This is a genomic window from Thermoleptolyngbya sp. PKUAC-SCTB121, from assembly GCF_016919485.1.
GTDB classification, from domain to species: Bacteria; Cyanobacteriota; Cyanobacteriia; order Elainellales; family Elainellaceae; genus Thermoleptolyngbya; species Thermoleptolyngbya sichuanensis.
Map to the genome: position 1 here is coordinate 1,151,379 of NZ_CP070366.1, position 115,343 is coordinate 1,266,721.

Below are 115,343 nucleotides of genomic sequence, written 5' to 3' on the forward strand. Positions count from 1 at the left end.
GCCACCGTTGGGCTACCCAGGGGGTGGGTTCTCAGAATCGCCGCCGCCCGATCGGGGCTGGTAATTCTGGGGCGAGCGTTGGGGTCGGCCGCAGCCCCCACTGCTGTATCTCCGGCTGCCGGGTTTGCCGAAGATAGCGTTGCACCGGGGATGAACGCAACCCGACCCGGCGGGCGACAGCCGTTTGCCTCAAACAGCACATCTGCCCGCACGCGATATTGCTGCGCCAAGTCTCGCCAGGTGCGTCCGGACGGAACCTCTACCCGCAGCCCGTTGATCGGCGGAATCAGCAGACTGGTTCCCACGGGCGGATTGCCCTGCCGCAGCACAGAGTTCATGCCGATCAGGGTTTCTGCCGTCAGGTTGTGGCGCTGGGCTAGGCTGGCGATCGTGTCTCCGGCGCGGGTCTGGTAGCGGGTCATCCGGGACAGCACGGGCGCAGGGCAGAGCGAGTCGGTGGGTGCATCGGCGGCCTGGGCAATCGATAGGGCACGGGCTGGGGACGGATCGGGCAGGCTGGCTTGGGCGATCGCCCCTTGGCTCATACCTACGACCCCCAATCCCAGCAAAACCATCCCACCCAAATCAGCGCCCCGGCGCTTGCGATATGCCTGAAATTTCTCGCTCATGGATAACTCTTCTCTAACCAACGCTTCACCAAGATTTGCTCAAAAACTAGCTCAAATGTCTCCATCCTAGCCAGCCACAAATCGCTCTTGTGAGAGATTTTCTGGATTCTTCCCTGCAAAAAAATCCAAGAAAGATTACGCTGGAAGCGATCGCCCTAATGATAATGAGCAAGACCGAAGCGCCCGTCTGACGGTTACTTTAAAATCGCTCTGGATCGCTAAACCTTTACGCAGTCTCCCCACAGCATTCCGCCTAAATCTCTGCCCGCCCGATCCCTTCGTCACTGCTTCTCAACTCCGTCTCATGGTCAAATCTTTGAAATCTTGGGGCACGTATGCCGCCGTGCTGGTGATGGGTGTGGGTCTGGGCATGGCCGGACACGCGACCTGGCAGTCGTTCAGCCCCGTCCGCACCCCTCAGCCTTTGACCAATCGCAGCCCTGCCAACATGCCACCGTCCCTGGCACCCGTGGCGAACGAATCGCCGCCTGCGCCGCCGAGTGTTCCCAGTGCCCAACCCTATAACTTCATTGCGGCTGCCGCAGAGCGCGTTGGCCCGGCCGTGGTGCGGATTGATGCATCCCGCACCGTGAGCCGGGTTCCGCCAGGAGCCAGCCCCTTCTTTCGTCGATTTTTTGGCGAGGAGGGCCCGAGCGCCCCGGAGCGGCTGCGGCGGGGCACGGGGTCTGGCTTTGTGATTTCACCCAATGGGCAGATCATCACCAATGCCCATGTTGTGGAAGGAGCCGACACGGTGCGTGTGACGCTGAGGGACGGGCGCGAGTTTGAGGGCCGGGTGGTGGGTGCAGATGAGGTGACGGATGTGGCGGCGATCGCCATCGATGCGACCGATTTGCCAACTGTGACGCTGGGCGGCTCGACCAACTTGGTTCCGGGACAATGGGCGATCGCCATCGGCAATCCTTTGGGACTGGACAACACGGTGACGGCGGGCATCATCAGCGCTACAGGACGCTCCAGTTCCGAAGTCGGTAGCCCCGATCGGCGAGTTCGTTTCATCCAAACCGACGCAGCGATTAATCCCGGCAATTCCGGCGGCCCGCTGCTCAACGACCAAGGCGAGGTCATTGGCATGAACACGGCCATTCGCGCCAACGCGCAGGGGCTGGGTTTCGCCATCCCAATCGAAACCGCCAAGCGAATTGCCGACCAGCTTTTTGCCACGGGACAGGTCGCGCATCCGTTTTTGGGCATTCAAATGACCAACCTTACCCCGGCGCTCAAGGAAGAATTGCAGAAAAACGTCGAAGACCCGCCCTTCGATCCGTCAAAACTCGCGGTCGATCGGGGCGTTCTCATTCTCCAGGTATTGGAAAATACCCCCGCTGCCACGGCCGGACTTCAGCCCGGAGACGTGATTCTGAAGGTGGGTGGCGTTCCTGTTAACACTGCATCCGACGTGCAGGAGCAGGTGGATGGCAGCAAAATCGGCGATCTGTTGGCGCTAGAAATTAACCGGGAGGGTGAGGTTTTGGAAATTGGCGTGCGGCCCACAACCCTGCCGCGATCGCAGAATTAACCGCAGAATCGGCAGAATCAACCCCCAGCATCAACCTCCAGAATCAACCTACTGAGCAACATCACATGCTAGCTGCCAGACGACTCATCGCCGCTATCGCGAAACGAGCCAAACGCATCAGCCACGCTGACTTCTAGCTCCATGCGCTGCTCCATGCGCCGCAGGAAATAGCCTGTCATCATGGCAGAGGCGAGCAGCCCCGCCAGATTGTCGCGATCGGTTGTGATTTGCATCGTGAAAGCTTCTGAGGGCAGCATCCCCACCAGACCCTGCACATTTTGCGAAATGATATCTTTGATTTCTGGGCTGACAGACCGAGCCACTCGCGCCAGCACCTCTGGCGACTGGTGCTGGAGATACTTCAACAGTTCGTTGGCTTGCATCTCTTCGGCGCTACTGCCAAACAGTTCGGTGCTGTCGGGGTCAAAGTTCATAGGAACCCAGGAAGTCACGATAAGATTGAATCCTATTGTTACATTTATATTTGCGCCTGTGACAACGCTCCTTAAGGGAAATTACGGAACTTGATTAAACCATGACTCAGTATGACGCGCAGCCAAGTCGGGAATGGTGGGCCCAGCGCTGGGTTGATGTGCTGGAGTCGTTTGGCTGGGTGCGTCGTCTGGCCCGTGCCCGCAACTATGCCCGCGAAGGCAATGTGCTGTCGATTGAATTTCGCGGCGCGAAGGTTCATGCGCGGGTTCAGGGCACTGCGCCAGAGCCATACAAGGTCACGCTGTCCCTCGATCCGTTTGATGATGAGCAGTGGCAGTATGTGATTGAATCTCTGTCTCAGCAGGCGATTTTTTCTGCCAAACTGCTGGCGGGCGAGATGCCGCAGAATATTGAAGAAGTTTTTACGGCTAACGGACTGAGCCTGTTCCCGTTTACCAAGTTTGATATCCACAGCCGCTGTTCTTGCCCAGACCCGGCGAATCCCTGCAAGCACATTGGGGCGGTGTATTATGTCCTGGGCGATCGCTTTAGTGAAGATCCCTTCGTCCTGTTTCAGTTGCGGGGGCGCACCAAGGAGCAGATTATCAGCGAGTTGCGTCGGCTCCGCAGCGCCAGTCCCGATGCGCCGCCGCCAGAAGAAACACTCAATCCGCTAACCGCTCCGCCAGTTTCCGCGTCTTCGGCGATCGCCCTGCAAACCTTCTGGAAGTATGACCAGCAGCTAGAGCCGTCGCTGGTGGTCATTGCGCCGCCGCCCAGTTCAGAAACCGTCCTCGATTTGCTGGGGCAGATGCCGCTGCGTTCCGAGGGCAGTACGTCGGGGTCGGTTTCTGCCCATGCGGTGAATGAGTATCTCCGCAGCCTCTACAGTCAGGTAGCGCAGCAGGCCGTGCTGTCCGCGATGACGGCTGGAACCCGGCCAGAAGAAAGCTGAGTCAGCAAGCTGAGTGAATGCTGAGTATACGCTAAGTAAACGCTAGGCAACGGGTTCGCGGGTCTGGTTCAGGAACGCCTCGATGGTTGCCATGTAAGTTGCTGCATCTTCCAGCATGGGGAAGTGTCCTGTCTCGGCGATGACGCAGTGGGTAATGCGATCGCTCAAGCTGGCGGCCTGCTGCCCCATCGAGGCAGGGATAATCTGGTCGTATTCGCCGGAAATTAGCAGTGTGGGAACCGTGAGGCGGGCAAATTCCTGCGGCATCACGTCTACGGCCTTTTTGCTGACGGCGGTGTAGATCGTGCCCAGGGCCGCCTCGTAGTCGGCATCGAGATAGTCAGCCAGAAACGCGCGGCGATCGCCCGCCGGAATCGAACGACGCAGAAACCGCGCCATAAACAGTTGGTCTACCAGTGGGATATGCCGCAGCCAGCCGGGGCGAAAATCCACCACGTACTTGCCAAAGCGGTAGAAGGCTTCAAACGCCTGCTGGTTATATTCAAAAATGCCGCTGCACGTCAGGATGGCGCGATTGACCCGCTCAGCGTATTGGTTCAAGAAAAAAACGGCGATCGACGCTCCGGTGGAATGGGCATTCAGCGTCACCCGCTCCAGTCCGAACTCGTCGAGCAGCAGCGCTAGGTCGTCTGCATAGGTTTCTAGCTCATAGCCGATGGCGGCTACGGTTTCTGGAATGGGGCGGGGCAAGTGCGATCGCCCAAATCCCCGCAGATCGTACAGCAAACAGTCGTATTGCGACATCAGCCGCCGAGCCGTCGATTCCCAATAGCGAGCCGACCCCGCCCAACCGTGCAAAAACACTAGCACGGGCCGGCTTCCAAACGGTTCTGAGCCGGATTCACAAATCCATTCGTAATAGTGATCAACGCCGCGAATCGAGCAGTAAGGCATCGAGTAAACCCTGACCTCGCAAACCCTCAGGCAGACTCCGGCTTCGGCAGAGAAGATGGGTGCATCAGCAACTCTGCAGTCGAGCGCATTTCCACCATCTCGCGAGTGATGGCACAGCGCGTCACGTCCTTGCGCGACGGCAACTCGTACATCACGTCCAGCATCAGTTCTTCCACAATGCTGCGGAGCGCGCGGGCCCCGGTCTTGCGGCGGTAGGCTTCCTTGGCGATCGCCCGAATCGCGTCCGGCTTAAACTCAAGCTGCACGTTGTCCATCTTCATCAGCTTTTGGTACTGCTTGACCAGTGCGCTGCGGGGTTCCGTCAAGATAGCAGCCAGCGCATCCTCATCCAGCGGATTCACCACCGCCATCACCGGAACGCGCCCGATAAACTCTGGAATCAGCCCAAACTTAACCAGGTCATCCGGCTCCAGATGCTTCAGCACATCCGCCGTGCGCTTGTCTTTGGACTGCTGCGCGTCTCCCGGCTGCACAAAGCCCATCGACTTCTTCCCGATCCGCTGCTCCACTGCCTTTTCCAGACCCACGAACGCGCCGCCGCAGATAAAGAGAATATTACTCGTGTCGATTTGAATGCAATCCTGATAGGGATGCTTCCGCCCGCCCTGGGGAGGAACATTGGCAACCGTCCCTTCCAGCATCTTCAGCAGGGCTTGCTGCACGCCCTCACCCGACACATCCCGCGTAATCGAGGGATTTTCGCTCTTGCGAGCAATTTTGTCTATCTCGTCGATGTAGATAATTCCGCGCTGTGCCTCTTCAACATCCAGATCGGCCACCTGCAACAGCCGCAGCAAGATATTCTCCACATCTTCGCCGACATATCCTGCTTCGGTCAGCGTTGTCGCATCAGCCACCGCAAAAGGCACATCTAGCATTTCCGCCAGGGTTTGGGCCAGCAGCGTCTTACCGCAGCCCGTCGGGCCAATCAGCAGGATGTTGGACTTTTGCAGCTCAACGGCATCGTCTGCCTTCCCGCCATTCGCAGACTTGCTCTGCACAAAACTGAGGCGCTTGTAGTGGTTATAAACCGCAACCGAAAGAATCTTCTTAGCCTCATCCTGACCGATCACATGCTCATCCAGGTGCTTCTTAATCTCGCGGGGTTTGGGAATCTGGCTGAGGGAAAGACGCGGCGCACGAGCAGCCCGCTTTTCAGGCTGCTGCTCTCGACGCGGCGAAGGCTGGGGCACCGTGGAACTAGAGTCAAATAGCTCCTCATCCAATATTTCGTTGCACAAGTCAACACACTCATCGCAAATGTAGACCCCTGGGCCGGCGATGAGCTTGCGAACCTGCTCTTGCGACTTACCACAAAACGAACATTTCAGATGAGAGTCGTATTTTGACATGGTCGCCTCTTAATTCACTGCGGAGAGGGTCTCTCTGGCATCGGATATTCCCGGCCGAGAAACAACCTGATCAATTAACCCGTAGGCCTTCGCTTCTTCAGCAGACATAAAGAAGTCGCGCTCTGTGTCCGCTTCTATGCGTTCAAGAGGCTGCCCCGTATGCTGTGCCAATAGCTCGTTCAGCGTCCGCTTATGATACAAAATTTCTCTCGCCTGGATCTCAATATCCACAGCTTGCCCCTGGGCACCTCCCAGCGGCTGGTGAATCATAATCCGGGAACTGGGCAGGGATAGACGCTTGCCCTTGGTGCCTCCCGACAGCAAAAACGCGCCCATGCTAGCGGCCAAACCGTAGCAAATCGTAACAACATCGGGGCGAATTTGCTTCATCGTGTCGTAGATGGCCATTCCTGCTGTGACTGAGCCACCCGGCGAGTTGATGTAAATTTGCACATCTTTTTCGGGATCTTCGGCATCCAGAAAAAGAAGCTGGGCAACTAGCAGATCTGCAACGTTGTCATCAATAGGAGTGCCCAAAAAAATGATTCGCTCTCGAAGCAGCCGGGAATAGAGGTCAAAAGCTCGTTCACCCCGACCAGACTGCTCAACCACCATTGGAATGGTGTTCACCACGTCAAGGGGATGTGGGGACAGAGACGAAACAGCCCCAACGAGATTGCTGCTAGCGTCGGATCTAGAAAAATGAGGCAGAACCATACAAAACCATTCAGCGACTTAAAAGAACTTTTGAATTCCAGAAGGGTAGAAAAGAATGAGCGTCTGAGGAGGCTTCTGCAAAGGGGATTGAGCTAGGACGGGCGGCTATGCGTTACAGGGTAGAGGTGAGAGGCTTTTGAGTTCTGATTCAGCGTAGCCACCGAAGACAGTTATTGGCTGAAGACATTTATTGGCTGCTGTTAGCTGCTATTGGCTGCATAAAGCTGCTCGATAGACTCGATAGAGTTGTCTCCGAATCAAACCGTGCATAGTCTTGTACAACAATTACAGCAATTACAGCAACTTCTCCGTGGTCTTTGCTAACCGATCCGTTTAGGTCTTAGTGATTCAGAGGAGTGCCGCTAGGGAGCACCTACCTTGAAACGCGATTCAGAGAGTCAAATCAAGAGTCAAATTCATCCAAGCTTTTGAGGAATTGAACCTACCAGATCTCAACTACATCTCAGCTAGATTCAGCGATATAGCCCTCACTAAACTCGACAAAAACACGCTAAACCCGGTATTGCCTAGATTAGAAGTACCATACCCGTCATTATGCCCTAAGTCGCAGGAGACGGGTAGGCAATCTCCAGAGGATCTATAGATTTGGAAGCGCCACGGATGGGAACTGTTACTTTCTGTAAAAGTGCTGAATCCTCAAAAACGAATGAAGCTGAAACTCAATGGCGGCTAGAGTGAGAAACCGACACACTGCTTAGTATTGCTCAATCAGGCTTCATCTTTTTTGGACTTAGGAGTGCTGCGCTTGCGGGCAGCAGGCTTGGCGGCTGCTTCCTCTGGCGCTTCTACCTCGGCGATCGCCTCTGATTCAGCACTTTCTGGGGATTCTGCTGCCGACTTGGCTGATTTTGAGCGGGTCGTCGATTTGGATGTCTTTTCGGCGGGTGTGGCGGGAGCATCAACTTCTGCCACGACTTCTACTGCTGCTTCTGGGCTAGCGGGTTCTTCTGCCAGGGCGGGTTCGGGTTCAGCGCCAACCTCGACAGCATCCTCCGTGCTAGATGGCGTGCTGGATAGAGTGGCTGTGTCGGCCGCGTCGTCCTGGGTGGGTTCCATTTCCACTGGCTCTTCCTTCACCAGCGTTCCTTCAGGAACCAGTTCCACAGTGCTATTGGCTTCCAGAAACTCAAAGATTTTGTCGCGGATTAGATCTTCCTCGATCACCTCCCGCAGGCGATCGCGATCGACAGACCGCCCCTCCAGATCCTCTAAGACCTCTTCAACTTTTGCTTCAACTTCAGCAGCGTCCACTGTAATGGACTCCTGCTTGGCTACCTCACCCAGAGCCATCGTGCGCCGGAGGCGGGCGATCGCCTCAGGGCGGGATCGCTCTCGCATCATGTTTACCATCTCCGGCGTAAACATTTGCTTAATGTCCATACCCTGCTCAGCGAAACGCATTGCCGTCTGGGTAATCATGTGATCCACCTCGCGGCGAATCAGGGTTTCGGGCAACTCAACTTCCAAATTGGCAACTAGCGCTTCGAGCAATGCTTCCTGTTTGTTTGCCTTGGTTTTGTCATTGGCCTCGTCTTGGAAGCGTTTTTCCAGCGACTCGCGCAATTCTGCCAGGGTTTCAAACTCGCTGATGTCCTGAGCGAAATCGTCATCCAGTTCCGGCAGTTCCTTTTCTTTGAGATCCTTCAGCGTCACCGTGAACACGGCGGGCTGTCCGGCTAGCTCTGCCTGCGAGTAATCTTCGGGGAATGTTGCCTCAATCTCCTTCGTCTCTCCGACCGACATGCCGATGATGCCTTCCACAAACCCAGGAATGAAGCGTCCTTCAGACAGTTCTACCTCGAAGTCCGTCGCGCTGCCGCCCGGAATTTCCTTCGGTTCGTCGCCCGTGATCTGTCCCGAAAAGTCGATGACGGCGATGTCGTGCTCTTTTGCCGGGCGACCCTCGACGGGCACGCGCGTTGCCGATCGCTCTCGATAGCTTTCGAGGACTTCATCAACCCTTTCCGGTTTATAGAGGATTTCCTCCGCTTGAGCGGTTAGCCCTTTGTAGTTAACCAGCTTGGCAGTTGGCGCAACGTCGATCGACAGCGAAACCGTCAGCGGCTGGCCCGGTTCGTATTGCTCCACCAGTTCATCGAGAGACGACCGCAGTTCTGCATTGCCCAAGGCATCGATCTTTTCTTGCTCAAGTACCTGACGGAGCGAATCCTCGATCAAATCCTCGATGGCGGTCGCCTTGATGCTGCGGGTGCCATAGCGCTGCAAAACAACCTGGCGTGGCACCTTTCCCTTGCGGAACCCAGGAATATTGGCATTGCGGATAAGCTGTTGCAGGGTCTTTTCGTAGGCCTGCGAAGTAGACTCGGAGGGAATTTCAATCTCTAGCCCTAGCCGACTGGCCGGGAGTTTTTCCTGGGTAACTTTCATTCGATAATTTCTCGCAGCGTTGTTCAGAACAGCCCGTTCGGCATCGTCGCAATTAGCTATCGTAGCGGATTCTGTCTCAATCTGCATCTTGCTGTTGACACCGTTGCCACCTTTGGAGTTAGCGCGAGCCTCCCAGATCCTGCTGAGTGCTTTGCCCTGAGCAAACCGGAAAAACAGATGAGTTAGAATACTGGCTCTAGAGTTGCCTCAAAATTCTATAAGCGTCTATCGCTTGAGCATTGGCTTAAGGCATACTCAACAGTACATCTTCTACTTGCTTGCTGCTTGTACTCGCTACTTGCACTGTCTGAACTGTTTTACATGACCGAAGACTGGAGGAAATGAGTTTGTCGCAATCCTATCGAGTTGCCATTTTGGGGGCGACAGGAGCCGTCGGAACGGAACTGCTGAGCCTGCTAGAAGAGTGCCGCTTTCCGCTGGCTGATTTGAAGCTGCTGGCATCTCCCCGCTCGGCTGGGCAGACGCTCATGTTCCAGGGAGAATCTCTGACTGTAGAAGCGGTGGGCGATCGCGCGTTCGACAATATCGACATCGTGCTGGCCTCGGCAGGCGGCTCCACCTCCAAAGCTTGGGCAGATCGGATTGTGGCTGCTGGCGCAGTGATGATCGACAACTCCAGCGCCTTTCGGATGCACCCAACAGTCCCCCTGGTGGTGCCAGAAGTCAACCCTGGCGCAGCGGCCGAGCATTCTGGCATCATTGCAAATCCCAACTGCACGACCATTTTGATGAACGTGGCGGTTTACCCACTGCATCGCGTGCAGCCCGTCCAGCGCATCATAGCAGCGACTTACCAGTCTGCCAGTGGAGCCGGGGCACGAGCGATGGAAGAGGTGCGGCTCCAGAGCCAGGCCATTTTGGACGGCAAAGCGCCTGTGCCAGAAGTTTTGCCCTATCCGCTGGCGTTTAACCTGTTTCCTCACAACTCGCCCATGACTGAAACAGGGTATTGCGAGGAAGAAATGAAAATGGTGAACGAAACCCGCAAGATTTTTTCAGAGCCAAGTTTGCGGATTTCTGCGACCTGCGTTCGCGTCCCGGTCTTGCGGGCCCATTCCGAAGCCATCAACCTGGAGTTTGCCGCGCCCTTCAGCCCTGACCAAGCGAGAGAGATCTTGTCCCAGGCTCCTGGGGTCAAGCTTGTGGAAGACTGGCAGGCAAATTATTTTCCGATGCCGATGGATGCGACCGGACGGGATGAGGTGCTGGTCGGGCGGATTCGTCAGGATATTTCCCATCCTAATGGGCTAGAACTCTGGATCTGTGGCGACCAGATCCGCAAAGGAGCGGCGCTCAATGCGGTTCAAATTGCTGAGTTGCTGATTGAGAAAGACTGGCTGCGTCCGGCTGAGCGGGCGATCGCCACGCCACAGAGCTAGCGTTTCCGAATCCTGGAGCTAGAGACCTGATTATGATCATGTTTGGACGAGTCATTACGGCAATGGTGACCCCCTTTACCTCGGATGATGAGGTAGACTATGCCGCTGCCGAAGCTCTGACTGATTACCTCGTTACCCACGGCAGCGATGGGTTAGTGGTATGCGGTACCACGGGCGAATCGCCGACATTAAGCTGGGATGAAGAGTATCAACTGTTTCAAGTTGTGCAGAAAGCGGCGGCTGGACGCGCTAAGATATTAGCGGGAACTGGATCGAACTCTACTAAAGAGGCGATCGCCGCGACTCAGAAAGCTGAAAAGCTCGGCTTAGATGGATCGCTTCAGGTCGTCCCGTATTATAACAAGCCGCCCCAGGAAGGGTTATACCAACACTTTCGGGCGATCGCCGAGGCCTGTCCTGACCTGGCGATTATGCTGTACAACATTCCGGGACGGACGGGGCAGAATCTCACCGCTGAAACCATTGTTCGGCTTTCCGAACTGCCTAACGTGGTCGCAGTTAAGGAAGCAAGTGGTAACCTTGACCAAGTAAGCCAGATTCGACGTTCTACACCGATGTCCTTCGGTATTTACGCTGGCGATGACTCTCTGACATTGCCTACGCTGTCGATAGGGGGGCAAGGCGTGGTGAGTGTCGCCAGCCATTTGGTGGGTCTGAGTCTTCAAGAGATGATTCAATCCTATGAGCAGGGTCAGGTTCAGCGTGCGGTTCAGATTCATCTCGAACTCTTTCCTCTGTTTAAGGCGCTGTTTGTGACTACGAACCCAATTCCGATCAAAGCCGCACTCAGGCTCCAGGGTTGGAAAGTTGGTGATGCTCGGTTACCATTGGCAGATGATCTTGCAGCAACGGAATCTTTGTTAAGCCGGGTGATGGCAGATTTGCATCTAGTTCCGGGAGAATAGCTAGCGCAAGAAGCTGGCAGCCGCCGATTGACATTAAGAAGGTTGGTATCAAAGAATCCGTATCGCCTTGGCTAAGTACAGAGTTGACATAAGGCAATGGTGCGGCAAAAGGGTTAAGGGCACATTTAGATTTGGATAGATTTGGACAAAGTCTCTTAGATGCAGAACTGAGGCAGAACTTGCAGCAAGATTTTGAAATTGATAACCCGATGACTCTTGCCAATGCACTCAGTCAACCCTGACTTTCGAGCGATCGCCCAAAGCATCTTTCTCAGATTTCTTGAAAACTGAATATCAATTGGTACAAGCTTTTAGTAAAAGCTTTTAGTAGAAGCTCTATAGTCTCGCAAGTTGAGGATTGCTTCCTTCCTTTAGCACTGGGCCGTATCTGCTAAATATTAATTTCGCCAGGAAAGAGATCTTTCTGTTTATTAGCTTATAGACTTCTTCAGTGACTTATCTAACGCCTTCCACCATCTCACATCAGGCTTGCTTCCTTAGGTTGTTTAAGTTAAAGATCGAGTTAAAAAACTACATTAGAACTGTCATTAAAGTGACTTTGATGACAGTCCTAGCTTCAACAGGAAACACCCCCAACTTTGAACTCCTCTAGTCTTTTCGTCACTTTTGAAAGAGGTAAGAATGCCTGTTTTTCATTCTGTTTATCTATTGTTTATTTATATGGAGGCGATCGCCTAGAGGCATCTTCTCTTCAATTTTTAAGGAATCTCAGGTTTTTGGTAAATCTGAGGGAGGCTTCAAAGCTGCGTTCGACTGCCGCTACCTTTTTGTCAATCCTTCTAATTCTTTTTTGTCAATTCTCTAAAGTTTCAAATCCAAACCTAGATCAAGGACCTACATGAGTCAAAACGACCAAAACTCCGCCCTCAAAATTATCCCTTTGGGAGGGCTGCATGAAATTGGTAAAAACACCTGCGTGTTTGAATATGCTGATGAAATCGTGTTGCTAGATGCAGGTCTGGCCTTTCCCACCGATGGAATGCACGGCGTAAATATCGTGCTGCCTGACACCACTTACCTGCGCGAAAATCGCCAGAAAATCAAGGGCATGATTGTCACGCATGGACACGAAGATCACATCGGCGGCATTCCCTTTCATCTCAAGCAGTTTGACATTCCGGTAATGTACGGGCCACGTCTGGCAATGGCGCTGCTAGAAGACAAACTGGAAGAAGCAGGGGTTGCCGATCGCACGGAACTACGCACCGTTCGCCCCCGTGAAATGGTGCGGATTGGTAAATATTTCCTGGTAGAGTATATCCGCAATACCCACTCCATTGCGGATAGTTTCAGCGTGGCAATTCACACCCCCTTGGGCGTTGTGATTCACACCGGAGACTTCAAATTTGACCATACGCCTGTGGATGGCGAATACTTCGATATTCAGCGTCTTGCAGAGCATGGCGAGAAGGGTGTCCTGTGCCTAATTAGCGACTCGACCAACTCAGAAGTACCCGGACACACTCCATCTGAGCGCTCCGTTTTCCCCAATCTCGATCGCCACTTTAGTCAGGCAAAGGGACGGCTGATTGTCACCACCTTTGCCTCGTCGGTGCATCGGGTCAACATGATTTTGGAACTGGCGAAAAAGCATGGGCGCGTCGTGTCGGTGTTGGGACGCTCGATGCTCAACGTCATTGCCCACGCCCGAAAACTGGGCTACATCAAGTGCGAGGACGATTTGTTCGTGCCGCTCAATATGGCCAACAAAATGCCCGACGAGAACGTGCTGATTTTGAGTACGGGGTCTCAAGGTGAGCCTATGGCTGCAATGACCCGGATTGCAAATCGGGAACACAAGCAGATCCAGATCCGCAAAGGGGATACGGTGATCTTTTCGGCAAATCCGATTCCTGGCAACACCATCGCTGTCGTCAACACGATCGACAAGCTGATGATGCAGGGGGCCAACGTGATTTATGGCCGTGACAAGGGCATCCACGTTTCGGGACACGGCGCACAGGAAGACCAGAAGCTCATGCTGGCGCTGACGCGACCGAAATTCTTCCTGCCCGTTCATGGCGAACATCGAATGCTCGTCAAGCACGCGGAAACCGCTCAGAGCATGGGCATTCCCGCCGAGAATATGGTGATTATTGACAATGGGGACGTGGTGGAACTGACCCAGGACAGCATTCGAGTAGCGGGTAAAGTGCCGTCGGGAATCGAACTGGTGGATTCTTCACGCTCTGGCGTGGTACATCAGCGCGTGCTGAAAGAGCGGCAACAGCTTGCCGAAGATGGCGTGGTGACGATCGCTGCGACGATTGGCTGGAATGGTGAGTTGGTGTCTGTCCCTGCAATCCATCTGCGGGGGGTCGTGACCTCCGTGGAGAAATCTCGGCTGGAGCGCTCTGTGGTGCAAACCTTAGAAACCGTGCTGAGCGATCGCTGGAAAGAGGTGACTCACAATTTTGGCGACGGAGAAATTGACGTGGATTGGACGAAGCTACAGGCGACCCTGGAAGCCGAACTGCGCCGACAGTTGCGCCGCGAGTTTCAACGGAGTCCGCTACTGGTGTTTTTAATGCAAACGCCAATTAAGCCCGTTTCAGTGTCCAACGGCACCCGTCGGCTAGAGGCAGAAAAGGTGGCTTCTTAGACGACAAGCGACTAGACGGCGGATAAGTTCATAGATAAAGCAAGACAAAGAGGGACACAGCCTATCAACTGCGTCCCTCTTTTGCTTGACAGAGATTAACCCTAGCAGGTTGGACAGATGCACTCAACTCAAAAAACTTGAGCGCTCTATCCAGCGGGCTTAACCACGATCCAGCGACCCGTCTGTGGATCGCGATAGGTTGTGAACGGGTTGGTTTTCAGGCTTTTTGGGCGATCGCCCGACTGCTCGATCAGCGTGGCGGGCTGTGCAAACGGCGGGTTCTGGTTCTCCATAACGACGCACCCCAGAAGGCTTATTTAGGCGGGACTCTTAACCTAGATGAACGCCATTATAGGCAGCCCATTTTGCAGGTGGAAGCAGGGGAAAACCCCATATTTTCAAAATTCCAGACAATGGCTTCAAAGTGAAAACCGAGACTATCCCTTCGCCGCCTTTGCCTCCAAACTTTCCAGACGGCTCTTGAGCGTTTGATTGTCCTTTTTGAGCTGATCCAGCTCTTGTTGAAGTTTCTTTACAGCCTGATCCTGACCCGCATTTTTCATCACCCGCTGCACTGCTTCTTCGGCAATACGGCGGACGCGACCATCGGGGGTGCGGTCTGCAAGCGATTGCAGCACTGTGGCGGCGCGGGTGGTTTGCATCTGTCCCAGGGCCATCACCACGGACACCTGGGTCAAAAAGAACGACTCATCCGACAACTCCCGCAGCCGATCGAGAATGCGCTCGACCTGGGGTTTTTCTTGCCCAAGGGACACTGGCCCCAGCGCCCGAATTGCGGCCAATCGAAGGGCTTGGGGGGTGCCCATCGCCGTATAGTCCAAAATTAGCTCCAGCGCTGCTGCCGATTCTTTCAGCTTGCTCAAGCCGCCGATTGCCCCACTGCGAACCGTTTCGTTCCACCCGGCGCGGGTGTCCAGCACCTCTCGAAACAGCTTGATTACCTTTTCTTCTTTGGACTTGCCGTTGAGCGGGCTGGCAGCCACCGTGCCGAGCGATCGCAGCGCTGCGGCCTCTACGTAGTAGCTGGGGTCGCCCTTTTCGGCTACGGTTTTAATTGCCTTATAGCTCTCCTGGGTTTTTATCTGGGCTAGCGCTTCAACGACCGACCGTCGCACTCGCGCATCGGCATCCTTTAGCCCTTCTAGCAGTGCCTCTAGCGATTGATCCAGCTTGATTGAAGCCAGTTCTGCGGCCACCTCTGCCCGCACGCCCCAAAACGGATCGTGCGCTAAAGCGTGACCCAGGGCTTTTACGGCTTCCAGATTGCCTTTTTTGGCAAGGGCGATCGCCGCATAGATCCGAGAAACCGGGTCAGGATCATGCTTCAACTGCGCCTTTAGCTCTGCCACGCCATAGTCCAGCGTCACCTCTTTCAAAACGTGGTTGCCGACATCAAAGCTGACGAACTGCGGCTTTTCATCGAGCGGAAAATAGAAGGACTGTTCTCGCTCATGAATCCGCACAGTGAAGGTTTTGAGCGTCGCCAAGGGCTTGGCCGCCTTGTCCTTACCTTTGCCCTCTTCCTCTTTGGCATAGCCAAAGCCAATGGGAATTTTCAGGTCAAACAAGTCACTTCTAAGATCGGTATCGCCATCGGTTGCCTGGGTTTGCACCAGCGTCACCTTCGCCAGCTTGCTGTCGCCATCCCAGCTATAGGACACCTTGTAGTCGGGATGTCCGCCACGATAGACATACTGATCAAACAAAAACTGCAAATTCCGCCCGGTCGCCTTTTCGATCGCCCGCAGCAGGTCAACCGTTTCCACTGTCTTGTGGGCATTGTCGTTGACAAAGGTGTGAACTGCGTCGAAGAATTCTTCATCGCCCAACTCCCGGCGGATCATGTGATACACGCAGGAGCCTTTTTCGTACAGGTGGCGATCGTATAGCTCGATCGCCTCCCGATAAACGTGGGTCACAATCGGGCGGCGATAGCGGCTACTGTCTTCAGAAATATAGCTGCGGGCCTCATTCAGCCGATAGTAGGCGGCATCGTCGGCGGTGTATTCATGCTCCGTCCACAGCACTTCGGAATAGGAGGCCATGCCCTCTTTGATCCAGGCGTGGCTCCAGTGCTTAATCACCACCAAATCTCCAAACCACTGGTGGGCCAGTTCGTGCGCCACAAGCGCCTCGGTGCTGCGGTTGTCTAGGGCGGCGCGTTCGTCGATCAGGCAGCGATCGGTCAGCAGCGTGGTGGATGTATTTTCCATCCCGCCAAAGATGAAGTCATCGACACAGACTTGGGCGTATTTGGGAAAGGGGTAGGCATAGCCGAAGGTCTGGCTAAAGAACTCGATCATTTGGGGCGTTTTGCCCATGCTGCGGCGGGCATCGTCCTCCCGTCCTTTTTCTACGTAATAGGTGACGGGTTTGCCGTGCCACTCGTCGCGCAATTCGGCAAAGTCACCCACCGCCAGCGTCATCAGGTAGGTGGGATGCACCTCTTTTTGGAACCAGTGGTAGATCTTGCTGTTTCCATCTTCGATGGTCTCCAGCAGTTCGCCGTTGGAAATTGCCAACAGGTGTTTTGGTACACGCACGCGAATTTCGCTAGTGGCGAGTTGCCCTGGATAGTCGAAACAGGGAAACCAGAAGCGCGAGTCTTCGTCTTCGCCCTGAGTCCACACCTGCACGGGCTTTTGGGGGTAGTGCTGGTCGGGTGCGATGAAGTAGAGTCCGCGCTGGGGGTGGTCGTTGCTGTAGGTGATTTCTAGCGTGATGGGTTTGCCAGAGCGGGTGGGGTCTTTGAGAGAAACCTGGAGTTGTTCGCCGTCGTAGTCAAAGTGCAGCTTGTGCTTGCCTGCTTTGACGGAATGAATGTCTAGCTTGACCGCATCCAGCGTCAGCCGCTCAATGCCGTTTCGCACCGGGTTGAGCCGAATGGCGCAGGTGCCGCTGTAGCGCTGGTGGGCGAGGTCGAGATCCAGATCTAGGGCAATATGCTCGACCTGACCGGGGCGATCGGGGTTGTAGTGGGGGCGGGCACCGGGCAACTCGAAAGATCGGTAGCCATTATTATCTAGAGCGGTGGCGTAGACAGATTGGTAGACAGACTGATGGATCGTGCGGCGAGAGGACTGAGACATGCAATCAACCTGGAAAATGCAACGACGAGGGTGTGAGGGAATCGGGACTGGATAAGGACGGGGCAAATTTGAGGCAAATTTGAGGCAAATTCAATTCGAGACAGACTATCAGGATGGCATCTGACGTGGCAATGGGAGGAAGCAGTGGGAGGAGGTAAATGGGAGGAGCAGAAGCGCTTGCAATCGGGCGCATCCTAGTTCTGCAAGTTTGCCTTCATCCCCCAGCCCCTGCTCCCAAAGCGGGAGCAGGGGAGCCGGATTGGATGTCCCTCTGCCGCTTTGGGATAGGACTTTAGGGTGAGGGCTACAAAAGTGGGATGCACCCCTTGCGATCGCCCCACCTGGCATCCCCCTGCTGACGCTCTGCTGGCGCTCTGTATCCCTTGTGCTGACGCTCTGCCAGACCGTTGCCAACAAGACGAGCGATCGCAGCTTGGAGGGCAAGTCTAGAAGCTCAAATCTGAAAAATAGATCAGGGAAACCCATTGGCAAGGCAGATTGGGGGGCAAATTCCGCAAGGCAGCCCTACGCTACGCACAGATAAAGTCCGTATGGGTTGATACGGAGGCCGGCGAACGCCATTGGCACAGATTGGCGGCAGGCCGTGTCCGTAGTTTCCACGCCCTTGCCTGACCCGAAATGTCTTCAGGCTCGTCCAGTCTATTGCTTAGATTAGCGCGGGAAACCAGTGATGAGATCGTCTCGCAGGCAAGCAGTATAGCTGTTGATTCGTCAAGGGGGCGATCGCCCTTCATTACTCCTTCACATTTTTCTGCGAATGCTGACAAATTTTTTACCAAAATTCTGGCGATTTCCAGGGGATCGCAGGGCACTTTAAAGTCTGAAACGGTGCATCCCCCTCAATCAGCCTGCATTCTGCCCCATCTGCTGATCTAAGTGCAATGTTGCTGCGTCAAGCAAACCGTCTGAAGTCAAAATCGTTGTCTAGTCTCCAGCAGAGCAGCCATCGGCTGTGGCGAGAGCGGCGTATCTGGCTGACGGCGATCGCCGTGACATGCGGCGTATTGGGGCTGCGCTGGCTGGGTGGGCTGCAATTTTTGGAACTGGCAGCGCTGGATCGCGCCTTTCGCCTGCGTCCAGCAGATCCTATGGATGAGCGCATCGTCATCGTCGGTATTAATGACATTGACATTCAAAACCTGCGCGACTGGCCCATTTCCGATCGGGTGATGGCGGATTTGCTCCAAAAAATTAAATCCTACCAGCCCCGCGCCATTGGGCTGGACATCTACCGCGAATTTTCGGTGGGCGAGGGCGGCGACGAACTTAAGGCGGTATTTCGCACCACGCCAAATCTCATTGGCATTGAGAAAATCCCCGACTCGACGAGTCCGGGTGTAGAGCCGCCCAAACTGCTGAAGCAAGCGGGTCAAGTCGGCTTTAACAATGTCGTGACCGATAGCGACAACCGGGTGCGGCGGGTAATTTTGTATTGGGGTGTAAACGGCGAACTGCGCCGCAGTTTTGCTCTGAAGCTGGCGCTTTTGTACCTGCAAGACTGGGGCATCAGCACCCAACCCGCGCCTGACAATCCTGCCGAGGTGAAGTTGGGGCAGTCGGTGTTGCGGCGACTGGGTCGCAACGATGGCGGCTATGTGCGGGCAGACGATGGCGGTTATCAAATTCTGGCGAACACGCGCAGTTCTGGCTACCGCACAGTGTCGCTGACTGAAGTGCTAAACGGCGAGGTCGATCCGGCGCTGATGCGCGATCGCATCGTTTTGATTGGCTCCACTGCCGAAAGCCTGAATGATTTCTTTTTCAACTCCTACAGCCGGGAAATGAACGGCACCGTGCAGCGCATTCCTGGAGTAGCGCTCCACGCCAACTTCATCAGCCAACTGCTGGATGCGGCGCTGTATGGGCGATCGCCCTTGCAGGTCTGGATCTCTCCGGTGGAATGGATCTGGATTTTGGGCTGGTCGCTGGTGGGTGCGGTTGTAAGCTGGCGATTTCGCCACCCGGCAAAGCTGGCCATTTCCTTACTGGGAAGCAGCAGCCTTCTGTTAGGGAGTTGCTACCTGGCATTTCTTCAGGGGTGGTGGATTCCGCTAGTGCCGCCGCTGCTGGCGCTGGTTGGGTCTAGCGGCGTGATTACGAGCTACATTGCCTACCTCAAAGAGGAACTCAAAAAATCCAAAGAGTTTCTCAGCTCGGTCATTCATATGATTCCCGATCCGGTGTTTGTCAAAGATCGGCAGGGACGGTGGATTGTGCTAAACGAAGCCTTCTGCCGCTTTGTGGGCTATCCGCTCGAAACACTGCTCGACAAAACCGACCACGACATTTTCCCGCCCCATCAGGCCAATTTCCTGCGGCAGCATGATGAGAGCGTGTTTGAAACAGGGTTGGACAGCGAGAGCGAGGAAGAATTTACCAGCGCCGATGGAGCGCATTATCTGACGGCAACCAAGCGATCGCTCCACAAAGACGCTGCGGGCAACACCTTCCTGGTGGGCGTGATTCGCGACATCACCCAGCGCAAGCAGATGGAAGAAGAACTGCGCCGCACCGCTGCGGAATTGGTGCGCTCCAACGCTGAGCTAAAACAGGCGCAATACCACCTGCAACACCTGGCCTACCACGACAGCCTGACGGGATTGCCTAATCGCCAGCTATTGTGCGATCGCCTCTTGCAATCGCTCCTCTGGGCGCAAGAACACGACCAGCTTGTTGCGGTGCTGTTCCTGGATCTGGACGGCTTTAAGCACATCAACGACACCTACGGCCACGCAATGGGCAATCTGCTGCTCAAAGCCGTAGCCCAGCGCCTCTCCCGCTGCCTGCGGAATAGCGACACCGTAGCCCGCTTTGGCGGCGACGAATTTGTGGTGCTGCTGCCGGCCATTCCCCATGTGCAAGACGTGACCCGCGTTGCCGAAAAGATTCTCGATACGCTATCCCAAAGCTTTGCGCTAGAAGGTGAGTCGATTCCTGTCACCACGAGCATCGGCATCAGCCTCTATCCCACCCACGGCGACGACCCCGAAACCCTGCTCAAGCAAGCAGACCTGGCCATGTATCAGGCTAAGCAGGCTGGCAAGCGGCAGTATGCGCTGCCTGTAGAGGTGGAGAAGAGAGCGTCCTAAGGTTGTGAGAAATCAAATACCGCCGACAAACCGCCCCGGACTCAGCAGCCTGTCTGGATCAAACTGCTGCTTAATGCCGCGCATCAGCCCAAGGGCGTTGCCGGGATAGCCCCACCCGTCAATCTGCTGTTTCAGGTCAACGGGGGCGGCCAGGAGGGAGAGGAAGCCACCCTGGGCTTCGCAGAGACGGCGCAGATCGAGCAGGTGGCTCGTGCTGGGCGGGTCAGCGAACCGGAGCAGCCCCAAACCGCTGCCTGCGTGAATCGTGCCGTAGGACAGCGAGGGGAACTGGTCGGCAATTTTTTCCAGGGTTGCGGCGGCCTGATTGGGCAAGACTCCGATTTTGCAGGTGAGGGAAGGAGTAGTCTCCCACAGGGCTTGCAATGTTTGCCACAAGGATGCTTCAGCAGCGTCGGTGTAGGTGGACTCGACGAGAGCGGCGGACTGGGCAAACTGGCGGAACTGGGCTGCCTGGGCATCTAGCGAAACGGCAAGACCCTGAAACTGCACCACTAGCCCCAGCCCTGCATGACCGAGGTGCTGCATGGCGGCTGGGGCAACCAGTTCCACTGCAACTGGGGCAAGCGCTGAGGAGAGGAGTGCCTGGGTGACGCGGGCGATCGCCTCTCGTTCTCCTGCCAGCACCAGCGTTTTCGAGGCTTCGGGCAAGGGATAGACGCGAAAGGTGACTTCTGTAAGGATGCCCAGCGTGCCCCAGGACCCGGTGAATAGCTTCATCAGGTCATAGCCTGCCACGTTTTTCACCACGCGCCCGCCGGCCCTGGCGATTTCGCCATCCGCCCGCACCAAGGTCACGCCGATTAGCAAATCTCGCACGCCGCCGTAGCGATGGCGCAGGGAGCCGCTATCGGCAGTGGCAATGATGCCGCCGAGGGTGGCTGCGTCGCCGTAGGACGGGTTGAGCGGCAAAAACTGGTTTTGTCGAGCCAGGTGTGCTTGCAAGTCGGCTAGCCGCATTCCGGCCTGCGCGGTGACCGTGAGATCCCCGGCTGCATGGTCGATGAGCTGGTTCATCCGGGCCGTGCTGATGCCGACCTGTATGCTGTCTGATACGCCGCCCCAGTGCAGCTTGGTGCCTGTGCCAAAGGGGAGCGATCGCCCTTTTTGCGCGTGCAATTCTTTCACCACAGCGGCAAGTTGGGCGGGCGAATCTGGCTCCACAATGCATTCGGGTATGCCACCAGGGGCGATCGCCTGAGACAGTTGCGCCTTCAGTGCTGGCGCGACCCTTTCCCAAACCGAGAGTTGCTCAGCGCCGACCAGAGATTGGAGACTGGAGACAAATTTGCTCATAAAATCCAGGTAACAGATCCAGGAAATGCTTCATGATCAGGCCATGCAAACGACCCGCTGACCATCCTCCCATGAGGGGTCGTTTTTGCAGCGTTGGTTTTTTAGGGCAAGTCTAACCCCGCTCCTTTTCTCATGAATTGCGTCTAAAGGTTTGCCATCCAGAACTGAGAGCGTAATTCTGACTATGACTCGTGCCATGACTCGTGATGTTGTCAGCCCAGTGACTCAGCCGCTCTTGCTCAAAGATGAGATTCAGCAAGCTTTTATTATTGCGTATCGGGAAGAGACTGAGCCGCTAGAGCAAGCGCTGGCAAATGAAGGCTGGCAGGTCAAGCTATTTCGCAATGAGCGATCGCCCGACTCTTCCTATGCCGCCATCTATTGCTGCATGATGAACCACCGTCGGGCATGGGTGCAGGCGGCGGCAGAACCCCGGCCGACCCTGATTGTCGAAGCGGATTTTGTGCCCGTGGTTGGGATGTCGTCTCTGCCGCTGCCGATGGATCTGTCTCAGCCTTCAACCGGACTCTGCTGGCTCTACACCTGCGCGGCACAGATCTATAGCCTCAGTCCTGATGGCTTTGCGGAAGGATTTTCGACCTCGCTGGTGGCCTACGTCGTCACGCCTGCTGCCGCCCGCTGCCTTTGTGGACTGGCTGACTGGGTGCATGAGCATCACGGCACGGGCTATTTCAATTTCGACTCCGAGGTGGATAAATACCTGCGATCGCACGGCTTCAAAAACTACATCAGCTTTCGCAACTACGGCGAACACGGCGGCATCCCCAACCCGGAGCATCGCCAGCATGGTATTAGCGGCATCCATCGCGCCGATGTGCTGGCTGGGCCCGTGGCCTTTCGCCCCCTCTACGCCGGAACCGGACACCAGTGGCGATCGCGCTATCTCTGGATTCGCCTCAACGCCCGCCTCAAAGGGATCGGGCGGCTTCTGCTGGGGCGTTTCCTCCGACCCAAGATCCTCCGCAAAGCCAGCGCCCCAAGACGAATGCTGCAATGGGCGATCGCCCGTCAACTCATCCGGCGGCTTTGAGGGAAGCGGGTTGCAGTATCGAGTCTTTAAGTCTTTAAGAGGAGCGCAGGAGAGAGTAGAATTTGCACGAAGAGGAGCGCAGGAAAGAGTGGAATTTGCACGAGCGTTCTAAAAACCCGCTTCTAATCCTCTGTTCTAATCCTCTGTTCTAATCCTCTGTCGCTTTTCCGTCATCACTCTTCCGTCGATTCCGGCGGCCGATATCCCCGCTCATAGGCATAGCGGATTAGCTGCGAGCGGTTTTCTAGCTCTAGCTTGCTGAGAATATTGCTGAGATGGGTCTGCACCGTGCGCGGGCTGACGAAGAGACGCTCGCCAATTTGCTTGTTGGTATAGCCCTGGATCACTTCAGCAAACACCTTTTCCTCCGCTGGCGTAAGGGGAAGCGGGGTCTGCGTAGCAGGGCGATCGCCCCCCGCAGTGCCAACACCGACCGACTGCTGCATCAGCCGCACAATTTCGGAGTGAACCCGGCGCGATCGCTCCAGCTGGGCCTCAATCTTGGCGACTAGCTCCTTCGGCTCGAAGGGTTTTGCCAGATAGTCGTCTGCGCCCATCTGGTGGCCCTGCACCCGGTCGTCCACTTCCTTGCGGCTAGAGAGAAAGATAAAAGGCACGAGTTGCCCCGTGCGGCTGGCCCGCAGGCGGCGACAAAACTCCAGCCCGTCCATCTCTGGCATCAGCACATCCGAAACCACCAGATCGGGCGGATGCTGCTCAAACAAGGTCAACCCTTCCAGCCCAGACTGGGCTTCTTGCACCAAGTAGCCCTGATTTTGCAAGTATCGGGTGAGTGCTGTCCGCAAGGTGGTGTCGTCATCTACGATCAAAATGCGTTTCATATCAGTTACTCATCTCCAACCCTGCCAACAGCATCACAGGTTCCTTTTGCATATATCGAGATCTTCCATCGAGCCATCATAGCGGCTGAGACTTGAATTGAGACAGGGTGCGATCGCACCCCCTTAGCTCCCGAACTAACCTGCTAATTCTTCTTAAGCAATCCCGTTCAACGGAATAAACTTTTAAGGAGGAGTTTTTGGGACGGTCAAGCTTCCTAAGTTTTCCAAATCATTTTTCAAATCAGGGGACATTCAGCAAAATTATCAGATAAATCTGACAAAACAGTGACATCACCCAAAGACACCTTCATCTTAAGGATTTTTTCGCCTTTTTTGCGGTTGCCCCACCGTTGATTGTCTTAGATGAACAGTTCCTCCGATTCATCTTTGAGAAATTGAGCAATTGCAAGTTTGAGATATCATGCCCCTGGCTAAAAAAAACTGGCACGTTGCCTCAAGGAAGCACTCTTGTCGAGAAACTTTGGAGAAACTGATCCGAAAGCTGCTCACTCTTGAGCATTCTGGCTCTTCTCTCCGCCACTAAACTAGCCAAGAATCGTTGATTTATCACTTAGGAGTCGGCAACGCTCTATGTATGAAAAGATTATTCCCCCGACCGAGGGTTCACGCATCACGTTTGAAAACGGTGAGCCACAGGTTCCTGACAACCCTATCATTCCCTTTATTCGAGGCGACGGCACAGGCGTAGACATTTGGCCCGCGGCTCAGAAGGTGTTTGATGCGGCCGTGGCAAAAGCCTACGGCGGGCAGCGCCAGATTGTCTGGTTCAAGGTGTATGCAGGCGATGAAGCTTGCGAACTCTACGGCACCTATCAATACCTGCCAGAAGATACGCTGGCGGCAATTCGAGAATATGGCGTGGCGATCAAGGGGCCGTTGACTACGCCCGTCGGCGGCGGCATTCGTTCGCTAAACGTCGCCCTGCGGCAAATTTTTGACCTGTACGCCTGCATTCGCCCGTGTAAATACTATGCAGGCACGCCCTCACCCCACAAAACGCCTGAAAAGCTGGATGTAATTATCTATCGGGAAAACACCGAAGATATCTACCTGGGCATTGAATGGAAGCAGGGCAGCGAAGTGGGCGATCGCCTCATCAAGATCCTCAATGAAGACCTGATTCCCGCCACCCCCGAACACGGCAAAAAACGCATCCCCCTGGATTCGGGCATTGGCATCAAGCCCATCAGCAAAACGGGTTCCCAGCGCCTCGTGCGCCGCGCCATCCGCCACGCCCTGCGCCTGCCCAAAAATAAGCAGATGGTGACGCTGGTTCACAAGGGCAACATCATGAAATACACCGAAGGCGCATTCCGCGATTGGGGCTACGAACTGGCCACCAGCGAGTTTCGCGCTGAGTGCATCACAGAACGGGAATCCTGGATTTTGGGCAACAAGGAGAAAAATCCCGACCTCAGCATCGAAGACAATGCCCGCATGATCGATCCGGGCTATGACGCGCTGACGGCGGAGAAAAAGGCGCAAATCTGCGACGAGGTACAATCCGTCCTCGATGCTATTTGGGACACCCACGGCAGCGGCCAGTGGAAAGACAAGATCATGGTCAACGACCGCATCGCCGACAGCATCTTTCAGCAAATCCAGACGCGCCCCGATGAATATTCCATCCTGGCGACGATGAACCTGAACGGCGACTATCTCTCTGACGCGGCAGCGGCTGTCGTCGGCGGGCTGGGTATGGGCCCCGGCGCGAACATTGGCGACTCTGCTGCCATCTTCGAGGCGACCCACGGCACCGCGCCCAAGCACGCAGGACTAGACCGCATTAACCCCGGCTCCGTCATCCTCTCTGGGGTGATGATGCTGGAATATATGGGCTGGCAGGAAGCGGCGGACCTGATTAAGAAAGGCATCGGCGGCGCGATCTCGGCCGGCGAAGTCACCTACGACCTGGCCCGACTGATGGAGCCACCCGTAGAGCCGCTGAAATGTTCTGAGTTTGCCGATGCCATCATCCGCCATTTCTAACAGCGTCCATGAGCGTGTTTTCATGAATGCGTTTTCATGAATGCTTTGTTCGGGACGGCTGACTGATGCAACGAAACTAATGCAACGAAACTAATGCAACACTAATGCAACGAAACTGATGCAACGAAACTGATGCAACGAAACTGATACAACGAAATGGTGTGTAGCTGCCCGTTTGCTACACACCATTTCCGCTCAGTTTGATGGATATATTAAACAGCGCCGATGGTTTGGAAGACCTGCAAATCGCTGCCAGAACGGGCGCTTACGGATTCGAGAACGTGTTGAACTCGCCGTTGCGAGGCCGGGACGGAGCCGAAAACGGAGCCGCTTCAACTGTAGGGGGCTGAGCAGGCTGCGTGGGAGCCGTGTAGAAGTTGCGCCCGTCAAACTGGGGTTGCGGCAGCACTGAGGAGTTGCCGCCTGGGAAGCCTGCTGCGCCCGCCCCTGAAATCCCTGAGCCTGAAATGGAGGAATCAGGCACGGGCAAACCGGAGGGAAGGGGCGCAGGCGCACCGATCGGCTGACCCAGTGTGCTCGTCGGCAGGGGCTGAACCCCTAATGGCGGCAGGTAGCCCGTGCTGCCCGGTGGTGGCGAGGTGCGGGGCAGATAGGGGCCCGGTAGCGTGGGCGTAGAAAAGGCTGGGGTGAGGGAGGGTTGGCTCAGAGGTTGGGCGGGTTCTCCAGGAATAGGTTGCAGGACGGAACCGCTGGGAACGGTGCCAGGAATTCTGGGGGAAGTGCCAGATGAACCTGCTGGAGACGGCTCGACCGTAGAAGGTGGGCTGCTGGAGCCTGCCTGACGCTGGAGCGCTGATTCCAGTGGGCTAACGGGGAGAACTGGTTGAGATGGCGTAGAGCCGGGAATAGGGCTGCTCACTGTACCCACAGTACTCACTGTGCCAGCAGGGGCGATCGCCGGACTAGGCAATATAGAACTGGTTGTAATAGGACTGGTCGTTGGCGAAACGGTGATTGTGTTCAGGATTGGGTCTGGCTTGGCTGAACCCCTGGACGAGCGGCTGGCTGTGGGGGCAGGGTTCAGCAACAGGAGGTTTGTGAGGGCGATCGCCGACGATGCAGGCAGACTAGAGGAGGAACCTGCTTGGCTCGGCGACTTGAGCGCATCGGGCAGGCTGCTAGGAGAAACGAGCGGTTCCTCTAGCGCCAGAGGTGTTCCCGTTGGAAATCGACGCGCTCCCAGCACGGGCAGGTTGTCAATGTCGATTTGAGCGCGATCGCCCAGGGATCGACCTTGCCCCGTTGGGTTTGACTCAAAGAGACCCGGCGGCAGGGCACGATCTCCAGACGAGTCGGCACCGAATTCTAGGGGGCGATCGCCTAACCAATTGGACAGCAAAGCAGGACGCTGCCAATAGGCCCAGGCCAACGCCAACGCCAGCACAGGCACCACTGCCGACAGCCAGACTCTAGGGCGCAGGAGCAAGCGCACTCGGCTACGAGAATAGCGATGGGTTCGAGAAAACCGAATGGGCGAAGGCATAACCCAAAAGACAATAAAAACGGCAAAGGGAAATGGCTTAATTTAACGGAGCTTGAACGGGGACTGATGCGCCTACAAGTTGAAAGCTTAAGAATTCTGAAGATAAAAGTACGCCAGTAGTGCGCCAGTAGATTGTCTGATCGGTTTGACATTGCACCAGCTTGAAACGTTACGCCAGCTAAAGAACCGAGCAAGGCAAACCATAAAAAGACCCCTCGATTCTATCAGCGACCCCCAAAACCGCCATAAACTTAACCAGAGCTTTGTAGTTCCTTTATATAAGGCTTCCTGAAAATCATTTCCTTAAAAAATTTACGGGTTTTGCAAAGAGTCGGTGAATTGTGGTTCGCGCCTAATCATTCCAGAATGCCTGTGGGAAGAAGGCAGCACTTTCTGGAAGCGCTATTCTTAAAAGGCGTGAACATATATCCTTAGTATCTGTAGGAAGTATTTGTAGGATCTGTGGATACTGCGGCAGTCTCTAAAGTCAGACGAAAGTCAAATGTTTGAAGCCGTCTGATTGCTGCCAAGCAAAGGCGCAACGTGGCTATCTACAGGCTGTCTACAGGCTATCTAAGGCATCCAGCGCTGACCGACAGGAGAAACGGCTGTGAACATCTTTGGGATTGGTCTGCCAGAAATGGCGGTGATTATGATTCTGGCGCTGCTGATCTTTGGCCCGAAAAAACTGCCAGAGATTGGGCGCAGCTTGGGCAAGGCGATCAAGGGCTTCCAGGATGCGTCTCGCGAGTTTCAGGAAGAGTTTAAGAAGGAAGCAGAGCAAATCGAGAAAACCATCAGCCAACCGATGGAAGCCAAGCTAGAGCCGCCCGCGCAAAAGGTTCTCTCGGCAACTGAGAAGGCTGAGCCGACGGATGCTGAAGTGATCGCGCCCGTCGAAGAAGATGCCGCCAGCCCTTCCCAACCCAGCTAGACGATGGGCGAGTCTCGTGATGTGGCGATCGCCCCTACGCCTCAGCTCATTGTGGGTCTGGGCAATCCGGGCGCTAAGTATGACCGCACCCGGCACAATGTCGGATTTATGCTGGTAGACGAGCTAGCCCGCTCCTGGCAGATCAACCTGGCAGACCACAAAAAATTTCAGGGCATTTTTGGGGAAGGCACTGGCCCGCACCGTGACAAAATTCGACTGCTCAAGCCCCAGACCTACATGAACCTATCGGGTCAGTCGATTCGTGCGGTGGTGGACTGGTACAAGCTCTCGCCGGAGTCCGTGCTGGTGGTTTACGACGATATGGATTTGCCGCTGGGTCGGCTGCGGTTGCGGCTATCGGGTTCCGCAGGCGGACACAACGGCATGAAGTCCATCATTTCGCACCTAGGTACGCAAAATTTTCCGCGCCTCCGCATCGGTATCGGCAAGCCCAAAACCGCCGCCCCGGAAGACAAAGACACGGTTTCTCATGTGTTAGGGCAGTTTTCCAAGGCGGAAACAGAAATTTTGACCGAAGTGCTGCGGTTGTGCGAAGCGGCGATCGCCCTCAGCCTTCAGCAAAGCACCGAAAAAGCCATGAGCCTTTATAACAACCGGATAGCGGGCATCTAGCGGCGAGGGCAGCAGAGATCAGAGGATAGGACTACATGCCAGACGCTCATGCCAGACGCTCACGCGAAACACTCACGCAAGACGCGCTACGTCCCAAAACCTGACCTCTGCATTCCGCTATGAGTAGGCGCGATGGGCCAGCCATTCTTCAACGTCAGCTTGAGACTCTAGGGAACTTGCTTCGCCAGAAATCGGGTCATAGACATGCCACAGCATCTTTTGGGTGGTGCGATCGCAGTCTTGCCAGATGCGGGGTTGGAGCGATGCGAGGGATTCAGCGCTGGGCGCAGTCCATTTAATGTTCATGAAACAGCAGTCCTTCGGAAATCAAAAACGGATCACGAAACCAAGATGCAGCGTGGGTGAAGGGGCAGCATTGCGTCTGGACTGGCGCAGGTTGCCCGCGCGGTGGGCAAAGAACCCAACCAAAGCAAAAACTAACCCGTTGGCAAATAACCCTTAGGGAAGAGGCGATCGCCCCACAGGTGCTAGCCAACTAGTTTCACTGAGGAAAATAATACTGTGTTCTTAGATACAAAACAATGCGTTTGGGGAAAATCCCCCAGGGAGGTTCACCCAGTCGGATAGACGAGCGTGGGAACAACGAATGTCGTGATGACAAATAGGGATTGCGAACAGGGATTGCAAATGGCTTTACCAGATTTTGCCGAATCATGCTGAATCCTGCCGGATTATGCCGGACTATGCGGATGCGCGGTGGTTTGATTGGCCGATTCAGCTTGCATCTGTAAACAATGCTCATGAAACAATGCTCATGAAACAATGCTCGTTATCCGCGCCGTTCAACGACTCGCACGGGGGGTCTAATATAGAGAAAGATAAACTTATGTCGATGCTGCCTCGTCATTCTCTGCCATGCCTTCTCAAACCACCTCGTCTATTTTTGTCGAAAAGAAAAAGCTGTCGAAGCCGCCGCTGGAGCTACACTACCTGGGCGATCGCGTGCTGAGGCAGCCTGCCAAGCGCATTACCAAAGTGGACGACGAGGTGCGCCAACTGGCGCGGCAAATGCTGCAAACCATGTATAGCGAAGACGGCATTGGGCTGGCGGCTCCCCAGGTCGGGGTTCACAAGCAGCTCATCGTGATTGACATTCATCTGGATGAACCCAAGACCCCGCCGCTGGTGCTGATCAACCCCAGCATCACGCGCCAGAGCAGCAAAACCTGCGTGATTCAGGAGGGCTGTCTGAGCATTCCGGGCGTATTTCTGGACGTGACTCGCCCAGAAGAGGTTGAGGTGTCCTACAAAGACGAGATGGGCCGCCCGCAAAAGCTGGTGGCAAATGATCTGCTGGCGCGGGTCATTTTGCATGAAATGGATCACCTGAACGGCGTGATGTTTGTAGACCGTGTGGACAACGCCCTGGCGCTGAACCAAGAGCTAAGCAAGAATGGCTTTTCGGTGCAGGCTGTGAAGCCCGTTGCCTGAGTCCCGTCTCGATTGACTGCTGCTACCGTCCGCCCATCCCTCCGCCCTATGATGACTCCCAAAAGCGGCCTGTTTCTTGCAGGCTCCTGTATTGCGGCGATCGCCGCCATTGGTTCCATCTTCGAGCTGACCTCCAAAACCCCCCAACTGGGGACAGCGCCCACGGGCATTATTCTGGCGCTTAGCATTCCTCTAACGGTGCTGCTGTTTTTGGCGGCCGTCCGCGATGCCCGAGCAAACCAGTGACGGACTTTGTGCCCCAGGTCGCCTATCTGCGGCTATGTGCCCCGACGGACGCAGCTCAGGCAGATGTGGCATACCCCCTGCCGCTGACGCGAGAGGTGCGGCTGGGGCGCGATCCAGACTGCCAAATTGTGGTGGATTCGGCGGCCTACAGCGGGGTTTCCCGGTTTCATGCCTGTATCGAAGCCACGCCTGACCGAGTAGGCTGGCAACTCCGCGACCTGGAAAGCACGAACGGGACTTACCTGAATGGGCGACTCCTGCATCAGGCAGAGCGGTTGCGGGCGGGCGATCGCCTCTCCTTAGGCCAGCGCGGGCCGCAGTTTGTGTTTGAGCTGCGCCCGGTTCAGTCGGCAGATGATGCTTCGATCCCCGATGCCCGCCTGATTCCCACCGTGTCGAGCGACTTGCAGGCAGAGGCCGATGTGCCAGACCCGCCGGAAGATGCAGGGTTTGCTGATGAAGGCATCACCGTCAGTCAGTTGTTTCCCATTCTGTCCACGGGAACCGATCTGCTCCAGCGGGCTTACTTGGTGCCAGGAATCATCACCGTCAGCTTTGTGGTGCTGCTGTTTATTGCAGTAGGCAATCCGCCCGTGTTTAATGTCACACTGGCGACCTATCTGGCGATCGCCGCCTATTACGTGGTCTACCAGCTTTGCGGCAAGCCCAAACCCTTATGGTGGCTGTTGGGGGCGGCGCTGATGATGGTGGTGCTGCTGCTCAGCCCGGTGCTGAACCTGTTTATCTATGTGTTCCAAGACCTGTTGCCCGGAGACATTCCCGCCCGGTTTTCTGGCAATTTGCTGGTTTTGCTGGGGCAGATGTTCATCGGGGCAGGGCTGATGGAGGAACTGCTGAAGGCGATTCCGGTGCTGGTGGCCTGCGCGGTGGGTCTGGCGCTGCGATCGCCCTGGCGAGAGCGGTTGGGGGTCTGGGAACCGCTGGATGGTATCTTGCTGGGCACTGCTTCGGCCGTTGGCTTCACGCTGCTGGAAACGCTCGGACAATACGTGCCCAGCGTGATTCAGAACGTGAACATGCAGGGAGGCATCGGGCTGGGAGAAGTGTCGGGGCTGCAAATTTTGATTGCCCGCGTGCTGGGGTCAATCGCCGGACACATCGCCTATAGCGGTTATTTGGGCTATTTCATCGGCCTCAGCATGTTGAAGCCGGCCCACCGCTGGCGGACTCTGGGAACGGGCTATCTGACGGCCTCTGTGCTGCACGCGCTATGGAACGTCTGCGGCATTTTGAACCTATCGGCGCTGGCCATCGTCGGCAGCGTGTCCTATGCGTTTCTGATGGCAGCCATTCTTAAAGCCCGCAAACTCTCGCCCACGCGCCGTGAGAACTTTGCTACGCAACTGAGGCGGCGGGGGTAGGAGGGGTTGGCGTATTGGGGCGCTGGAGCGGGCTACCCTGTCGCTCTGCTACTCCGTCCTACCCGCCGCACTGGATGAATCGCGCCTTAGATGGCTCAAGCCTTGAATGGGTCAAACCTTGGATTGGTCGATAATATGGCGGGCGATCGCCAGACTGAGGCGGGCTTGCTCAATGCTGGAGAGGTCTTCCCAGGCTTCGGAGCGCACCGAGCGCAGCGCTCCCTCTAGCAGGTCGTTTTCGCCCTTGTCGCGCATGGCATAGGCAAAAGGACGCGCCAGCACGTACAGATCATCATCGCCCCACTCGGGCAGCACGTCGCGGACGCTGGCAACCAGTTGATCGGCCAGAGAGTTGGAAGAGGCGATCGCCATCTGCGCCTGCTGCACCAGCCGTTCCAGCAGTCCTTGCGGCATCCGGTCGGCAAACCGCTGAAACAGTCCGCTGAAAGAGGCGGTCGTCAGCACAGGTTGAGCCGCATTTTGAGCCGCATCCACCGTGGCCCACAGTTGGTCAAATTGCATGGAAAGGGACTGGGCATAGGAATCGAGCATGTCAGTCGGCCAACCCGCTGCCACTTCCTGCTCAAGCTGTTCAAAATAGCTAGATGCGGCAGGGTCTGCCGGATTCCAGGGGTAGGATGCATCCGCATCATCTAATACGACCTGGAGGAGTTCTAGCTCAGCCTGAGATCGAAAGGCAGAAAAGCAGGGACGGGTTGAATCGCTTGCCATGGTTCTTGCTCCTGAATGCGCCGGACAAGTGTTGTCTATGGTGACTTGTATTAAGTGGGTATCGAATGGGTTCGATAGGACTAGCTACAGACTCGGATGGGTCAGTTCCGTAATTGGCTGATAAGGAATTTGAAAATTTTGGCAGCGGGCTAAAGTGGAAATTTTGAAAGAGTATTATCCAGACAAATATAAACACAATAAACCCAGAAAGCCGTACCTGCTCTGGCCAAAGCGCAGCCAGGAGCCAAGCGTCACAGAGGCGGGGTGAGGTCATTGGGCACAAACTCTAGCTGAAATGTGCCAAATCGGAGGCGACTGTGGGGCTTGAGGGCGACCTCTTCCTGATGCACTTTTCGCCACTGGCCCTGTGGTTCCAGCAGAAACGTGCCAAAGCGAGAAAAGTCGCGCAGGACGTAAATCGGCTCTGCGCTAGCCGCCCCGACCGACCCGCGATAGAAAATCTCAGCGTGGCGACGAGAAACGCCGGGAGATTTAATCACCAGGTCATTGCCTTCCAAAAAGCCAACCCGCACCATGCCGCCGTAGATTGGCCAGGTTTGGTGGGGTGGCTCGACAGCGCGGAGGCAGGCAGAGGGAAACGGCACCTCGCCCCAGCTAGAGGGATTTTCGGGAATTTCCGTAACCCCTTCTGTCAGCGGTTTGACCAATTCGCCGTCAAATTCGGGATGCATGTAAAGGACGGGCAGGGTCCAGGCGATCTGGTTGAAGCGATAGAGCGTGAGCAAATGCTGGCGGGCGATCGCCACGGCCTCGTCGATGGGCGATCGCTCGGCCAGGGCCCGGGCAAATCGCTGGATAAAGCTGTGGGCTTCGTGTTCGGCAATGCGATCGCGCATCCCCAGCACCGCAGGTACGCCGTGATGAATCAGCACTTCGGCCAGGCTGCTGCGGGGAATGGGGCGATCGCCCTGCATTTCGGGCTGTGCGCCCCAGCAGGCGTTGAACACGGCCAGCTTGATGCGGCAGCGGGTTAGCACTTGCGCCAGCTCCGTCCCGTTCATCGTTGCATCGGGACGCAAGAAGAGCATTCCGCCATCTGGGCCAGGCATCCCGTGGCCAGAGTAAAACAGCACGTTGTACTGCTTGGTTTCTAGGTGAGACGTGAGTTCGGCGGCAGTCGGCTGCACCAGCGTTGTCACTTCGCAGGGCACAGGCGGCACAAAGCGATGAAACGCTTCTCCCTGAGTGACATCCTGAAGCAGCGCCGTCAGCGCGTCGGCCTCTTGCTGTAACTGGAGGCGAAAGTCGCTGGTGGAAAGGCTGCGGTCGGGTTCAGCGTCCTGTCCCTGCACTAGCAAGATCCGCAGCGAGTTTTCCTCGCGCAAGGCCGGCAGCGGATCGACTTCGTTGGTGGTGCGGCTAAACAAAAGCTGCTGGCTGAGGGCGATCGCCTGTCGTCCGGGCTGGGGCTGCATGATTTCCCAGGGCAGCGCCATTAGCTCAGGGTCACGAATCTCCAGCCGCAGCCGCAGCGATCGCCCCTGTCCCTGAGCAATGCCCTGGCTCTGGGCCAGGCTATTTTGGATGGAACCGTCAAACAACCACTGCCAGAGACTCACGCCCAAATGCTGCATCAGGCGACCCGCGTAGCCTGGTGTCGGGTCGTCGGGCTGGGGCGGCGGCAACACCACCGCCGGAATCCGGGGAACGGCGGGCAAATCTCGCAGACAAAACATGGACTGCCAGGCTTGCCAGATCTCGGTTAGCTCCGCTGGCCAGGCTCGGTCGTGATGCACGTAACCTGCCTGCGATGGAGCTTGTAGCACCCAAATCGCATAGTGGTCTGCGTCAGCAGCAGTAAGGCGGCGAATCGCAAGCCGCAGGCAGGGGTGATCAGACGAAAGCATGAAACCGAAAGTTTAAATGGCTAATTCAACAAAATCCATGACTGAAACCGAAATGCACCCAACGTTGTGTTGCAGAAGGCAAAGCTCTAAACGGGCGGTCAACGGGTTGAAGTTTGAATCCAAGCCCAACCTTCAAACAAACACACTGAATCAAACAAGAATCAAACAAACACACTGAATATAGTATTCCCAAACCTTTTCCAGGCTTCTGCGCCCTAAATCGTGCGATCGCCCATCCAGGCAATGCCATCCTACAAAGTCGATCGCGTAAGGCCGATCGTGACACTGCTGACGCTTATCCAGTGTATCGAGTAATTCACCGGGTTTTTCCTCTTTGTCCCCAGAAGACCAGATCTTTGGAGGTTAACCGACAGGAGGCGAGGCGGGTGGATCGCTGGGGGGCGTGGTAGGTTCAGCAGGCGGCACAACAGGCGGCGGACTAGGGGGTGGAGCAGGCAAATCGGGGGTTGGAGACGAAGAGACGCAAACGCCGCGCTGGGCATCGGTCGGCGTGGGGTTGGGCATCATCAGCGGACGGAGATCGCTCAGCGCCACCCAGCCTTCTTCTCCGGGAGGGGCGATCGCGCTTCGTTCAGGCAGTGGAGTATTGAACGTATCCGCTGCGGGTGGGGCTGGCAACTCGCGAATGGGCGATCCAATGGGCGATGCCGGGAGCGTCGGGTTGGCGCTCGAAGCGGAGCCATTGTCGGGCGCGATGGGCGGGGCGGCGGGGCTGGAAGTCGGCGAAGCCGCTGGTGTAGGGGCTACGGCTTGCTCCGTCGAACAGACCTTGAGTTTGATCCAGGCAGGAGCATCGGGAGGCCGGCGCTCTAGCACCATCAACACGCTACCAGGGGCGATCGCCAGACCTGCCGTTGCAGGGGATGCAGGGGAGGGGGATGCCGTGGGGCTGCCCTCGACTGTGGGGGGGGAAGGCAGCAGCACTAGCCCGGATATGTCACCGGGTGCGCCCTCGGCTGCTCGTCCGATCAGCAGAAACGCGCCGGGCTGAAGGGCGATCGCCGGGTCTTCTTCGGCAGGGGGGGATAGGGTGGGCGCAGGGGGAAACCCCGTCAAACTGGTCAGGCGATCGCGCATGAGCCAGTAGCCCAGCGCCCCCGCCCCCAGCAGCGCCAGGAGGGTCAGCAACAGCGGCAGGGGTCTTGGCTTGGCAGCAACGGGCGACACGACCTGCGTTTTGGGCAAAGCGGGCTCGCTGGGCTGCGGTGAGAGATTGGGGAGTGGTTTGGAGGCTTGCGCTGCTTGGGCGGAGGGAGAGCCGACGGGAGAAACGACAGCAGTGGAGGCGATCGCCGTCGGGGCTGGGGCGACTTCTACGCCAGGAAGTTGCGTCGGTGCAAGCTTGGTGGGCGACAGGCTGGGAAGCTGGACATGAACAATGCCAACGGTTACATTGTCATGACCATTTTGGGAATTCGCCAGATCTACGAGTCGCTGGGTGACGATTTCCAAATTGGCACGTCCGCCTAGCACCGGGAGCAGTTCCAAATCCCAATACTGTTCCACCCGATCATTGTCGCTCAGTCCGTCAGAACACAGCAAAAACAGACTGTCGTCATCCAGCACAAACCGCTGCACGTTGGCATGGAGCAAAGACGAACTGCCCATGCCTAGCGCCTGCACCAGAGAGCCAGAACTGGCGTGTTGCAGCGCCTCTCGATAGAAGCTATAGCCCATGCGAACTTCGCGCGAGGCCACGTCGTCATCCTGCGTAATCTGGTGACAGTTCCACGGGGTAATCCAGTAGGCGCGACTGTCCCCCACATGGGCCAGGTATAGCTCGTGCTCGCGCACCAGCGCCATGACCAGCGTAGTGCCCATGCGCTGTCGATCCTGGCGATGCTCTTCGTCGTTGCGCTGGCTAATCAGGTCATTGGCAGCGCAGGCGGCGGCTTCTAGCTCCTGCATCAAAGCCAAGGGACTGAGGCGGCTGAGGTCGCTGGACTGGAGGTGTTGCTGCACAGCGGCGATCGCCAGATTGGAGGCGACATCTCCCCCCTGATGCCCGCCAATGCCGTCGCACACAATCAGCAGCGGGGTGACCGTCGGGGTCAAAGCAAGCGTCTGGGCCGTGCCGCTAGGGGGATAGCACGCATCTTCATTGCGCTGGCGGCTGGGGCCTTGGTCGGTGCGGGTGGCAAGCGACACCTGGCGGGACGACGCTTGCGCCACCGTCCACAGCGCTTCGTCTAGCCGTTCAATCACCTGTTCTGAAGCATGAAGTTGCCCCCGGATCATGTCCTGGCAGAGCGCATCGAGATGGGGCGACACTTTTGCATGGGCAGAGGGCAACCACTGCTGCCACAGGCTGCCCAGGTCTGCCAGCGTCGGTTCAATGCCCGATGCGTCCAGTTGAAGCTCCATCAGGCGCACCAGTGGCCCCTCCACGCGCAGCAGATCCGGCATCAGCAAAGAGGAGACGACTTGTTCGGTGGCGAAGGGTTGCCACAGGTGCGCGATTTGCCAGAGCCAGTTGAGCTGGCGCAGCGCAGAGGATCGGGGCCAGAGGTCTGTGAGCGAGGGGAAAAGCTGGGGGTCGCTGGCAGGAGGGTCTGCATCGGACGGCGTGTTGGGCAGGTAAAGGGGCGATCGCTCTAGCAAGGCCAGCTTTTCGGGGCCACCTGCCGATTCCAGCCGCACCCAGTCATACACCTGGGGCACATGCAGCGCGTAGGGCGACAGCCGCAGGTAGGGCAGCAGGTCATCGGGAATCTGCTCCGTGGAAATTCCTGGCAGCAGCCCCGGCTTGGTATCTAGCAGCACTCGCCCGCCCTTGACCAGGTAGCGATTGGCCACTAGCTCATCTGTTCGACAGGACTCTGCCCCCGGGCCAATGGCCCAGAGGTATCGCTTAGTCAGCGGCGTTCTACACTTCTGGCAAAACTTGCTGCGCTCTGAATTGGGAGCCTGACAGGAATAGTTAGAGCAGTAGAGCATTCGCGGAGTGTGCGACCAGCAGCCAGTGAAAAACAGGATTCGGCTTTACTAGGATAACGTAGACCCCAGCCGAACACATCATTTCGCCGCATAACGCCCGTCCTGATGCCTTACCACGAATGCCGCTGCAATTTCAGGGCGATTACTACTAACCAATTGCCAGCAGAACTCAAGCTGAACCCGCCAAATTGAGTGGGAACTATCAGAAATTCCCAGACAGTGCCTAGACCTTGCCTAGACGTTGATATCGGCAGAAACTCTGGGCAGCCCAAGGCTATAGTTCCGCACGCGGCTTTGCAGGTTATAGGAGACTTTGCCGTCGTAGAGGAGCGATCGCACGAAATGCTCCAGGTCTGAACCAATCCGCCGCACGTTGTAATCCGTTAGATCTGCCCCGTTATACTGCGCGGTCAGTTCTTCAAATTTCTTATAAACCGCTTGCAGGGCTTCGTCGTTCCAGTTCAGCTCATTGTCTGGGTCAACGTCCAGCGTCAGCTTGTCAGCGCTGGGAACTAGCTCGTTGCCCTGAACCTCTGCTGAGAAAATCCGAATGTGCCGCGTGGTGGACTTGATTAACATAGTGCGATCGCCGCCCCAAAAAGTTCGCTACTCAAAGGTCTCTCAGATATTGTACAGGTCGCAGTCCAGGTCACATCCAGCGCAACGGGGGCTTCTGGAAGAATCTCTGTTTTGAATTTTGGATAGACCCGATAGCCAGTCTTCAATTCCCCAGATCTCGGACATTGGCTCTCGGATATTAAATCTCGGACATTCGCCAAAAAGCGGCCCTGCTATTGCAGAACCGCTTTCTAGGGGGCCGTGCAATGCGACACAGCCTGAAACTCTAAGCTAACTCATAGGCTAGCTCTAAGCTAAAGCAAAGCGCAAAATCATCAGTCCAGAAGTTCAGAGGCTCAAGACTCTAGCGAACCGTGCCTTCTAGATGAGCCGTGTCAATCGGCTTCATTAGATAAAGCTGGAGCATCTTCACGCCAATCGACAGAATGTGAGGCAGGCGCTTCAGGGTCTTTAGCGGCTTCGGCTCGTTCGATGCGGGCGCATTGACAATCTTCAGGTAGCTGGCGGCGGCTTCATCCATCAGCCGGAAGAAGTCAGGATGATCCACATTCAGCACCAGCGGAAACACGCGCCCCGCCGTGGCGTTCGTCTCGCGAATCACGTCGATGTCGTAGTCCCGCGCATTGATGCCCAGCGCCTTGTAAAAGTCAGACCGCTGCAAGTCGTTGAGATACATCGTCGCAAACACCGACAGCAGGAAGAACCGACACCACAGCCGCGCCTTCCAGTCATTCAAAATGCTGGGCTGCGCCTTCATGATTGCGTCGAAGAAGTCGCCGTGGCGATTCTCGTCTTGGCACCAGTTTTCAAAGAAGCTGAAGATCGGGTAGATGCGATTTTCGGGGTGGGCTTGCAAATGGCGGAAGATCTTGATGTACCGCCAGTAGCCAATTTTCTCTGATAGGTAGGTGGCGTAGAAAATGAACTTGGGCTTGAAGAAGGTGTAGCTGCGGCTCTTGGTCAAAAAGCCCAGGTCAAGCGACATATTAAAGTCTGACAGGGCCTTGTTCAAAAAGCCTGCGTGTCGTGCCTCATCCCGCGACATTAGCGTAAAGCACTCTGCCAGCACCGGGTTCTTGTCCTTCAGGCGACGACCCAACTCCTTGTAAAGCAGGAAGCCAGAGAACTCTGCTGTGCAGGAGCGCTCCAGAAACTCGATAAACAGTTGGCGGCTCTCGCCGTCGATGTGATCCCAGGACTGATTAAATTCTTCACTCCGTACGAAGTGATGACGGTTGTAGTCTGTGCGGAACTCTTCCAGGATTGCCCTCAGTTCATCCTCGTTCACGGAGATGTCCATCTTGGCCATCTCGTCGAAGTCGGTGGTATAGAAACGGGGGGTGAGAATGGTCTCTTTTGCCGGGACTTTCACGCCCGGACGCATTTCTTCAAAGCCAGGTTTCTTGAGGGAATCTACCATTGCCAGGTCTTATCAGATTGGATAACTCGGAGCTTTAATAATGACGATACGCAAACCGCGCAACGCATTGGGCCGCGTGTCTTTCAGTCTATCAGGACGACGTAACGGAAATGCGGGGGGCGTGTTAAGAGTTGCAACAGAAGATGTTGGAGTGTGGGGAGCGATTATCCCAATGCCCCAACTCCCAAGACCTGATTTAGTTTTCCGCTGCGGAAGCCTTCCAGATCCAGCGTCACGTAGACAAAACCGTAGCGCTGGAACTCTGCAACCAGAGTGGGCAGGTCGAGCGTTGCGACGCAGGTCTTGATGTCTTCAGCGGGCAGTTCGATGCGGGCGGTGTCACCTTCGGAGCGAACTCGCAGGGTTTTCAGCCCCAGGCTTCGCAGGTATCGTTCGGCGCGGCCGACTCGCTGGAGCTTGGTGATGGTGATTTCTTCGCCGTAGGGAAAGCGGGAACTGAGGCAGGGCTGGGCGGGCTTGTCCCACCAGGGCAGTCCCAGCATTCGGGAGAGTTCTCGGACTTCTAGCTTGGTGATGCCGACTTCGGCTAGGGGCGATCGCGCTCCCCGTTCTTTTGCCGCCTGAATGCCCGGTCGATAGTCCTGCAAGTCGTCGGCATTTACGCCATCGACGACATAGGGATAGCCGCGTTCTAGGGCGAGGGGCTTGAGCGTGTCGTGCAGTTCGCTCTTGCAAAAGTAGCAGCGGTTGACCGGGTTGGCGGTGTAGTTGGGGTTGTCCATTTCGTGGGTTTGCACAACTTCATGGGCGATGCCGATTTCCGCTGCCTGCACCCGTGCGTCTTCCAGGTCTTCGGGCAAGAGCGAGGGCGACTCGGCGGTGACGGCCAACGCGCGATCGCCCAACACGTCCCACGCCACCTTGGCCACCAGCGTACTGTCGATGCCGCCTGAGTAGGCAATCAGCGCCCGATCCATTTCTGCAAAGAGCGATCGCAACTGTTCCAGCTTTTCTGCCAGCATGAATCTCGCGTTATCCTCCCAACGCTGTCGTCTGTTTCCAGACTAGCGAATTTGAGGGGGAGTGATGGGGGATGGGGGGATGGGGAGATAGAGGGAGGCAGAAAGTGTAGTTTGGACAACATTTAAATCGGAGAGAATAGCGGGGAGAAAGGCAGATGTCACCTGGATTCCAAAGAAATGCCTAAAGCTACCCTCGATTCCTAAAAGCAGTCTCTAAAGTAGTACCTATGCGTACCCCCTAGCGTGATGAACACTCGCACATGCTCTTAACGATGATGTGTTTTTCAGGTGGGCTTTTGAATCTTTGGGAGGGATGAACATGGCAGATGCAGCTTTACCCGCAGCGTTGAGTGACTTGGAGGGACTGCAATCCACTGTCCGTCATCCCCTGGCGGTGCAGCGGATTCGGCGGCTGGTATGGAAATTGGCGATCGCCACGCTAATCCTCATGGCGATCGGCAGCGCTACCCGCGTCATGAATGCGGGGCTAGCCTGTCCCGACTGGCCCCTCTGCTACGGCACGCTAGTCCCCACCCAGCAGATGAATTTGCAGGTGTTTTTGGAATGGTTTCATCGGCTGGATGCCTCGCTGATTGGACTGTTGACGATGCTGCTGGTGGGCATGAGCCTGTGGTATCGCCGCTCGATTCCCCGCTGGCTGCCCTGGGCATCAGCCTTTGCTCTGTTGCTCGTGGTGTTTCAGGGCGTGCTGGGCGGGCTGACAGTTATTGAACTGTTGCGATTCGACATTGTGACCGCGCACTTGGGCACAGCGCTGGCGTTTTTCGTGACGCTGTTGGTGATGGGCGTAGCGCTCTTGCCGCACCAGGGGACGGGAACCGTTGGCAAGTTGCCCTGGTTCAGCCTTGCCGCTGCGCTGCTGGTTTATGTTCAAAGCCTTTCGGGGGCGCTGGTGGGGTCGCGCTGGGCGCTGCACCAATGTCTGGGCGGGTCGCAGCTTTGTGTCGTGATGAATACACACCTGCTGGGGGTGGTTCCGGCTAGTCTGTCGGTGTTGATTCTTGTGGGGCTGGCCTGGCGCACTCCGGCGCTGCATCCCAGCCTGCGGCGGCTGGCAAACTTGGCGCTGGGCTTTTTGGGGCTGCAAGTGCTGCTGGGTGTGGCTACCTATCGCCTGCACTTACAGGTCGAGCCGCTGACGGTGGCACACCAGATGATTGGCGCGTGTCTGCTGGGAACGCTGGTTTGCTTTACAGCCCTGGGATGGCGCGATCGCCCCGTCTCCGAGGTCAAGAGCGTTGCTGCTCAGGATTCGACCGATTCCCCTGAACCACCGCCGTCTGGCGCAGTGCCCGTTTAAGGAGGACAGACGTTCGACTTTAGATTTTGGATTTCCGATTTTGGTCTGGCTTGCCTCAAAGCGTCTAACGTCGCTGGGGCTTTGCGACAAAGCAACTCATTTTTCCGCAGATTTCGTCCGCAGATTTCGCAAATTCCGCAAATTTAATTTCTGCACATATACTCCCCGCGATATTCGCTCTGGTCAGGTTAGACCCGCTGCTTTTTTTAGGATGCTGCTAATGCAAGATACCGTTTGCACCGATTCCATCCGCCATCATCAAAATGTTTGGCAAGTCGTTCAGAGCTACTGGCAGCTCACCAAGCCCCGCATCATCATTCTGCTGCTGATTACCACCGCAGGCAGTATGTGGATCGCGGCCCACGGTGAGGTAGACCCCGTGCTGGCGCTGGTGACGCTGCTCAGCGGGGCCCTGGCCGCCGCCTCCGCCAATACGATTAACTGTCTTTACGACCGCGATATTGACTACGATATGGAGCGCACCCGCCATCGACCACTGCCGTCGGGCCGCATCCAGCCGCGAGATGCCCTGATTTTTGCGATCGCCCTCGCGCTTCTCTCCTTCACCCTGCTGACGGTGTTTGCCAACCTGCTGAGCGCCTGTCTGGCTATGTCCGGCATTGTTACCTACGTGCTGGTCTATACCCACTGGCTCAAGCGCCACAGCACGCAAAATATCGTTATCGGTGGTGCGGCGGGCGCAATTCCCCCGCTGGTGGGCTGGGCGGCGGTGACGGGCGAGCTAAGCTGGGCCGCCTGGGTGTTCTTCGCCATCATCTTCTTCTGGACACCGCCCCACTTCTGGGCGCTGGCGATGATGATTCAGAAGGACTACGAGAAAGTAGGCGTGCCGATGCTGCCCGTGGTGGAAGGTCAGGTTGCCACCGCCAAGCAAATCTGGATCTACACGCTGATTATGATTCCGGTGACGCTGCTGCTGGTGTTTCCCCTCGGCGTGATGGGGGCCGTGTATCTGGTGGCGGCGCTGGGACTGGCTGCGGTTTTCCTGAAGAAAGCCTGGGCCCTGCTCAAAAACCCGATGGACTATGACTCTGCGCGATCGCTCTTTAAGTACTCCATCTTTTATATGATGCTGCTCTGCGCGGGCATGGCGGTAGACAGCCTGCCGATTACACACCAGATTACTGGGCAAATTTCGGGGGCGATCGCCCAGCACGCTGCGTTTCTGAGCGAGATCGTGCCGCTATAGCGACGAATCACTCAGCCCGGTTCATTCCCTTAAACCGGGTTCCTAAAAAACCGCTGCCCACCGCTGCAAAATCGGGTTTACCACCTCCGGTGCTTCGTCCTGGGGACAATGCCCTAGCCCATCCAGGGGAATAAAATCCTGGACGCAGGGATAGTTGGCAAATTCTCGACCGAGGGCGATCGGCTCCCAGGGGTCTTCCGTGCCCCACAGTACCAGCACCGGACAGGTCACCTGGGGCAGCAGATCTTCCGCTAGGGGCCCCTGGGAATAGCGGATAAAAGCCAGAAACACATCCACGGCCCCCGGTTCAAACGCGGGCTTGAGTAGCAGATCCACCAGTTCATCGGTCACGGCATCCTTGCGGCCGTAGGCTTGCAGCAGCACCTTGCGAACCGTCTTAGGCTGGGCAATTTGCGAAAAGAAGAACTGCCCAATCGCCCGATTGCCCAGCACTTGTTGGAGCCACACCGAGCCAAATCGCCGATACCAAGGCAAGGTCGCCCGCTTGCGGTCATGCAGCATCCGCAGCGAACAGTCCAGCATGGCCACGCCGCGCACCCATTCTGGCTCCAGCACAGCCGCCTGCAACGCCGCCACACAGCCAATCGAATTGCCCACCAGCAGCGCTGGTTCGCCGATTACCTCGTGGCAAAAATCGAGCAACTGCTGTCCCCAGGTTTCAAACGTGTATTGAATGGCCTCCCCCGGCGCGGGCTTGGCAGAATAGCCAAAGCCAATCAGGTCAATGGCAAACACCCGGTTCGTGTCAGCCAGAACCGGGAGATTTTTGCGCCAGTGGTCGCTGGACGCGCCAAAGCCATGCACCAGCAGCATCGGGACACCCGTTTCGCCCGCTTGCTGATAGCGGATCGGGAAGCTGCGCCATTGCCAGGTGTGGGTAGAGACGGGGTGGGTTTGGGTGAGGGGCATGGTGGGGAAGGGGGAAGAGGGAAGAACGAAGAGGGAAGAACGAAGAGGGAAGAGCGAAGAGGGAAGAGCGAAGAAATGCTCCGGGGTGGGCTTGCGGTTGTGTTGTGGCGGTAGGGTTGGGTGTTGGCTTTGTTTGAGGCGACGGACTGTGAATTTTTGTAAATGCTGTCCTGATCATATATCAGTCGAAGAGGGGCCGGGAAGATTGGGAAACCCGAAAGCTCTTGTTAGACGTTTGCTCAACTCAGTTTACGTCAACCCTTTGGCGCAATTTGCTGACCCGGACTGCTGCTTTTCCTAGGCGATCGCCCTCTGTACCAAGTTCAAATTAAGCTCCAGTTTCGCAGCGCGGGGATGCCGCGAAAGATGAGTGCTGGGTCACGATGAATGCGGGCAGCGAGGGCTGGGTTTTGTTGAGAGAGCGCCTGGTGGAGCAGGGCGGAGTCGCCGCCTGTGAGGGCGATCGCCCCTTCTGGTTCCTGCAACAGCCAATCGCAGGCAAAGTCTTGGAGGCTAGCCAGCAGCGTGTAGAGAATGCCGGAGCGGATGGCGGTGGGCGTGTCGGTGGCCCAGCGCGGTGGCAGCAGGTTTAGATCTGGCTGGAGCGCGACGAGCGGCAGAGCAGCCGTGTCCTGGGCGAGGGCTTGCTGCTGGAGCCGCAGACCCGGCAGAATCGCGCCGCCCAGTAGGGTGTTTGCTCGGTCGGCAGCGGTGAAGGTGAGGGCTGTTCCAGCATCGATTACTAGCACGGGTGCGCCCAGGGAACAGATTGCTCCCCAGAGGGTTAGGGCGCGATCGATGCCGAGGGTGGGATACATCTTGGCTAGGGGCACGTCTGCCAAGGTAAGGATCTGCTGGGCGGGATACTGCTGCCAGAGGTCTGTCTGCGCGGGCACAACGGAGGCGATCGCCAATGGAACAGGCGCTTGCAATGAAACCTCGCTTGCAATTGACAACCCGGCAGACGCAGGATCGGCAGCAAATTGGGCGATCGCCGCCGCTGTCCAATAGTCTGAATCCCAGTTGTGTAGCAGTCTGCTATCTGAGAAAGCGGCCCAATGAAGCCGCGAGTTGCCAATTGCAAGAGCCAACCAGAGAGACATGAGGGGTTGGAGGTTAGGGGTTAGGGCTGAGCAGCAGCTTGGTCAAAGCGTGTTTTGATGCTAGTAGGACTTACGCAGTTGGACAATTTCTCGCGGGCTGCGCCCGCGAGGAATTGTCCAAAATCCAGAGAGCTTATCGCAAGTGCGTAAGTCCTGGCTGGATTTTAGATTGTAGATTTTGGAGCGATCGCCGCAACAAAAAAGGTGCGACCGAAGCCGCACCTCTGCGAAGGAGATATCAAGGATGAAACGTGAAAGACCGTAGCAGACCAACCACCCAAGTTGCTTTCGCAAACTCTGGCTCGGTTGACCTACATCAGACCCAGTTGGGACAGGATGCCCTGACCCGTCAACAGTTCCGTAGCCAGACCAATCACAAAGCCCAGCATTGCCAGACGACCGTTCCAGGTTTCCGCAAACTGAGTAAAGCCAAACTTGGATTCTTGGGTTTGCATAGCTCAAAGACCTCTTTAGGTTGTCTTTAGGTTGTACTTGTACATTAACATAACTTAAGAAAAAGCAGCAATAAAACTACATATTTGAGTATTTATGGTGGGGGGGGTGGTCTATCTATGGGGGAGGAAGGAAGAGGGAAGAACGAAGAGGGGAGAGTTGGGTAGGGTGGGTGATGGGGTTTTCTGAAGGCTGCTTGTGTGCGGTGGGGTTTGGTTACTTTTTTGGGGATGTCTTGAAGGCAGGGTCGGTATAAAGAGTTTCCGGGCGTGGCAACTCAGGAAATAATGATTGAGCAGGGCTATGGAATTCTCTTTATGCGTCCCGGTTCGTCTGATCTTGACGATAGCAATCTGCCATTGTGCGATCGCCTTTCCCAGCGCATTGTCGCTGATCCGCAGCGGCGTATCTCGTTTGCTGAGTTTATGGCGATCGCCCTCTACGACCCGGACTATGGCTATTACGCCACACCCAGCCCACGGATCGGCGCAGCGGGAGATTTCTATACCTCGCCCCATCTCGACGCAGCGTTTGGGGAACTGCTGGCAGAACAGTTTGCCGAACTGTGGCATCTGCTAGGCGCTCCGCATCCCTTTACGCTGGTGGAAATGGGCGCAGGACAAGGGATTTTGGCGGTGGATGTGCTGCGCTATCTCTATCGAGAGCATTACGCCTGCTTTGAAGCCGTGGATTATGTGATTGTGGAAATTTCGGCGGCGATGCGGGCAGAGCAGCAGCATCAGCTCAAGCCTTTGGCAGACTCTGGCCAGGTGCGCTGGTGCAGATGGGAAGAGATGCCGCCCGATTCTGTGACGGGCTGCTTTTTCTCAAACGAACTGGTGGATGCGTTTCCGGTGCATCAGGTGGCGATCGCCCAAGGGCAACTCCAGGAAATCTACGTTACCCTTGCGCCAGAGGAAGCCGCAGACGCGACCCCGCGCTTTATCGAGACGCTGGGCGACCTCTCTACGCTAAGACTAGCGGAGTATTTTGAGCTAGTGGGAGTGGATCTGTTGTCGGAGCGCTATCCCGACGGCTATCGCACCGAGGTCAACCTGGCGGCGCTGGACTGGATGCAAACGGTGGCAGATCGGCTGCATCGCGGCTATGTCCTCACCATCGACTACGGCTATCCGGCGCAGCGCTACTACAGCCCCACCCGCACCACAGGCACGCTCCAGTGCTATTACCAACACGCACACCATTCCAATCCCTACCTGCACATTGGGCGACAAGACCTGACGGCGCACGTCGATTTCACAGCGCTGGAGCGACAGGGCGATCGCTGCGGGTTGGATACGCTGGGATTTGTCCCGCAGGGCTTGTTTCTGATGGCTCTGGGGCTGGGTGATCGCCTGGCAGCCCTCTCCCATCCTGAACCGGGAACCGAGGCGAACCTGGCAGAAATACTGCAACAGCGCGATCGCCTGCAATCGCTAATTGACCCGCTGCGGCTGGGCAACTTTGGCGTGCTAGTGCAAGGCAAGGGGATTAACGCGGCTGCACTACCCAAAGGCTTGCAAACACCGACCCAGTTGGGAGTGGTTTAGAAGCCGTCTAAAATCAGGAATAACTGAAGTCTTTGAACTCTCTACAAACGCTCTCCAGAACTGTCGGCATCGCGGGAATATCGGCAGGATCTGCCGCTTCACTTCATCATCCTATAAGTTTCTTGCTGGGCTATCTATCGAAATATTTCTGGGTTTTTTACAAAGAGTAATGCTGCTTGCTCTGTGGAATTCAGGTTGGGGTTTCCCAACTCTGTCAGCTAGGCTAATTGAAGATAAACCATGACAGAAGACATTCCTTTCAGAAATCAGCTTTCTTCCGAAAACATCGCCTCTAGAAAGCCGGCCGATCCATTGCTTGCTGCTTGTCCGCCACCTGCTGGCGATTCCTTTTTGCTGCCACCGATTACTGCCGTGGCCCAAACCCTGGTGGTCGAGGCCGTGCGCCTCATGCACGAGGCTGAATCGGTCTACATTGCCGTCTTGCAGCAAGGGCAACTGCTGGGTCTGTTCACGGCTCAGGATTTGGTTCGGGCGATCGCCCAAGGCATCGACCTGAGTGCGACGCAGATTGGCGACCTAGTGCAGCGATCGCCCGTGGTCATCACAGAGGCCGAATGGAACGCGCTGGTTTCTACATCACCGCCGCCTCGTGCTGACCATGTAGCCGTAACGGACTCGGACGGACAACTCCTGGGCGTGGTAACCCTGAATTTGCCTACGGGAACTGCCCAGGAGCCACAGAGCTACTATCGCCAACTCGTAGACCATTCGCCCAACCCCATTTTTTGGGTCAACCGGGCGGGGCTGATTCTCAACTGGAATCCTGCCTGTGAGCGGATGTTTCAGTATGGGCAGACGATGCTGGGGCGATCGCTGCAAGACCTGATGCCCAGCCCAGCGCTGTGGAACGCTGTGCAGACGATGGTGGAGCAAGTCTTTGAAGGCCAGTCGTTTGCCAATGTAGAGCTAACCTTCCAGTGTCAGGATGGCACCGAATGCCTGATGCTGACGCGACTCTATCCGCTGGTTGACAATCAAGGGCAGATTGAAGCCTGTGTTTTTGCCAATACTGACATCACCGAATACAAACGACTGGCGATCGCCCTCCGGCGGCGCGAAAAGGATTTGTCCGATGCTCAGCGGCTCGCCTGCTTGGGCAGTTGGGAATACGACGTGCAGACGCAAACGGTGAGATGGTCAGAGCAAACCTATCGCATTTTTGGGCTTGACCCGGCGCAATCGCCGACCTATCGCACCCTGCGAAGACTCATTCATCCAGCAGATGTGCGGTCGTTTGAGCAATTTGTGAAGCGGGCGATCGCCACGGGCGCTGCCTACGATCACAAAATGCGGATCGTCCTGCCGGATGGCTCGATTCGCCACCTCCACAACCGGGGGCAGGCCATTGTGGAGCAGGGACGGACGGTGCGCCTGTTTGGCACCACGCAGGACATTACTGAGCGCAAGCAGGCAGAACAGCGCCTCCAGCAGCAAACCCAGCGCGAACGGCTGATTGCCCAAATTGCCCAGCGCATTCGCCAATCGCTGGATTCATCCGAGGTGCTGTCTACAACGGTGGAGGAGGTGCGTCAGTTTTTGCAGGCCGATCGTGTGATGATTTACCAGTTTCATCCCGACTGGAGCGGGCGCGTGGTGGTGGAATCGGTCGGTCGAGCAGACTGGACCCTGTGCGATCGCGTCATCGACGATCCCTGCTTTCGAGAAAACTGGCTAGAGCGCTATCAGCAAGGGCGCGTGCGGGCGATCGATAACGTCTACACCGATGACATCGCGCCCTGCCATCGCGACTTTCTGCTGCAATTCCAGGTCACTGCCAACTTAGCTGTGCCGATTCTGGTGCAAAAACAGCTTTGGGGGCTGCTGCTGGTGCATCAGTGCTGCGATCCGCGCCAGTGGCAAGTTTGGGAGTGTGAGTTGCTGCTGCAACTGGCTAATCAAGTCGGCATTGCGATTCAACAATCTGAACTCTACCATCAGGTGCAGCAACTCAACCAAAGCCTATTGGCCCAGGTGCAGCAGCAGACTGCTCAGTTGAAAAAAGCACTCGACTTTGAGAAATTGCTCAAGCGCATTACTGACAAGGTACGCGATAGCCTTGATGAAGACGTAATTTTGCAAAAGGTGGTGCAAGAGCTGGGCACAGGGCTAGGAGTCAGCATTTGCGATACGGGACTTTACGACCTAGAGCAAAATGTCTCCATCATTCAGCACGAGTATGTTGCACCGAATATCCCGTCTAGACATGCCAGCATCGTGTCAATCAGAGATTATGCAGACCTGTATGAGCAACTCTTTCAGAGGCAGATCGTTCACTTTTGCTGGCATATCCTGCCCCACGCATCCGCAGGCGATTTTCCAGAAAACCAAAACGCAAAGCTGATTCTGCGAGACATAGACCAGCCTTTTACAGTGTTGGCATGTCTGCTTCGAGACAATCAGAATTTATTGGGAGATTTATGGCTTTATCGGGCAGGGAATGAGCCGTTTGAGGACAGAGAAATTCGCCTGGTGGAACAGGTTGCAAATCAATGTGCGATCGCCATTCGACAAGCCAGACTCTATCAAGCGGCCCGAAATCAGGTTGAGAAGTTGGAACAGTTGAATGAACTGAAGGATAACTTCCTGAGCAGCGTTTCGCATGAGCTACGAACCCCGATGGCGAACGTGAAGATGTCGTCTCAGATGCTAGAACTGAGCCTGCGTCAGCTTGGTCTTTTCGACAACCCGGATCTCCACCACATTCACCGCTATTTCCAAATTTTGAAAGATGAATGTCAGCGAGAGCTAAAGCTAATTAACGACCTCCTGGATTTATCTCGACTCGATGCTGGCATGGAGCCACTATTGCTCACAAGCATTCATTTATGTGACTGGGTGGCACATATTGCGGAACCGTTTCTGGAACGGACTCGCACTCGAAACCAGCATTTGAGTTTGAATGTCTCAGCAAACCTTCCGCCGATGCGGACAGATGCCTCCTATCTCAGTCGAATTCTGGGTGAGCTGCTGAATAATGCCTGCAAGTACACCCCCGATCAAGGAACGATTCAGGTCATGATTGGCGAATATACCGCTGAATACTTGAGGATTGTCATCACGAATACGGGTGTAGAGATTCCCACCTCAGAGCAGGATCGCGTATTTGAACGTTTTTATCGCGTTCCCAGCAACGATCCCTGGAAGCACGAAGGAACAGGATTGGGATTGGCTCTGGTCAAGAAGCTGGTCGAGCGGTTGGGTGGGGCGATCGCCCTGGAAAGCCACGATAACTTTGTGCGCTTTACGCTGACGCTACCCGTTGCGCTGCACGACTCGCAAACCCTGTTCGCCGACTAACCCCGTGACCGTTCCGCCCTGCTCTAGCACTGCCTTGAGCAATTGCAGCGCCCCTCTAGAAATGCGTTCGCCTGGAATTAGCAGCGGAATGCCCGGCGGATAGGGACACACGGTTTCCGCAGAGAGGCGATCGCCCGCTTGCTCTAGCGCCACGACCTCGCTGTTGGCCAGAAACGCAGCACGAGGCGACTGCGATTGTTCAACCTCGATTGCGTTCCAGGGAAAGCCCGCTCCGACCCGTTTGAACTCTCCGGCAGCCAGCCCGTCGGCAGGCTGAACCGTCTGGGCCAAGGCTCGAAAGCCTGCAACCAGTTGCTCGATATCCGCTAGCGTGTTGCCCAGGCTGAGGATGAAGCTGAGATGCGTCAGACCCGGCAGTTCTGCGGTTACGCCCAATTGTGTATGCAGGATTTCGTCTGCGGCAAAGCCCGACAGCCCTAGCCCGCTTACGTCTACGGTTAACCGAGTGGGGTCGAGGGCGATGAATCCGGGCGTGCAGGCATGGGCAGCCGTGAGCAGGCGCAGACCGGGAAGTTGGGCAAGCTGGGTGCGGGCGATCGCCGCCAGGTCGAGGGTGTGCTGCATCAGGTCTGGGCCCTGCTGGGCCAGTTGCCAGCGGGCGGCATCCAGCGAGGCCAGCAGCAAATAGCTGGGGCTGGTGGACTGCACCAATCGCAGGGCGCGGCTGAGGCGGCTAGGATCGACGCGATCGCCCCGGCAGTGGAGCATCGAGGCCTGGGTCATTGCGCCCAGCACTTTGTGGGTGGATTGCACGACAATATCCGCCCCTGCTGCCAGCGACGGCGTGGGGAAGTCGGGATGAAAGGCAAAATGTGCACCGTGGGCTTCGTCTACGATCAGCGGAATGCCGCGCTGATGGGCGAGTTGGGCGATCGCCCCGATATCTCCACAGGCTCCGTAGTAGGTCGGGTAGATCAGCATCACCGCCGTTGCGTCGGGATGTTGCGCCAGGGCAGTGGCGATCGCGCCGGGAGAAACGCCGTGGGCAATGCCCCAGTCGGGGTCATAGTCCGGTTGCACAAAGACAGGCATCGCGCCAGAGAGAACCAGGGCCGCGATCGCCGCTTGGTGGCAGTTCCTTGGCAAAATCAGAGTGTCGCCGGGGCCGCAGGTGGCCAGCACCGCCGCCTCGATGCCGCAGGTCGAGCCGTTCGCCAAAAACCAGGTCTGGGCTGCGCCAAACAGGTCGGCGGCCAACTCCTGCGCCTGCAAAATCGCGCCCTCTGGAGCAAACAGGTTGTCCAACTCCGGCAGTTCAGGTAGATCCGCTAGGAAGGGGCGATCGCCCAGCAGTTCCCGCATTGGCGCTGGAATGCCCTGGCCGCGCTTGTGCCCTGGCGTATAAAACGGCGCGTGGGCCCGTTGGGCACAGTCTCGCAGGGCTTCCAAGAGCGGCAAATGCTGCTGATGCATAGCCTGCCCGATATCCCGATCCAAGCCTTGCTCCAAGCTCCGATCCATGCGCTATTGCACCGTCGTCTGCGGCTCCAAAATTACCGCTTCGTAGCGTACCACGCCGGGTTTTTCGCTGCCGATACAGCGGGCAGCCTGACGCGACAAATCGAGCGATCGCTGACCGACATAGGGCCCCCGATCGTTGATACGGACGATGACTGATTCTCCGCTGCGGACGTTGGTAACGCGTAGGTAGGTGTTGAATGGCAATTTGGGGTGGGCCGCTGTCAGTGCATATTGGTTAAACCGCTCGCCATTGGCCGTCAGGCGGTTGTGAAATCCGGGCCCATACCAGGAGGTGATGCCGCCCAAGTTGCGGCTTGTTTGAGTCAGGCTGTAGAGGTCTGCCTGTGCCTCCATCAGCGACAGAGGCGCTTCGCCCAGGGCCACCCGCAGGTTATTCAGCCAGTCGATGGCGACCAGATCGGCCGTGCGGTTTAGGCGATTGGCCAGCGCTCGATCAACGCGGAACAGCAGGCGATCGCCCCCGCTAGCGGCTAATCTCTCGTTTGGCTCGTTTGATCTATCCCCGGATTTTGCATTGGATTTTACATCACCCAGCGCCACACCCGGTTCCCCCTCTACCAGCACCAGGCGCAACTGGTCTACAGAAAACCCAGGACTGCCCAAAACAGCGGTCAGCCGTTGGGCAATGGGGGCAGCCTCTTCGCTGCTGGGTAGCTCCATCACCACTTTGCCGTTCACCCAGATTTGGTAAACCGTTGCAGCGTCGGGGCGGGCGGGTGCGGGTGGAGTTTGCTGAGTTGCCCCGCGCTTTACGCCTTCGGAACTGGCAGGCGGACTGTCCAGACATTGCTTAAAGACCTGCTGCGCTCCGGTGGCCGGGGCCGCTGCTGGGCGCACGGTGACTCTGGGCATTGCAGGCGGACGGCGAGCGATCGCCGCTGCGAGTGTAGTCTCGGTCTTAGGCTGAGTCGAGTCTGCCGCTGGGGTCAGATTGCGAGAGCGGCGAAGGGGTGGAGCGGGCGATCGCTTCGTTTCAGCCGGAGACATCAACTGCACATTGCGCCAAGAGAGGAGAGATTCGGGGCGCGATCGCTCCCATTGCTGCCTCCGGCAACGATCGGTTGCCAAAAGACCCATCGGACAGCCGGATGCTGCTTTAGGTGTTGTCCCGCTTGAGGGCTTTTGGTTTAATGCGCCCTGACTTGATGCACCCTGACTTGATTTCTGATTAGATGATTTCTGATTAGATAAGGTTTGATTAGATAGATTGGATCGAGAATTGCCCGATTGGGTCGAAACCTCAGCAGATGCCGAAACGGTAGATACAGCGCCAAGCTCAGCCACCAAAGGCTGTATCAGTATTCCCCAAAAAGGCGAAAAAAAACCGACCGTGGATGTTGCCACCCCGGCAAGTCCTAAAACGCTCATAGTTAACCAGTAATGAACACACAACAAAACTGGGGTTGAGCCGTCGCCAGCAGCACCGCAACCCACAGGAGTTGCCCCTGGCCGCTGCTTGCTGACCGCGTGTTCAACGCCCAATTTCAAAACCGTTAGGCCTAGAGCAGCACCCGCGCCCTGCCTAACCCCGTCATTCTAGAGCGGCAGATTGGGGCAAACCATCCACCGCTGAGAGGAAATCAGCCTCCTCCCCAAAGCCTCACCCGATCGAACGAGCGATCGCCCGCAATCGATACGGGATAAGCTTTTCTGTAAGGTTCCCTAGAATAAGGGATTTTCCTAGAGAATTTTCAAAAAGTTATCAGTTATACACAAATTTTGTTCATATTACTAAACAAATCCAGAAAGCGGGTTACCTATGACTCATCCCTCCCCCTCTCCCGAACTGTCCCAGTGGCAGTGCTTGCTGAAAAACCTCGGCGCTTGGGAAGGCTCGTTTACACGGCTCTCGCCTGCGGGCGCTGAAGTCAGCAGCGTGCCAACCGTGGTGACGCTGGAGGGGCTAAACCAAAACGAGACCATCCGCCAGACGCTAGAGTTTGGCCAATCCACCACGGGCGACCCGCCGACGACGAAGGTGCTGGAATATAGCAGCCTGAACCGCAGCACGCTGTTTTTTGAAACAGGCGCATTTTCCCAAGGGTCGCTGCAATTTAGCCCCTTTGGGGACTTTGGCGCAGAGTTTGGGCTAATCGCGGGCAATCGCCGGATGCGTCTGGTGGAGCTATTTCATGGCGAAAACGGCGAAAGTCGCCTCAGCAGCCTGACGCTGATCCGCGAAACGCTGCGGGGCAGTGCTGCTGCCGAACGCCCGCCCCTCACCGCCGAGCAACTGGTGGGCACTTGGCAGGGCCGCGCCGTGACGCTGTATCCCGACTGGCGATCGCCCGAAACCTATTCCACCACGCTCTCAGTCAGCCTGGACGGAACCCAACTCCAGCAGCACCTCACCGCTCCTGGCCTTTCCCTCAGCACTACGGGCAGCGTCACCCCCACCGCCATTCACTTTACCCAGGGCAGCACCCCGCTCCAACTCCTCCTGCTGCCCGATGGAGCCTCGGCCAATACGCCCCTCCTCGTCCCCAAGGGCAAGCCCTTCTTTCTGGAAGCGGGCTGGCTGATCTCCCCCACCCAGCGCCAGCGCATGATTCGTCGCTATGACGCGCAAGGCGGCTGGGAAAGCCTGACGCTAGTGGAGGAAGAAAAGGCGTGATGGAAGCAGCACACCGCATTAAACCGCATTGAGCCGCATTAAACCGTGCAGCTTTGCAGCGTTAACGGCAGGACTTATGCAGTTGGACAACTGCTTCGGAGGCTGCATCCGCGAGAAATCGTCCAAAATCCAGAAAATTGATTGCAAGTGCGTCAGTCCTGAACGTGGGAAGATCAAGTTAAGGCGTGTCTTAAACTCTTTGATCCCCCCTATCCCCTTAAGAAGCGGGGAAACGGGCAAAACCGCTCCGGAAGTCCCCCTTCTTAAGCCGTCAGGATCGTAGAGAGAGCCTCAACGATGGGGGAAACGGGCAAAACTGCTCCGGAAGTCCCCCTTCTTAAGCCGTCAGGATCGTAGAGAGAGCCTCAACGATGGGGGAAACGGGCAAAACTGCTCCGGAAGTCCCCCTTCTTTCTAGCGAAGCGGCGCGTAAGCGCGGGGATTTAGGGGGCTCGACTCAGGGCAATCAACGACCTAAAAGTTTTAACACTGCCTAAAGCAGGATGCACGTTGCTCGCCCGTTTCTGCTTCTGTCCCCTCAATCCCCTATATTTTCTAGTGCTTTGGCAAGCTGATTTCTATCGTCGCCCCCTGCAAACTGAAGCGGGTGAAGCCCTGTGGGAACTGGTAGTGTGTGACCCGACGGGGGCCTTTAGCGCCTGTGTCGATTGTCTGCAGTCGCAGGCAACGGTCGATTGGCTGGCGGCTCAGTTCAGGCGGCTACAGGCAGAAGGAGCGCCAGAGCGGATTCAGGTGTTTCGGCCGCAGAGTTTGGGACTGATCGAAGCGGCTGCTAGGGAGGCTGGTTTCACCGTGGAGCCAACACGCCACGCGCCCATGCTGAAGCATTTTCTGCTGCGCCGCGCTGCCTACTACCCTAACTTGCCGGGTTATACGGGCGAAGCCTACGACCCGCTGGCGATCGATGCGCCGCCCCCTGTGCCTGTGCCGGAAGCAATTTGGGGCGATCGCTGGCGATTTGCAGCCCTGGCTGCGGGTGATCTGGAGCTGCTCTATGGCGATCGCCCTATTCCCATCTGCTCTACGCCCGATCGCCTCTTGCCGATCAATCTGGGACTCGCCTCCACCCAGCCCGTTCCGGGGGTCATCATCGACGGCGGACGGCAATCCATGCGATTGGCGCGGTGGCTCCAAGAGGTGCGTCCTGCGCTGTTGAACTATGTGCCGGGTGCCCCAGACGGGCTGATTCTGGAAGCAGGATTGAGCGATCGCTGGATTCTCTCGACCTTTCACGATGCCGACGTGGCCGCGGCGGCCCGTCTCTTTCAGCAGCGGCAGCGCGAGGCCCACGGACTGCACTTTTTGCTGGTGCAGCCAGACGACACGGGCATCACCTACAGCGGTTTTTGGCTGCTGGGCTAAGGGGGCAGCCCTGGCAGACCTATCCGGCGAGGCTTTTTAGCAGCCACCCCAGCACGATTCCTACCCCGCCAAAGCGCACCGCCATCCAGAAGGGTTCCTTGAGGCTGTTCCAGGAAAAAAGCTGGCTCTCCAGGGCGACTTCCAGTTCTGCAAGCTGATCCTTCAAGCGCCTTAGCTCCAGCTTTAGGGAGGGATCTTGGGTGTGGGCATAGTCCCGCTGCACCTGCTCGACGCGCTGTTGCAGGGCTTCCTGACGCTGCTGGTCGGTCTTGACCTGGGCATAGCGTGTTTGCAGGGTTTGGAGCGATCGCCCCAGTTCGTCTAGCGCTTGTTCAAAGTCGGGTTCGGAAGGGGGCATTGGGGCGGTGGGGTGAGGGAATGATGAGGTGAGAGGATCGTGGGCTAAGGGGACAGAGTGATATCGATTCTGGATTTAGATTGGCGATATTTTAGATTGGCGATTATTGGATTGCCAGCCTTAGCCCCTGTGAGGCTTCCAAGAACACTATCGATGATCCGATGATGATCTGCTGATCCCAGCATCTCCCTAACCTCGCTCCCCTAACCCCCTCACCGTTTTAACCTTCAGTTCCAGCGTCGCGTCTTCGTCGCACACGAGCAGGGCATTGGGGTGCAGTTGCAGGGCGGAAATCGTCCACAGGTGATTGATACAGCCTTCGACAGCGTGGTGGACGGCCTGGGCTTTGGCAGCGCCTTGGGCCAGGATCATGACTTCCTGGGCAGCGAGAATTGTACCAACGCCAACGGTGAGGGCGTGGGTGGGCACTTGGCTGGGGTCGTCAAAAAAGCGGGCGTTGACCTGGCGCGTGCGATCGCCCAAGGCTTGCAGGTGCGTGCGAGAGGCGAGGGACGTGCCCGGTTCGTTGAACGCGATGTGGCCGTCTTCGCCGACCCCCCCGATAAATAGATTCACGCCGCCGAAGGACTTCATTTTATCTTCGTAGGCGGCACATTCTGCGGCCAAATCGGGCGCATTGCCATTGGGAATATGGACATTTTGGGCAGGAATGTCGATGTGCTTCAGGAAGTTTTGATGCATGTAGGTGTGATAGCTTTGCGGGTGATTTTGGGGCAGCCCAACATACTCGTCCATATTGAAGGTGACGACATGTTGGAAGCTGATTTTTCCCTGCTGATATAACTCGATCAGACGGGCGTATAGCTTGAGCGGGGTGCTGCCTGCGGGCAATCCAAGGACAAACGGGCGATCGCTCGTTGGGGCAAAATCGGTGATGCGCCGCAGAACGTATTGGGCAGCCCACTCAGCCACCTCAACGGCAGTCGGGCACAGGATTAGACGCATGGGAAGCAGCGGGGTGTGAAGAGAATGAAGCCGTGAAAATACGTAGAAAAGTAAACCTAAGAAACGATTGGTAAAGATTGGAGGACTTTTGAATCCCAACTCAAATCAGGTTTGGTATCGTATTTGGCATAACAGATCGTTTTCAATATCGCCGGCCGCCCGAAACGGAGTTTACAAAATTCAGTTTCTCTTTATCTAGGCCGGCCTGCTTATATGTGATTTCAATTTGGGTCGGCGGTTTTATTTTAAGTCGGCCATTTGGGTTTACAGGCAATCAGCTCATAGATAACAGGCAATGCTCAGGCGATCGCTCGTCTGGGCATTTTTTTGCATTCGGCAAACCCCTTCCCTCGTTACAGCCAGTTCCCCACCAAGATAAACGGGGCCCAGTAGGCCGGCCGGGCAAACTTGCCGCCGGACTCGATTAGCTGGATTTGCGCCTGCTGTAGAGCTTTGGCTTTGCTCAAGCTTGGGTTTTTCAAATCTGCATAGAAGCCTTTAATCAAGTCAGAGGTGGCGGCATCGTTGACAAACCAGAGCGAGGCCAGCACGCTGCGAACGCCCGCCTGGGCCGCGACACCGGCCAGCCCCAAGGCTGCGCGGTCGTCGCCGACGGCGGTGGTGCAGGCTGTGAGCGAGAGCAACTGCACTGGGCGGTTTGGATCGACCCCCCGCAAGAGCCGATCAAGCTGGTTGAGGGTCAGCTTGTTTTCGGGCGGGTCAGCCGTGACCAGGAACGTGTCTTCTGCCTCAGTGCCAAAGATGCCGTGGGTGGCGATGTGCAAAATCGGAAAATTGTTCGAGAACAGCGTTTGTGCCAGGTTATCGAGCCGGAATGCGCTGCCCGTTAGCGTCCGGCTGCGGGGCAGTTCGGCCAGAATTGCGTCCAGTTCTTCGCTGACATAAAACAGTGGGGAAAAACCACCCGCCTCGCTGTCGGGCGGGCTGGCATCGGTGAGGCCGGCGGCGAGGGCGCGGAGATTTCCCCGGTCGAGGGGGACGGGGCTGGTGAGTTGCAGGCTGGGCGTATAGGCGATCGCATACTTCTGGATCAAAAACTGCGTACCATCGTGCAGCGCTGACATGGGCACACTCCGCAAAATGTCGTCCTGCACAAAGGACAGCGTTTCTACCTGCTGCTGCTGGAACAGCGCTTCAAACGGGCGGATGATCTGGTCATATAGCCGTTGGGCAGGCTGCGGATCGTAGGCGCGAAAGTCCACTTCCAGCCCGCGACGGTAGGCGTTGATTTCATCGCGCAGGGTTTGGCGGTCGGTGTTGATCCACTCGTACTGGCGATCGCCATTGGGCAGCGTCAGCAAAACGGCAGTCTGATCGTCCAAAACCACAGTGCTAATGACTGCCGTGCGATCGCCCTCCGTCAGCAGCTTTTGCGCCACCGTCAGATCCACATTGCGCGAGGTCAACACGCAGTCGTCTCCGAAGTAGTTTTGCAATTCGGCTAGTTTCAGGGAATCGAGCGTCCCCAGGGCGCGGCTGAGGGTGTCGGGACGGTCGGTGCTGGCGGGCGGCAGTAGCTCCGACGGCTTGCCCTGCTTCAGTCGCAGCGCCACTAGCTCGCGATATACCGGGTCGATGGAGTCTCGAAAATCGAACTGGATATCGCGGTTGGCGACTAGGATATCGTCGCGGATGATTTCTAGCGTGGCGATCGCCCGCTCGTAGGCCGCGATGGATTCCGTTGTTTGCCCTTGCGCCTGCAAAATGCGTCCCGTTTGCCATTCCCAGAGGTAGCGGCTGTCGTATTCATATTCTGCGGCAAGGCGGGCATCCTGCGTGATATCCAGTGCTTTTTGGTATTCTTTTTGACATTCGTGCCAGTGTCCCAGTTCTCCTAGCGCAAAGGAGAGCGAACGGCGATCGCCCAGCCTCTCGGCTGCACTCGCGACTGAGTTCAGCATCTCTTTCGCGTCATCATTCGCCCCAGGATTCGTTCTGGAATTCGCACCAGTATTCACCCTAGAATTCAGCCCAAAATTCGCTCCAGAGTCCACCCCAGGATTTGCAGCGGGGGGCAAACACTGGCTGCGGGCAATCGGCTGCTGGGGCGAAGCGGGCATCAGCAGGCGCACCCAGTCGAGGGCGGCCAGCAGCGTATCCTGACTGGTCGGAAGCTGATTCAGCAGGGCTTTGACGGACTGACGCGCATTTTGGGCTGCTGCGACATTGCCCGTGCGGTCGTAGGCGGGAATCGCATCCAGCAGCGCCCGCAGCCGCTCGGTGGGCTGGGTTGCCAGGTCGAGGCTTTGCTGAAAGTCCTGGAGGGCGGACTGGTCGAGCGATCGCCCCTCGTCTCGCAGGCGGTTGGCTCGCTGCACGTCGCCCAGCGGCTCTGCCGAATTGGCCTGCCGATAGCGCACCACCGCCTGTCGGGTTTTCAGCGCTCCTAGGTTGCTGTAGGTCGCCGCCAACAGCGTCCGGTCGTTCAGCGTTCTGGCTAAGCTAAGGGCCCGGTCTAGCGCCGCCTTGGACGAGTCATCATTGCCCATCAGCCGATGGGCCTGCCCCAGGCTGCCCCAGGCAGCAGACTCGCCTCGGTGGTCTGCGGTGTGCTGGGCGATCGCCACGGCGCTTTCCTCCCCGCAGCCGCCCTTGGCACTCCGAGGTTCCTCGCCACACAGCAGCGCTACGGCTTTGCGATATTGCCCTATGCGGTTGTAAATCTGCGCCTGCTCTGTGAGCGATCGCCCCCAGCGGGCGGTATAGTCCACCGCGCGATCGGGCTGCTGGGCCGCAAGCTGGCGATAGGTGTTCCCTGCCGTTTGCCACAGGCTCAGCGCGTCGGTCTGCTGCCCGATGGCCTGCCGGGCCCGGGCCAGGTTTTCAGTGAGGATGGCTTCGTGGGCAGGGTTGGGCTGCTGGCGGTAGGTGTCGCGCACGGCTTCCCAGAGGGCGATCGCCCCCAAATAATCCCCCTGGCGATAGCGGTCAATGCCCTGTTGCACCTGGGCTGCTGGGTTCACGGCTTGTCCCCAGCCCGGCCGCAGCGGCAGCACCATGCATAGCCCCACGGTCAACAGCCCCAGCCCCAGGCACAGGAGCCGATGCCAGCCCCGCCGCCATTGCTGCATCTCCGGCAGGAGCCTGCCCCTCTGCATCCCGCGCGTCGCCCTTCTCCGTTGGCTCATGCTGACCGCCTCGCCGGTTTTCAGAAAAATTTCTAAAGCAATCTAAAGCAATCTTATTGATGTCCAAATACGGGATATGCAACTTTGCTGATCCCCCTCCCCTTTTTCTGGTACGCCGAAGGCTTTAAGCTCAAGCCCAGAGCAGGAGAGAGACTTCAAGCCTCTCTTGCTCCCCTTCTCCCGACCTGGGAGAAGGGGCTGGGGGATGAGGGCAGATTGAAAGCTGCACATTGCTTTCTAAACAGGCATCTGGAGCAAAATGCTGACTTTTTTCCCAGACCATACCAGACTTTTTAGGGGAGATTCAAATCCGCCGATGCGTCTGCGGAGTTCACCACTTGGCGCGACCGTTTCTCAATCATTTCATTCGTAATCCCCAACTGCTGCCAGAAGTGGACGAGCGGAAGTTGGGGCGACCCAACAAACTGCGGATCGACGGTTTTTAGCGCGATCCACTCGCCGCTCTGGGTCTGGGCGATATCGACCCCCAGCAGCGGCACGTCTAGCCGTTCGGCAACGGCAAAAGCCACGGCAAACATCGCTTCTTCTTCTTCGACCGAGAGCCAGCGGCCGGGGTCGTCACCTGGCCAGGCATAGCCATAGGTGAGGACCGCTCGATCGTACAACACCACGCGAAACTCGCGCCCCAGGGGAAATCCGGCGGGCGTGGTGTGGTGATGGCGCAGGTTAACCCACTGGCGGGCCAGGACTGGCTGGCACGGCTCCTGGCTGAGTTCCTGGCTAGGTTCCTGGTTTAATTCCTGGTTGAATAAGTCTGCTGCGATGCGTCGTGCTTGCGCTGGCGTTTTGGCGATGCTGCTCCGCAAGGCTAACGCCAACGCCCGCTGCCAGTCTTGCAACACCGCCACCGATCCGCTGCGCTGAAAGACCAGTGGTAAGCCGAGTTGGGCGATCGCCCCCTCAACTGCGTCTGGCTGCTCTAGCACGATGCTGGCCGGGGTCAGATCCTTTAGGAGCGGATAGGCGCGGTGAAATTCTTGAGCAAGCTGGTGCTGGGCGGAGGTGTTGGGCAGGTGCAGGTTCTTGGCGTGGGCAGCGGCGAACAGTTCACCATAGCGGAAGGCAGTGGTCGGCGGCGCAAGCCAGAAGGCGGCGGTCGGCTGGGGCTGGGCTGGAATGGCGGCCAGCGCTTCGGCTGCACCAGATCCGTCCGTTGCGATCGCCCACACCGGAAAGCCCAAAATCTCGGCGATCGCCCCCGACGCTTCGAGCGATCGCCGCAACTCCGCAGGCACCCCAAGCCCTGGACCCTCAAACAGCACAATCATTCAAACTCTGTAACCACTCACACGCTCTGGACTTAAAATCACTGATTGCACAAAAATCATGCACAAAAATCAAGAGTTAAGCCATAGATCCCTGAGCTTTCTGAATCCTATTCCTGATATTTTAGAAGCCTTGATAAAGCAGGTAGGCTTAAATGCTAAATCCTTCAAGAAATCGCCCTGCTTTGTCCCAAAAATCTTGGGCAAACCCTTAGAAAAGTCTAAACTGAGCAAAGAGAATTCCAAAGGATTTCACTGCCCCATCCTTGAATCAGGGACGACCGTTATACCCCTATGAGCCGATTTTCTTCCCGTGAAGCCCTTACGACCCTCCAGCCCCCAATTGCTGAAAAACGCCCCCAAGTGCTGACAGCACACGGCGATGAGCGGGTCGATGACTATTACTGGATGCGCGATCGGGATGATCCGGCCGTGATGGCATACCTGGAGGCGGAGAACGCCTACACCGAAGCCGTCATGCAGCCCACCACCGACTTGCAGACCAAGCTGTATGACGAGATTCTGGGGCGAATTCAGGAAACGGACTTATCAGTGCCCTATCGCAAGGGCGATTACTACTACTACAGCCGCACCGAGGAAGGGAAAGCCTACTCTATTTTTTGTCGCAAAAAGGGCAGCCTGGATGCGCCGGAAGAGGTGCTGCTGGATGAGAACTTGCTGGCGGCGGGGCACGAATATTTCGACCTGGGCGTGTTGCAGGTTAGCCCCGACCATCGGCTGCTGGCCTATTCCATCGACACGAACGGCGCGGAATTGTTCACGTTATATTTTCTGGATTTGGCAACCCGCGAACTATATGCCGAGTCAATTCCCGATACCTACTATTCGTTTGTCTGGGGCAACGACAGCCGCACCGTGTTCTACACTCAGGTAGACGCAGCACATCGCCCGCACAAGCTATTTCGCCATACTCTGGGCACACCCATAGACCAGGATGTGCTGGTGTTTCATGAACCCGATGATGCCTACCATTTGGGCATTGGCAAGACGGCGAGTGAAGCCTATTTGCTGCTCAGTTTGAATAGCAAAGTGACTTCTGAAGTTCACTTTTTGGATGCTAATGATCCAACGGGTGAGTTCAAGCTAATTCAAGCGCGATCGCCCGGTGTGGAATACTACGTGGAACACCACGGCGAATACTTCTACATCACCACCAATCAGGACGCGATCAACTTCCAACTCCTGCGGGCCCCCGTCAGCCGTCCCAGTCGAGAGAACTGGGAAACCGTGATTCCCCACCGCGAAACGGTCATGATCACCGGGGTCAGCGCCTTTGCGCGACATCTGGTGATTTACGAGCGGCAGGGCGGGCTAGAGACGGTGCGCGTGCGCCACATGCCCAGCGGCGACGAGCATTACATCACCTTTCCAGAGCCGACCTACGAAATTGGCGAGGGCGCAAACCCAGAATACGATACCAATACGCTGCGGTTTAACTATACCTCGCTGGTCACGCCCTGGTCGGTGTTTGACTATGACCTGGATACGCGCGATCGCGAGTTGAAAAAAGAAACTCCCGTGCTGGGTGGCTATGACAAGACCCAGTACGTCAGCCAGCGGCTAGAGGCGATCGCCCCCGACGGCACGCCGATTCCGCTGTCGCTGGTCTATCGCAAAGACCTCCAGCCGACGGAGCCACACCCGCTGCTGCTGACGGGCTACGGTTCCTACGGCTATAGCTACCCCGACTCGTTTTCTTCTACCCGGCTTTCCCTGCTCGACCGGGGCGTAGTGATGGCGATCGCCCACATCCGGGGCGGGGCCGAACTGGGGCGCAAGTGGTACGAAGACGGCAAGTTCTTGAATAAGAAAAACACCTTTACCGACTTCATTGCCTGCGCCGAGCATTTGATCGACCGGGGCTGGACTTCGCCGCAGCACCTAGCGATTACGGGCGGCAGCGCGGGGGGGCTGCTGGTGGGCGCGGTGGTAAACCTGCGGCCGGATCTGTTTCGAGTGGCGATCGCCGATGTGCCCTTTGTGGACGTGGTGACGACGATCCTCGACCCGTCGCTGCCCCTGTCGGTGATGGAATGGGAAGAATGGGGCAACCCCAACGACCCCGCCTTTTATCACTACATGAAGTCCTACTCGCCCTACGACAACGTGACCGCCCAGGACTATCCCGCTATGCTGGTCACCGCCGGCCTCAACGACCCCCGTGTCTCCTACTGGGAACCTGCCAAATGGACAGCCAAGCTCCGCGCCCTCAAGACCGACTCAAACGTGCTGCTGTTAAAAACCAACATGGGCGCAGGCCACAGCGGCGCATCCGGCCGCTACGAGCGCATCAAAGAAGCTGCGTTTGAGTATGCCTTTTTGCTCTGGCAATGGGGGCTGGCGTAGGGGAGCGTTAGCGCAATCACAGTGTTCCGATCCGTTTGGGATTTTGGATTGTGGATTGGGGATAGACGGAATGTGCAACTTTTGGCTATTCCTTCACGCCTGCCAGCACGCCAAATCGCACCAGCCCGCGCCGATAGCCCGACTGCATCAGCCCCATCGACAGCGCCGCCTGCATCGTGCCCCAGCCGGCCCGCAATAGCCCCACGACAGCAGCGGGGGAGATAGCAGAGCGCACCACCTCGTCCCAGAAAGGCGCGACGGCGGGCGACCAGTCGGCGGTGCGGAGGTTTTGGTAGCCTAGATTGTGGGCGATCGCCTCATATTCCGCCAGCGAAATGACATAGGGCAGCCGATAGACGCGATAAATCTTCTCTAGGTGGGCCTGCTCTTCCTGGGTCAGCGGCGATTCGTTAATCGGCCGGTGGCACCAGGTCGCCATTAGAAACGTGCCGCCGGGTTTCAGCACGCGATGGCACTCTTTCAAAAACTGGAGCTTGTCGGGCATGTGTTCGCCGCTTTCCATCGACCACACCAGGTCAAACTTGCCGTCGGCAAAGGGCATCTTCAGCGCATCGGCCACCTGAAACTGAGTGCGATCGCCTAGGCCGGCCGCCGCTGCCCGTTCAGTCGCCCGTCGCGCCTGCACAGGACTGAGGGTAATGCCCGTTGCCGCTGCCCCAAATTTTTCTGCCAGATACAGCGAACTGCCCCCAATGCCGCAGCCCACATCGAGAATCGCCGTTGCCTTAGACACGCCGCCCCAGTGCAACAGTTCTTCGATCAGGTCGATTTGGGCCTGCCGCCGCTCTTTGCGCTCGGTGCCTGCGGGCCCATAATACCCGTGGTGCATATGCTCGCCCCACACCTGTTCCCATAGCCCCGACGAGGCATCATAAAAAGTCTGAATTTGCTGCTGTAGAGTTTTTGGCATGGCTTCACGAGATCACGAGCGGTATTACTGTATAAAAGGATTGCAATTCTGCCAATGGATAGCCAGTCCATCCGCTCATTACTTCACCCCAGACCGTATCCCCAACCGCTGCACCACGTATGATGACTGTTCCACGCACGATTTGTCTGGGGTTTTTGGCGCTAATTCTGGTTGGCACTGGACTGTTGACGCTACCCATTTCTTTGCAGAGCGGACAATGGGGCGACGTGCTGACGGCGCTGTTCACTTCCACCTCCGCAGTCTGCGTGACGGGGTTGGTTGTGGTAGATACAGGCACGTATTTTTCTGGATTTGGGCAGTTTTGTGTGTTGCTGCTTATCCAGCTCGGCGGGCTGGGCTATATGACGGCCACCACCATTTTGCTGCTGTTGCTGGGTCGCAGGTTTGGGCTGCGCGACAAGGTGGCGCTTCAGCAGACGCTCGATATTGAAGAACTGTCTGGCGCGGTGCAGTTGGTCAAGTCGATTGTGGCGCTGACGCTGCTGATCGAGCTGATGGGGGCGATCGCCATGTTCAGCGTTTTTTCTCAAACCTACAGCACGGGGCGCAGTCTGTGGCTGGCTCTGTTTCACAGCGTCAGCGCCTTCAACAATGCCGGGTTTGGCCTATTTCCAGACAGTTTGATCAGCTACGCCACGTCAGTCCCAATTAACCTGATCATTACAGCGCTGATTATTTTGGGCGGCATTGGCTATCAGGTGATGATGGAGGTGTTTTTTTGGGGGCGCGATCGCCTCAAAGGCAAGCCCAATCGCACCTGCTTTTCGCTCAACTTCAAAGTCGCCACTAGCACCACCTTGGCATTGCTGCTACTGGGATTTGTTGGGTTTCTAGGAGCAGAGTTTCGCAATCCCAACACGCTTGGCCAGCTAGATGCTCCTGCTAAGTTTCTAGTGTCCTGGTTTATGTCCGTCACACCGCGCACCGCCGGATTCAACACCATCGACTATGGACGCATGACCACTACCGGGCTATTCATCACGATCGCGCTCATGTTTGTCGGCGCAAGCCCCGGCAGCACGGGCGGCGGCATCAAGACCACGACTATGCGGATCTTGTTTGAATGCACGCGGGCCGTGCTGCGCGGCAAAGAAGAAGTCCTTTGCTATCGCCGCCAGATTCCAAACACTCTGCTGATCAAAGCGATCGGCGTCGTGTTTGGCTCCGTGATGACGGTAATCCTCGCTACCGTGCTGATCACCCTGGCCGATCCCAGTATTGAATTTACGCTCGTCTTGTTTGAGGCGGTGTCTGCGTTTGCCACGGTGGGTCTGTCTACAGGCATCACTGCTAGCGTGTCTGCCCTGTCCAAAGTCGTGCTGATTATCACCATGTATGTCGGGCGGGTGGGCGTGCTGATGCTGATGCTGGCATTGCTGGGCGATCCCAAACCCAGCTCGATCAACTATCCCCAAGAAAACCTGCTAGTTGGTTAGTCGTCCCGGTTTGCCCTGCGCCCAGCAATGCCGCTTGCGTTTGAAAACCCGTATTTTTTAGAAATCTAATTTGGAGGCATTGTGAATCTTTCGTCGCTCAGTTTTTTTCGCAATTTGCGCGGCGGCACTCGCCAGTATGCCGTTATCGGGCTGGGGCGGTTTGGGCGGGCGGTGTGCATGACCCTCCACAATCTGGGCTATGAGGTGCTGGGCATCGACTCCGAAGAACGCCTGGTCGAGCAGGCCCTATCGGATGAAATCGTCGCTCATGCACTAACCCTCGACTCGACCGATCCCTCAGCCCTCAAAGAAGCAGGGGTTTACGACTTTGACACGGTGATCATTGCCATCGGCAACTACATCCAGGAAAGCATCATTACCACGCTCAACATCAAAGAGGGCGGCGTGCGCTATGTCGTTGCCAAGGCCTCGACGGAGGTGCATGGGAAGCTGCTGCGCCGAGTCGGAGCCGACCATGTGGTGTTTCCAGAGCATGAAATGGGCTGCACCCTAGCGCGATCGCTCACTCGGCCCGGCGTGCTAGATCGGTTTGAGATCGACCCCGACAACAGCATCGTGGAACTGGTCGTGCCCGAAGAGTTTGACGGCAAGAGCATTGTGGAACTCGATCTGCGATCGCGCTACGGTGTCAGCGTGCTGGCGCTGTCGCAAAATGGCAAATTTGAGGTGAACCCCATTCCCTCAATGCGCCTCCGCAAGGGTGAACTCATGGTCGTGATCGGCGCAAACCGGGGCATTGAGCATCTGCCCGTGTAATTGCGACTGGAAACTTCACCCTCTTTATCCACTTCATCCTAAGGGAAGCCGCAAATGCGAATCATTGGCCTGATCAGCGGAACCTCCGTCGATGGCATCGATGCCGCGCTGGTGGAAACGGAGGGCGCGGGTTGGAACCTTCGCATCACGCTGCTGAATGGCATCACGCTTCCCTACCCGCCAGACCTGCGATCGCACATCTTAGAAGTCTGCGCCGGAGCGCCGCTGTCGATGGCTGAGTTGGCAAGTCTGGATGATGCGATCGCCCACTGCTTTGCCCAGGCCGCCCGCCAGGTGCAAGCCGGCCATCCCCCCGCCGACCTGATCGGCTCCCACGGACAGACCGTATTTCACCGTCCGCCGGGGGCCAGGCTCGCCGACGCAATCGAGTCGTCCCAGTCTTCCCAGCCTTCGCTAATACCCGCTGCCTCCGGCCTTGGCTATAGCCTCCAGTTGGGGCGCGGCTCCCTCATTGCCCACCTCACAGGCATCCACACAATCAGCAACTTCCGGGCAGCAGATATCGCCCTGGGCGGTCAGGGTGCGCCGCTGGTTCCCCCCGTCGATGCAGCGCTGCTGTCTCATCCAACGTTGACCCGCTGTGTGCAGAATATCGGCGGCATCGGCAATGTGGCGTTTTTGCCCCTGCGCCATCAGGTGTTGCGCCATGCGCCTGTGCTGCCAGAGATATGCGGTTCAGCGTCCAAGCCCGTCCAGCCTGCGGAGACAGTTTCGGCGCTGCTGGGCTGGGACACGGGGCCGGGGAATGCGCTGCTGGGCTGGGACACGGGGCCGGGGAATGCGCTGCTGGACTGGGCAGTGCATCAGCTTTCGGGCGGCACACAGCCCTACGACCAGAACGGAGCCTGGGCCGCATCGGGGCAGCCCTGTCTAGAACTCGTCCATCAATGGCTGCAAGACCCCTACTTTCACCTGCCGCCGCCCAAATCAACCGGGCGGGAACTGTTTGGAGCGGAGTATGGGCGGCGCTGTTTGGCGGATGCGGCTGAGCGTGGGCTGAGCGATGCAGACACGCTGGCAACGCTAACGGAACTGACGGCTGCCTCTATCGTTCACAGCTACCGCGCCTTTTTGCCACACATGCCCGACCAGGTGCTGCTTTGCGGCGGCGGCAGTCGCAATGGCTACCTGCGATCGCGCCTTGCTGCTCTGCTCGATCCCATCCCCGTCTTGACCACTGATGAAGTGGGACTCCATGCTGACTTTAAGGAGGCGATCGCCTTTGCCGTTTTAGCCCATTGGCGCTGGCAAAATTTTCCAGGTAATTTCCCGGACGTGACAGGTGCTGCCGCTCCCGCCCTTCTCGGCGAAATTCACCTGGCACGCCGATAATCGCGTGTTACGATCGATCGCCATGCAGATGCTCTGTGCGAGTTCATACGGCTGCCAGAGAAGCATGTGCAACACTGCAAGGCGCGATCGCGCGACAGAGGAATGGGTGCCGTGTCCCACACGTTTTTGATGGAAGCAGGTCGCTGGCTGTTGCAGGGAAGCTGGCTCGATCGGGATGCCATGCTGCTGCCAGTCAAGGGCAAGATCCTTGTCGTATGGGGACGCGACAACTGGTACGACATGGTGACGCAGTTGGAGTTTCCCACCGTCGAACGCGACAAGATTACCTTCAAGTATCGCGGGCGGTTTAACGACAGCGATCGCCAGTACACCTTTGTTCTGCAACACAGCGAGCTGGGCCGCGTCGAGGGCGAGGGCTGGATCGCGCCGGAGTCCATTGTGCAGCGCTACTGGGTGTTGGGCGATCGCCAGCGTCGCACGGGCTTTGAAACGCTGCGTCGCCTGGGCGAAAACACTTACTGCCTTTCCAGCAGCATTATGTCTGGCCACTACCTCTCTAGCCTGATGGAGGCAACGGTGGAGCGCCAGGTGGAATAGGCGAGGGAATCAGCAAGGGAATCGGCGAGAACGTTGCTGGAATGCGCCGCTTGTCTGTTAGGGTAAAAATACGCGCCTCGGCGCACGTTCAATTTTTCACATTTTTCACAGCAGCTTTCCCAGCAGCAAGTACACCAGCAAGCAGCGCGCCAGCGGGTATGGATACCAAAGCATTTAAGCGATCGCTCAACAACTCCGAAAACTATCACCGCAAGGGCTTCGGCCACGACGCAGAAGTCTCCGGGCAGATGCAGTCGGAATATCAAAGTGACCTGATCCAGCAGATCCGCGACAACGGCTATACCCTCACGCGGGGCGACGTGACGATTCGGCTGGCCCAGGCCTTCGGTTTTTGCTGGGGCGTAGAGCGGGCGGTGGCCATGGCCTACGAAACGCGGCAGCACTTCCCCACAGAACGCATCTGGATTACCAACGAAATCATCCACAACCCGTCTGTAAACCAGCGTTTGCGAGACATGCAGGTGCAGTTTATCCCGGTGGCTGATGGACAGAAAGACTTTTCCGGCATTGAGTCGGGCGACGTGGTAATTTTGCCCGCCTTTGGCGCAAGCGTCCAGGAAATGCAGTTGCTCAACGACAAAGGCTGCACGATCGTAGATACGACCTGTCCCTGGGTGTCGAAGGTGTGGAACTCGGTGGAAAAGCACAAGAAAAATGACTACACCTCCATCATCCACGGCAAATACAACCACGAAGAGACGATCGCCACCAGTTCCTTTGCTGGGACGTACCTGATTGTGCTGAATCTGGAGCAGGCGCAGTACGTAGCGGATTATATTTTGCGAGGGGGCGATCGCCAGGAATTTCTCGCCAAGTTCAAAAACGCCTATTCCGACGGCTTTGACCCTGACCGCGACCTAGAGTGCGTCGGCATCGCCAACCAGACCACCATGCTCAAGGGCGAAACGGAGCAAATCGGCAAGCTGTTTGAACGCACCATGATGCAGAAATACGGCCCCGACCAACTGAATCAGCACTTCCTCGCCTTCAATACCATCTGCGACGCGACGCAGGAACGGCAGGATGCCATGTATGACCTAGTAGACGCGCCCCTAGACCTGATGGTGGTCGTCGGCGGCTACAATTCCTCCAACACGACGCACCTGCAAGAAATCGCCATCGATCGCAGCATTCCGTCCTACCACATCGACAGTGGCGATCGCATCGGGCCCGGCAACCGCGTCGAACACAAGCCGCTGCACCATGACCTGACCGTCACCGAAAACTGGCTGCCCGACGGGCCCATCACCGTCGGCATCACCTCCGGAGCCTCCACCCCCGATCGCATCGTGGCGGAAGTGATCGAGAAAATTTTTGAGCTAAAAGGGGCCCTGGCGCTGGCTTGATGGCTGGCTTGGTGACTTAGCTTAAATGTCACTCAAATGTCTCAGTTGTTTACAAATTTGTGAGTATTGGCTCATCGCCTTGTTAGATCGGGTAACCTGGCCTCAAAGGGTAGGTGCTGCTAGCGGCGATTCTTCTGCGGAAACCCGTTGCAAACGCCCCTCTTGTATTTGGGATTTCCTGGTTTTTAGAAATGTCTGCCATCAACCTATTCTCAGCCGTGCTATCGGGTGCTTCGCTGCTTGCCCCCGCATCTGACCTGGGCACACTGCCTTTGGGCATGGTTCATTCCGCTGCAATGCACTCGGCGATCGCCCCGTCTGACCTCGCCACCTTTGGGGCAATGGGCGACTTTTCGCGTACATACTGTCTCGCGATCTGCGCGATGCTGGTTCCGGCAAACCTGCTGGCAACGCTGCAAACCTTAATCTTTGTCGGCTGCAATCGCCCCCGTTCAACCATCCGCTGGATTACTAGCGCTGCCAGCCTTTACGCCGTCCTCATGCTTCTGCACATCCTTACCTGGTTTGTGGTGGGCGTGGTGATGCTGCCGACCTTTGTGCTGACGGGGCTGGGCGGCCTCTGCCTGGGGCTAAATGTGTGGGCGATCGCCCGTCCCCAGAGTCTCTCTAAATTTCTGCGTCGCCTGGTGGGTTGGGGATATGCGCTGCTGCCCAAGCGCTTCCCGACGGTTCCCAGCCTTCCAGTCCTTCCAGAACAGGGCTAGCGTCCAGCACCCTCCGCACTGGCCGCCATTCGCGCGCATTTAGGCTTACGCATTCAGGCTTAGGCAATCAGGCCTGAGCAGTCTTGCTGCGGTCTATTCCTGCATCCCTTCGTACAGCAGGCGGGCAAACAGCCGTGCGCCATCGTCGGCCTTCAGCTGTGCATAGCTGGGCGGCGCAGAATGCCCCACGGCCCGCAAATCTGATAGAAGCTCTGGGTGAAACTGGCAGGTGAACGAGCGGCGCACCTGCTTGCTTTCAAAATCTCGATAGATGATGCACGTTGCAGAACACTCGGTAACAACTTCCTCGCCGATCGTCGTGGAACACAGGATCTCCACCGCATCCGGCAGCTTCAGCAGCCACGCCAGACGGCTCCCCGCAATCACCGAGCGGTAGGGAATCATGGCATCGTGCAGCAGTCGGTAGGCCCAGTTCGCAAACAGGATGGCTTCTTCGTTCACCTCGTCCGAGTGAAACATGGCGATGTTGATTTCGCGCTCATACTCAATGGCGGTATCAATCACGCCTTCGTACTGGTCAGCGGTGATTTCATGGGCAGTGATTAGCTCTTCGGGAATGCCCTGCGCGTCGCCATCGGGGGATTGGTAGTGATGAAGCTGGCGATCGCCCACTTCCTTGTGTTCGTTCGGCCCCACCGCAAACTCTGGATGATCCCAGCCCTCGGCAATCACATGGCCATTGCGCTTGGTAATCTTAAGCGAACTGCCGATCGCTTCGATGCGCTGGCACACCCGCCGCAAAGCCTTTAGCATTTTTCCATCCGGATCGCGGGGCAGCGAGTCCAGACTTAGCACCTCCCGGACGGCTTGTTTAATCAGGTTAATATGCGCCTGCGCCGCCAATTGATGCCCCAGACAGATGAACAGCGCCAGCGCACTGGTGGGCGATCGCGAGATCAGCAGCCGCTCAACCAGCCGATGCAGGTCTTCCAGGGAACACTGGGCCCCATCAAACGTAGAGGCATCCCGAACCGACGGATCGCCGCCTTCTACCACGACGGCCAGCCCAGCGGTGATCAGCGGCACCACCACATCCAGGTCGAGCAGCCCCGACGACCACATGGGGAACAAGATGGAATCGCAATCGGCAATCTTCTGGGCGATGTAGGCCACGTTGAGAGAAGCTCGCACCCCTTCTCCGAGGGGGTTTCGCCCGACGTGTTCCCAGGGTTCAATAATGGCGATCGCACTGCGAAACAGCGCCGGATGTTGCAGCAAAAAATCTAGCTCTGCCTGGGAAGCAATCACCTTTTCCAGGGGTTTCTGCGCTCCCCATCGAAATTCGGTGTTTTCGGTCAAGAGGGAGTCATCGGGTAGGGGGTCAGGCGAATGGCGATCGGCCAAAAACTGCCCAATCAGCACATGCACTGATTCAAAATCCGAATCTCCTTCGCTCAGATAGCCCGGACGCAGCCGCCACTGGCTCGTTTGGGCTGCTGGATGTAGCGCCTGGGGTGTATTGGCTAAGCTCATATCCGCTCCTGGTGTAACGTGCCCTTTGGTATATTTACTCTGACCGAATAATATACCGCTGATTGTCCCGGCTCAGTTGTAATTGACCAGCGCATTGATAACCGCATCAGCATTGACAACCGCATTAGCAGCCGCAACAACTGCTGGATCATACCCCACATCCTGATCTCTCCGCTGTCAAGCGCCTGCATCAATCCCTGCATCAATCATCGAGATTTATCGAGATTTGGCATAAGAATCGTAAGCAGCGGATATGAGGTGCTGCTCACTGCGGACTGGCCCCCATCCATCGTGAATCTATTTGGAGGGGCGTTGGAGGTTAGCGGTTGAGTGTGTATCAATGGATTTGGGAGTAATAAGTGCTGACAGCATCGCTTGCCCCGTTCCTCAGTACAGCCACTAATACAGCACCAGTACAGCCACCAGTACAGCCACCTCTAGCCCTCCCTCTCTCGCCTCGGACTTCTGTCGTCACTCTATCCTTGCTATGATTCACCTTCCCTCCAAACGCTTGTCTCTCTTCTCTGCTGTGGTACAGTCGGCTTGCAAACCCCTCGCCAAAGCCTTTCTAGCGGCGATCGCCCTTGGCATCACCCTCGGCAGTGTCCCCATCACAGCGCTGGCGCAGGACTACGTTCCCCCCAACCGCGGCCTGCCCGGACGGCGCGAAGGCGGCGGCACTCGCGGCTGTTGGACAAGCGCAGTTCCCGGTGAACAGAACCGCCTCACAGCTATCGTTCCGGCACAAAACCTGGGCTATACCCTCAGCGAATATCCCACCTTTTTCGTCTACGTTCCGGCTGCCTATGCTGAAAAAGCCGCCGCAGCCGAGCTAATCCTGACCGACGACCAAGACACCGAAATCTATCGCACCAGCTTCAGCACGGGCAATCAGTCTGGTATTCTCCGCATCAGTCTGCCTGCCGAAGCGAACATGGCTCCCCTGGAAATCGGGCGCGATTATCACTGGAGCTTTGCCCTGGTTTGCGACCCCAACGACCCGTCGGGCAACCTGGTGGTGGATAGCTGGATTCAGCGTGTGCAGCCTTCAGCGGAATTGGCCGCAGCGATCGCCACGACCAGCCCTGCCGATTTGCCCGCGCTCTATGCCCGCTCTGGCATCTGGTACGAGGCGATCGCCAGCCTCACAGACCCCTATCGCCAGCCCACCGATGGGGCGATCGTGAGCCAATGGCAAAATTTGCTGAACTCCGTTGGGTTGAGCAACATTGCGGCTGAACTGCCCATCGCTCCGCCAAACCTATCGCAGCGATCGCCCCAATAGCAGGCACAGCCTAAGGTTCGACTCCGGAGATAGCGACGGACGATTCAAATCGAGTCGCCGCCTTTGAAAGGCCTAAAGACTTAAGACATAGCTTAGAACAAACAAAACTGCCCCAAACTGGGTCGTAGAATAGCAAGCAACACATTCATAGTCGGGCGCACGGTGAAATTATGACGGCTTGCGAATACAGACCTGGTTTGGACGGGGTGCCCGCCACCCAATCCAGCATTAGCTTTGTCGATGGTCAGAATGGCATTCTGGAGTATCGGGGCATTCACATTGAGGAACTGGCGAAACACAGCACGTTTCTAGAAACCTCCTATCTGCTGATTTGGGGCGTGTTGCCCACCCGTGAAGAATTGGCAGACTTTAAGCACGAGGTGCAAACGCATCGACGGCTGAAGTACCGCATCCGCGACATGATGAAGTGCTTCCCAGAGAGCGGTCATCCGATGGATGCGCTCCAAGCCTGTGCCGCAGCGCTGGGGCTGTTCTATTCTAGGCGGGCGCTCGAAGACCCGGCCTACATCCGGGCGGCGGTGGTGCGGCTGCTGGCCAAAATTCCCACAATGGTTGCGGCGTTTCAACTGATGCGAAAGGGAAACGACCCTATTCAGCCCCGCGACGATCTGGACTATGCTGCTAACTTTCTCTACATGCTGACGGAGCAGGAACCAGACCCGCTGGCGGCGCAGATTTTTGATGTCTGCCTAACCCTCCATGCAGAACACACCATCAACGCATCGACCTTTTCGGCAATGGTGACGGCTTCAACGCTGACCGATCCCTATGCGGTGGTCGCGTCGGCCGTGGGGACGCTTGCCGGGCCGCTACACGGTGGCGCGAACGAAGAAGTAATTTTAATGCTGGAGGAAATCGGCTCCGTGGAAAACGTGCAGCCGTACCTAGAGACCTGCCTAGAGCGCAAGTCCAAGATTATGGGCTTTGGGCATCGGGTATATAAGGTGAAAGACCCCCGCGCCATCATTCTGCAAAACTTGGCAGAGCAACTGTTTGAGAAGTTTGGGCGCGATCACTATTACGATATTGCGATCGCCATGGAAAAGGCGGTCGAAGAAAAGCTGGGTCACAAGGGAATTTATCCAAACGTGGACTTCTACTCTGGGCTGGTATACCGCAAGCTGGGGATTCCGACAGACTTGTTTACGCCCGTGTTTGCAATCGCCCGTGTGGCGGGCTGGCTAGCCCACTGGAAGGAGCAACTCGAAGCCAACCGCATCTTCCGTCCTACCCAGATCTATACAGGCGACCACAACAAGCCCTACATCCCCATCGACGAACGCAATGGTTTCGTCAGCGACTCCCTGCTTCCAGAGCTAGTGGCTAAGTAAATTCCGGGGAACGTTTACGAAGTTCCTTGAGTTTTTGATGAACTTGAGAACAAGAGAGGGTTAAACCCCCTTGCGGAATTTATGGAGGCTTGAGATTATTTAATCAAGTGACGATTTTCAGGAACTCCAAACCTCTGGGCTTTACGTCTAGGGGTTTTTTATTGCTAATTTCCGATTTTCTGATGTGGCGTAGTGGGAATGACGCGACACCTCACGATATCCTATTTCGATAGATACTTTATTTCGATATCCTACTACAGACTACAGCACCACCCTATCTATTTCTGATAGCTTTCTGATAGCTTCACAATCTCTACACTAAGAGCTTAAAGTTGAGGATATTTGGAGCTAAGCGCACTTGGCTGGCAGATATTTCGCCTACCAGCCTTTGGAATACGCCAGTATTGATTCGGTGAAAGAATTCCGTGAATGAGTCCTCTACGGGTATATCCCACTTTTGTAACCCTCACCCTAAATCCCTCTCCCAAAGCGGGAGAGGGGCTTCCAATCTGGCTCCCCTTCTCCGTTTTTGGGAGAAGGGGTTGGGGGATGAGGGCAAACTTGCATAACAGGGATGCGCCCGTCCTCTACCTTAGGTGCAGAAGTGTTGAATCTTGATGGTAAAACTTTACAAAAAGCACTCTCAAGAGGCGGATTATTGAGAATGGAAGCAATAAGTAGGTCATTACAGGCAGAATTATAGATCTTTTGTACTGGATTCAGCTATGAACTTGCCCTGCTAACATTGCGTTCAACACTTCTGCCTTAGGTGATGTAGGGTATGCGTAGGTTATGTAGGGTATGCGTGGCTAAGAGCTAATTTGTAAAGGAGCCTGAAAGCCTTGTTAATCAAGGATTTCCGAGAAACCGCTTTTCCTGGGCAAACATGACCTCAAAGCCACACATGCCAAGAGTTTCAGGTTTCTTAAGATTTGCTTCATAAATTAGCTCTAAAACTTCGATAAAGCTAGCTCGATTCGTCCTCAGGGGGCGATCGCCCGAAATTCCTGTTGCTTTATCCCTGGAGCGTAGATTATGTCGGGGGTGCGTTGGGATCAAATTCCCATATGATGACAACTGTTGAGATGTTGCCCTTCCCTGGGACGACGTTTACGATGTCTACAACCTCTCCCTCAGACGTTCTTAGCTCATAGACTCGCCCGCCGCCATATTCCCCGATCTCTTCAAACGTAAACCCACGCGCTCCGTAAGTGTCTTGCAATCGGCTAAATACTTCCTCTGACCGCAGATCATTAAACCACTGCATCGTTTTGATACCAGGCATCAACTCTTCTGGGTCTTCGGAAACATAGAAACTGGCTGGGTTTCGGAAGACTCCTGGAAAGGGCTGGAGTCCAACACTTCCCTGAATGCCCTGAAGACTTGCCTGTAGCTCCGCCTGGAGCGCAGAGGGATCGAAACTGGCGGCAGCGGCGGCTGGGTCTGGATCGGGGGTGACGGCCGCTACTGGTTCGTTGAGTGCTGGGCTAGCCTCAGGCGTGGGTGACGCTTCGGGCGTGGGTGACGCTTCAGGAGTTGGGGTCGGCGAAGGGGTCGTCACTGGGCTAGGCTGAGGTTCGGGACGAACCGCCGGAACCGGATTGGGACGAGACGCAACAGGGGTGGGACGGGCCTGAGGAGTCGGTGATGGTGCAGGCCTGGGCGAAGGCGATGGAGTCGGGCGAGGCGGTGCTGCCAGAGTAGACAGTTGAATACTTTCTTCTTGAACTTCTTCGGCAGTCTCTTCGGGTTCTGGCTCTGGCTCAGAGGCGAGCGGTAGCCCCAGCACGAGTGCATGGAGCGCGACAGAGGCCAACAACATCGGCCGCCAGAACATCTGCCACGGCGAGGAAGACTTGTGAACTTGGAGTGTGGCGGCTGGCAGACGCGGAGTTGACCGTCCCATGATGAAAGAATGATTGGCTTGAAGAGACTGGGATGAATGTTGAAGGGCTTGTGAAAAAGCTTGTGTAGAAAAGGGCGCGAAGAGAGAAATTTGAGGGGGCGATCGCCCGCTTAATTGCGACGGTTGTCCATCTGTCTATCACCGTTTGTCTACCACCGATAGAGAGTCTCCCTGGAACAGACTCAAAGAAACTGCTCCAAGGAGACCAGAGACTAACCAATCAGCAAAGCGTTGAAAGCAAACCGTCAGGCGCTTCTATCGCTGAGCTTCGAGGCGCAGAAGTTCCTGGATGCTAATCCCAACAGTTTCCCGATTAGCAAAGCGGGTGCCGAATTCGTTGCGCTCCAGCAGTTGGCGAGCCAGCGTGTAGCCTTCGCTGGGCAGACGAACGTAGCCAACCTCATCCACAAGCTGAGGGCTGCTCAGGTAGAAGGACACAAACTGGCGAACTTCAGGGCGCTGTGCGGCGCGATCGCTCACGTAGATGAAGACAGGGCGAGACAGCGGTGTGTAGGTATTATTTTCTACAGCCTCGCGGCTCGGCGCGACAGGACGGCCATTGCCGTTGTCGATAGCCACCGACTTGAGGCGGTTCCGGTTTTCCTCATAGTAGGCAAAACCGAAATAGCCCAATGCACCCTGGTCTTGAACCACACCCTGCACTAGCACGTTGTCATCTTCGCTGGCGGTGTAGTCGCTGCGGCTGTCTCCTGCCTTGCCGTTGATAGCCTCGGTGAAGTAGTCGAAGGTTCCAGAGTCAGTTCCAGGGCCATACAGGTTCATGCGGACATTGGGGAAGCCGCTGCGAACCTGGCTCCAGTTGTTGATGGTGCTGCCCGGTTCCCAGATTTTCTTTAGTTCGGCAGTGGTTAGGCTGGTCGTCCAGGTGTTGCGGGGGTTGACCACAACCGTCAGCGCGTCATAAGCAACCGGCAGTTCGATGTAGTTGATGCCTGCCGCACGGCACTTCTCAATCTCAGATTGACGGATCGGGCGAGAAGCGTTGGAAATGTCCGTTTCACCCGCGCAGAACTTGCTAAAGCCGCCGCCTGTGCCAGAGATCCCAACGGTAACGTTGACATCCCGATTGATTTTCATAAACTCTTCGGCCATGGCTTCGGTGATCGGGAACACCGTGCTAGAACCGTCAATTTTGATCAGGCGATTTGTTTGTGAAAACACAGCAACGGGTACGCTCACCGCTGCCACTGTTGCAGCGATCGCTCCCAAAACCTTCACAAAGCGGTTTAACCGAACTCCGCTTGCCACCATAATGCTTGCTCTCCCAAAGGATGTAAGAAATGTCTTCTTCAACACAGGTAGCGTAGCGGCCGAGCGTTAAGAATTGATAATCCTATAGTGGGGTCTACGTTAAGAAATGGCGATCGTCGAGTTAAGGCGACAGAGCGATTGCAGTTCTGGCGATTTTGGGTTTTATGATTGGCGATTTTAGATTCCAGCAGGCGCTAGTCATCTGGAAATTGCCAGCAGGCGCTAATCATCTGGAAATTGTCAGCAGGCGCTAGTCATCTGGAAATTGCCAGCAGGCAATATATTCCACGCGAATACTGCCGCAGGTGCAAGGGGCTTCTGTGGAAGCAACCCATTCGCGATCGCACTGGCGGCAGTGGCAAAAAATATTGTTGTAGTTCGCCGCATCCAGCACGCGCTGCCATTCGGCGAGTTCTTCGGGCGTAAGGTGAGACATAAGGGGTTAGGAGTGTTGGGGTGTTGGGGAGAGACGGAAAAGGAAGAACGAAGAACGAAGAATGAAACCTCTTCCTTTTTCTGTTTTCTCTTTTCTTTTTTTCTCCCACCCTATCACTCCACCACTCCAAACACCGTTAGCGTTGTTGCTAATTGACTGGCACTACGGCCGCCTGCAAGTTTGCGCTGCTGAGTCGTTGCAGCATTTGATCAGCCGTGGCGCGATCGCGGAATAGACCCGCCTGCATCACAACCTGCCCATTAATCACTGTGCGGAATGCATCGGGCACAATAGAGCGCACACGAGTTTGCACGTCGGGAGAACTGCCATTCACTACCACCCGGAAGCTAAAGCCCAGCGAAGAGGCCAACGGCGACGCGGGTTGGGGTGCTCCGGTAAACACGGGAGGACGGGCAGAACCGACCTGACCGGGCGGGGTTTGTCCCAGTGGCATAGGCGGCAGCGACGGCACAGGTAGCACTGCCACCGATTCGGGTGCGCTGACCGATGGCGGCGGCGGTGGCAGAGGAATGCCGTTCACAATGGTCGGCGACCCGGTGCTGGGCACAGGTGCGGGTGTGGGTCGAGTCACCACAACGCCGGCGGCCGGCGGCGGCACAGGAATCTCAACTGGGGCAGAGCCGACGGGTCGAGACGGCTGAGGTGCGGGCGTAACTACGATTGGCGTAGGGGAGGGTGCGGGCGTTGTGGGACGCGGCGCAACGGGTGCAGGGTTCGTGGCGATCGGGCGCGAGGCACTGGTTAGCGCTGCTAGCGACAGGTCATTGGTCAGATACAGGTGCCCTAAAGGCTGCCCATTGAACGTGCGGCGGCTAAGATACCAGCCGGGGTTGAGCTGAATTCGGTTGAAGCCGCTGGCAGCGCTGCGAGATCGACCAATTTCCAACGTGCCGCTGCCGCTGCTGGGCTGGGCATAGAGGATGATTTGGTTGCCCTGAGTAACAGTGCGGAGGGTGTATTGCAGACCCAGATCCTGTCCGCCAACGCGCACCGAGTAGCCGTTGCGGTCGGTGGCGCGGGCGCAAATGCCCGTAAAGTCAAACCGGGTCATCAGGGCATCAACGGTGCCATTGCTCGATTCTTGCCAGCAGGCGCGGGCATTGCTGACCTGTTCCAAAATGGTGATGCGACTGCCACCTGCGCTGCCCAGCACCACAAAGCGGCTTTGGTCAACCTGGGTGTTGTTGAAGGTGGTGGCGATCGCCTGTTCGTTTAACCCACCCATGCCCAAGCTCAGGGCAGTCAGGGCGGTGAGGGACAACCAGTGTGGACGTTCCATACTCTCTCTCGATGTGGATGTTCAAGGTGTGGCGTTTTCCCTGATTCATAAGAGTGTGCCTAAAAGCGTAATCCTGAGTTCGGTAGATGGGCCGAAAATTCGACAAAGTTATCAAACTTTTCCACTGGGGACTTCCGCAGATCCGCAGAAATTTGCTCGAATTTTTAACGAGCAGCGAGATTGTTTGGTCTGTGTGCTAGCGCGATCGCACGCAAAAGCCAGGGGTCAATCTCCGCAGCTTGCCTTGCAAAGAAAGGGCGATCGCCACTGAGTTGACCACACTGCGCCCGGTTCAGGCGGTTTGCAATCCCTGGGTGAAAGCTTGTGAATCTAGTGACGCGGCTCCTGCTGTAGAAGTTTCGCCACAGGGAGAGAAAGTTTTTGCTCCCGTTCTAGCCCCCGTTCTAGCCCCTGTTTTAACCCCAGACTATAGCCCCGGTTTTAATCCCAGACTATAGCCCCAGATTGATCAGCAATTCCTGCATTTCGCCCCAGCTTAGCCCTTGCTGAAGATAGACCGGATTTGCCGGGTCATAGGGACCCTGGAGGCGATCGATGCTGAGAATCTCTGCATCTGGCAGCAGCACGGGAACGTCAGGATCGTAGGCTGTGGGGCGCGTTAGTGAACTGGAGAAGCCGCGAAAAATGGCGACCTGATCGTCTCCGTCGGCTGTGCGGGCAGTAACCAGCAGAACTTCGCTGGGGTGCTTGAGGGTGTATCGTTCTAGGCGGGTTCCGGGAGACATGCTGGGGTGAAGGCTCAGGGTTGCTTTTGGTTCAATACTGTATCACTCTGCTACCCTATTGCGCTTCTCTAGCTGCCAATGATCGGATCGAGAGCGGCAATCAGGCGATCGCACTCTTCCAGGGTGTTGTAATGCACCATGCTGACGCGCACTACGCCGTTTTGCTGCGCCAGTCCTAGGTCTTCGATCAGCCGTCGAGCATAGAAATCTCCATAGCGGATGCCGATATGATGCCGATCGATCTGCGGCGGAATCGTGGCGCTGTTGAGTTGACCGACCGTGAAGGCGATGGTGGGCACGCGGCGATCGCGGTCTGCGGTAGGGTCGCCCCAGAGTTTCACGCGGGGCTGGCGGTGGAGATAGCTGAGGAGGCGATCGCTCAACAGTTCTTCATGCTCGGCAATGCGGTCGAAGGCATCGCTGAGGCGAGCAGACAGGTCAGATGAGGGGCGATCGCTGCCATGCTGCACAGCCAGATCGCTCAGATAATCCACAACACCCGCCGCGCCATAGCTCAGTTCAAAATTCACATTTCCAGGCTGAAACTTGTAGGGAATCGTTTCCTGGCCGATGAAGTAGTGATTGATTCCCGGCATGGTCAGCAGGTGTTCCCGCTTGCCATACAGCAGCGCGTAGTGCGGCCCATAGACTTTGTAGAAGCTGAACACGTAAAAATCCACGTCCAGCGCCTGCACATCCACCCGGCGATGGGGCGCATAGGCCACGCCATCCACGCAGATCATTGCGCCGCGCTCATGCACCAAGTCAGCGATTTGGCGAATCGGGTTAATAGTGCCCAGGATATTGGAAACATGAGTCAGCGCCACCAGCCGAGTGCGTGGGGTCATTAGCTGTGCCAGTGTGTCCAGATCAAGCTGGAGCGTTTCTGGATTCAGGTTCCAAAACTTGACGATGATGCCCTGCTTCCGCAAGTCCAGCCAGCAGCCAATGTTAGATTCATGGTCGCAATTTGTGACGATGATCTCATCACCGGGGCGAAAGGTCTGCCCCAGGCACAACGACAAGATCCGCAGCAGCAGGGTGGTGGAACCGCCCATCACCACTTCGCCCGGCTCGGCGGCGTTGATTAGCATCGCGGCGGCTTGGGCTGCTTCGGCAACCCGTGCAGTCGATTGCTGCGACACGTTGTAGGATGCGCCAAGCTGCACATTGGTCGTCAAAAGGTAATCGCTGATGCGATCCGCAACCCGCTTCAGGGTTTGGGAACCGCCCGCATTGTCAAAAAACACCCACTCTCCTGCCAAAGCTGGAAACTGGGCGCGGACGTAATCAAGCTGGAGCGGACGAGCAGTCGTGAGCATGGCGAATCCTGGGATAGTTGGGCGATAGTTGGGTAGGACTTACGCAGTTGGACAATTTCTCGCGGGCGCAGCCTGCGAGAAATTGTCCAAAGTCCAGAAAGCTTATCGCAAGGGCGTAAGTCTGGTTAGGTTCAGAACAAGACCGTAAGAACCTAGTCCAGAATACCCGGCGATCGCCCCTTCATTCCCAATGCAGCCTCCCAATACCGCTTCCCAATGCAAGCTGCCAATGCAAGCTGCCAATGCAACCTGTTTGCTCTACTGTCCTAATCCACCCAGACCACGCGCACAAAATGGGTTGGCTGTCCCCAGCGATCGCCCTGGTTTTCCACCGATAGAATCGCCAGGTTAAACGGAATTGCTGTCGTCAGGTAGCGCTGGGCAATTTGCCCTGCATCCGGCGCAATACTCGCCGCTGCCGTTGCTGCCAGCCCCAGTCCCAAAATCTGCCCCAGCGGATCTTTGGGTAGCACCAGTTGAGCGCCCATCAGCAGCCCCGCCGTCAGCAAGATGCCGACCGATAGATTCGTGCCGCAGCGGGGATGCACTGCCAAATTCCACTCGCCCCCCAACATTCGATGTAGCGCCGTCTGGGCTGCTCGCCGCAGTTGCTCAGTGTCCACCGCGCCGTAAATGTAGAAGCCCGTTTCAGTAGACATGCCACCGAGGCGATCGCCCATGCCGCCGTCTACCAACCCACCCGCCATTTCACTCAGCACCCACACCGTTGCATGTTCCAGTGCATGAACCTGGCGCACCGTCAGGAGTTCCTTTAACCCCGGCACAAACGAAAGCTGCCGTAAAAAATCAGCATCCTGCGTCGGCACAGGCGCAAAGCCGAAGGGCGCATGATTTGCGGTGGATGCAGTTGCAGTCATGACAATCTCCTTTAGAGAAAAAGCAGGCGTGTGCATTGAACTGAACTCTCTGCACACGCCAAATTGCAAGTAACGATGCAAAAGCTACGCAAAAAATAAGTAACTAAAGCTAGCAAGTCAAACGCTGCACACAGAACCCTGAAATCCGCAGTGCCCTGAAAGCAACTCAGGCCTGGGCTACGCACCCGGCACAGGCGGCGGCCCACCCTGCCCCACAGCAATCGGCACCTCTATGCCATACTGCTCTAACACCACCACAGGTTCCTCAGAGCCACGATTCATCTCGATTCGCTTCACCAACACCTCACCATTCGACAACCGCTGCCCCACTCGGACATAGCGGCTAGTCGGTTCGTTTGGAGCCTGCACAATTGCGTGGGCTGTGTTGCCTATCTGAATGACCCCCATCACCTTAACCGCGCGGGCCATAGTTGGCTGGGGCGGCGGCGGCGGGGCCGGGCGCTGAGCCGGGCCGTTTAGCGTTTGCCCCGTCAGGTTGGGAATTGGGGCCAGTTGTCCGGTTCCCGAAGGCGTACCTGTCCCCGCTGCCCCGATTCCTGTAGCCGCCCCCCCCGTACCCGCTTGACCGCCAGGCAGAGACGGAACACGCCCCGTTGCCAGCGGCGGCACTCGAACGCCCTGTCCCGCAGGTGTAACAAAGGGGCGAGTCGTTGCCCCATTTCGATTTGGGGACTCAACCACCACTGGTGTAACCGTAACCTGGGCAAAGGGATCGGGGCGATTGCGCTGCACTTCTTGAACACGCGCCTGGGGATTGGTAGAAGCGATGAGTTCGGGGGGCAGCGTGCCCGCAGGCAGCCCAGGAGAGGGAGCAGTTGCCGTGGTTGGGGCGGTGGCAGGAGCCGCCGGAACCGCAGCCGGATCAGCAGGCATCGCGTTTGGATCGGCTGCTGCATTAGGGTCTGCGGGTGCATTTGGATCCCCGACGGCTCCGGGTTCCGCAGGCGCGTTGGGGTCTGTGGGCGCTGTCGCCGCAGGCTCTTCCGGCGCACTCCTACAGCTTCCCAGCCACAGTGCAAGCGTTCCTAAAACCATAACCAGAGCAGTTCGGCGCATATCAGCCCCCAAAAAAACCTACAATCCTCTACGACCCGTCCACAATGCCAATTTCAAGATGCTAATTCACCAACCCACAAACCTGACTTGACAGGCTTGATTAATCCGCCTTAACACAACTCATCCGCTGATATCTATTTCCGCTGATATCTATTAAAGATACTGCAGAAACTTCGGATTTGGCTGAACTTCATCGGTTTAGCGACCCGCAGGGTTCTACTTTCAAGGACTAGCGCTGTGCGGCTTGCGTGGGCAGCGAGAAGGGGAAGGTCGCAACGGGCTGCTGATCGCTGACGGAGCCTTCGATCGTGCGGGTTGTGCCTTGGACGAGCAGCGTTAGGTTAAAGGGGATGCTGCCACCGCCCCCACCAGGGCAGCGAGTGAACAGATTCACTTCAATAGAAAACTGCCCCTGGGGTGCTCTGCCCGACGGCCAGAAAATATTTTCAATGGGGCTGGTGTTTTGCTCTCCACAGCCTGCGTTTGCGTCTACGTCGAGCTGGCCGCCAGAAGGCACACTGCGGTTGTAGTACGCAACTATGTTGCCCGATGGGTCGCGGACTGCCAAATCCAGATCGTCAGTCGTCGTCCACCGCAGCGTGACCTGAATATCGCCGGTGCCGAGGGTTGGTGTAGAACTGGCTTGGGCTGGGGGCGTAAAAGGCTGAGCAGAGGGGCAAATATCGGATAGGTCGATGAGCCGACCCGTTTGGGTGATCATGAAACAACCCTGGCGCTCCTGAGCCAGTCCAGCGGGCATAGCCACTCCTAGAACAGAGGCCGCAGCGGCGATCGCCAAGAGCCATTGGGCAGAGACAGGGATCGGAGTCGGGAAGGGGGTGGGTAAGGTGAATGGCTTCATGGGCTTTGGGCAAGTTGCAAGGGTGTTGGTGCTAGGGTTCCCATTTTGATTTAGAAGAGTTGCACTAGATTAAGATGCAGGCTGCTAGAGCGGATCAGGTGGAGAATTGAGGGCTGTGGAAAATTTGCACAGACTGAAAGCTGGAATAATACCCAACTTTTAGCGCAGAAGTTGCAGATTTTTTCAAAAAAACTGGATCTCTTGCTCAAAGATGAGCTAATGTTTGGTAGTTAAATCTTATTAGATGAATCTTGCCCCAGAAATTCGTTGCCATTTTTTAAAACTGTTTCAGCCCTGACGGATCAAGTTTTTGCTCAATTATCCCCAGTTTTTTTGAGTTGCAGCCTCAAGGCGCAAAAAGCTTTTTCACTGGCGACTTGCTTGGGTGTTGTACTTGCGGCTAGTAGTCATTTCTAAAAGGTATCCAAAGCGCTAAGTCTCAAGAAGCAGGAATGATTTTGGGTTGCTGTTTGACCATGTATGGATTTTTGCATCCCTACTAGCTTGCGGGGCTGCCCATAGTTCTTGAGGGATTCTTGAGACTGTAATCCTGAAGCTGTAAATTCCAAGTTTGCAAATTCCGAACCCCCGACCTGGTTTGAAAATTACTGCCCAACTATTGCCCAGCGCTTTGTAGTGTGAGGAAATTGGTATGAACCGTTGCGACGCCTTCTTATCCCGCAGTTTTCGTCAGCTTTATGCAGCGCTCGATACACTATCAATTGCCCGGTTCGGAGCCGTGCTGGGGGGGGTGGCCCTGTCGGGTGGGCTGTCGCTGATGGCAATTTCCGTAGGGATCGCTTCGCGAATCGCCCCAGCACAGGCACAGGCGGCTTACGGCAGCTACGTGGGGATTGGCGGCTCCTTTGGATTAACCGAAGGCGACGATGCGTTTGGCGAAGATTCGGCTTCGGGGGCGGTGATTGCGGCCCGCTACAAGCTGCTACGAGTGCCTCTCTCCATTCGGGCGCAGTTGCTATTGAGCGATCGCAGCGCCTTTGTGCCAACGGTTTCCTACGATATTCCGCTGAATTGGCAGACAGATTTGTACTTGGGCGCGGGCGCGTCTATTATGTTGGGCGGTGGTGACAATACTTCGCCCATCGGCAATCAAAGTAGCTTTGTTCTGCAACCAGGTATTGACCACGCATTGCCCAACAGCAATTTGGTTCTCTTTGGCAACGCAATTTTCGCCTTTGATGGCTACGACGAAGGCAACAACGCCGCGATTTCAGTGCAGGGCGGGGTTGGTTTGCGCTTCTAGACCTTGGGCTTCTAGGATTCATGCTTCTGGACTTTGGGCAGCTCGCGACCAAAGTTCTGAAATCTATGCGCCCGTGAAAAGAGTCGTGCCGAGTGCCGTGCCGTATGTAGGCGTTTCGATCTCTCGGTCTAATGTGCCGTTCTGAAGGGCACGCGGGATTTCAGTTGCAAAATCCGCATCGCTTCACCTAGAATTCATACTCTATCCTGGTAGGTAGATATTCCAAACTAAAACGGCAAGGGGGTCGCTGGCGATCGCCCTCTACTTGACGCTGCGCCAGTTTCTCAGCGTGCCCTCTCTCAAAAGTTGGATCAAAACCTGGGCATAGTGTTACGTATGCGTCTCTCCAGAAAGAAATCCGACCCTAGAGTGGGATAGCTGGAGGCGGTTGCGATCGTTTGGGCGGAGGGTTTCAGCAGTTGCCCCTGTACGGGTTAGTGCAGCGCAGACCGTCTGAGGTGAGATAGAAGGAATGGACGCTGGCTGGGATTGCTGGAGCCAAGGGCAGATTCGCGTTGCTTGGGCGGGCGGATTGAATCGCTCACCAGTTCACCACCCCAGAGCCTAAAGCAGTTTGGGGCTTGGGTCGGTTTAGGGTTACTTCAGGGTTATTACAAAACAGGTCTTTTCGTTGAAAGTTGCTATGGGTGGAATGGGCGTGAACCAGAACGAATGGATGGGGCAGGGAACCACGGGCTATGCGGGACAGCGGTGGCTGGTGGAAGAGCGCGACGCTTGTGGGGTCGGGTTTATCGCCGATTCTCAAGGTAGAGCAAGCCATGACCTAGTGCAGAAGGCGCTGGTGGCGCTGTCTTGCATGGAGCATCGGGGGGGCTGTAGCGCAGACCGCGATTCTGGCGACGGTGCAGGGCTGATGACGGCAATTCCCTGGGCGCTGATTGGCGAGTGGTGTCAGTCAGAAGGGGTTGCTCTGCCTGCTGCGGAGAATTTTGGGCTGGGCATGGTGTTTTTGCCGCAGTCTGAGGCCGCAGCGGCGATCGCCCGCGACCTGGCCACCAAAGTTTGGACGGAGTGCGGATTGAAGATCCTCGGCTGGCGCAAAGTACCCGTCCAGCCAAGCGTGCTGGGTGTCCAGGCGAGAGAAAATCAGCCACAAATCGAGCAAGTGCTGGTGCAATCGGCCGACTCTGGCGACGACTTGGAGCGCGACCTCTACTGGGCCCGCAAGCGGATTCTGTCCGTGCTGGCGGATTATCAGGGCGAGTATGCCGAAGCGCTTAAGGACTTCTACGTCTGCTCTTTCTCGAATCGCACGGTTGTTTACAAAGGCATGGTGCGATCGGCCGTGCTAGGTGAGTTTTATCTGGATCTACAAAACCCGCTCTACATCAGCGCGTTTGCTACCTACCATCGCCGCTTTAGCACCAATACCATGCCGAAATGGCCGCTGGCTCAGCCGATGCGCCTGCTGGCCCACAACGGCGAAATCAATACGCTGCTGGGCAATATCAACTGGATGATGGCGCGGGAGGCGGATCTCAGTCATCCGATTTGGGGCGATCGCCTCGAAGACCTGAAGCCCACCGTCCGCCCAGAAAACAGCGACTCCGCCAACTTAGATAACGTGATGGAGTTGCTGGTGCGCTCTGGGCGCGATCCGTTGGCGGCGCTGATGATGATGGTTCCAGAGGCCTACAACAACCAGCCGGATCTGGCCGATCACCCGGAAATTGTGGACTTTTACGAATACTACAGCGGCATTCAGGAGCCGTGGGACGGCCCCGCCCTGCTGGTGTTTGGCGATGGCAAGAAAGTCGGCGCGTCGCTGGATCGAAACGGCTTGCGACCCGCCCGCTATGCGATTACCCGCGATGGCTATATCGTCGTGGCATCAGAAGCGGGGGTAGTGGAATTGCCAGAGGCGGAAATTGTAGAAAAAGGACGGCTGGGCCCCGGACAGGCGATCGCCGTTGACCTGCAATCCCACGAAATTCTGAAAAACTGGGACATTAAGCAGCGCGTTGCCCAGGCTCAGCCCTACGGCGAGTGGCTCAAGCAAAACCGCCGCGAACTGGAGCCGCAGCCTTTCACCACCGAATCCTACCTGGACAGCGTTGCCCTGCTGCGCCACCAGACTGCTTTCGGCTACACCTCCGAAGATGTGGAAATGGTGATTCAGGACATGGCGCAAAAGGGCAGCGAGCCGACCTTCTGCATGGGCGACGACATTCCCCTGGCAGTGCTGTCTGAAAAGCCGCACCTGCTCTATGACTATTTCAAACAGCGCTTTGCCCAGGTGACAAACCCGCCCATCGACCCGCTGCGCGAAAAGCTGGTGATGTCCCTGGCGATGGAACTGGGCGCACGCGGCAACTTGCTGGATGAAAAGCCAGAATACGCCCATCTGCTCAGCCTCAAGTCGCCTGTGCTGAACAACGCGGAGCTAGACTTTATCCGCAACTCGGAGTTTGAAACCGCCAGTCTGTCTACCCTGTTCAGCATTTCTGCTGGGCCCGACGGGCTGCAACAGGCGGTGAATGACCTCTGCCAGCAGGCAACGGCAGCCGTGCGGTCGGGCAAGGCGGTGCTGATTTTGAGCGATCGCCTCTCGTCTAACGGTTCCCTCACCACTCTCAGCGCCAACACCAGCTATATCCCGCCGCTGCTGGCCGTGGGCGCAGTGCATCATCATCTGATCCGCCAGGGCTTGCGGATGAGAGCCTCGCTGATTGTGGACACGGCCCAGTGCTGGAGTACCCACCACTTTGCCTGTTTGATTGGCTATGGAGCCAGCGCCGTATGTCCCTACCTGGCATTTGAAACGGTGCGCCACTGGCACGCCGATCCCAAGACCCAAAGCCTAATGGAGCGCGGCAAGATTGATGCGATTTCGGTGGAAAAAGCGCAGCAAAACTATCGCAAATCGGTCGAGTCGGGCCTGCTGAAGATCCTCTCCAAGATGGGGATTTCCCTGCTCTCCAGCTACCACGGGGCACAGATTTTTGAGGCGATCGGCATCGGCGGCGACCTGCTGCACCTGGGCTTCTATGGCACGGCCTCGCGGCTGGGCGGGCTGAGCGTGGCGGATTTGGCGAACGAGGTGCTGTCCTTCCACAGTCGCGCCTTTCCAGAGCTATCGGTCAAGAAGCTGGAAAACATGGGCTTTGTGCAATATCGTCCCGGTGGTGAATATCACATGAATAGCCCCGAAATGGCGAAGCACCTGCACAAGGCGGTGGACGCGAAGAGCTACGACCACTACGAACTGTACCAGAAGTATCTAGAAGAGCGGCCGCTGACGGCGCTGCGCGATCTGCTGGACTTTAAGAGCGATCGCCCCTCGATTCCGCTCGACGAAGTGGAACCCGTTTCTGAAATTGTCAAGCGCTTCTGCACGGGCGGTATGTCCCTGGGGGCGCTGTCGCGGGAGGCGCACGAAACGCTGGCGATCGCTATGAACCGCATCGGCGGCAAGTCCAATTCTGGCGAGGGCGGCGAAGATCCCGTGCGCTACAAGGTGCTGGACGATGTAGACGGCGACGGGCTATCGCCCACGCTGCCCCACCTGCGGGGACTGAAGAATGGCGATCGCGCTGCCTCTGCGATCAAGCAAATCGCCTCTGGCCGATTTGGGGTTACGCCGGAGTATCTGATGAGCGCCCGTCAGCTTGAAATCAAGATGGCGCAAGGGGCCAAGCCCGGTGAAGGTGGCCAACTTCCGGGCCCCAAGGTCAGCCCCTACATTGCCATGCTGCGCCGCTCGAAGCCCGGCGTGACGCTGATTTCGCCGCCGCCCCACCACGACATCTATTCCATCGAAGACCTAGAGCAACTGATTTTCGACCTGCACCAGATCAATCCCCAGGCGCAGGTGTCGGTGAAGCTGGTGTCGGAAGTGGGCATTGGCACAGTGGCGGCGGGCGTGGCCAAGGCGAACGCCGACATCATCCAAATCTCCGGCCACGACGGCGGCACGGGCGCATCGCCGCTGAGTTCCATCAAACACGCGGGTAGCCCGTGGGAATTGGGGCTGACTGAGGTACATCGTGTGCTGATGGAAAACAAACTGCGCGATCGCGTGCTGCTGCGTGTCGATGGCGGCATCAAGACGGGCTGGGACGTGGTAATGGCGGCGCTGATGGGCGGCGAAGAGTTTGGCTTTGGCTCCATTGCCATGATTGCCGAAGGCTGCATCATGGCGCGGATTTGTCATACCAACAACTGTCCCGTTGGCGTGGCTAGCCAGAAAGAGGAACTGCGGAAGCGCTTCCCCGGCACGCCAGAACACGTTGTCAACTTCTTCTATTTCATCGCCGAAGAAGCGCGATCGCTCTTGGCCCGACTGGGCTACCGCTCCCTCAACGAGATCATCGGCCGCGCTGATTTGCTGAAGGTGCGCGACGGTGTGACGCTGACCAAGACCAAGACGCTAGATCTGTCCTGCCTGATCAACCTGCCCGATACTCGCGAAGACCGCAGTTGGCTGGTTCACGAGACGGTTCACAGCAACGGCCCCGTGCTGGACGACGAAATTCTGTCCGATCCCGCAGTCCAGGCGGCGATTCAAAATCAAACCACTCTTACTAAGTCTGTCGGCGTGGTCAACACGGATCGCAGCGTGGGGGCGCGAGTGGCGGGGGCGATCGCCCGGCAGTATGGTGACACGGGCTTTGCCGGACACCTGACGCTGGAGTTTCAGGGCAGCGTGGGCCAGAGCTTCGGCGCGTTCAACCTCCCCGGCATGACGCTGAAGCTGGAAGGCGAAGCCAACGACTACGTGGGCAAGGGGATGCACGGCGGCGAGATTATCATCCAGCCTGCGGCGGCGGCCAGTTTTGACCCAGCCAGCAATGTAATCGTCGGCAATACCTGCCTCTACGGGGCAACGGGCGGCACCCTCTTTGCCAGCGGGCAAGCGGGCGAACGCTTCGCCGTGCGGAATTCCCTCGGTCGTGCCGTCATCGAAGGCGCAGGCGACCACTGCTGCGAATACATGACGGGCGGTGTGATCGTCGTGCTGGGCAGGGTCGGGCGCAACGTCGGCGCGGGCATGACGGGCGGACTGGCCTACTTCCTGGACGAAGACGGCAGCTTCCCCAGCAAGGTGAACCCGGAGATTATTAAAATCCAGCGCGTCACCAGCCCCGTCGGCGAACAGCAGTTGAAAGACCTGATTGCAGCCCACGCCGATCGCACGGGCAGCGCCAAGGCCAAGCACATCCTGGCCAACTGGGCGACCTATCTGCCCCAGTTTTGGCAGGCGGTTCCCCCGTCGGAAGCCAATAGCCCGGAAGCGGTTTCGGCGGAAGATAAGGTGCTGACGACCACGCCGTAGCGCGGGGCTGCGGTTCAAGCGGCCCGTCTATCGGAGCGAGTGATGGAGTGACGGGGTGACGGAGTGGCGTACATTACTCCAATACTCCATCACCCCATCACTTTTTCAATACTCCATCACCCCATCACTTTGCAGAACCCGTCACGTTTGATCCACACCTAAAAGATCCACACCTAAAAATAGTCGGGCGATCGCCCTCGTTCTCGTTCCTGTTCTACATCCCGCAGGTGCAGATCGAGGGCGACGACCGAAAGCTGGATTTCCCGCAGCGACAGCGCCAGTGAGATCAGCATCATCACCAGGCTGACGGCAAACATCCACCGGCCCGCCGTTTCAAACCCCAGAAACAGCAGCAGAATGCAAATCACGCTGAACAGCAAACTCGCTGCCCCCCACGCCTGCATATTGCGAATCAGCTTGATGCGGTAGCGCAGACTGGCGATTTCCTGCCGCAGCATAGGGTCAGGCTTGCTCTGGTGGCTGGCGTGCAGGTTGCGGATGATGCTGGCCAGCGCCACAAAGCGGTTTGTGTAGGCCAGCAGCAGCAGCGAAATCGTGGGAAATAGGATTGCAGGAGTGGTGATGTCGATATTCATCGGCGCAAAACGAGGAAACCGAGAGTGCGGTAAAACGAGTGGATCAGCGATGATGACGGGAGGGACTCTCGTAGAGTCTCAGGTGTAGAGTCTCAGGTGTAGTGTCTCAGGTGTAGCGGGCTTTTCACAGTATTCCGGTTGCTATTCGTTCTGGTTGCTATGCCGCACAACAGAGTCTCTTACCAAAATCGGCAATCTAAAATCCAAAAGGGATATCCCCCTGACTTTTTTTAACTTTCTCTTCTTATGGACAATCCTCCTCCCGAAACCATCCGGCTCGATCAGTTTCTGAAATGGGTACAGGCAGTGCCCACGGGCGGCGAAGCCAAGGTGCTGATTCAGATTGGCGAAGTTAGCGTGAACGGGGCAGTGGAAACCCGGCGCGGACGGAAACTGGTAGAGGGCGATCGCGTTTCGATAGCAGGCGAAGAGTTTGTGGTGAATTTGCAGTGAGAGAGAATGAGGGCCTGACCTGTTCCTTCAGACCCTATCCTCAAACTGCTCACTAATAACTCTCGCCACGTTAGCGTAGAGATAAGATGTTGCTCTTGAAATTAGTGCGCTTGAAATCGGTTCGCTTGAAATCGGTTCAACATCGGTTTAACATCATTCACGCCCTTTCGCTGGTGTTTGGGAGCAAGAATTAATCATGCTGGAAGCCTATCGTAACCATGTCGCAGAGCGAGCAGCGCTGGGGATTCCGCCGCTGCCGCTGTCTGCTGAGCAAACGTCCGAATTGTGCGAACTGCTGAAGCATCCACCAGCGGGTGAAGAAGAATTTTTGGTGAGTTTGCTGCGCGATCGCATTCCGCCGGGGGTCGATCAGGCGGCCTACGTAAAGGCAGGATTTCTAACGGCGATCGCCAAGGGAGAAGCCTCCAGCCCGCTGATCTCGCCCCAATACGCCACGGAACTGCTGGGCACGATGATGGGGGGCTACAACGTGCGATCGCTCATCGACCTGCTGCACTCGCCCAATGCAGAGGTTGTTGCCACCGCCACTGCCGCCCTCAGCAAGACGCTGCTGATCTACGATGCGTTTCATGACATTCAGGAACTAGCGGAAAGCGGAAACGAATCAGCCCAGCAAATCATGACCGCCTGGGCCAATGCAGACTGGTTCACCAGCCGCCCGCCGCTGCCCGAAGCTATCACGGTGACGGTGTTCAAAGTGCCTGGTGAAACCAACACCGACGACCTCTCGCCCGCGCCCCACGCCACCACCCGCCCCGACATTCCGCTCCACGCGACGGTAATGCTAGAAAGCCGCCAGCCCGGTTCCCTAGAAACCATTGCGGAACTAAAGAAAAAAGGACATCCCGTGGCCTACGTCGGGGACGTGGTGGGCACGGGGTCTTCTCGCAAATCCGCCACCAACTCCGTCCTCTGGCACATGGGCGAAGACATCCCCTTTGTGCCCAATAAGCGCACGGGCGGCTATTGCCTGGGGGGTAAGATCGCGCCTATTTTCTTCAACACGATGGAAGACTCTGGCGCGTTGCCCATCGAGTGCGACGTGACGAAGATGGAAACGGGCGACGTGATCACCATCTATCCCTATAAGGGCGAAATCACCAATGAGGCGGGCGAGGTGATCTCCACCTTTACGCTCAAGCCCGATACCATTCTGGACGAGGTGCGGGCAGGCGGACGGATTCCCCTGCTCATTGGGCGATCGCTCACCGACAAAACCCGCATGGCCCTGGGGTTGCCCCCCAGCGATTTGTTCATCCGTCCGAAAATGCCCGCCGACACAGGCAAAGGCTTTACCCTGGCGCAAAAGATGGTGGGCAAGGCCTGCGGTCTTCTGGGCGTGCGCCCCGGTACGTCTTGCGAACCAATCATGACCACCGTTGGCTCTCAGGACACCACCGGCCCCATGACCCGCGACGAACTAAAGGAACTCGCCTGCCTGGGCTTCAGCGCCGACCTGGTGATGCAGAGCTTCTGCCACACCGCCGCCTATCCCAAACCCGTCGATATCAAAACCCACCACAGCCTGCCCGACTTCATCACCTCTCGCGGCGGCGTGTCCCTGCGTCCTGGCGACGGCATCATCCACTCCTGGCTAAACCGAATGCTGCTGCCAGATACCGTGGGTACGGGCGGCGACTCCCACACCCGCTTCCCATTGGGCATTTCCTTCCCGGCTGGCTCTGGGCTGGTGGCCTTCGCGGCTGCGCTAGGCGTAATGCCGCTGGACATGCCAGAGTCGGTGCTGGTGCGGTTTAAGGGCACGCTGCAACCGGGCGTAACGCTGCGCGACGTGGTAAACGCGATTCCCTACGTTGCCATTCAGCAGGGCAAGCTGACGGTTGCAAAAGAAAACAAGAAGAATGTCTATTCCGGTCGCATCATCGAAATGGAGGGTCTGCCGGATCTGCAACTGGAGCAAGCCTTTGAACTGACGGACGCAACCGCCGAACGCTCCGCCGCAGGCTGCACCATCAAGCTGAGCGAGGCCACGGTGGCAGAATATCTGCGGTCCAATGTGGCGCTGCTGAAGAACATGGTGGCACGGGGCTATGGCGATGCCCGCACGATCCTCCGCCGCGTCCGCAAGATGGAGGCATGGCTGGCCAATCCCTCGCTGATGAGTGCTGACCCCGATGCAGAATACGCCGACATTATCGAGGTAGATCTGGATCAAATCAAGGAGCCAATCGTAGCCGCGCCCAACGACCCCGACAATATCAAGCTAATGTCGGAATGCGCGGGCGACCCGATTCACGAGGTCTTCATTGGCTCCTGCATGACCAATATCGGCCACTATCGCGCCGCGGCAAAGGTGCTGGAGGGCGCGGGCCCGGTGAAGGTGCGCCTGTGGATTGCCCCGCCCACCCGCATGGACGAACAGCAGCTTCGCGAAGAGGGCTATTACGGCATCTTTGCCGCAGCGGGGGCCCGCACGGAGATGCCCGGCTGCTCGCTCTGCATGGGCAACCAGGCCCGCGTCGATGACGGCGTGACGGTGTTCTCCACTTCCACCCGCAACTTCAACAACCGCATGGGCAAAGGCGCACAGGTCTACCTGGGTTCGGCAGAATTGGCGGCGGTCTGCGCCCTGCTGGGTCGTATTCCGACCGTAGAAGAATACATGGAGATCGTGACGAAAAAGATCGACCCGTTTGCCAGCGACCTCTATCGCTATCTCAACTTCGACCAGATTGTGGGATTTGAGGACGAGGGACGGGTGATTCCCAAAGAGGAAGAAGCAAAGCTTGTTGCGTCGATCTGACGCTGATTGCGACTGCGTTTCGCTTGAGCAACTTTCTCTAAGCTAGAGTTGGGGCAGGCAAGGCTGCCCTAACTTTTGGCTTTTTGGTGATGATGCAGGCTGCGACCGACCCCAACGCCCCATGCAAGCCGCCGACACATCCGACAGTTTTCAAAAAGCAGTCCTAGAGCGTCTGGACACCCTCAAGGTCGAGCTAGACAGCCTGAAGATAGATGTAGACGGACTCAAGCAAGAACTGAGCCAGACGAACGTGCGCGTGGATGCCTACCAAAAGGCATCGAATCAGGTGGTGAATCTGGCGTTTGGGCTGATTGCAACGGCAACGCTGACGATTATGGTCAGCACGGTTTTGCGATAGGCAGCCAGCGAGAGAACTCTAGGGTAGAGGCGAGGAATTGACTGGTTTCTTGGCAGCAAAACTAAAAATTCCTGCCAGCAGCACCCAGTTCAGCACGTTGACCCGCGAATCGTATAGCGGCACGTCGAACAGCGCGAAGCCGACGCTGCTGAAGAAGCCCAAGAGATAGCCAAACAGAATGCCACGCTCTGGAGCCTTCAGGCTTTTTGCCAGCAGTTGCCGCACACCCCGCGCACAGATCCGCCCCACCAGCAGCGTCAGCAGCAGCATTGCCGGAATGCCTGCCTCCACGGCCAGGGTCAGCCACAGATTGTGGGCATGGGAGATGTCCTGAAAATCCGTCAGGGCCATCAGGTCGGGCGTGAGGTACTGCGGATATACCAGCTTGTAGTTGCCCAGGCCCCAGCCGAGCCAAGGGTGGTCACCTACCATCTGCACCGCTGCGCCCCACAGTTTCGTTCGGGGGTCATCTGCCCAGGTCGCCAAGTCGAGCGATCGCCCGCCAATGCCAATCACCGCTGCGCCGCCGACCATCACCACCAGCCCGCCCAGCGCCGCCGCCACGGTCTTCCAGCTAGACCGCGCCACCACCAGCGCAAAACACAGCAGTTGCAGCACCGCCAGCAGCAGGGCATTGCGCGACCCGGTGCAGAAAATGCCCAGCAGGTTGAGCAAGGTCGCACCGGAAATCAAACGCAGGGAAACGGACTGGAGGGCCTCTGCCCCAGCGTTTTGTGCGTCGGGTTGGCGGTCTGACCAAACGGACTCTGCGGAGTCTGGCAGACTGTGTGGCACAACGGCCCGATCCAGCGCCAGCCGATAGAGGATCAGCCCCAACCCCAGCGCCATCACCAGCACCAAAAAGCTGCCCATTGCGTTGGGGTGGTCAAACATTACCATTGCCCGGCCTTTGTGGGGGGCGGCCCGAATCCAGCGAAACAGCGGAAAATGCCGCCACCAAACGGGCATTCGGGGAATTTTGATAATGTATTCCACCAGGCTGATCAGGTTGATGGGAATGGCAACCAGAACCAACCCCAGGGCAATCTGGGCAAGCCGTTCAACGCAGTTTAACAAGTAGGGCAGAATGGCGAAAAATAGGAAATAGGGCAAAAAATTCGCCAGTTGCAGCAGCGCTTCGCCTCGATCGTAGGCAAACAGCCCGCTCAGCAGCAGCAGCCCGCTCAGCAGCAGCAGCCCACCACCCGTGACCCTGTCCAGCCCTGCCCGCCGAAACCGCCCCCACAGCCGCGCCGTCACTGCCACCATGCCCAGTAGCCCCAGATAGGAAACGTAGGGCATGACCATCAGGCTGACCCAAAACAAATTCCACACGGAACCCCACGCCGTCCGCAGCGAGAGCGCTTGCCCCCAAAACCGCACAGGTTCGCGTCTGGCTTTTTGCCCCGCCACGTTAGTAGGCTCCTTCGCCCGACAGCACCACCCACACCGTCCGCATCAGGATATACAAATCCAGCCACACCGACCAGTTTCGGACGTAGTAGGCATCCAGATTCACCCGCTCTTTATAGGACAAATTATTGCGCCCCGACACTTGCCACAGCCCCGTCAGCCCCGGCGTGACCTTTGTATACAGAGCAAACTTGTCGCCGTAGCGCGGAATCTCTTCATCCACAATCGGGCGCGGTCCTACCAGGCTCATCTCGCCGCGCAGGATGTTCCAAAGCTGGGGCAATTCATCCAGGCTGGTCTGTCGCAGAAACCGACCGACACGGGTAACTCGTGGATCGCGGCGGAGCTTGTGGTCGCGCTCCCAGGAACGGCGCAGCTTGGGGTGCGCTTCTAGATAATCGTGTAAGACTTGGTCGGCGTTTTGCACCATCGAGCGGAATTTCCAGGCTTTAAACGATTCGCCATTTTGCCCGATGCGGGTCTGCCCGTAGAAAATGGGGCCCGGCGAATCGAGCCGAATTAGCACCGCAATCAGGATGATAAACGGCAGCACCAGCAGCCCGCCGAACAGGGTAATGATGCGATCTAGCGCAAACTTGACCAGGCGCGGCCCCGGCAAGAGCAACTGCTGCCGCACCTCTAGTCCCAGGATGCCGCCCATGTCTCGCGCCTCGACCCAGAGGCTAGAAAAGTCGAATAAATCGGGGATGACCAGCAGGTGAGCGAAGGTCTGGGTGTGCTGTTCGATCACGTCCAGCAGGCGGACGCGGGGCACACCGGGCATGGCCACGATGGCGTAGGGAATGCGGCGCGATCGCGCAATCATGGGAGCTAGATCAATGCCGCCCATCACCGGAACCCCGTGCAGCGAGCCGTGCTTGGCGGGGTCGTCATCCAGCACCACCACCGGACGCAGCCCAATGCGGGGGCGCTTTTGCAGCGTGCGAACCACCATTTCGCCCGTCTTGCCTGCCCCCAGCACCACGACGGGATAGCCCCACCAGCGCTTGCGGGCAAACCAGTGTCGTGTGAGCGATCGCCCAATCAGCACCAGCACGATAGACAATAGCCACGCCATCACAAAAATACCGCGTGAGTAGACCTCACCGCTCTGCCGCAAAAAAATCGTCACACCCAGCAGAAAATACACTAGACTCGTGCCAATGGTGACGCAGCGAAACTCATCGACCGGACTCTGGGCCACGCCGGGGTATAGCCCAATCGCGGCATACACCAACACAAATAGCCCCATGAGCGGCAGCAGTTGCCAGTAGAGGAGCGGCTGAAACTTGCCATCCAGAAACCAGCGCAGATAGACGCTGATCGTTCCTGCCAGACTCAGCATCAGCAGATCGGAGCTAATCATCCCCACCAGCGTTGGAACGGTGCGGGTGGAGATGCTCAAAGCAGATAGCGCCGGACGTAGGGTTCGGTTAAGTTGCATTGCGTTCCGTTACTCCTCACGCTATTACTTTAGGGGATCTTTACCTCATCCCTGCTGAAATTTTGCCCACTGCTGATCTACAAATTGCGCTAGCTCGGCGCGAAAGCGTTCTGGGCTAAACCGTTCGGCGTTTTGGCGAGAGTCGTCGGGGTGAAACCGGAAATCGCCCGCTTCGAGCGATCGCACGGCCTTGACGATCGCCGCCACCGTCTGTTCCCGCAGCAGAATCCCCGTTTTGCCCGGAATCACCGTCTCCGCAGCCCCGCCCCGCCCATAGCCGATCACGGGCGCACCCGCCGCCTGCGCTTCCACCATCGCGATGCCAAAGTCTTCCTCGGCCGGATAAACAAACGCCTTGCAGCGCTGCATGTGGTCGCGTACCACGTCATCGGGCTGTCGGCCCAATAGACGCACAGTTGGCCCCGCCAGGGCCGCCACCCGCCGAAATTCTGACCCGTCGCCAATCACCACCAGCGGCAAGCCCAGTTGTGTAAACGCTTCTACCACCAGATCGACTCGCTTGTAGGGCACAAACCGCGACAGCGTAAAGTAAAAGTCCTCGCGGGTTTCCGCTGGCGAGAACCGATCCACCGCCACAGGCGGATAAATCACCTCCGCAGTCCGCCGATACGTTTTCCAAATTCGACGAGCCACAAACCGGGAATTTGCAATGAAATGATCCACTCGATTCGCGCAGGCAACGTCCCACAGGCGCAGGTAGTGGAGAATTCCCTGGGCGATCGCGGCCTTGGGGCCCCGCAGCCGAGCTTCCTGAAAATACTGCTGCTGCATTTCCCAGGCATAGCGGATGGGCGTATGCACGTAGCTAATATGAAGCTGGTCGGCGCGGGTCATCACGCCCTTGGCTACTGCATGATGGCTCGACAAAATCACATCGTAGGGCGACAGGTCAAACTGCTCGATCGCCAGCGGCATCAGCGGCAGATAGGCCCGAAAGCGCGGATTAGCAAACGGCAAATGCTGCAAAAACGAAGTCGTCACCGGGCGATGCTGAATAAAAAAGCGCAGATCCTCCGGCAAAAAATCCACCAGGCTGAACAAATCGGCTTCGGGATAAAGCTGCAACATCTGCTCGCACACCCGCTCCGACCCGGCATAGGTAACCAGCCACTCATGGACAACCGCAATCTTCATGGCACAGTCTTTCGCACGGAATAGCTCATGGGATCTGGGTGTGGCGCAGCTTGAATCGGTAGGCAAGGGGCTGGCGCGACAGGTTTCACGACGCGAGGTTTCCCCCGCTCCACCAACCCATTACACCTAGAGACGTAGCGCCTTAGAGTAGAGTATTATCGGGCATCGAGTTTGAATAATTGCAAACTACGCTCCTGGCAACCCAGCAGGCTGCACCGACAGCAACCGGACGACAAGCCAGCGGCTAGGAAGATTGTAGACAGGTTATTGGCAGATTACTGTAGACAGATTGTAGACAGACTGTAAACAGAGAGTGTGGCGTTTGAACGAGGAGCGTTTTGGCACAAGCCTATGACAGCACTGAAACCGATTCAAAAACGGGGTGTGAAGTTCGCCTTCAACCAGCACCAGCTTGAAAACTACCGCGATCTGCTACTCGTTCTGTTTCAAAAGGAATTTAAAGTCCGCTACAAGGGCAAGTTTCTGGGCTATCTCTGGTCGATCGCCAGTCCGCTGGCCTTTGCAATGGTTTACTACATTGCCTTCAGCGGCATTATGCGGGTGGCTGTGGAGGGCTATCCGCTGATTCTGGTGTCAGGGCTGTTTCCCTGGCAGTGGTTCCAGAACTCCGTCGGCTCCGCACCCAATCTGTTTGTTGGCAATGCCAGCCTGATCAAAAAGCTCAACTTTCCGCGCAATATCCTCTCGCTGTCCACCATTCTGAATCACATGGTGCATTTCTTGCTGTCGCTGCCTGTGATTCTCATTTTCATGGTGATTTACGGCAAATCGCCGACGCTGGCGTGGCTCTACGGGCTGCCCGTCATGATGGTGGTTCAGCTTTTTACCGTCTATGGGCTGGCGCTGGTGCTGGCGACGCTGAACCTGTTTTTGCGGGATATTGAGCGGCTCACGCAGATTGTGATGACGTTCGTATTTTATTTTACGCCGATTATTTTCACGGCGGATATGATTCCTGAGCGATTCCGCCCGCTGATTCCGCTGAATCCGGCCGCGCCGCTGATGATTAACTGGCGAAACCTGTTTCTTTACGGCTATATCGACGGACACTACCTGCTGATCAGCGCGGGCTATGCGATGTTGTTCTTTATCATCGGCACGCTGGTCTATCGCAAGCTGTCGTGGAAGTTTGCAGAAGTGCTGTAGGCAATCCAAAATCGCCAATCTGAAATTCAAACCCTAATCAAAACCCTAGATAGTGGGGAGATAGTGGGGTTTAATTGTCGCTTAGTTTGGCGCTTGGTTAGCTCAGTCGAACGGGGCGATTTGCGAAGCAATCCCTGCGGAAATCGCCTTTCCAGCCAGCCAGCCCGTTGTCCAGGCGCTCTGGAAATTAAAGCCGCCCGTTACACCGTCGATATCCAGGATTTCGCCCGCAAAGTAGAGGCCCGGACAAACGCGGCTTGCCATCGTTTTGAAATCGACTTCCTTGAGCGACACGCCGCCGCAGGTGACAAATTCCTCTTTGAATACGCCCTTGCCTGCAATGGCATACTGCCCCTGGGTGAGTTCCTGCCGGAGGTGATGAAGCTGCGGTTTAGACAAATCGGCCCAGCGCTGGTCGGGTGCAACCTGAGCGCGATCGCCCAAATAGTTCCACAGGCGGCGCGGCAGGGGAAAATCGGGTGGCACCGTGGAGCGGACGGCCCGCTTGCCCCAGTCGGTCTTGGTCTGCTGCAAGCTCTGCCGGATTTGCTCTGGGGACTGATTAGGCAGCCAGTGGATCTGGGCGATCGCCCGATAGCCGCAGTTGTGCAGCGCCCTGGCTCCCCAGGCGGATAGCTTTAGCACCGCAGGCCCGCTCAGTCCCCAGTGGGTGATCAGCAGCGGCCCGGTTTGGGTCAGAGGCTTCTGGTCGGGGCATTTCACTGTCACCTGCGCCGACTCGACCGACACACCCGCCAGTTCGTGCAGCGCTGGCTCCGGCACGTTAAAGGTAAACAGCGAGGGGACGGGCGGTTCTAGGGTATGCCCCAAAGATTGGGCGATGCGATATCCCTGGGGGCTGCTGCCTGTAGCCAAGAGGAGGCGATCGCCCCGCAGCGTTCCGCCCGCCCGCAACTGTGCTGCAAAGCCCTGCCCGTCGCGCACCACCGCCGTCACCGCCGCGCCCGGTTTTACCTGCACGCCCGCCGCCTCGGCCGCCTGCACCAGACAGTTCACAATCGTCGCCGAGTCGTCGGTGGTGGGAAACATGCGCCCGTCGGCTTCCGTTTTCAGCATCACGCCGCGCTGCTGAAACCACGCCACCGTGTCTCGCGGCTGAAACCGGGTAAAGGCTCCCCGCAGCGCCTTGCCCCCTCGCGGATAGTGCTGCACCAGCGCCGCCGGGTCAAAGCAGGCGTGGGTGACGTTGCATCGGCCGCCGCCAGAAATGCGGACTTTGCCCAGGGGTTCCCGCGCCGCTTCCAGCAGCGTCACATGGGCCGACGGACAAGACTCCGCAGCGGCGATCGCCCCAAAGAAGCCCGCCGCGCCGCCGCCAATAATCAGAATCGCAGGAGAAGCAGAGATAATGAACGTGCAAAAGATGGAACGAAGTTTAGTGTATCGCTGCGGCGCGAAGATGTGGGCACGACTCAAAAGCCTTGAGAAGCTAGCAGGGTCTGTCTGCGGATTATCACCGGAGTGATGCCCGGAGTTCTTGGATTAGCGCGTTGTGATTTTTCGACTGTTTGCCACGCTCCACCCAGTCACTGAGTTGCTCGACCGAGAGCATTGGAAACGTGAGGCTGCGATCGCCCGCTACATACACACCGTCGGCGGCTGTGTAGTAGACACTGACTCCATCTTAAGTGACTTATGATCGAAGACAATTCGGGCCCTGCAACCTGTAGAGGCGATCGCCATGACATTTACCCAAAAGCTGACCTTTGCCGACTATCTGGCGCTGGAGGACTCTAGGCAGGAAGAAAAGCTGGAGTTGATTAACGGAGAACTAATCGCCTTGCCACCAGAAGCCTGGTTAAACAACGACATTGCCATGTTTGTGTTTTTGCAACTGGTGGCAATTGGGGTTCCATTTCAGCGTGTGAAGGTGAATAGCTGCGAACTGCAAACGCCTGTTTTAGAGGTGGGCGACGCGGCAAATCGCTATCCCGATTTGGTGGTGGTGGAGCCAGTGCATCGCGCCCATCCTAGTCAGCGCATGACAATCACGCTGGAGATGCCGCCGCCGCTGTGGGTGATGGAGGTGGTCAGCCCAGGCAAAACGAACCGCGATCGCGATTACATTCGCAAGCGGGCACAATACGCAGCGGTGGGCATTCCCGAATACGTGATTGTTGACCCAGAAGAGCAGGCGGTTCTGGTGCTGCGGCTAGAGCAGGGGGAGTATATCGAAGCGGGACGCTACACAGGCGAGCGCCCCCTCCAGTCGCCCACGTTCCCTGCGCTGAACCTGACCGCCGCCCAGGTCCTCAGCGCGGGGCAAGACGGCTGACTGCGTGTAAAGCAGGTAAAGCAAATAACCAGGAGGGCAATCGCCATGACGTTTACCCAAAAGCTGACCTTTGCCGACTATCTGGCGCTGGAGGACACAGGCATTGAAGGACGCGCCGAACTGATCGAGGGAGAACTGATCGCCTTGCCACCGGAATCCAGAATCAACACCGAAATTGCAACCTTTGTGTTCTCATCGCTACTGGCGATCGCCATTCCGCATTATCTGCTGAAGCTCTATTCCTGCGAGGTGCAAACGCCCGTGTTGGAACCCAGAGATGCGGCCAATCGGTATCCCGATCTAGTGCTGATTCGAGAGGAACACCGAGCCTTGTGCGATCGCCGCATGACCATTACGCTGGAGATGCCGCCGCCGCTGTGGGTGATGGAGGTGGTCAGCCCAGGCAAAACGAACCGTGATCGCGATTACATTCGCAAGCGGGCACAATACGCAGCGGTGGGCATTCCCGAATACGTGATTGTTGACCCAGAAGAGCAGGCGGTGCTGGTGCTGCGGCTAGAGCAGGGGGAATATATCGAAGCGGGACGCTACACGGGCGAGTGCCCCCTCCAGTCGCCTACCTTCCCAGCGCTGAACCTGACCGCTGCCCAGGTCCTCAGCGCGGGACAGTAGCTCTGCTGCCCTCTACTGGCCTTTAGCCCAGCGTTACAACCTTTAGCCCAGCGTTACAAAAAGTCGAAGTAATCCAGTCCTTCCAGAATACCCGCAGCGCAGTGACCGTCTGCCAGATAGCGGTGCGGGGCAAGGTTTTCCTGATGCCACTGGCGCAGTTCGGGCATGGCATTGCCGACGATAATGCCGCGCTCTTCGCCCATCATGAACATTGACAGGTCGTTGCCCGAATCGCCACAGACCACGGTGCGCTCTGGCTCAAAGCCCCACTGCTGCCGCAAAAACACCATCGCTAGCCCTTTGTTGGCGCTTTGGGGCAAGATGTCGAGGTGGCGGCCGCCGCTGTAGACTAGGTTGATCTGCAAGCCTTGGGACTGGAGGGCGGCTTCTAGCTCAGGCAGCAAATCAGGGGCGATCGCCGCATCCAGAAAATAGCTTGCCTTAAACTCGTTTTGCTCCTCTGCGGGCTGAAGCTCCAAATCTGCAAAATGGGCAACGGTGGACAGAACGCGATCGCGCGACCAGCCATCGCTCAGCTTTTCCCACCAGAGGGAATCGGGGCTGCCGTCGGGATAGGTGATAGCCGTGCCGACACCTGTGACAACGGCATCAGGGGGCAGCAGAGGCTTTTCCGACAGGAGTTGCTGATACAGCGAGGGCGATCGCCCCGTCGAGTAGACAATCTTGGTGTCGTGGGTGCGGCGATGCCAATCGAGCGCCTCGTTGAGCTGCGCCATTGCTTCATCATCGCCTACCAGCGTATGATCCAGGTCGGTAATGAATAAAAACTGCGTCACGGCTCCTCTATCCTCCGGGGTTGACCGCTCCTACCATAGCTCGAAGCGGGAATACTATTAAGATAAGCGGCGCACATCGCTCTCCTCCTCATCCTTTCAGCAGAAAAAACCGTGTAAAGGCCAAGTCAAATCCCAGAAGCTCTGCCCTAGCCACTCCTAGATGCTGGGCTAGTAAATGCTGGGCTAGCAAAAACCAGTTTGCTTGATCAGTCCGCAGCGAGACCCTAATGCAGCAAAGAGACGTTTCTCACGAGTCCAATCGCACCCCTTCTGTTTCAGAATTTACGTTCGCCAAGCCAGAGCTAATCCCAGAACAGTCTGCTGACGGGTTGGATCAAGCACCACAGGTCATTGGGCAGGGTTCAGAGATCAGGCACAGATTGCAGCCTATTCAGGATTTTTGGCGATCGCTCCAGACGGGTAGCTTGGTAAACGCCGTACTGCGCTATTTCGATCGCCATTGGTATCCCCAGCTTTCGATTGCCGACCGGGTTGAAAAGGTAAACGCGGTATCTTCGCCTGCCCCTGCTGATTTGCAGGCGGATTGGCCAACGGGGGCTGATCCGGTATCCCACCAGATGGCCCAGGCGGCCAATTCGGATCAGCCCAAAGCTTCCAGCGGGTTCCGCGCTAAAGTGGTGCAGACCTTTGGGCGGTCGCCCCGCTTGCAGGCCAATGCTCCTGTGCCCCTGTGCTGGGCCGCGACGACGCTGCGGCAGCCCTACGCGAATCTGGGTGATGCGCTCAGCCCGGTGATTGTCAGTGCGCTATCGGGCTTGCCGATTGTGCATCAGCGGTTCGACTCGGCTTCCGAGCGCCTGGCCAGCGTGGGCACGATTGGGCACGGGCTAAAGAACGGCTCAGTTCACCTCTGGGGCACGGGCATCGACGGCAAGCGGCATCCCTACCACCGCCACTTGACGTATTATGAGCGGCCGGAGAATACAGAATTCACAATTCACGCGCTGCGCGGCCCCTTTAGCGCCAGAGTGTTTGAAAAGCAGGGCATTCCTGTGACCGATGCCTATGGCGACCCGGTGATGCTGCTGCCCAAGATCATGTCTCCTGCCACAGAAAAGACCCACGAACTGGGCATCGTGGTGCATATTTCCGAATTGCGCGAGCTGAAAGATGGGGCCGCCGTGCGAAACGAACTGGGGCGCTACTACATCCCCGAAGATCTGCGCGATTCGGTGAAAATCATCACCACGCTCACCGATGCCAACCTGACTGCGCTGGAAGACCGAGTGCGCGAGATGACCGCCTGCAAGCGAATCCTCAGCACCAGCCTGCATGGATTGGTGATTGCTGAAACCTACGGCATTCCCTGCGCCTACTTTCGCCCGTTTGGGCGGGGCCCGCTCCAGGTGGATTTGATGGACGAGCAGGTGTTTCTCGACCATCGCGTGCGCGACTATTATGCAGGCATGGGGCTAAAGACGCTGCACATCTTTTGTCGCGAACGGAAGCGCCCGACCAACTGGGAGCGGGCGATCGCCGCCATTGACCGCATCTGGCAGCCCATCGAGTGGTCGCCCCAGCGCTTGCTGGAGACCTTTCCCCTGCCCCTGGCGGTTAATCCAATGGAGGTCGAAACGTTTGGCGATCGCGCTTTGCTAGAGCGCATCCGATTGTAAAAACGCGAATAAAAAAACGCGAATTAAAAACACTATAAAAATGCGAAAAAAGCGGGCACTGCCCGCTTTCTTGTTTTCTTAGAGATGCTCTCTTTAGAACTGCTTTCTTAGAGGGTGTTTGAAAAGGCATCGCCTGTAGTGTTAAGCACTCAGAAATCCCCCCCACCCCCCTTAGAAAGGGGGGAAACCGCCTTAAAGTCCCCCTTTTTAAGGAGGATTTAGGGGGATCTTGCACGCTTTGCTACAAACAGTAGGACTTTTCAAACATCCTCTTAAAGCTTCGTGCCGCAATTTGGACAGAAGTTATTGTCCGGCGGGTTCTCTGTGCCGCAGCGATTGCAGACCACTAGCGCCTGCTCTGGTTCTGCCTTAGGGCGCTCCGGCAGCCCAATCATCTGCGAGTTGCTCTTGCCGGGGGCCACCATCGGGTAGCAGTTTTCGTTGCGATTCACATGCACGTCCATCAGCACCGGGCCGGGATGGGCCAGCATTTCGGCGATCGCCCCTGCCAAATCCTCGCGGTTGTGAACCACCATTCCTTTCACGCCGTAAGCCTCGGCCAGCTTCACAAAGTCCGGCATACTCGGCTCCATTTCCGAAGAAGAGTAGCGCTCCTCATAGAAGGTTTCCTGCCACTGGCGCACCATGCCCTGCCAGCCGTTGTTGATGATCACCGTCTTGGCAGCAATGCCATACTGCGCCAGCGTACCCAACTCCTGGATATTCATCTGGATGCTGGCATCACCGCTGATGCAAATCACCTGCTCCTCCGGCAGGGCCATTTTCACGCCCATTGCCGCAGGCATCCCAAAGCCCATCGTGCCCAGCCCCGCGCTAGAGATCCACTTGCGCGGCCCCGTCTTGAGGAACTGCGCCGCCCACATTTGGTGTTGGCCGACATCAGTCGTGTAGTAGGCATCAGGCGCTTGCCGACCCACTTCCACAATTACCTCCTGAGGCGACAGCATGTCGGCATACTGAGGCACGGTCAGCGGATAGTCGTGCTTCCAGCGGTCAATGCGGGCTAGCCACTCCTGCGTTTGGCTCGGATCTGGGGCTGCGCCGCTTTCCAAATCGCGCCGCAATAGGTCAGTTAGCACATGGCGAACGTCTCCGACGATGGGCACTTCTGGCGCGCGGTTTTTGCCCACCTCTGCGGGGTCTACGTCAATGTGGATGACCTTGGCGCGAGAGGCAAACTCATCCAGCTTGCCCGTCACCCGGTCGTCAAATCGCGCCCCCACCGCAATCAGCAGGTCGCACTCGCTGACGGCGTAGTTCGCATAGGCCGTGCCGTGCATCCCCAGCATCCCCACCGACAGCGGATGATGCTCGTCAAACGCGCCCTTGCCCATCAGCGTCGTCGTCACGGGCAACCGGAACCGCTCTGCCAGCGCATGAACCTCCGCATGGGCATCTGCCGTAATCGCGCCGCCGCCGACATAGAGCAGGGGTTGCTTCGCCTCGCGAATTAGCTTCAGCGCCTTGAGGACTTGGTTGGGATTGCCGCGCACGGTGGGGCGATAGCCCGGCAGTTTCACACTTCCTGGCTCAACGGGCACATAGTCAAATGCTTCTAGCCCCACATCCTTGGGCACGTCAATCAGCACGGGGCCGGGACGACCAGAGCGGGCAATGTAGAAAGCTTCTGCCACGATCCGCGCCATGTCTTTGGGATCGCGAACGACGTAGGAATGTTTCACGATCGGCAGCGTGATGCCAAAGATGTCTGTTTCCTGGAACGCATCAGTGCCGATCGCGCTGCGAGAGACTTGCCCTGTCACCACCACCAGCGGAATCGAGTCCATCTGGGCGGTGGCGATGCCCGTCACCAAGTTGGTCGCGCCAGGGCCGGAGGTGCCAAAGCACACGCCCACCTTTCCGGTTGCGCGGGCGTAGGCATCGGCGGCATGGGATGCGCCCTGCTCATGGCGTACCAGAATATGGCGGAGTGCGCCTGTCTGCTCAAAGCGGTACAGTTCATCATAAATCGGCAGAATCGCGCCGCCGGGATAGCCAAAAATATGCTGAACCCCGTGCCGTACTAGGCTGTCCATCAGAGCGTAGGCACCAGTGGCCCGAATGGGCGCAGCAAGCGGGGGTGCAGAAACACGAGCGGCGGAAGCGACCTTGGACGAATCGGGCAGGAGTTCTCGCATAGCTAGGCTTTCTATCTGTATCGATTGATGCATAAGACCGGATATCCCAGTCTAGTTCTGATGTTGCAATCCTGTCGAGTGACCTGGACAGGTGATTTTTGAGGATTCTCTGGGGATCAATATAGACTGCGTTCTAGAGAAGTGAGCATATTCCAAAGAGCGTTGTAAAAGAATGTTGTAAAAACGCTGCCAAAAGCCCTTTGCAGGGCGATCGCCCTTCCTTCATCTATCTGTTCTGTATTCGCTGAAACCGCGCTTTTTCAGGATGATTAACGGTTTCAAGAGAACTGCTGGAAGGATTGTTTTGAAACCGCTTAGGCTGCCATTCACCGTTTATTTTTGATTATTTTTGAGCGTGTCAAATTCCATTGAATTTGGCTACGGCCTGTCAAGGATCGGTGACTATTGTAACGATTGGAAATGTAACGATTGGAAACCTTTCCACCGCTGGGGATTGGAGTTAGGGCAGAGGCGGCTCAGCAGGCGGCTCAACAGAGGAGCGAATACGCTGAAGCAGCCTGTTGAACGGCTCCCAATCGTCCAATTCGGCGATCGCACCCCACACGGCTTCAATTTCTGAACGGATAATCACCACGGTCGGGTTGTGCCGCGCCAGTCGCGCCTTTACGTCATCCAAAGCAGCTTCAGGAATTTGGTTCAGCGCCCGGTGATAGGCCAGTCGCCACGCCTTGAAGGTGCTTTCCAGCGCGTCGGCATTGCTGGACACCGAGTCAGTAAAAATCAGCGCTGCATCTGCTCGCCAACTGGGTGAAAACTGCTCCCGCAGCGCCCGAAAGAAGTCGTGATAGCCAATCTTGGTCGACTGCAAAAACTGGATCGTCCGCCCGATTAGCTCATGGCCAACCTCGGTGGGCAACTCGCCGAACCCCAGCCTGTGCAGCATCAACTGGCTATAGGCAGCGATATAGTGTGCTTCAAATGTCGCCAAGCCCGCTTCCAAGTCCGCTGCATCCATCACCTGTTTCAGCGGTTCCTGCAACAGTTCCAGATTCAGCTTGCAGATCCCTGGCTGGTTGGCATAGGCGTAGCGCCCCATCTGGTCAAAATAGGCGGCGGTAAAGCGGGGATCGAACCGCTCAATGAAGGCGTAGGGGCCATAGTCAAAGCTTTCGCCCGTGATGGCCATGTTGTCGGTATTCAGCACCGCATGACAAAAGCCCGCTGCCATCCACTGGGCCGCCAGTTCCGCTACGCGCTGCACCAATTCCGCATAGAAGCGGGCATCCCGGTCTGGCTCCTGGTTCAGGTGTGCGTAGTAGGTCTCGATGACGTGATCCAGCAGTTTGCGAATCAGATCAGGGCGTTCGAGGTAATGCAGCCGCTCGAAGGTGCCAAACCGAATGTGCGATCGCTGCATTCGCACCATCACCGATGAGCGGGTGGGGGATGGCTCATCGCCCCGCCACAGAGCCTCCCCGGTCTCAATCAAGCTGAGGCAGCGCGACGTTCGCACGCCCATGACGTGCAGCATCTCCGCCGCTAGCACCTCGCGCACGCCGCCCTTCAGCGTTAGCCGCCCATCACCGCCGCGAGAATAGGGCGTAGTTCCTGATCCCTTGGTTCCCAAGTCGTATAGGTTGCCGTCTATGCCGCGCACCTGTCCGTATAAAAAGCCGCGCCCGTCACCCAGATCAGGATTGTAATAGCCGAACTGGTAGCCGTGATAGCGCATCGCCAGCAGCGGAAAGCGTCCCGCAAATTTGCCGAACGCTTGAATAAAATGCTCATCTGCGACCTGATTCGGATGAAGCTCTAGAGTGTCAAGCAAGTCATCATTGCGAAACCGTAGAAGATGCTGGGGAAATTGGGCCGCATCCACGGGATCGGCATAGTCTTCGCCGAGGGATTCAAATGCAGGCTCAAAGTCGAGGGTTAACAGCGGGTTTTCTGGCGGATTGTCGGACGTGTTTTCGGCACTGCCTACAGGATTAGTCATCACAAAGCAGACTTTGTTTGCAAAAGTTAATAGAAAGACGACGAAATTTGAAGGTTCTTTACCTCATTATCCCCAGTGCAAAGTCCGGCAAACAATGGTCTGATAAAGTTTTTGGCTGATTTTTTGGCTTGTTTCTGTGCCGCCACTCGATGAACGATTGGCCACCGCTTTTGTGGGAGTGTGTTAGGGTTAGGTGGGATTATTTTCGGCTGTGTACTCGCGTGACGAATGGCTCTCCGAATCTAACTCTCTGCAACTTTTTTTGATTCTGGAAGGAGTCCAAATGTCCATTTACATCGGTAATCTGTCCTACGAGGCAACGCAGGAAGAAATTACCCAAGTTTTTGCTGAATATGGTACGGTAAAGCGCGTTCAGCTTCCCACCGATCGGGAAACCGGTCGCCCTCGTGGCTTCGGCTTCGTGGAAATGAGTACGGATGCGGAAGAAGAAGCGGCAATTGAAGCGCTGGATGGCGCAGAGTGGATGGGTCGCGATCTGAAGGTGAATAAGGCCAAGCCTCGCGAAGATCGTTCCTCTGGCGGTAGCTGGGGTGGCAATCGGGGCGGCGGCGGTGGCAACTTCTCTCGTCGCTACTAGAGCTTTCCTACTAGAGCTTGCAAAGGTCTGGTTTGTAGTCTTGCATCTTGCCAGGTTTTAGCTTGGTAAAGCAGATTTTTCTAAGCCAGTTTTTGCGATAGAGCGCAGCGCAGATTTCCTAATTGCTAGTATTTGCCTGTTTGCTTGGGGCTGCATGTTGAAGCAAATGTGCGGTTCCAAGCAAGTTTTTGTCTTTGTGGTTTTTTGCCTTTGTGGTTTTTTGCCTTTGTGGGTTACGAGTTTGCTGCTGCAATGAGTGGCGCTTGATTCAGAATCAATTCTTGATCAGAGCAATCTCAGAGCAACCTATGTGGGGCGATCGCCCCATTGCTCTTGAACGTTGTGTCTACCTTAAGTAACCAGAGTCAAGATCAGGATCAAAACCGGGAGAGAAGGATTTTGCAAACAGGCTGATTGAGATTTTTTCTAAATCTTCAGTCTGAACATTTAAGAGGAGATGGAATGGCCCAAGTTGTACTTGGAGAAAACGAAGGAATTGAATCGGCCCTCCGCCGCTTCAAGCGCAAAGTTTCTCAGGCAGGGATCTTCCCAGATATGCGGAAAAACCGCCATTTTGAAACACCGATAGAAAAGCGGAAGCGCAAGGCGTTGGCAAAGCGGAAACTGCGGCGGAAGCGCTTCTAGAAGTGCTGTTGTGAGAGAACGGGTTGCTCTTTTTCAAAGCCCCTTTGCTTGAGATTGATATCAGGCTGAATATAAACCAACCGATGCTGTGGGTCGTTGCGGGTTCATGTCCGCACGCTCACAGCATTTGTGTTTGGAATGGGCATTTGGAGTATATTCAATGCAATATATATTCAACGCAATATTCAGTGCTAGGACTGACGCAGTTGGACGATTTCTCGCGGGCGCAGCCCGCGAGAAATCGTCCAAAACCCAGAAAACTTAATTGCAAGTGTGTAAGTCCTGAAATGCATTAGAAATTGCATTTGGTGTGGAGATTTGGAGTAGAGATTTGGAGCTTGTGCGATCGTGGGGGTAACATGGTTAGCTGACGGCAAAAGGAAAGGCAGACATGCTTCTCTAAAGCAGCATGTTTGGACGCAGGGCGGGTCGGCTTATGATCATTGCGATCGCCAATCAGAAAGGCGGCGTTGCAAAAACCACGTCTACGATCGCGCTGGCGGGTCTGCTGGCGGAAGAAGGGCCATGCCTTGCGGTAGATCTTGACCCACAAGGCAACTTGTCTACGGGACTGGGCGTAGATGCGTCGTCGCTTCCCTACACGACCTATGACGTGATTACTGCGAAGGTTGGTATTACAGAGGCGATCGCCCCGACTCGGTTTGGACTCAGCCTGCTGGCCACCGACATTTCTCTGGTCAAAGCAGAAAAAGATTTGCTTTCCCAGCCCGATCGATTTTATGCCTTAAAATCGGCGCTGGAGCCTGCCAAATCTCAGTTCGAGCAAATTTTAATCGACTGTCCGCCCAGCCTGGGTCTGCTGACGCTGAATGCCCTGTCTGCTGCGGACTGGCTGCTGATTCCCGTGCAGTGTCAGTTTTTTGCCATTAAAGGGCTAGAGGGATTGCTGGAGACGATTGACTCAGTAAAGAGTCGCCTGAATCCGAATTTGCGGGTGCTGGGCGTACTGCCGACGATGGCAGAAACAAACACAGTGATTACGCAGGACGTGCTAAAGCTGTTGCGATCGCAGCTTGAGGGTGTGCGTGTATTTGACCCCGTGCCCAAGTCGGTGCGCTTTCCAGAGTCCAACATGGCAGGGGAACCGATTCACGTCTTTACCCGCGAGTGGCGCGTGGTGCAGCCCTATCGTGAAGTGGTGCGCGAACTGCTGATGCTGGAGGAGGCGTAGCGCGTGGGCGTGTTTAGGCAGGCCTATGAATATGGAATGGCAAACGGGGACGCGCTGCTGAATGCGTTGCAGCAGCATTTGTGGCTGGTGGCGGTGCCGCTGGCGGTGGGGCTGCTGCTGGGGTTGCCGCTGGGGTTGTGGAGTGCGCGATCGCCCGCTGTCTCGGCTGTCCTGATCAATGGCTTCAACGCGCTGCGGGTGATTCCCAGTCTGGCGATTTTGTTTTTGGCGATTCCCTACTTTGGGCTGAGCTTTCAATCGGCGGCGATCGCCCTGACGCTGCTGGTGATGCCGCCAATTCTGATCAGCACGGATGTCGCCTTTCGCACCATTGACCCAATGATCCGCGAAGCTGCCCACGGCATGGGCATGAGTCCGGTACAGGTGTTGCGGCAGGTGGAGTTTCCCCTGGCGCTGCCCGTCATCATTGCGGGCATCAAAACAGCCCTGGTGGAGGTCATTGCCAGCGCAACGCTGGCGGCGTTTATCGGCGCGGGCGGGCTGGGAACGTTTATTGTGCGCGGCTTTGCGCTATACGACAACGCTATCTTGCTGGTGGGCGCAGTTCCCGTGGCGCTGCTGGCGTTGGTGGCGGAGCTGAGTATGAGCGCCCTGCAAAGGTCGGTGCAGCCCCCCACAAGCTGAATTTCTACAGACACTAGATCAGGCTTCTTCAGGGTTGAGCTGCATCATTTCCCAGGTGGTGTAAGTGCCGATGGGACTCCAGATCAGATACGGCATCAGCAGCCAAGCCGCCGGACGCGACAGCGGCAGCAGCATGATAAAGAGGGCGATCGCCACCACCAGCCCCGCCGCACCCAGCCATAGCCCCACGCGAATTCGCCGTGCCCCCAGCATGAGAGGCGTGTAGAGCAGCGTAACCACTTCCAGCAGCAGGTAAGTCGCCATCAGCCCCCAGGTTCTAGACGTGCCCGGTTCTCGTTCCCAAATGATGTAGGCAGACCAAGCGGCGCAGGTAAAGACCGTCGTCCAAATCACCGGGATAAATTTCTCAAACGTGAGCCAGTCGGGCCGCCGCAGCCGCCGAAACCAGCCGCGCCCCCGCGAAGTGGTCACGCTGCCCAGCGCAAACGCCAGACCCAGCATCACCCCGCCAATCACCATCCAAGATCGAATCATGGGAACTTAGAGCGGAATTTAGAACCTAGGTGAAAATCGAGGCGATCGCCCCTCTCGCTGCCCATTCTAATAGGTTCTGCAACTTCCTCAAATCTGCCAAGTGTCATAGGGTAGGCGCTGAAGATACCTAAGTCATAGGTTCATCATAGGATCTGGCAAGGAAAAACTATGCGTTATCCCAATGGGTAGACTATTGGATAGACTACGGAAAATGAGAGCTAGAGCTTGTATCAATCGATAGGCTCAGCAACCGGCTGAAAAATTGGCTGAAACTAACTTTCGCATTCCCTTCAGAGATGCCCTGACTAAAGATACCCAATCCTTCTTCATTTCCGTTATTCGATTAGAAGCGTGGGCACACTAGGATCAGCTTACTCTTGATATATAGGCTTGCAGAATATATGGGCTTGCAGATTGTCAGGGCTGTTTCTGCTAGCTCAGGCCGAACTGAGTTACTCGTGCTGACTTAAGCAACACATCTGAAACTTTGAGCACTAAGCAAAGCATTCAGGGGTGCATTCGCCTTACAAAAGGCATCGCTAGTTCGTAGAAGCAACGCCTCAAAAGCAATATTTTCTCTATCTCTGCAATTGTCCGGATTCAGTCTGTTGTTGACCAATCTTGTCTGACCTGGATTAAACCTGGAGGTTAGAGCTAATTTGTAAAGGAGCCTGAAAGCCTTGTTAATCAAGGATTTCCGAGAAACCGCTTTTCCTGGGCAAACATGACCTCAAAGCCACACATGCCAAGAGTTTCAGGCTTCTTAAGATTTGCTTCATAAATTAGCTCTTAGTGTGAGTCTCTTCGAGAAGATTCGAGGTGAGTTTGTAGACATCATCGAGTGGTTAGACTCTACCAATGACACGATGGTCTATCGCTTTCAGCGATACAACAACGAAATCAAAATGGGGGCAAAGCTAACCGTACGCCCTGGTCAAAAGACGGTATTTGTCAACGAAGGTCGCATTGCTGACTGCTTCGGGCCTGGGATGTATACGCTGTCAACCCAAAATTTGCCCATTCTTACAACACTAATGGGTTGGCCCTATGCCTTCAACTCTCCATTCAAGGCAGAAGTATACTTCTTCAATACTCGAATTTTCACGAACCTCAAGTGGGGAACCTGACTGCCTGACACATCTCTGGAAACCCCTGATTTCTCGTAGGGGACGCTGGCCCAAAAGCTCCTCTGACCAAGCCCTCCGGCTCCAACTCAGGAGCTATGGGCTTCGATCCCAAGACAACGAATTTTCTGGGCTTTCGGGACTTGTGTCAGGCAACCAGGTGGGGAACTTCTAATCCCATCATCCTCCGGGATGCCGAACTGGGCCCTGTTCGCCTACGGGCCTATGGCACCTATAATGTGCGGATTGTTCAGCCTGAAGTTCTGCTTCAAGAGTTGGTCAGCACGGATGGACTTTTCCAGGTGGATGAGGTCAGCGATCACATCCGCAACATGATTATGACCGCTTTTAATCAGCTTCTTCAACAAGGGCTAACTGCTCAGACTTACGTATGGCGGTCAGGGATGAATGGCTGGCAGTTTGCAAATGCAGTTCCAGAACTGGCTGTCTTGCTGCCACCATCGCCTCCTCCTGCCCCGTAACCTGCGGGTTTTGCATGGTTTGTTCTGCATGGTTTGTTCCGCATGGTTCGCTCTGCATCGTTTGCTGTTGAAATGCTGTTAAGCAACGTCCAA

At 56.8% G+C, this 115,343-nt stretch carries 89 protein-coding genes and 3 pseudogenes (1 of these 92 only partly in view); 45 read left to right on the forward strand and 47 right to left on the reverse strand.

What is annotated here, in order from left to right; translation table 11 throughout:
• A protein-coding gene (locus JTM80_RS04815) for a M23 family metallopeptidase (RefSeq protein ID WP_205370700.1) crosses the window boundary here: on the reverse strand, nucleotides 1-629 show its 5' portion. The gene continues 388 nt to the left of window position 1, outside the view; the window shows 629 of its 1,017 coding nt (coding positions 1-629); the start codon lies at nucleotides 627-629; its stop codon lies off the left edge, out of view.
• Nucleotides 630-933: 304 nt separating this feature from the next.
• Between JTM80_RS04815 and JTM80_RS04820 the strand changes: the two genes are divergently transcribed.
• Entirely contained in the window at nucleotides 934-2,169 is a 1,236-nt protein-coding gene (locus JTM80_RS04820) for an HhoA/HhoB/HtrA family serine endopeptidase (protein ID WP_172354764.1), read from the forward strand.
• A gap of 68 nt (nucleotides 2,170-2,237) precedes the next feature.
• Here JTM80_RS04820 and JTM80_RS04825 read toward each other — a convergent pair whose 3' ends face one another.
• Nucleotides 2,238-2,603, reverse strand: a complete 366-nt coding sequence (locus JTM80_RS04825; RefSeq protein WP_172358841.1) for a DUF760 domain-containing protein — start codon at nucleotides 2,601-2,603, stop codon at nucleotides 2,238-2,240.
• A 101-nt stretch (nucleotides 2,604-2,704) separates the two neighbouring features.
• On the opposite strand from JTM80_RS04825, the gene JTM80_RS04830 reads away from it, so the two are divergent.
• Nucleotides 2,705-3,559, forward strand: coding sequence for an SWIM zinc finger family protein (locus tag JTM80_RS04830; RefSeq protein ID WP_172354762.1), 855 nt, complete (start codon nucleotides 2,705-2,707; stop codon nucleotides 3,557-3,559).
• A 42-nt stretch (nucleotides 3,560-3,601) separates the two neighbouring features.
• Here the strand turns inward: JTM80_RS04830 and JTM80_RS04835 are convergent, their stop codons facing one another.
• From JTM80_RS04835 to tig, 4 genes and pseudogenes are all read right to left on the reverse strand, one after another.
• Nucleotides 3,602-4,474, reverse strand: coding sequence for an alpha/beta fold hydrolase (locus JTM80_RS04835; protein WP_172354760.1), 873 nt, complete (start codon nucleotides 4,472-4,474; stop codon nucleotides 3,602-3,604).
• A 26-nt stretch (nucleotides 4,475-4,500) separates the two neighbouring features.
• On the reverse strand, nucleotides 4,501-5,847 hold the full coding sequence (gene clpX / locus JTM80_RS04840; protein ID WP_172354758.1) for an ATP-dependent protease ATP-binding subunit ClpX: 1,347 nt from the start codon (nucleotides 5,845-5,847) through the stop codon (nucleotides 4,501-4,503).
• 9 nt (nucleotides 5,848-5,856) lie between these two features.
• Nucleotides 5,857-6,462 carry an ATP-dependent Clp endopeptidase proteolytic subunit ClpP gene (gene clpP / locus JTM80_RS04845; protein WP_225906832.1) on the reverse strand — a complete coding sequence of 202 codons (606 nt, stop codon included), beginning with the start codon at nucleotides 6,460-6,462 and terminating at the stop codon, nucleotides 5,857-5,859.
• Nucleotides 6,463-7,584: 1,122 nt separating this feature from the next.
• Nucleotides 7,585-8,973, reverse strand: a pseudogene (gene tig / locus JTM80_RS04850) (trigger factor); the annotation flags it as partial.
• A 347-nt stretch (nucleotides 8,974-9,320) separates the two neighbouring features.
• Between tig and JTM80_RS04855 the strand changes: the two are divergent.
• The 3 genes from JTM80_RS04855 (at nucleotide 9,321) to JTM80_RS04865 (ending at nucleotide 13,922) form a co-directional block, all read left to right on the forward strand.
• Nucleotides 9,321-10,373: an aspartate-semialdehyde dehydrogenase gene (locus tag JTM80_RS04855; RefSeq protein ID WP_172358840.1), complete on the forward strand. Its 1,053-nt coding sequence runs from the start codon at nucleotides 9,321-9,323 to the stop codon at nucleotides 10,371-10,373.
• A 32-nt stretch (nucleotides 10,374-10,405) separates the two neighbouring features.
• Nucleotides 10,406-11,299, forward strand: coding sequence for a 4-hydroxy-tetrahydrodipicolinate synthase (gene dapA / locus JTM80_RS04860; protein WP_205370705.1), 894 nt, complete (start codon nucleotides 10,406-10,408; stop codon nucleotides 11,297-11,299).
• An 859-nt stretch (nucleotides 11,300-12,158) separates the two neighbouring features.
• Nucleotides 12,159-13,922 carry a ribonuclease J gene (locus JTM80_RS04865; protein WP_172354750.1) on the forward strand — a complete coding sequence of 588 codons (1,764 nt, stop codon included), beginning with the start codon at nucleotides 12,159-12,161 and terminating at the stop codon, nucleotides 13,920-13,922.
• 146 nt (nucleotides 13,923-14,068) lie between these two features.
• Here JTM80_RS04865 and JTM80_RS04870 read toward each other — a convergent pair whose 3' ends face one another.
• On the reverse strand, nucleotides 14,069-14,215 hold the full coding sequence (locus JTM80_RS04870; RefSeq protein ID WP_172353191.1) for a hypothetical protein: 147 nt from the start codon (nucleotides 14,213-14,215) through the stop codon (nucleotides 14,069-14,071).
• A 144-nt stretch (nucleotides 14,216-14,359) separates the two neighbouring features.
• Nucleotides 14,360-17,032 (reverse strand): M1 family metallopeptidase, encoded by a 2,673-nt coding sequence (locus JTM80_RS04875; protein ID WP_205370707.1) that lies wholly within the window; start codon nucleotides 17,030-17,032, stop codon nucleotides 14,360-14,362.
• Between the two features lie 941 nt (nucleotides 17,033-17,973).
• On the opposite strand from JTM80_RS04875, the gene JTM80_RS04880 reads away from it, so the two are divergent.
• Complete coding sequence (locus JTM80_RS04880) at nucleotides 17,974-20,142, forward strand: CHASE2 domain-containing protein (protein ID WP_228721726.1); 2,169 nt, start codon at nucleotides 17,974-17,976, stop codon at nucleotides 20,140-20,142.
• 12 nt (nucleotides 20,143-20,154) lie between these two features.
• Here the strand turns inward: JTM80_RS04880 and JTM80_RS04885 are convergent, their stop codons facing one another.
• The gene (locus JTM80_RS04885) at nucleotides 20,155-21,456 is read right to left on the reverse strand and encodes an FAD-binding oxidoreductase (RefSeq protein ID WP_172354744.1); all 1,302 of its coding nucleotides are present in this window, start codon (nucleotides 21,454-21,456) and stop codon (nucleotides 20,155-20,157) included.
• Between the two features lie 196 nt (nucleotides 21,457-21,652).
• On the opposite strand from JTM80_RS04885, the gene JTM80_RS04890 reads away from it, so the two are divergent.
• Nucleotides 21,653-22,507 carry an LPS biosynthesis glycosyltransferase gene (locus JTM80_RS04890; protein WP_172354742.1) on the forward strand — a complete coding sequence of 285 codons (855 nt, stop codon included), beginning with the start codon at nucleotides 21,653-21,655 and terminating at the stop codon, nucleotides 22,505-22,507.
• 173 nt (nucleotides 22,508-22,680) lie between these two features.
• Here JTM80_RS04890 and JTM80_RS04895 read toward each other — a convergent pair whose 3' ends face one another.
• On the reverse strand, nucleotides 22,681-23,349 hold the full coding sequence (locus JTM80_RS04895) for a response regulator transcription factor (RefSeq protein WP_172354740.1): 669 nt from the start codon (nucleotides 23,347-23,349) through the stop codon (nucleotides 22,681-22,683).
• Nucleotides 23,350-23,940: 591 nt separating this feature from the next.
• Here JTM80_RS04895 and JTM80_RS04900 point away from each other — a divergent pair.
• Nucleotides 23,941-25,359 (forward strand): NADP-dependent isocitrate dehydrogenase, encoded by a 1,419-nt coding sequence (locus tag JTM80_RS04900; protein WP_172354738.1) that lies wholly within the window; start codon nucleotides 23,941-23,943, stop codon nucleotides 25,357-25,359.
• 265 nt (nucleotides 25,360-25,624) lie between these two features.
• Here JTM80_RS04900 and JTM80_RS04905 read toward each other — a convergent pair whose 3' ends face one another.
• Complete coding sequence (locus tag JTM80_RS04905; RefSeq protein WP_205370709.1) at nucleotides 25,625-26,863, reverse strand: hypothetical protein; 1,239 nt, start codon at nucleotides 26,861-26,863, stop codon at nucleotides 25,625-25,627.
• Nucleotides 26,864-27,473: 610 nt separating this feature from the next.
• On the opposite strand from JTM80_RS04905, the gene JTM80_RS04910 reads away from it, so the two are divergent.
• Both JTM80_RS04910 and pth read left to right on the forward strand, forming a co-directional pair.
• Nucleotides 27,474-27,797, forward strand: coding sequence for a TatA/E family twin arginine-targeting protein translocase (locus JTM80_RS04910; protein WP_172354734.1), 324 nt, complete (start codon nucleotides 27,474-27,476; stop codon nucleotides 27,795-27,797).
• Nucleotides 27,798-27,800: 3 nt separating this feature from the next.
• The gene (gene pth / locus JTM80_RS04915; RefSeq protein WP_205370710.1) at nucleotides 27,801-28,430 is read left to right on the forward strand and encodes an aminoacyl-tRNA hydrolase; all 630 of its coding nucleotides are present in this window, start codon (nucleotides 27,801-27,803) and stop codon (nucleotides 28,428-28,430) included.
• Nucleotides 28,431-28,547: 117 nt separating this feature from the next.
• Here pth and JTM80_RS04920 read toward each other — a convergent pair whose 3' ends face one another.
• Nucleotides 28,548-28,736 carry a hypothetical protein gene (locus JTM80_RS04920; RefSeq protein ID WP_172354729.1) on the reverse strand — a complete coding sequence of 63 codons (189 nt, stop codon included), beginning with the start codon at nucleotides 28,734-28,736 and terminating at the stop codon, nucleotides 28,548-28,550.
• A gap of 570 nt (nucleotides 28,737-29,306) precedes the next feature.
• Here JTM80_RS04920 and def point away from each other — a divergent pair.
• Genes def through JTM80_RS04935 form a run of 3 tightly spaced genes read left to right on the forward strand, consistent with a single transcriptional unit; the run spans nucleotide 29,307 to nucleotide 31,510 of the window.
• Entirely contained in the window at nucleotides 29,307-29,882 is a 576-nt protein-coding gene (gene def, locus JTM80_RS04925) for a peptide deformylase (protein ID WP_172354727.1), read from the forward strand.
• 51 nt (nucleotides 29,883-29,933) lie between these two features.
• On the forward strand, nucleotides 29,934-30,128 hold the full coding sequence (locus JTM80_RS04930; protein ID WP_172358839.1) for a hypothetical protein: 195 nt from the start codon (nucleotides 29,934-29,936) through the stop codon (nucleotides 30,126-30,128).
• A complete protein-coding gene (locus tag JTM80_RS04935; protein WP_225906762.1) occupies nucleotides 30,125-31,510 on the forward strand; it encodes a PrsW family glutamic-type intramembrane protease in 1,386 nt (461 codons plus the stop codon). Before JTM80_RS04930 ends, JTM80_RS04935 begins: the two co-directional genes overlap by 4 nt.
• Before the next feature lie 111 nt (nucleotides 31,511-31,621).
• Here the strand turns inward: JTM80_RS04935 and JTM80_RS04940 are convergent, their stop codons facing one another.
• The 6 genes from JTM80_RS04940 to larE all read right to left on the reverse strand — a co-directional run bounded on the left by JTM80_RS04940 (nucleotide 31,622) and on the right by larE (nucleotide 40,050).
• A complete protein-coding gene (locus JTM80_RS04940; protein WP_172354723.1) occupies nucleotides 31,622-32,242 on the reverse strand; it encodes a hypothetical protein in 621 nt (206 codons plus the stop codon).
• A 251-nt stretch (nucleotides 32,243-32,493) separates the two neighbouring features.
• Complete coding sequence (locus tag JTM80_RS04945; protein ID WP_172354721.1) at nucleotides 32,494-34,110, reverse strand: CHAT domain-containing protein; 1,617 nt, start codon at nucleotides 34,108-34,110, stop codon at nucleotides 32,494-32,496.
• A gap of 363 nt (nucleotides 34,111-34,473) precedes the next feature.
• Nucleotides 34,474-37,068, reverse strand: coding sequence for a protein phosphatase 2C domain-containing protein (locus JTM80_RS04950; RefSeq protein WP_172354719.1), 2,595 nt, complete (start codon nucleotides 37,066-37,068; stop codon nucleotides 34,474-34,476).
• Between the two features lie 234 nt (nucleotides 37,069-37,302).
• Entirely contained in the window at nucleotides 37,303-37,647 is a 345-nt protein-coding gene (locus tag JTM80_RS04955; protein ID WP_172354717.1) for an NAD(P)H-quinone oxidoreductase subunit M, read from the reverse strand.
• Between the two features lie 343 nt (nucleotides 37,648-37,990).
• Nucleotides 37,991-39,067, reverse strand: a complete 1,077-nt coding sequence (gene acsF, locus JTM80_RS04960) for a magnesium-protoporphyrin IX monomethyl ester (oxidative) cyclase (protein WP_172354715.1) — start codon at nucleotides 39,065-39,067, stop codon at nucleotides 37,991-37,993.
• A 164-nt stretch (nucleotides 39,068-39,231) separates the two neighbouring features.
• A complete protein-coding gene (gene larE, locus JTM80_RS04965) occupies nucleotides 39,232-40,050 on the reverse strand; it encodes an ATP-dependent sacrificial sulfur transferase LarE (RefSeq protein ID WP_172354713.1) in 819 nt (272 codons plus the stop codon).
• 313 nt (nucleotides 40,051-40,363) lie between these two features.
• Here larE and JTM80_RS04970 point away from each other — a divergent pair, with 313 nt between their 5' ends.
• Together JTM80_RS04970 and JTM80_RS04975 are read left to right on the forward strand one after the other, a co-directional pair.
• On the forward strand, nucleotides 40,364-41,371 hold the full coding sequence (locus JTM80_RS04970; protein ID WP_225906763.1) for a heme A synthase: 1,008 nt from the start codon (nucleotides 40,364-40,366) through the stop codon (nucleotides 41,369-41,371).
• Nucleotides 41,372-41,591: 220 nt separating this feature from the next.
• Entirely contained in the window at nucleotides 41,592-42,581 is a 990-nt protein-coding gene (locus tag JTM80_RS04975) for a heme o synthase (protein ID WP_172354709.1), read from the forward strand.
• 42 nt (nucleotides 42,582-42,623) lie between these two features.
• Here the strand turns inward: JTM80_RS04975 and JTM80_RS04980 are convergent, their stop codons facing one another.
• From JTM80_RS04980 to JTM80_RS04990, 3 genes are all read right to left on the reverse strand, one after another.
• Nucleotides 42,624-43,511, reverse strand: a complete 888-nt coding sequence (locus JTM80_RS04980) for an alpha/beta fold hydrolase (RefSeq protein ID WP_172354707.1) — start codon at nucleotides 43,509-43,511, stop codon at nucleotides 42,624-42,626.
• 323 nt (nucleotides 43,512-43,834) lie between these two features.
• Complete coding sequence (locus tag JTM80_RS04985; protein WP_172354705.1) at nucleotides 43,835-44,614, reverse strand: pantothenate kinase; 780 nt, start codon at nucleotides 44,612-44,614, stop codon at nucleotides 43,835-43,837.
• A 311-nt stretch (nucleotides 44,615-44,925) separates the two neighbouring features.
• Entirely contained in the window at nucleotides 44,926-45,069 is a 144-nt protein-coding gene (locus JTM80_RS04990) for a chlorophyll a/b-binding protein (RefSeq protein ID WP_068507618.1), read from the reverse strand.
• Between the two features lie 315 nt (nucleotides 45,070-45,384).
• Between JTM80_RS04990 and JTM80_RS04995 the strand changes: the two genes are divergently transcribed.
• On the forward strand, nucleotides 45,385-46,617 hold the full coding sequence (locus tag JTM80_RS04995) for a class I SAM-dependent methyltransferase (protein WP_172358838.1): 1,233 nt from the start codon (nucleotides 45,385-45,387) through the stop codon (nucleotides 46,615-46,617).
• Between the two features lie 240 nt (nucleotides 46,618-46,857).
• Nucleotides 46,858-49,935 carry a GAF domain-containing protein gene (locus JTM80_RS05000; RefSeq protein ID WP_205370712.1) on the forward strand — a complete coding sequence of 1,026 codons (3,078 nt, stop codon included), beginning with the start codon at nucleotides 46,858-46,860 and terminating at the stop codon, nucleotides 49,933-49,935.
• Here the strand turns inward: JTM80_RS05000 and JTM80_RS05005 are convergent.
• Nucleotides 49,891-51,417 carry an aminotransferase class I/II-fold pyridoxal phosphate-dependent enzyme gene (locus JTM80_RS05005; RefSeq protein ID WP_225906764.1) on the reverse strand — a complete coding sequence of 509 codons (1,527 nt, stop codon included), beginning with the start codon at nucleotides 51,415-51,417 and terminating at the stop codon, nucleotides 49,891-49,893. The two genes, JTM80_RS05000 and JTM80_RS05005, sit on opposite strands and share 45 nt — an antisense overlap.
• Before the next feature lie 3 nt (nucleotides 51,418-51,420).
• On the reverse strand, nucleotides 51,421-52,425 hold the full coding sequence (locus JTM80_RS05010) for a septal ring lytic transglycosylase RlpA family protein (RefSeq protein ID WP_172354693.1): 1,005 nt from the start codon (nucleotides 52,423-52,425) through the stop codon (nucleotides 51,421-51,423).
• Nucleotides 52,426-53,197: 772 nt separating this feature from the next.
• Here JTM80_RS05010 and JTM80_RS05015 point away from each other — a divergent pair.
• Both JTM80_RS05015 and JTM80_RS05020 read left to right on the forward strand, forming a co-directional pair.
• Nucleotides 53,198-54,052 (forward strand): DUF3598 family protein, encoded by an 855-nt coding sequence (locus tag JTM80_RS05015; RefSeq protein WP_172354691.1) that lies wholly within the window; start codon nucleotides 53,198-53,200, stop codon nucleotides 54,050-54,052.
• A 558-nt stretch (nucleotides 54,053-54,610) separates the two neighbouring features.
• Complete coding sequence (locus JTM80_RS05020; protein ID WP_225906765.1) at nucleotides 54,611-55,435, forward strand: Tab2/Atab2 family RNA-binding protein; 825 nt, start codon at nucleotides 54,611-54,613, stop codon at nucleotides 55,433-55,435.
• Nucleotides 55,436-55,454: 19 nt separating this feature from the next.
• Here the strand turns inward: JTM80_RS05020 and JTM80_RS05025 are convergent, their stop codons facing one another.
• From JTM80_RS05025 to JTM80_RS05040, 4 genes are all read right to left on the reverse strand, one after another.
• Nucleotides 55,455-55,793: a hypothetical protein gene (locus JTM80_RS05025; protein WP_172354687.1), complete on the reverse strand. Its 339-nt coding sequence runs from the start codon at nucleotides 55,791-55,793 to the stop codon at nucleotides 55,455-55,457.
• 189 nt (nucleotides 55,794-55,982) lie between these two features.
• Nucleotides 55,983-56,759, reverse strand: coding sequence for a glucosamine-6-phosphate deaminase (gene nagB / locus JTM80_RS05030; RefSeq protein ID WP_205370713.1), 777 nt, complete (start codon nucleotides 56,757-56,759; stop codon nucleotides 55,983-55,985).
• 353 nt (nucleotides 56,760-57,112) lie between these two features.
• Nucleotides 57,113-59,908 (reverse strand): CHAT domain-containing protein, encoded by a 2,796-nt coding sequence (locus tag JTM80_RS05035; RefSeq protein ID WP_172354683.1) that lies wholly within the window; start codon nucleotides 59,906-59,908, stop codon nucleotides 57,113-57,115.
• Nucleotides 59,909-60,201: 293 nt separating this feature from the next.
• Nucleotides 60,202-61,197 (reverse strand): ATP-grasp domain-containing protein, encoded by a 996-nt coding sequence (locus JTM80_RS05040; RefSeq protein WP_205370714.1) that lies wholly within the window; start codon nucleotides 61,195-61,197, stop codon nucleotides 60,202-60,204.
• A 291-nt stretch (nucleotides 61,198-61,488) separates the two neighbouring features.
• Here JTM80_RS05040 and JTM80_RS05045 point away from each other — a divergent pair, with 291 nt between their 5' ends.
• Nucleotides 61,489-63,561, forward strand: a complete 2,073-nt coding sequence (locus tag JTM80_RS05045; RefSeq protein WP_205370715.1) for a S9 family peptidase — start codon at nucleotides 61,489-61,491, stop codon at nucleotides 63,559-63,561.
• Between the two features lie 85 nt (nucleotides 63,562-63,646).
• On the opposite strand, the gene JTM80_RS05050 is transcribed toward JTM80_RS05045, so the two are convergent.
• Nucleotides 63,647-64,492: a methyltransferase domain-containing protein gene (locus JTM80_RS05050; protein WP_205370716.1), complete on the reverse strand. Its 846-nt coding sequence runs from the start codon at nucleotides 64,490-64,492 to the stop codon at nucleotides 63,647-63,649.
• A 122-nt stretch (nucleotides 64,493-64,614) separates the two neighbouring features.
• Between JTM80_RS05050 and JTM80_RS05055 the strand changes: the two genes are divergently transcribed.
• The 6 genes from JTM80_RS05055 (at nucleotide 64,615) to JTM80_RS05080 (ending at nucleotide 70,729) form a co-directional block, all read left to right on the forward strand.
• Nucleotides 64,615-65,949, forward strand: a complete 1,335-nt coding sequence (locus JTM80_RS05055; RefSeq protein WP_172358836.1) for a TrkH family potassium uptake protein — start codon at nucleotides 64,615-64,617, stop codon at nucleotides 65,947-65,949.
• Nucleotides 65,950-66,030: 81 nt separating this feature from the next.
• On the forward strand, nucleotides 66,031-66,726 hold the full coding sequence (locus JTM80_RS05060; protein ID WP_172354675.1) for a TrkA family potassium uptake protein: 696 nt from the start codon (nucleotides 66,031-66,033) through the stop codon (nucleotides 66,724-66,726).
• Between the two features lie 54 nt (nucleotides 66,727-66,780).
• The gene (locus tag JTM80_RS05065) at nucleotides 66,781-68,079 is read left to right on the forward strand and encodes an anhydro-N-acetylmuramic acid kinase (RefSeq protein ID WP_205370717.1); all 1,299 of its coding nucleotides are present in this window, start codon (nucleotides 66,781-66,783) and stop codon (nucleotides 68,077-68,079) included.
• Nucleotides 68,080-68,190: 111 nt separating this feature from the next.
• Nucleotides 68,191-68,637, forward strand: a complete 447-nt coding sequence (locus tag JTM80_RS05070) for a hypothetical protein (RefSeq protein ID WP_172358835.1) — start codon at nucleotides 68,191-68,193, stop codon at nucleotides 68,635-68,637.
• Nucleotides 68,638-68,795: 158 nt separating this feature from the next.
• Nucleotides 68,796-70,004 carry a 4-hydroxy-3-methylbut-2-enyl diphosphate reductase gene (locus tag JTM80_RS05075; RefSeq protein WP_172354671.1) on the forward strand — a complete coding sequence of 403 codons (1,209 nt, stop codon included), beginning with the start codon at nucleotides 68,796-68,798 and terminating at the stop codon, nucleotides 70,002-70,004.
• 191 nt (nucleotides 70,005-70,195) lie between these two features.
• Complete coding sequence (locus JTM80_RS05080; RefSeq protein ID WP_205370718.1) at nucleotides 70,196-70,729, forward strand: hypothetical protein; 534 nt, start codon at nucleotides 70,196-70,198, stop codon at nucleotides 70,727-70,729.
• A gap of 93 nt (nucleotides 70,730-70,822) precedes the next feature.
• Here JTM80_RS05080 and JTM80_RS05085 read toward each other — a convergent pair whose 3' ends face one another.
• The gene (locus JTM80_RS05085; RefSeq protein WP_172354669.1) at nucleotides 70,823-72,223 is read right to left on the reverse strand and encodes a hypothetical protein; all 1,401 of its coding nucleotides are present in this window, start codon (nucleotides 72,221-72,223) and stop codon (nucleotides 70,823-70,825) included.
• A gap of 511 nt (nucleotides 72,224-72,734) precedes the next feature.
• Between JTM80_RS05085 and JTM80_RS05090 the strand changes: the two genes are divergently transcribed.
• Nucleotides 72,735-73,508, forward strand: a complete 774-nt coding sequence (locus tag JTM80_RS05090) for a DUF928 domain-containing protein (protein ID WP_205370719.1) — start codon at nucleotides 72,735-72,737, stop codon at nucleotides 73,506-73,508.
• Between the two features lie 170 nt (nucleotides 73,509-73,678).
• On the forward strand, nucleotides 73,679-74,860 hold the full coding sequence (locus tag JTM80_RS05095) for a citrate synthase (protein ID WP_172354665.1): 1,182 nt from the start codon (nucleotides 73,679-73,681) through the stop codon (nucleotides 74,858-74,860).
• A 1,033-nt stretch (nucleotides 74,861-75,893) separates the two neighbouring features.
• On the opposite strand, the gene JTM80_RS05100 is transcribed toward JTM80_RS05095, so the two are convergent.
• The 9 genes from JTM80_RS05100 to JTM80_RS05140 all read right to left on the reverse strand — a co-directional run bounded on the left by JTM80_RS05100 (nucleotide 75,894) and on the right by JTM80_RS05140 (nucleotide 84,659).
• Nucleotides 75,894-76,766 carry a hypothetical protein gene (locus JTM80_RS05100; RefSeq protein WP_172354663.1) on the reverse strand — a complete coding sequence of 291 codons (873 nt, stop codon included), beginning with the start codon at nucleotides 76,764-76,766 and terminating at the stop codon, nucleotides 75,894-75,896.
• Between the two features lie 255 nt (nucleotides 76,767-77,021).
• Nucleotides 77,022-78,038 carry a PstS family phosphate ABC transporter substrate-binding protein gene (locus JTM80_RS05105; RefSeq protein WP_172354661.1) on the reverse strand — a complete coding sequence of 339 codons (1,017 nt, stop codon included), beginning with the start codon at nucleotides 78,036-78,038 and terminating at the stop codon, nucleotides 77,022-77,024.
• A gap of 250 nt (nucleotides 78,039-78,288) precedes the next feature.
• Entirely contained in the window at nucleotides 78,289-78,474 is a 186-nt protein-coding gene (locus JTM80_RS05110; RefSeq protein ID WP_172354659.1) for a hypothetical protein, read from the reverse strand.
• Between the two features lie 148 nt (nucleotides 78,475-78,622).
• Nucleotides 78,623-79,774, reverse strand: coding sequence for a DUF3747 domain-containing protein (locus JTM80_RS05115; RefSeq protein ID WP_172354657.1), 1,152 nt, complete (start codon nucleotides 79,772-79,774; stop codon nucleotides 78,623-78,625).
• 452 nt (nucleotides 79,775-80,226) lie between these two features.
• Nucleotides 80,227-80,520 (reverse strand): hypothetical protein, encoded by a 294-nt coding sequence (locus JTM80_RS05120; protein WP_205370721.1) that lies wholly within the window; start codon nucleotides 80,518-80,520, stop codon nucleotides 80,227-80,229.
• Nucleotides 80,521-80,588: 68 nt separating this feature from the next.
• Nucleotides 80,589-81,842 carry a cysteine desulfurase-like protein gene (locus JTM80_RS05125; RefSeq protein WP_172354653.1) on the reverse strand — a complete coding sequence of 418 codons (1,254 nt, stop codon included), beginning with the start codon at nucleotides 81,840-81,842 and terminating at the stop codon, nucleotides 80,589-80,591.
• A 266-nt stretch (nucleotides 81,843-82,108) separates the two neighbouring features.
• The gene (locus tag JTM80_RS05130; protein WP_172354651.1) at nucleotides 82,109-82,720 is read right to left on the reverse strand and encodes a DUF6391 domain-containing protein; all 612 of its coding nucleotides are present in this window, start codon (nucleotides 82,718-82,720) and stop codon (nucleotides 82,109-82,111) included.
• Nucleotides 82,721-82,897: 177 nt separating this feature from the next.
• Entirely contained in the window at nucleotides 82,898-83,797 is a 900-nt protein-coding gene (locus JTM80_RS05135) for a hypothetical protein (protein ID WP_205370722.1), read from the reverse strand.
• 229 nt (nucleotides 83,798-84,026) lie between these two features.
• Nucleotides 84,027-84,659, reverse strand: coding sequence for a hypothetical protein (locus tag JTM80_RS05140; protein WP_172354647.1), 633 nt, complete (start codon nucleotides 84,657-84,659; stop codon nucleotides 84,027-84,029).
• A gap of 778 nt (nucleotides 84,660-85,437) precedes the next feature.
• Between JTM80_RS05140 and JTM80_RS05145 the strand changes: the two genes are divergently transcribed.
• Nucleotides 85,438-85,923 (forward strand): hypothetical protein, encoded by a 486-nt coding sequence (locus JTM80_RS05145; protein WP_172358834.1) that lies wholly within the window; start codon nucleotides 85,438-85,440, stop codon nucleotides 85,921-85,923.
• Between the two features lie 652 nt (nucleotides 85,924-86,575).
• Nucleotides 86,576-91,219, forward strand: a complete 4,644-nt coding sequence (gene gltB / locus JTM80_RS05150; protein ID WP_205371276.1) for a glutamate synthase large subunit — start codon at nucleotides 86,576-86,578, stop codon at nucleotides 91,217-91,219.
• Nucleotides 91,220-91,392: 173 nt separating this feature from the next.
• Here the strand turns inward: gltB and JTM80_RS05155 are convergent, their stop codons facing one another.
• Nucleotides 91,393-91,815 (reverse strand): DUF2721 domain-containing protein, encoded by a 423-nt coding sequence (locus JTM80_RS05155; RefSeq protein WP_172354645.1) that lies wholly within the window; start codon nucleotides 91,813-91,815, stop codon nucleotides 91,393-91,395.
• Nucleotides 91,816-92,061: 246 nt separating this feature from the next.
• Between JTM80_RS05155 and JTM80_RS05160 the strand changes: the two genes are divergently transcribed.
• The 3 genes from JTM80_RS05160 to JTM80_RS05170 all read left to right on the forward strand — a co-directional run bounded on the left by JTM80_RS05160 (nucleotide 92,062) and on the right by JTM80_RS05170 (nucleotide 95,411).
• A complete protein-coding gene (locus JTM80_RS05160; RefSeq protein ID WP_172354643.1) occupies nucleotides 92,062-92,268 on the forward strand; it encodes an RNA-binding S4 domain-containing protein in 207 nt (68 codons plus the stop codon).
• A 196-nt stretch (nucleotides 92,269-92,464) separates the two neighbouring features.
• Nucleotides 92,465-95,053, forward strand: coding sequence for a bifunctional aconitate hydratase 2/2-methylisocitrate dehydratase (gene acnB, locus JTM80_RS05165; protein ID WP_172354641.1), 2,589 nt, complete (start codon nucleotides 92,465-92,467; stop codon nucleotides 95,051-95,053).
• Nucleotides 95,054-95,174: 121 nt separating this feature from the next.
• Nucleotides 95,175-95,411, forward strand: coding sequence for a hypothetical protein (locus JTM80_RS05170; protein ID WP_172354639.1), 237 nt, complete (start codon nucleotides 95,175-95,177; stop codon nucleotides 95,409-95,411).
• A gap of 18 nt (nucleotides 95,412-95,429) precedes the next feature.
• Here the strand turns inward: JTM80_RS05170 and JTM80_RS05175 are convergent, their stop codons facing one another.
• Genes JTM80_RS05175 through JTM80_RS05185 form a run of 3 tightly spaced genes read right to left on the reverse strand, consistent with a single transcriptional unit; the run spans nucleotide 95,430 to nucleotide 99,423 of the window.
• A complete protein-coding gene (locus tag JTM80_RS05175; protein WP_172354637.1) occupies nucleotides 95,430-96,824 on the reverse strand; it encodes an O-antigen ligase in 1,395 nt (464 codons plus the stop codon).
• A 1-nt stretch (nucleotide 96,825) separates the two neighbouring features.
• Nucleotides 96,826-98,268: an undecaprenyl-phosphate galactose phosphotransferase WbaP gene (gene wbaP / locus JTM80_RS05180; RefSeq protein ID WP_172354635.1), complete on the reverse strand. Its 1,443-nt coding sequence runs from the start codon at nucleotides 98,266-98,268 to the stop codon at nucleotides 96,826-96,828.
• Between the two features lie 45 nt (nucleotides 98,269-98,313).
• A complete protein-coding gene (locus JTM80_RS05185) occupies nucleotides 98,314-99,423 on the reverse strand; it encodes a glycosyltransferase family 4 protein (protein ID WP_205370723.1) in 1,110 nt (369 codons plus the stop codon).
• On the opposite strand from JTM80_RS05185, the gene JTM80_RS22945 reads away from it, so the two are divergent.
• Complete coding sequence (locus JTM80_RS22945) at nucleotides 99,422-99,553, forward strand: hypothetical protein (RefSeq protein ID WP_255548876.1); 132 nt, start codon at nucleotides 99,422-99,424, stop codon at nucleotides 99,551-99,553. The two genes, JTM80_RS05185 and JTM80_RS22945, sit on opposite strands and share 2 nt — an antisense overlap.
• 221 nt (nucleotides 99,554-99,774) lie before the next feature.
• Entirely contained in the window at nucleotides 99,775-100,590 is an 816-nt protein-coding gene (locus tag JTM80_RS05190) for an ABC transporter permease (protein WP_172354619.1), read from the forward strand.
• Nucleotides 100,591-100,692: 102 nt separating this feature from the next.
• On the opposite strand, the gene JTM80_RS05195 is transcribed toward JTM80_RS05190, so the two are convergent.
• The gene (locus JTM80_RS05195) at nucleotides 100,693-101,961 is read right to left on the reverse strand and encodes an NAD(P)/FAD-dependent oxidoreductase (RefSeq protein ID WP_390820345.1); all 1,269 of its coding nucleotides are present in this window, start codon (nucleotides 101,959-101,961) and stop codon (nucleotides 100,693-100,695) included.
• 142 nt (nucleotides 101,962-102,103) lie between these two features.
• Here JTM80_RS05195 and JTM80_RS05200 point away from each other — a divergent pair, with 142 nt between their 5' ends.
• The 3 genes from JTM80_RS05200 to JTM80_RS05210 are packed head-to-tail and all read left to right on the forward strand — an operon-like array spanning nucleotide 102,104 to nucleotide 103,519.
• Entirely contained in the window at nucleotides 102,104-102,250 is a 147-nt protein-coding gene (locus JTM80_RS05200; RefSeq protein WP_172354617.1) for a hypothetical protein, read from the forward strand.
• 42 nt (nucleotides 102,251-102,292) lie between these two features.
• Nucleotides 102,293-102,886 carry a Uma2 family endonuclease gene (locus tag JTM80_RS05205; protein ID WP_172354615.1) on the forward strand — a complete coding sequence of 198 codons (594 nt, stop codon included), beginning with the start codon at nucleotides 102,293-102,295 and terminating at the stop codon, nucleotides 102,884-102,886.
• A gap of 45 nt (nucleotides 102,887-102,931) precedes the next feature.
• The gene (locus JTM80_RS05210; protein ID WP_172354613.1) at nucleotides 102,932-103,519 is read left to right on the forward strand and encodes a Uma2 family endonuclease; all 588 of its coding nucleotides are present in this window, start codon (nucleotides 102,932-102,934) and stop codon (nucleotides 103,517-103,519) included.
• Between the two features lie 53 nt (nucleotides 103,520-103,572).
• Here JTM80_RS05210 and JTM80_RS05215 read toward each other — a convergent pair whose 3' ends face one another.
• Entirely contained in the window at nucleotides 103,573-104,316 is a 744-nt protein-coding gene (locus JTM80_RS05215; protein ID WP_205370724.1) for a sucrose-phosphate phosphatase, read from the reverse strand.
• Between the two features lie 380 nt (nucleotides 104,317-104,696).
• On the opposite strand from JTM80_RS05215, the gene JTM80_RS05220 reads away from it, so the two are divergent.
• Entirely contained in the window at nucleotides 104,697-105,953 is a 1,257-nt protein-coding gene (locus JTM80_RS05220; protein WP_205370725.1) for a polysaccharide pyruvyl transferase family protein, read from the forward strand.
• 272 nt (nucleotides 105,954-106,225) lie between these two features.
• Here the strand turns inward: JTM80_RS05220 and ilvB are convergent, their stop codons facing one another.
• Together ilvB and JTM80_RS05230 are read right to left on the reverse strand one after the other, a co-directional pair.
• Nucleotides 106,226-108,112 (reverse strand): biosynthetic-type acetolactate synthase large subunit, encoded by a 1,887-nt coding sequence (gene ilvB, locus JTM80_RS05225; RefSeq protein WP_172354609.1) that lies wholly within the window; start codon nucleotides 108,110-108,112, stop codon nucleotides 106,226-106,228.
• 402 nt (nucleotides 108,113-108,514) lie between these two features.
• Nucleotides 108,515-110,069 (reverse strand): annotated as a pseudogene (locus tag JTM80_RS05230) (YdiU family protein).
• 283 nt (nucleotides 110,070-110,352) lie between these two features.
• Between JTM80_RS05230 and JTM80_RS05235 the strand changes: the two are divergent.
• The 4 genes from JTM80_RS05235 to JTM80_RS05250 all read left to right on the forward strand — a co-directional run bounded on the left by JTM80_RS05235 (nucleotide 110,353) and on the right by JTM80_RS05250 (nucleotide 113,149).
• A complete protein-coding gene (locus JTM80_RS05235) occupies nucleotides 110,353-110,667 on the forward strand; it encodes an RNA-binding protein (protein WP_068514894.1) in 315 nt (104 codons plus the stop codon).
• A gap of 462 nt (nucleotides 110,668-111,129) precedes the next feature.
• Nucleotides 111,130-111,312, forward strand: a complete 183-nt coding sequence (gene rpsU, locus JTM80_RS05240; protein WP_068514896.1) for a 30S ribosomal protein S21 — start codon at nucleotides 111,130-111,132, stop codon at nucleotides 111,310-111,312.
• A gap of 409 nt (nucleotides 111,313-111,721) precedes the next feature.
• Complete coding sequence (locus tag JTM80_RS05245) at nucleotides 111,722-112,504, forward strand: ParA family protein (protein WP_228721723.1); 783 nt, start codon at nucleotides 111,722-111,724, stop codon at nucleotides 112,502-112,504.
• A gap of 3 nt (nucleotides 112,505-112,507) precedes the next feature.
• The gene (locus JTM80_RS05250; protein ID WP_228721722.1) at nucleotides 112,508-113,149 is read left to right on the forward strand and encodes an ABC transporter permease; all 642 of its coding nucleotides are present in this window, start codon (nucleotides 112,508-112,510) and stop codon (nucleotides 113,147-113,149) included.
• A gap of 18 nt (nucleotides 113,150-113,167) precedes the next feature.
• Here the strand turns inward: JTM80_RS05250 and JTM80_RS05255 are convergent, their stop codons facing one another.
• On the reverse strand, nucleotides 113,168-113,644 hold the full coding sequence (locus JTM80_RS05255; protein WP_172354605.1) for a TspO/MBR family protein: 477 nt from the start codon (nucleotides 113,642-113,644) through the stop codon (nucleotides 113,168-113,170).
• A 794-nt stretch (nucleotides 113,645-114,438) separates the two neighbouring features.
• On the opposite strand from JTM80_RS05255, the pseudogene JTM80_RS05260 reads away from it, so the two are divergent.
• Both JTM80_RS05260 and JTM80_RS05265 read left to right on the forward strand, forming a co-directional pair.
• Nucleotides 114,439-114,759 (forward strand): annotated as a pseudogene (locus JTM80_RS05260) (SPFH domain-containing protein); the annotation flags it as partial.
• Between the two features lie 107 nt (nucleotides 114,760-114,866).
• Nucleotides 114,867-115,250, forward strand: coding sequence for an SPFH domain-containing protein (locus tag JTM80_RS05265; protein WP_205370727.1), 384 nt, complete (start codon nucleotides 114,867-114,869; stop codon nucleotides 115,248-115,250).
• The last annotated feature ends 93 nt before the right edge of the window (nucleotides 115,251-115,343 follow it).

What these genes read in the sequence shown, in the direction of transcription:
- JTM80_RS04820 (WP_172354764.1), top strand. Translation starts at nt 934, where the DNA reads ATGGTCAAATCTTTGAAATCTTGGGGCACGTATGCCGCCGTGCTGGTG.
- JTM80_RS04825 (WP_172358841.1), bottom strand. Translation starts at nt 2,603, where the DNA reads ATGAACTTTGACCCCGACAGCACCGAACTGTTTGGCAGTAGCGCCGAA.
- JTM80_RS04830 (WP_172354762.1), top strand. Translation starts at nt 2,705, where the DNA reads ATGACTCAGTATGACGCGCAGCCAAGTCGGGAATGGTGGGCCCAGCGC.
- JTM80_RS04835 (WP_172354760.1), bottom strand. Translation starts at nt 4,474, where the DNA reads ATGCCTTACTGCTCGATTCGCGGCGTTGATCACTATTACGAATGGATT.
- clpX (WP_172354758.1), bottom strand. Translation starts at nt 5,847, where the DNA reads ATGTCAAAATACGACTCTCATCTGAAATGTTCGTTTTGTGGTAAGTCG.
- clpP (WP_225906832.1), bottom strand. Translation starts at nt 6,462, where the DNA reads ATGGTGGTTGAGCAGTCTGGTCGGGGTGAACGAGCTTTTGACCTCTAT.
- dapA (WP_205370705.1), top strand. Translation starts at nt 10,406, where the DNA reads ATGATCATGTTTGGACGAGTCATTACGGCAATGGTGACCCCCTTTACC.
- JTM80_RS04865 (WP_172354750.1), top strand. Translation starts at nt 12,159, where the DNA reads ATGAGTCAAAACGACCAAAACTCCGCCCTCAAAATTATCCCTTTGGGA.
- JTM80_RS04870 (WP_172353191.1), bottom strand. Translation starts at nt 14,215, where the DNA reads ATGGAGAACCAGAACCCGCCGTTTGCACAGCCCGCCACGCTGATCGAG.
- JTM80_RS04875 (WP_205370707.1), bottom strand. Translation starts at nt 17,032, where the DNA reads ATGTCTCAGTCCTCTCGCCGCACGATCCATCAGTCTGTCTACCAATCT.
- JTM80_RS04885 (WP_172354744.1), bottom strand. Translation starts at nt 21,456, where the DNA reads ATGAGCAAATTTGTCTCCAGTCTCCAATCTCTGGTCGGCGCTGAGCAA.
- JTM80_RS04890 (WP_172354742.1), top strand. Translation starts at nt 21,653, where the DNA reads ATGACTCGTGATGTTGTCAGCCCAGTGACTCAGCCGCTCTTGCTCAAA.
- JTM80_RS04895 (WP_172354740.1), bottom strand. Translation starts at nt 23,349, where the DNA reads ATGAAACGCATTTTGATCGTAGATGACGACACCACCTTGCGGACAGCA.
- JTM80_RS04900 (WP_172354738.1), top strand. Translation starts at nt 23,941, where the DNA reads ATGTATGAAAAGATTATTCCCCCGACCGAGGGTTCACGCATCACGTTT.
- JTM80_RS04905 (WP_205370709.1), bottom strand. Translation starts at nt 26,863, where the DNA reads ATGCCTTCGCCCATTCGGTTTTCTCGAACCCATCGCTATTCTCGTAGC.
- pth (WP_205370710.1), top strand. Translation starts at nt 27,801, where the DNA reads ATGGGCGAGTCTCGTGATGTGGCGATCGCCCCTACGCCTCAGCTCATT.
- JTM80_RS04920 (WP_172354729.1), bottom strand. Translation starts at nt 28,736, where the DNA reads ATGAACATTAAATGGACTGCGCCCAGCGCTGAATCCCTCGCATCGCTC.
- def (WP_172354727.1), top strand. Translation starts at nt 29,307, where the DNA reads ATGCCTTCTCAAACCACCTCGTCTATTTTTGTCGAAAAGAAAAAGCTG.
- JTM80_RS04930 (WP_172358839.1), top strand. Translation starts at nt 29,934, where the DNA reads ATGACTCCCAAAAGCGGCCTGTTTCTTGCAGGCTCCTGTATTGCGGCG.
- JTM80_RS04940 (WP_172354723.1), bottom strand. Translation starts at nt 32,242, where the DNA reads ATGGCAAGCGATTCAACCCGTCCCTGCTTTTCTGCCTTTCGATCTCAG.
- JTM80_RS04945 (WP_172354721.1), bottom strand. Translation starts at nt 34,110, where the DNA reads ATGCTTTCGTCTGATCACCCCTGCCTGCGGCTTGCGATTCGCCGCCTT.
- JTM80_RS04950 (WP_172354719.1), bottom strand. Translation starts at nt 37,068, where the DNA reads ATGCTCTACTGCTCTAACTATTCCTGTCAGGCTCCCAATTCAGAGCGC.
- JTM80_RS04955 (WP_172354717.1), bottom strand. Translation starts at nt 37,647, where the DNA reads ATGTTAATCAAGTCCACCACGCGGCACATTCGGATTTTCTCAGCAGAG.
- acsF (WP_172354715.1), bottom strand. Translation starts at nt 39,067, where the DNA reads ATGGTAGATTCCCTCAAGAAACCTGGCTTTGAAGAAATGCGTCCGGGC.
- larE (WP_172354713.1), bottom strand. Translation starts at nt 40,050, where the DNA reads ATGCTGGCAGAAAAGCTGGAACAGTTGCGATCGCTCTTTGCAGAAATG.
- JTM80_RS04970 (WP_225906763.1), top strand. Translation starts at nt 40,364, where the DNA reads ATGAACATGGCAGATGCAGCTTTACCCGCAGCGTTGAGTGACTTGGAG.
- JTM80_RS04975 (WP_172354709.1), top strand. Translation starts at nt 41,592, where the DNA reads ATGCAAGATACCGTTTGCACCGATTCCATCCGCCATCATCAAAATGTT.
- JTM80_RS04980 (WP_172354707.1), bottom strand. Translation starts at nt 43,511, where the DNA reads ATGCCCCTCACCCAAACCCACCCCGTCTCTACCCACACCTGGCAATGG.
- JTM80_RS04985 (WP_172354705.1), bottom strand. Translation starts at nt 44,614, where the DNA reads ATGTCTCTCTGGTTGGCTCTTGCAATTGGCAACTCGCGGCTTCATTGG.
- JTM80_RS04990 (WP_068507618.1), bottom strand. Translation starts at nt 45,069, where the DNA reads ATGCAAACCCAAGAATCCAAGTTTGGCTTTACTCAGTTTGCGGAAACC.
- JTM80_RS04995 (WP_172358838.1), top strand. Translation starts at nt 45,385, where the DNA reads ATGCGTCCCGGTTCGTCTGATCTTGACGATAGCAATCTGCCATTGTGC.
- JTM80_RS05000 (WP_205370712.1), top strand. Translation starts at nt 46,858, where the DNA reads ATGACAGAAGACATTCCTTTCAGAAATCAGCTTTCTTCCGAAAACATC.
- JTM80_RS05005 (WP_225906764.1), bottom strand. Translation starts at nt 51,417, where the DNA reads ATGGATCGGAGCTTGGAGCAAGGCTTGGATCGGGATATCGGGCAGGCT.
- JTM80_RS05010 (WP_172354693.1), bottom strand. Translation starts at nt 52,425, where the DNA reads ATGTCTCCGGCTGAAACGAAGCGATCGCCCGCTCCACCCCTTCGCCGC.
- JTM80_RS05015 (WP_172354691.1), top strand. Translation starts at nt 53,198, where the DNA reads ATGACTCATCCCTCCCCCTCTCCCGAACTGTCCCAGTGGCAGTGCTTG.
- JTM80_RS05025 (WP_172354687.1), bottom strand. Translation starts at nt 55,793, where the DNA reads ATGCCCCCTTCCGAACCCGACTTTGAACAAGCGCTAGACGAACTGGGG.
- nagB (WP_205370713.1), bottom strand. Translation starts at nt 56,759, where the DNA reads ATGCGTCTAATCCTGTGCCCGACTGCCGTTGAGGTGGCTGAGTGGGCT.
- JTM80_RS05035 (WP_172354683.1), bottom strand. Translation starts at nt 59,908, where the DNA reads ATGAGCCAACGGAGAAGGGCGACGCGCGGGATGCAGAGGGGCAGGCTC.
- JTM80_RS05040 (WP_205370714.1), bottom strand. Translation starts at nt 61,197, where the DNA reads ATGATTGTGCTGTTTGAGGGTCCAGGGCTTGGGGTGCCTGCGGAGTTG.
- JTM80_RS05045 (WP_205370715.1), top strand. Translation starts at nt 61,489, where the DNA reads ATGAGCCGATTTTCTTCCCGTGAAGCCCTTACGACCCTCCAGCCCCCA.
- JTM80_RS05050 (WP_205370716.1), bottom strand. Translation starts at nt 64,492, where the DNA reads ATGCCAAAAACTCTACAGCAGCAAATTCAGACTTTTTATGATGCCTCG.
- JTM80_RS05055 (WP_172358836.1), top strand. Translation starts at nt 64,615, where the DNA reads ATGACTGTTCCACGCACGATTTGTCTGGGGTTTTTGGCGCTAATTCTG.
- JTM80_RS05065 (WP_205370717.1), top strand. Translation starts at nt 66,781, where the DNA reads ATGCGAATCATTGGCCTGATCAGCGGAACCTCCGTCGATGGCATCGAT.
- JTM80_RS05075 (WP_172354671.1), top strand. Translation starts at nt 68,796, where the DNA reads ATGGATACCAAAGCATTTAAGCGATCGCTCAACAACTCCGAAAACTAT.
- JTM80_RS05080 (WP_205370718.1), top strand. Translation starts at nt 70,196, where the DNA reads ATGTCTGCCATCAACCTATTCTCAGCCGTGCTATCGGGTGCTTCGCTG.
- JTM80_RS05085 (WP_172354669.1), bottom strand. Translation starts at nt 72,223, where the DNA reads ATGAGCTTAGCCAATACACCCCAGGCGCTACATCCAGCAGCCCAAACG.
- JTM80_RS05095 (WP_172354665.1), top strand. Translation starts at nt 73,679, where the DNA reads ATGACGGCTTGCGAATACAGACCTGGTTTGGACGGGGTGCCCGCCACC.
- JTM80_RS05100 (WP_172354663.1), bottom strand. Translation starts at nt 76,766, where the DNA reads ATGGGACGGTCAACTCCGCGTCTGCCAGCCGCCACACTCCAAGTTCAC.
- JTM80_RS05105 (WP_172354661.1), bottom strand. Translation starts at nt 78,038, where the DNA reads ATGGTGGCAAGCGGAGTTCGGTTAAACCGCTTTGTGAAGGTTTTGGGA.
- JTM80_RS05110 (WP_172354659.1), bottom strand. Translation starts at nt 78,474, where the DNA reads ATGTCTCACCTTACGCCCGAAGAACTCGCCGAATGGCAGCGCGTGCTG.
- JTM80_RS05115 (WP_172354657.1), bottom strand. Translation starts at nt 79,774, where the DNA reads ATGGAACGTCCACACTGGTTGTCCCTCACCGCCCTGACTGCCCTGAGC.
- JTM80_RS05120 (WP_205370721.1), bottom strand. Translation starts at nt 80,520, where the DNA reads ATGTCTCCCGGAACCCGCCTAGAACGATACACCCTCAAGCACCCCAGC.
- JTM80_RS05125 (WP_172354653.1), bottom strand. Translation starts at nt 81,842, where the DNA reads ATGCTCACGACTGCTCGTCCGCTCCAGCTTGATTACGTCCGCGCCCAG.
- JTM80_RS05130 (WP_172354651.1), bottom strand. Translation starts at nt 82,720, where the DNA reads ATGACTGCAACTGCATCCACCGCAAATCATGCGCCCTTCGGCTTTGCG.
- JTM80_RS05135 (WP_205370722.1), bottom strand. Translation starts at nt 83,797, where the DNA reads ATGCGCCGAACTGCTCTGGTTATGGTTTTAGGAACGCTTGCACTGTGG.
- JTM80_RS05140 (WP_172354647.1), bottom strand. Translation starts at nt 84,659, where the DNA reads ATGAAGCCATTCACCTTACCCACCCCCTTCCCGACTCCGATCCCTGTC.
- JTM80_RS05145 (WP_172358834.1), top strand. Translation starts at nt 85,438, where the DNA reads ATGGCAATTTCCGTAGGGATCGCTTCGCGAATCGCCCCAGCACAGGCA.
- gltB (WP_205371276.1), top strand. Translation starts at nt 86,576, where the DNA reads ATGGGCGTGAACCAGAACGAATGGATGGGGCAGGGAACCACGGGCTAT.
- JTM80_RS05155 (WP_172354645.1), bottom strand. Translation starts at nt 91,815, where the DNA reads ATGAATATCGACATCACCACTCCTGCAATCCTATTTCCCACGATTTCG.
- JTM80_RS05160 (WP_172354643.1), top strand. Translation starts at nt 92,062, where the DNA reads ATGGACAATCCTCCTCCCGAAACCATCCGGCTCGATCAGTTTCTGAAA.
- acnB (WP_172354641.1), top strand. Translation starts at nt 92,465, where the DNA reads ATGCTGGAAGCCTATCGTAACCATGTCGCAGAGCGAGCAGCGCTGGGG.
- JTM80_RS05170 (WP_172354639.1), top strand. Translation starts at nt 95,175, where the DNA reads ATGCAAGCCGCCGACACATCCGACAGTTTTCAAAAAGCAGTCCTAGAG.
- wbaP (WP_172354635.1), bottom strand. Translation starts at nt 98,268, where the DNA reads ATGCAACTTAACCGAACCCTACGTCCGGCGCTATCTGCTTTGAGCATC.
- JTM80_RS22945 (WP_255548876.1), top strand. Translation starts at nt 99,422, where the DNA reads ATGGCACAGTCTTTCGCACGGAATAGCTCATGGGATCTGGGTGTGGCG.
- JTM80_RS05185 (WP_205370723.1), bottom strand. Translation starts at nt 99,423, where the DNA reads ATGAAGATTGCGGTTGTCCATGAGTGGCTGGTTACCTATGCCGGGTCG.
- JTM80_RS05190 (WP_172354619.1), top strand. Translation starts at nt 99,775, where the DNA reads ATGACAGCACTGAAACCGATTCAAAAACGGGGTGTGAAGTTCGCCTTC.
- JTM80_RS05205 (WP_172354615.1), top strand. Translation starts at nt 102,293, where the DNA reads ATGACATTTACCCAAAAGCTGACCTTTGCCGACTATCTGGCGCTGGAG.
- JTM80_RS05210 (WP_172354613.1), top strand. Translation starts at nt 102,932, where the DNA reads ATGACGTTTACCCAAAAGCTGACCTTTGCCGACTATCTGGCGCTGGAG.
- ilvB (WP_172354609.1), bottom strand. Translation starts at nt 108,112, where the DNA reads ATGCGAGAACTCCTGCCCGATTCGTCCAAGGTCGCTTCCGCCGCTCGT.
- JTM80_RS05235 (WP_068514894.1), top strand. Translation starts at nt 110,353, where the DNA reads ATGTCCATTTACATCGGTAATCTGTCCTACGAGGCAACGCAGGAAGAA.
- rpsU (WP_068514896.1), top strand. Translation starts at nt 111,130, where the DNA reads ATGGCCCAAGTTGTACTTGGAGAAAACGAAGGAATTGAATCGGCCCTC.
- JTM80_RS05245 (WP_228721723.1), top strand. Translation starts at nt 111,722, where the DNA reads ATGTTTGGACGCAGGGCGGGTCGGCTTATGATCATTGCGATCGCCAAT.
- JTM80_RS05255 (WP_172354605.1), bottom strand. Translation starts at nt 113,644, where the DNA reads ATGATTCGATCTTGGATGGTGATTGGCGGGGTGATGCTGGGTCTGGCG.
- JTM80_RS05265 (WP_205370727.1), top strand. Translation starts at nt 114,867, where the DNA reads ATGGGCTTCGATCCCAAGACAACGAATTTTCTGGGCTTTCGGGACTTG.